Genomic DNA, 115,343 nt, shown 5'->3' on the forward strand with positions numbered 1-115,343 from the left:
CTGATCGATATCCGCCAAAACGATGTCGAAATCGTCACTGGCGACTTCGTTTTCCAACAGTGTGAGAACCCCCTCGGGGGACAGATGCCGACCTGGCGCGCGAACAACCCAGAAACCCAATCGGTGGATCGAGGCTAAACGATCAAGGTGTTGATGATGTCAGTGGCAAGGGGACGGATTAGGCTCCGCGGGCATGCAAAAAGGCTAAAAACAGGTGTTATAGCCAAATGAGATGATGGACCTGACGGACCAGCGTACGAACCGCGCGGTGTTGGTTGACGGGCCGGACATCCTGATCCGGGTGGTCGGTGCACGGCAACCGGTCGGCGGTGATGCCCGATGAATGGCCATGACGACAGTGCGTCTGCGGATGGGATGGCGTTTGGTGGCGCGGATGGGGCGGCGGATGCTCGGCGTCCTATAGCCGCCAACCCAAACGCCGAACACGTCAACGGCATCCGGGCCGGTCGGGCACACATTCGAAGTACGGGGGCGAAATCCAGAATGAATATCAATACTCATTCCTATTCCCCGTAGGGCCGCGCGGCGGACGCTGCCTGCACCGCGGTGGGCATCCGGACGCGGGTCCCTGGTTCCGCCTCCTCGACCGTGACCGACGGCTTCTCGGTCTTCTTGCCGAACACAGAGTGCTCACCACCGACCAGATCGCCGCCCTCGAATTCGCCTCGGTCCGCCACGCGCAGGACCGCCTGCGCAAACTCCGCGAGATGGGCATGCTTTTCGCTTTCCGTGAGTCCCTCTACGGCGGCGGCACCAGCCAAACCCGCCACGCCCTCGGCTACCCCGGCGCACGCCTCATCGCCGCCCAACGCGCCCAGAAACCACCCACCCCAGCCGTGCACGCTCCGGGGCTGGACCGACTGGCCTGCTCACCAATGCTCGGCCACCGCCTCGGTGTCAACGGCTTCTTCTGCACTCTGGCCGCCCTTCGCAACCCTGTCCACCATGCGCTGGGGACCGCGAATCCGGTGGAAGGATTGACGCTTTGGTGGTCGGAACGCCAGTGCGCCGATATGTTCTGGACGAACTACTCCGGTGATGATCAACTCCATCCCGACGGCTACGGATGCTGGAAACAGAACGGCCGCCCAGTTCGGTTCTTCCTCGAATACGACACAGGCACCGAGTCGTTGAAGACCACCGCCAAACTCTCTGACTACCAGCGCTTCCCGACCGACAGCTTTGGAATACTGCTGTTCTCTCTGCACTCAACCCGCCGTGAGACCGGGCTACGGGCCGCTCTGCGGCGCGCGCTCGGCGGTTCTTCTCCCGGCTTGGTGATCGCGACCACCGCGCGCGACCTAGCCTATCCCGACGGCCCGGCGGGGCCCGTCTGGGCACTATTGGCAGCAGGCACCGCAGACGCTGTCACTGAACGGCTGCTGCTGGCCGACCTCCCCGAGCGCGGCCCGCGAATCGCCCACCACGCCGACCTCGGCCAGCCCTATACCGAGGCGGCTTTCGACCATTTCGATCCTCGGATCCAGGACCTGCTCTATCCCAAACAAACTCAGCCCACCACGCCATACCCGACCCGATACCGCAGCGACCTGAATCGCCCCGGGTTTGGTGCTCATCTTCTTTCTTGGGAAGGATGGGCGCATCATGCCTGCGAAGTACGACGAAGCGACCAGGGCCAAGGCGGTCCGGCTGGTCGTCGATCACCGCGACGACTACGACAGTGAGTGGGCCGCGATCAAGGCGGTCTCGGCCCGGCTGGGTATGACCGCCGAGACGCTGCGGAAATGGATCAGGCAGGCCGGGGTCGACGCGGGTGAGGCCGAAGGGACGACGACCGAGTCGGCACGGGTGATCCGCGAGCAGAAACGCAAGATCGCCGAGCTGGAACAGACCATCGAAATCCTCAAGGCCGCAACGAGTTTCTTTGCGCGGGAGAGCGACCCGCGACACCGGTAATCTGCGCGTTCATCGCCGAGCACAAGGCTCGGTTCGGGGTCGCTCCGATCTGCCGTGCGCTGACCGCGCACGGCGTCAAGATCGCCCCGAGAACCTTCCACGCCTGGGCGCGACGAGCACCGTCGAAACGGGCATTGTGGGACACCACGGTCACCGAGATCCTGGCCGGCTACTACGAACCCGACGAACAGGGCCGCCGCGCGCCGGAGTCGTTGTACGGGGCCGAGAAGATGTGGGCGCACCTGCAACGGCAGAAGATCCCGGTCGCCCGATGCACCGTAGAACGGCTCATGCGGGCCAACGGCTGGAAAGGGGTGGTGCGGCGCAAGAAGATCCGCACCACCGAACCGGATCCTGCCGCCTCGCGGGCACCGGACCTGGTCGATCGCCAGTTCCAGGTTCCGGCACCGAACATGCTGCTCGTCGCCGATTTCACCTACGTTCGGCTGGCCACGGGAATGTTCGTCTACACAGCGTTCGTGATCGACGCCTACGCCGGGCGGATCCTGGGCTGGGAATGTTCGACCAGCAAACAAGCCGCGTTCGTCAACTCCGCGATTCGTCAGGCCGCGGCGTTACGGCATCGGGAAGGACATCCGTTGGCGGGCAACACCATTCACCATTCCGACGCGGGGTCGCAATACACGTCGCTGCGGCTCGGGGAAACGCTGTTGCTCTCGGGCATGGTCGCGTCGATCGGATCGGTGGGCGACGCATACGATAATGCGCTGGCGGAGACCACGATTGGGCTCTACAAGACCGAAGCGGTCCACGATGATTCACCGTTTCGGCGCGGCCCGCTGCACCGGCTCGCCGACGTCGAGTTGCTCACCGCCGACTGGGTCCGATGGTTCAACCAGTCCCGGCTCATGCACCGGCTCGGCCGCATACCACCGGTCGAGTACGAAGCCGACTACTATGCACTCCACGCCGAGCAACCGGCTGGAGACAGATAAACCGGTGTGCATCAAAACCGGGGGGGGGGATTCAACCATCCCGCCCCGACTCCCGAGGGTGGCATCGAGATCGAACTCCCACAACCCGATAGCGACTGACATCTATCAACTCACCTAGCCAGCTCCCACAATCGAAGGGGACCTTACCTGGCAACGTCATGCTGGCTCACGCCAAATCGGGGGGATGCAGTTGAAATATGTTCCAGCAGAACGTCAGTCGGAGTGGCCGACCCACGGTCCACCGCCGAAATCCCTTCCTTGTTGTCGGTGAGCTGTGGCACTCTCGTCTCTGTCACCGTTCACTCCGTTCCGTGAGGACACATGACCGAGTTGATTCCCGGCGTTGGTGCTGGCTCCCTGCTACAGGCTCAGCTGCTGGCCGATGACCGATCGACCAGAATTGGGGCCATCTACCGCCTCGACTACAGCGAGGCGATCGTGCTAACCCACGACCGCTGGAAGTTCATTGCGGGCGGTATCCCGCAGTTTTCGTATCTCCTCGCGACTGCCCAGGACATCAACACGCCGCAGGTCGATGACGACGAGGTGCTACTACTTCGGGTCGAAGGCACCGCCCCACTCAGCATGGAGGCCGACCTCCACGCGGTCCGCGAAGAGTCACTCCGGGCGGCGCTGTCCAGCAAACAGGATCCGTCGCCGTCTGCAATTCTCGATGTCGAGATGGATCCGTTCACGCGGAACCGGGTCTCCTTCACAGGTCTGAAGTGCAAGATTCTGGGCACCTTCTACGAGGACGACGTCGACGGACAGAAGCTCCTGGAATTTGGCGCAGACGTAGACAACTTCTATGCCACCTCGACCTATCGGGTCCTCAAGCCCGTAGGCGAGGGGCTATCAACGATCACCTCCTACCTCAAGCCGACCGGTCGTGATGTGAAGCGGGTGCGCATCGGTGCTGTTCGCTACTCCGCAACCAGAAGGCGCGCAAAGGCTTCTAAGCAGGCAGATGCCGCGGTCGAGGTCAACATCCACGACTTCATCGGCAATAAGACCGCCCTTCTTGGCATGACCCGCATGGGCAAGTCGAACACGGCGAAGACCATCATCGCGCGAACGTTCATGGTGTCCGAGAATCGTCGTGCTGTCGGCGAGGCCCCCATCGGCCAGGTCATCTTCGATCCGCAGGGCGAGTACGCTAATGCGAACTCCCAGGATGGGACCGAGATCGCCGCGATCGGGGAGCAACACGTCCGCATCTTCAAGTTCGGCGCTGACAATACTCAGGCCCACGTCCGCCCACTCGGCATCAACTTCTTCGACCCCGAGCAGATCGACGCCGTACAGGGTCTCATTGCCGACAAACTCAGGTCTGACGGATCTTCCGGGTACGTCAAAGACTTCGCCTCGACCCAGTTCGGCGATGTCAAGAACGACTACTCCCAAACTGCGCGCGCCCAGCGCGGCCGACTGCTGCTCTACGGATGCCTGCTCCGCGCCGCCTTCCCGGCGCCGAAGTTCAACGCTGGAACCAACTTCCCCTACTCCGTGCTCATCAGCATGGATAAGGACTTGCGTACTGACATCGCTGCAGAAATCGGGCACGACCCCTTCAAGGCGGCTGGACGGCTTTGGAGCATCAAGACCGACAACATCCGACCGGTGATCGACGCCATCATCGTGCTCCGCGAAGCCGGGAACACGAAGGCCGATGAGTTCTGCGACGACATCCGCTGGCAATCGACGGAGCCTATCTACACCGGCTCGACATCGGGCTCGTCGGGCCGTGTCCGAGGTTGGCGAAATCTAATCGAGCTCAAGGAGTTCCATAACCCGGACACCCAGCGCGACCCGGCGGAAGAAATCTACGCCGAGCTGATCCAGGGCCGCATCGTCATCGTGGACCTTCACGTCGGTACTCCGGTCATTACCCGCGTTCTGAGCGAGAATATCGTTCGCCGCATTCTTGCGAAGCAGACGGAGGTGTTCACCTCGGGCTCCGACGTCAAACCGCCACCAATCCAGGTGATGCTTGAGGAAGCGCACAACCTATTCGCAAGTGATCGCTACAAGGATGACGCAGATGTGTGGGTCAAACTTGCGAAGGAGGCGAGCAAGCTCAACCTCGGTATGACGTATGCCACGCAAGAGGTTTCGGGCGTGGCCCACCAGGTCAAGGCGAATACCGCCAACTGGGTCGTGGCCCACCTCAACAACACCAAGGAGTTGCGTGAGCTGGGGCAGTTCTACGACTTTGGGTCGTTCGCTGACGCGATCCTTTCATCAGAGGATCGAGGCTACGTACGTCTCAAGACGCTCTCGTCGCCCTACATTGTTCCGGTCCAAATCGATCGGTACGACACCGAGCTCGTCAACCAGGCGCGCGCGGCCGCGGGCGATATGCCGCTGTCTAGCGGGGTGCTCTTCTAATGCCGTATGAGACCGTCGTAGGTACCCATGAGATCGCTTCGCGGCTGAGTCACTCAACGGCGGCAGTACGCGCGATCGCCGACCAACGCACGTTCCACGTGCCCGCGGAAGCACTCCGTGACCTTGATGACGTGAAAAAGCGGATCCGACCACGAACGCATTTCGCCTTCCCGTCATCAGAGAGGCTCGCATCGGCAATCGCAGTCGATGGATCGTATGTTGTCGAGCAGATCAGAGATGGCCTCCCATCTGTGTACTACGGATTCGCCCAAGCAGCTGCCGCATACGTCGACCTGGGGATTATGGAGACTCAGAAGGCCGAGCGGTTCGTGGATCCCTATGAGATCAACCGAGCCGTGAACTCCGCGCTCGTCACCCTCGACCTGCCAGTTGCGGGTGCCTACACGCGTGAGGGCGTCGACATCGCCACATCGTGGCGTGAAGCGATCGACCAGCTCTTTCGACTGAAGAAGATCGAGGTGAATCGACTAAATCAGACGCTCCTTGATCTACTGTTCTTGCTTCGCGGAAAACCGGCACATCCGGCAACTCATGTGCCGGTCAACTGCCCAACGCTAGATTGCCAACAGGAGGATGTCCCCGTGCCTCCCGCCGGTATCGAATGCGACGGGTGCGGTCAGCACCTATACCCGACCGATGTGCTGCGCATCCACGAGGAAGTCGGGGAAGAGGGAACCAACCAGTCCGCTCTCAGTCGCCTGATGTCTGTAGTGGAACTCCTGGTTTTGGTAGGGCTGGCGACGCTGCTTTGGGAACAATCTCGCAGAGTAGTCCTGCCTCAGACACTCTTCATCGTCGATGGTCCGCTCGCGATGTACGGGCCGCCGGCGAAGCTCTTTGGCTGGGCGCTGGGCTACTTCCAGGAGATGGCCAAAACATCGCCCGGTAATGCTCCGTACGTTTGTGGGCTCGAGAAGCATGGGGCGATGGTCGACTACGCACGTCAGCTTGCGCGTCATGACGTCCTTGCCCCCGGTGATCTCCTCGTCTGCGACGCCGACATCATTGGCCGAGTCACCAACGCGACCAATGCTATTGGGTACGGAAAGGAAACGTACTGGGGTCGCAAGTTCATCTACCGAACGCTTGATGGCCGCGTCGTCGTACCCACTGTCATGCCACCGGTCGGATCTCCGTACGACGAGCACGGTGGGCTCAGCGGCCCGGAGAGCTACCCAACGTTGCCAGCGATCCTTGATGTCATCGACCGGACAGGTTCCTCGATGTACATCGATGGGATCATCCCTGTCGCCGCCGCGCACGGTAAGGCCGCCTTCCCAATCGGTGTCGGCACGGACGTTCTTCGTCTCGTTGCCACCAAACGACTTGGCCTCGACTCTCAGGCTGACGAGTCGAATACGTGCTCCTCATGAACCTAGCGGTTGCACAAGTGCCACACGAGGTCCGGGACTGAAGTTCGACATCCAGGTGGCAAGCCCCGACATTCTTCACCAGATGGGCGGTACCGTGGCCCCAAACGTTCAGTCGTCCGGCAAAATACCACTATGTCGTCGTTGATCTTACCGCCAGCCAACCGTACCGCTCGCGAACTTGCCAGCGGCGCACACCTTTTCGGCTCCGGCGAAGCGATCAACGCTGAGGTGCGTCCGCTGGTTGCGGAGTTGGAGCCCGTCGCACACAACCTCGCTCATGGCCGCTATCAGTCGCCGCTGCGCTACCCCGGGGCTAAGTCGTCGCTCGCACCCATAATCGGACGAGTGATTACATCTGCGAAGCAATCGCGGGAGGTTCCCGAAATCAACCTCCTTGTAGAGCCTTTCGCGGGTGGTGCCTCCGCGTCACTGCGCATGATCGGTGACGGCACCGTCGAGCGCATCCTTCTTGCCGATGCCGACCCGCTAGTCACCGCCTTCTGGCAGACCGCAGCGGACGACACAGAACGACTCGTCGACCGCATGCATGACGAGTGGAAACGCTATGTCCGAGACGGTGGTCAGAAAGCCGTTGAACGATGGGACTACTGGCGGGCCTGGACCCCCAAGTCCAGAATGACTCCACGCAACCGTCGGCTGGCAACCGCGACGCAGTGCTTATTCCTCAATCGCACCACCTTCTCGGGAATCTTGCACGGCAAGGCTGGGCCTATCGGGGGGCGAGCGCAAACGAGCGCATATCCGATCGGTTGCCGGTGGAATCCCGATGCGCTCGAAGACCGACTCCGATACATCGGCCATCTGTACGACACTGGACGTCTGGTCGATGTCTGGTGCAAGGACTGGCGTCAAACTTTGGACGACGTTCCCGAGTACTACCCGCAACTCCTGCCCTCGCGGGTGGTCGCCTACCTTGATCCGCCCTATGTCGAGAAGGCCTCACACCTTTACCGCGCCTCGTTCGATCCCCTCGGGGGCTATGGCGGCGATGGGCTTGGAGCTGCCCGTCCTAGCGATTACACACTGCACCTCAGTCTTGCCGACTATTTGAGGACGAAGGCACAGTTCCGGTGGTTGTTGAGCTACGACAACCATCCGACGCTCACAGAGAGCGAGTGGCTGTACGCCCCTGACCAGATGAGACCATCACGCGCGGATCGCGAACTGCTCGGCGTGCGCTGCTGGCGGATCAGTAAACGTCTAGTCAGCACTCGATACTCGGCGGCAGGCCGCGTCGGGAAAAGATCTGCCGAGGAGCTGCTGATAACCACCCTCCCACCAACAACCGTTCCCATCGATGACGAGCTGCGAGTGCTTGAGGAAGTTTGTACATAGCGGAGCGTTCGCATGTCAGGGATTGGGATCCGCTCCTCGGTTGGTGGGCGCGGTCGCGGGCAGGCGGCGCACCCCCTGTGCACAAGCACCTCGGCGGACAGCTGCACCTGCTTTAATCGCGCCCGCTACGACAGCGACAAGTGCGACTTCACTCGACTCGATGCCGATTCCGTGGACGCGGCCGTCCTCGACGCCTTGGGCAACTTCTATCGCACCCGCGACGACTTGATCAGTCAAGCCATCCACGCTCAGCAGCGCCACCATCACGACACCAGCAGCGACACCCGCGCCGAACTGGCCGCCGCTACCACCGAACTCGCCAAGGCCCAGCAGTCGATCGACCGCTATCTGAACGCCTTCGAAAACGGCACCCTCGACCCCGAACTGCTCGCCGGACGACTCGGCGAATTACGCACCAAAACAAGCCAGCTCGCCACCCGCCGCGACCAACTCACCGCCACTCTGGCCATCGAACCTACTGCCCCGGAACCTGCCACGCTGGACGGCATGGCCGACCACATCGCGGAAATCATCGCCACCGGCACCCGCACTCAAGCCAAGGCACTGATCGAGGCCCTCGTCGCCGGGGTGGCCATCACCGGCGCAGACCGCCTCGTCCCCACCTTCCGCATCCCCCAACCCGGAAACGACTTTGGGGCTGGTACCGCTTCCGCGGTACCAGCCCCGATGGAGTCGGTTCGTGCAATGACACGATTGGTGGAGCTAAGGGGACTCGAACCCCTGACCCCCACACTGCCAGTGTGGTGCGCTACCAGCTGCGCCATAGCCCCGGATGGTTGCCGCGCGGTTTCCCGGGCGACTGGGAGAAGGTACACCAAAGCACCCCCTCGAGTGCAAATCGGCTGGAAATATGGGTGGGCGGGGGGTGGGTGGGCGCGCGTACAGTGGGCGGTGATTCGTTGTCGTCCGGGGTGGTTCGCGGGGAAGGCGGCCGCTCCGCGGGGAAGGTCGGACGCCGGTGAGGCTGATCAATGGCCGGTACGAGCTGCGGGAGCTGGTCGGCAAGGGCGGGATGGCCGAGGTCTGGGATGCCTGGGATCGGCAGTTGCGCAGGCAGGTTGCGGTCAAGGTGCTCGATGCGGGCAGTGTCGCGGTGCGGGCGCAGGACGAGCAGGTGGCCTGGCAGCGGTTCGAGCGCGAGGCGCGGATCGCGGCGCAGATGAACTGCACCAATGTGGTGATGCTGCACGACTCGGGGGTGTTCGCCGAGAACGGGTGCCGCTCACCGTTTCTGGTGATGGAGTTCATTCACGGGGAGAATCTGCGGCAGTTCATGCGGGACCAGGAGAACTGGTCGCTGCCGGCGCTGGCCCGGATTCTCACCGACGCGCTCAGCGGGCTGGTGTACGCGCATTCCAAGCAAGTGGTGCACCGCGACATCAAGCCCGAGAACATCATGATCTGCCGCGACGGCACGGCGAAGCTGGCCGATTTCGGCATCGCCATCGAGATGCGGGAGAACATGCTGCGGCTGACCCGCACCAACCAGGTGGTGGGCACGCAGAACTATTCCGCGCCCGAGTATCTCGAACACGGCAGGTTCACCCATCTCAGTGACGTGTACTCGTTCGCGGTGGTGTGCCACGAGGTGCTGGAGGCGGTGTTCGCGCCGGCGTCGCTGCCCGGCCGGCTGAAATCGGTGCTGGACCAGGCGCTTTCGCCGGATCCGGCGCTGCGTTTCCAATCCGCGGCCGAGTTCCAGCACTACTTCCGCGACGCGGTCCACTCCGAGACCCGCAATCTGACCCGAACCGTCAAGGGCCCCAGGCCGGAACCGGTCACCGTGCCGGTGCGGGCGCAGACCAGCGTCCTGACCCCGGGCCCGCCGGTGCGGCCGCCGGAGGAACGGCACGGCGTCGACCTGCCCGAGACCGGGCTGTGGGGCATCTTCGTCCGCCCGGCCCTGGAATACCGCCAGCGCGTGCTGGAGGGACTGACCCGCGACGATCCCCGCTACATCGGCGGCGTGCTGCTCGGCGCGGCCGGTGCCGGAATCGCGCTGGGCTGGCTGGTTTTCGTGCTGCTCGCCTGGGTGATCGTGTCGATCGCCCACCACCTGTGAGGAACTGCGATGAACAACCGACGGGCCGGCCTGGCCTGGCAGCAGTACGTGTACGCCGGATCGCGCTCCTGGCACTGGCTGCGGGTGGCGTCCGGGGTCGGCGGGGCCTTTTTCCTGGCCACGCTGCTGTGGCTGACCTACACCGTGCTCTGAGGGGGTGCCCGTGCGAATCGTCTGCCTGAACTGCCTGGCGGAGTTCAAGTTCGATACCGCCCGCCGCTCCTGGATCTGGGTGCTGCGCCAGCCCAACGGCGGGTTCGCGACCCGCGTCGGGGACTATTCGCGGCGGCTGGATCGGCGCTGCCCGAACGGCTGTGAGATCGACGAGGAGATCCTCGATCATCCGACCACCGTGATCGGCTTCGTCGGCGAATCCGCCTCGTCCAAGACGCATCTCATCGTGTCGATGATCTATTCGGTCATGAACGACCCGATGCTGGCGCGCGAATGGTCCATCGTGCCGTCGCGCCGTTCGACGAAAATGCTGGCCGCGCTGGAGAACACGCTGATGAACCGGCAGGCCATCGGCTACACACAGAAGCGCGGCTACGTCGGCGCGCAGCAGCGGCAGGAGAACGGCATCGGGCCGCTCGGCGCACCGCAACCACCGCGCCCGCAGCAACCGCCGATGGCGCAGCAACAGCAGCAGACCCGGACCCACGCTTGGAGCGGCTGGCAGGTCCGCACCCCGATCCTGATCAAGTTCACCTCGCTGTCCACCAGGCGCACGGTGAATCTCGCCTTCGTGGATGTCGCGGGCGAGGATGTGGCCGACGCCGAGATCGCCGCCAAGGTGAGCCCGCACCTGGCTATCGCCGACTTCCTCTGGTTCGTGGTGCCGTCCACGCTGAACAAGCAGTACCTGGCCATCATGCGCGAGCACGCGGGACCGGCCAACGAGGAGAGCCTGAACAACAATGTCGAGCACTCCCAGACCGTCGGCCGCACCAAGATGATGATCGACCAGATCGCCAAGCTGTGGCGCACGGCCAACAGCTATCCGCTGGATCTGCCCATCGAGCCGCCGCGCCTGCACGCCTCGACCATCATCGCGAAATCGGATCTGCTGTCGCTGATCAACCTGCCCGAGGTCGGCCTGGTCGCACCGCCGCCGGACTGGGCGGATACGCCGTACAGCCTCAATGGTGCGGGCAACCTGTATCAGCCCGGCCAGATCGACTATCGCTCCGACGCCACCAGAAGCCTGGTGCGCAAACTGTTTCCGGCCGTCGACGCCACGCTGTCCATCCACTTCCCGCACAACCGCTACTTCCCGGTCTCGGCGGTCGGGTGCGGCAAGCGGGCCGACAACACCTATCCGGTGTTCAAGCCGTTCGCGGCCGTGGACCCGGTCATCCACATGCTCGACCGCATCGACCGGTTACGGGCGGACCGATGACGGGTTTCGCGCAGCTGCTGTGCGGCTGGGCCATGGTGACGCTGGAGTCCTCCGGGACCGGGGTCGGCGTGGTCGCCAGGTCCGGAAACTGGCCCGCCGCACTGGGATCCACCACACGGGAGCTGGGGTCGCTGGTCAGCTGGGATGGTTCGCCCGCGTCGCCGGAGGCGTTCGCGCTGGAGTTCACCGTGGTGCGGGGGCTCGCGGTGGCGGTGCTGAAGACGCCCGCCAATGACCGGCCGGGCACCTGTGTGGCACACCTCGTCGCGGGTGGTCGCGGAACACTCGACGGCGCAACGACTTTGAGCCTCTACGACGCGGGACGATTCCGCACCTCGCTCGACGACGCCGAATTTCCCACCGATCACTGGCCGCCGCTGCCGAATTCCGTGGAGCACAGTCCCGCCGTCACCGCCGCGGCCGACGCCTACCTCGACCTGGACTGGCTGCCCGCGCTGCTCGGCTACACCCTGGCGCATCTGGCCGGGCGCGGCCCCGCCATCGAACTGCACGTCGAGAGCGGCACGGACGCCGTGGCCATGCTGCGGGCACTCTACGGCCTGCTACCCCGGAACAGCCTGCGGGACTTGACCTTCTGCACCTCCAGCACGCCGTCCTCGGCTCCCGCCGCGATCACCGCGGTGACCCGCGACAGCCCCGCCCCGCCCGGCGGCGCCCGCCGCATCATCGTCACACCGGGCGATCCCGGCGACGAATCGGACCCGTTCGTCCTGCTCGGGCAGCGGATCATCGGCCACCGGCGCGCCGGTGTCACGCTGCCCGAATCCCTGTCCACCGCAGACGAAATCGGCCATTGGTGCTATCGACGGCACCTGCGCGCCCTGGATCCCGCCGAGCTGGACGACGACCACCTGGCCGAGGTGATCACGGACCCGGAGCTGCACCCCGACTGGCTCCGCGACCACGCGATGGCCGGGCGCGCTGTCCGTCTCGCCATCGGAAGACCCAGCGTCGCACAGGCATTGGCGCGACTCGACCACCATCCCAGCGTCCGCCGCACCTTCGAGCAGGTTCTCACCGACCGCGTCCTCGCCGACGGCCGCGACCGTACCCGCACCGTCGAGGTGGCCCGGCAGCTCGGCATCGATCTCAGCGCGGCGCTGGCCACCTCCGCCTGGCACCGCCTGGAATCCGGGACCGCGCCGCTGACCTCGTCCGATGCCGAATCGGTCTGGCCGCGCCTCCAGCGGGACTGGGCCACCGGCGAAGCCGAGCAGCGCCGCATCGTCGCCGCCCATCTGCTGCGCCACCGCGCCCTGCGCGAGCAGGCGATCGGCTCCCGCGACCGGGCCCTGGTGTACGCGGCCCTCAGCGCCGAGGTCGACGATCCGGGCACCCACACCGGCGACAGCCGAATCCTGCGCCAGGCCATGCACACCAACCTGGGCATCGTCGCCCAGCTGGTGGTGAACGTCTCGTGCACCGGCCGCGATCGCTATGCGCTGGAGCAGATCCTGGCCTGCGCGCCCGCCGACCTGCTGCCCACGCTGCTGGCCGAGGCCACCCGCTACCCCGCGATCGACGCCACGGCCCTGCTGAAGGCCCTCACCCTCAGCCGCTCCGAACCGGCCGAACTGGTGGCCGCCCTCCGCCCCGCGTGGCGCACGCTGCGCAAGACCCTGGACCTTCCGGAGCCGATCGAGGCCCTGGTCGTCCTCGCCGTCCCGGCGCCCGTCGACGATCAGCAGCGAGACGGACTCCGCCTGCCCCGCAGAGCATTCGGATGGAGCAGACAGCGCGGCACCTGGTCCCGCGCCGAACTCTCGGCCCTGCTGCGCACCCCGGCCGACGAACCGCTGGAAGCCGAATCCCCCACCGGCACCTTGTCCGCCGCCCTGACCGCGGACCTCGAATTCGTCGTCTCCACCCTGGTCTCCCGCTCCCGCACCCCCGACGCCGTCCCCGCCCTGCGCCGCATCCTCGCCCTCACCCCCACCGATCAGCTCCCCGCCCTGGTCACCGCCTGCGCTCGCCAATGGGACATGCCCTCATCCACGCTCCTGCACGCGGTGGCGGCCCTCGACCTCCCCCCGGCCGACCTGACCGAAACCCTCACCGGCGGCTGGCCCTGGCTGCGCACCCGCCTGGACCTCCCCCGGGCCATGACCGCCCTGCTGGTCCTGGACCCCGCGGACAGCCTGCCGCCCGCGGCGTCACTCATACCGCAGGAACAGGATTCACGCCGTGCCTGGCAGTTCTGGCGTTGACACGGCCTGAATCAGCGGCAGCTCCGCCTCGCCGACCAGCACCCGGTACCGTCGCAGCACGTCCTGGAGATCCGCGTCCTCCGGCACCGACTCGCGCGCCGACCGCACGATCATCGCCGCCTGCTCCAGCAGGATGCTGCGCCGCTCGGGATCGGTTGTGTGGTCCGAGATCTGGGCCAGCGCTTCGAGCTGCCGGATCATGACCGCGGGCATGCCGCGCGCGGACTGCCGAATCTTCTCGAAGGCCCGCTGCACCAGCCGCTCGTAACTCGCCTGCGCCGCGATGACGCGGACATAACCGTTCTTGCCGCGGTAGACCGGGCTCGGCTCCCACGCCACCGCGGCCCGCGACAGGCAATCACCGAGCCAGTCGACGCAGGTCAGGGCAGTGAAGGTGTCGTTCACCGCGGTGGACAGCGCGCGCACGGCGATTTCGACCAGCTGGTCTATGCCGAAGGAAATGTCCTGCGTCAGCGACCGGGTGGGCCCGGCCACGTGCCCGCGTGAGAAGTTCTCCGCTATCCGCCCGGCCACCGACGCGGGCCAGACGGTGGCCACCACCTGCCCCTCGGTGAGGAAATGCCCGGGCCGGTAGGGCAGGTGGATCACCGCGTCCGCCTCGGTCGCGAGCCGCACCAGCTGCTCGTAGCGGATGTAGCGCAGGTATCCGCTGCCGGTCACCCGGACCTCGCCGCCCTCGCCCGCCATCCGTTCCAGCAATTCGGCCGCCGTCGGCCCGCAGTGCGGGGTGCTGGGCGCGTCGCTGCGCTGCGCCTCGATTCCGGCCGCCACCTCACCCGCGATCTCGGCGATGACATTGGGCAGCTGGATCGCCATGGCGATGTGATTGATGAAGTAGATCAGCACGGCGAGATCGAGCACCAGCGACGCGATCGACACCGTCGTGCTGATGTGCGGCACGAAATCCGATCCGATGGACACCAGGGCGGCGATGGCATAGACGAAGGTCGCCACGAAGGTACCCAGGGTGACCTGGGTGCCCCGATCGCGAATGAAGGTGCGCAGCATGCGCGGACCGAACTGGGTGGAGGCCAGCGTCAGCGCCAGGATGGTGATGGAGAAGACCACACCCACCACGGTCATGATGGCGGCGGCGATGGCCGTCAGCACCTGCCGGGCCGTGTCGGGCGGGCCGCCGATCACCCAGGACGGAAAGGTGAACCCGCTCTGATATGCCGCCCGGTCCAGCAGGTAGGTGATCCCGAACAGCCCGATGGCCGCGAGCACTTCGACGGTCGGCACAAACCACAGATTGGTCCGCAATGCCTCGCGGTGGCGGTCGAATTCGAGGGGTATGCCGGCCACGGTCGAGCCTCCTGCGCTGTTCCGGCGTCATGTCCTGACGCCGACCAGACTTCCCGGCTCACCCATCCGAGATCCCCGGACGTCTGATCACCGTACCCCCTGCTCAGCGCCACGGCGCGGGCAGGGTCAGCGAACGACATCCCTCCGTTCCAGGTCGAGCTGCCGATCACCCCGGAGGAATCTGCTCACCTCCGGGGCGAGTTGATCGGAGATCACGACCAGACCCAGATGGCCGTCGTGGTACACGTGCAACCGCGCGTCGGGTATCAGCCGGGCCATGATCTTCGCGTTCACGAGCGGAATGATCGGATCGTCGTCGCCCGCCAGGATCAGCGTCGGCTGGCGGATCAAACCGAGGAACGGGAGGCTGGTCCACCCGGCGCCGGCCAGCAGCTGCAGCAGGTAGCCGCGAGCGGAGGACGCCGACGAGTGGCCGGCCAGCAGGGTGGTCACCCGATCCGGATCGGTGCGCAGCCGGCCGCCATAGAGTTCCGCGGCGATCCTGGTGGCGTACTCGGCGTCGCGGTATCGGCGCGGAGTGATCATCTTGCGCAGCACCTTCGGGTGCGCGGGGACCATCATCCAGCCGGTGGCGGTGCTGACCAGGACCACGCGCCGGCAGCGCCGGGGGTTTTGCAGGGCGATCTGCTGAGCCAGGCCGCCACCCCAGGAGATGCCGAGCACATCGAAGGTGTCGTAGCCGAGTTCGCTGAGCAGCGTGGTCACCCGGCCGGCCAGCGTGGTCAGGTGATAGGGCCGCCGGGGCAACGGCGAACGACCGATCCCCGGTGGGTCGAACCGGATCACCGGAATCGCCGGATCGAGCTCGTCGACGAATGGCTGCAGCAGCTCGAGGCTCGCGCCGATCCCATTGCACAACACCAGCGGGACGCCGACGCCGGGACGGACCACAACGCGCAGGCGGTCGCCGGATACCGTGTACTCCCGGGCATTTTCACTCGCCATTGGGTGTCCTCGTGGGTATCGGAGCACGATCCGAGCACCAGAGTACGCATCGCCCCATCCGGGATGAATGTGCTCGACCACATCGTTAGCGGCATTTCATGTTTCCCGGGCACATAGGTTTGCCCGCGCGGCTCTCCGACGATTGACAGGTGCGAGTCATCGTCGACCTTCGCCCATCTCATCGAACGTGAAATCGTCTCTCCCAGAAGGACTGTCATGACCGATCTGGATGTCTCCGCACCCCCGGACCTGATCCTCACCGAGGCCACCACCGGGATCGCCCGCCGGTTCCTGCCGGGGCGCTCGGGACTGAACCTGCTCCTGGCGATGGCACAACGGCCCCGGCGCGTCGCGAGCCGGGCGGCAACCCTGGGCGCGGAGCTGACCCGCATCGCGGCCGGTTCCTCCACGGTCGCCCCGTCCAGCCGGGACAAGCGGTTCGCCGATCCCGCCTGGACGGGAAATCCGTTGTTGCGCCGCGTGGTGCAGGCTTATCTGGCCGCCGGGATCGCCGCCGAGGGCCTGGTGCAGGACCTGCCCCTGGAGTGGCAGGATGCCGAGCGGATCAAATTCCTCACCACGAATCTCGTCGAGGCGCTCGCACCGAGCAACAATCCGCTGCTCAGCCCGGTGGCCTGGAAGGCGATCATCGACACCGGCGGCGGCAATCTCCGCACCGGCGCACAGCAGCTGATCAGTGACTTCAGCCATGCCCCGTTCATCCCGTCCATGGTCGATCAGTCCGCGTTCCGCGTCGGGTCCGACCTCGGCATCACCCCGGGCGCGGTGGTGCTGCGGACCCCGATGTTCGAGCTGATCCAGTACCGGCCGCAGACCGAAACCGTGCACGCGGTACCGCTGCTGATCATCCCGCCGACCATCAACAAGTTCTACGTGCTCGATCTGGCGCCGGGGCGCAGCCTCATCGAGTACCTGGTAGGGCAGGGCCAGCAGGTGTTCGTGGTGTCCTGGCGCAATCCCGATGCGCGGCACAGCAAGTGGGGCTTCGACGCCTACGTCGAGGCGGTCGCCGAGGCGTTCGACGCCGTCGACGAGATCACCGGTCACAGCACGGCACACGTGCTCGCCGCCTGCTCGGGCGGGCTGCTCGCGGCGATGGCGGCGGCCTATCGGGCCGAGACCGCGGGCTTCGACCAACTGGCCAGCCTCAACCTGCTGGTCACCATGTTCGACCAGGCGCGTGAGGACGCGTTCGGCGCGATGGTGGACGAGCAGGCCGCCGCCGCCGCGATCGCCCGCTCGCGGCGACAGGGCTATCTGGACGGCAAGCAGCTGGCCGCGGTGTTCGCGTGGCTGCGCCCGCGAGACCTGGTCTGGAACTACTGGGTCAACAACTATCTGCAGGGCCGCAAGCCACCGGCCTTCGACATCTTGTTCTGGAATGCCGACACCACCCGGATGCCGGCGAAACTCCATCGCGACTTCCTCGACACCGCGCTGGGCAACAAGCTCGCCCGGCCCGGCGGCGTCACCGTGCTCGGCACCGAGATCGACCTGAAGCGGATCACCGCCGATTCCTACGTGGTCGCGGGCTCGGCCGATCACCTCTGCCCGTGGACCAACTGCTACCGCAGCAGCCAGATGCTGGGCGGCAAGGTGCGTTTCGTGCTGTCGACCAATGGCCACATCGCGGCCCTGGTCAACCCGTCGGACAATCACAAGTCCAGCTATCGCGTTTCCGACGACAACCGCCTCGACCCCGAGGCGTGGCAGCGAACCGCCACCACCGAACAGGGTTCGTGGTGGCCGGATTTCGCGCAATGGCTGGGCGACCGCTCCGGTGAGCTGGTGCCCGCACCGGCGCATCTCGGTAACGCCCGATTCCAGCCGATCGAGGCCGCTCCGGGCAGTTACGTGCTGGACAGGTAGGAGGCGGACCGCTGCCAGGCCGCGCGGCGCAGCAGGCGCAGACCATTGAGGCCGACGATCACGGTCGAGCCCTCGTGACCGGCGACGCCCAGCGGCAACGGCAGGGTACCGATCAGGTCCCAGATCACCAGGACCGCAATGAAGGTCGCGGCGATCGCCAGATTCGCCACCACGACGCGGCGAGCGCGCCGGGACAGCGCGATGACGGCGGGGATAGCGGTGAGGTCGTCGCGCACGACCACGGCATCGGCGGTCTGCAGGGTCAGGTCGGAACCCGCTCCGCCCATGGCGATTCCGGTGTCGGCGGCGGCGAGAGCGGGTGCGTCGTTGATGCCGTCGCCGACCACCGCGACCCGGTCACCGGCCGACTGCAGCGCCCGCACCGCATCGACCTTCTGGTGCGGGAGCAATTCGGCGCGGGCGTCGGTGAGCCCCACCCGAGCCGCGAGCCGATGCGCGGCGCGGCTGTTGTCTCCCGTCAGCAGCATCGGGGCGGCCCCCGTCACGCGGGCCGTGAGATCGATCGCGGTGGCGGCCTCGGGGCGGAGCTGATCGGTGATCGCCAGCACTCCGATCGGACGCGCGTCACAGGCGACGACGACCGCGGTGAATCCCTTCTCCTGCAATGCGTCCACGGCCGTGCGGGCGGCCCGGTCCGCGTCCGGCGCACCCGGCCCGGAGCTCGGCAGCAGCGCCGCCGGAGAACCGACCGCGATCCGGCGCTGCCCGATCCGGGCGCTGACGCCGCGCCCGGGATCGGCGGCGAATCCTTCGACGGCCGGCAGCTGCTGCCCCGCGGCGCGGGCCGCACGCACGATGGCCGCCGCGAGCGGGTGCTCACTGTCGAATTCGGCGGCCGCCGCCAGCCGCAGCACCTCCGGCTCGCTGAATTCCGGATCGACACTGCGGATTTCGTCGACGTGCGGGGCGCCCCGGGTCAGCGTCCCGGTCTTGTCGAAGGCGACCCGCGTGGTCACGCCCAGCCGCTCCATGACCACGGCCGACTTGACCAGCACGCCGTGCCGGCCGGCATTGGCGATGGCGGCCAGCAGGGGCGGCATGGTGGCCAGCACCACCGCGCACGGGGAGGCCACGATCATGAAGGTCATGGCGCGCAACAGGGCTCGCTGCAGCGGGTCGCCGAGGGCGAGGGGAATCGCGAACACCGCCAGGGTCACCGCGACCATGGCGAGGGAGTACCGCTGCTCCACCTTCTCGATGAACAGCTGTGTGCGTGCCTTGGTGTGCCCGGCCTGTTCGACGAGGACGGCGATGCGCGCCACCACCGAGTCCTCGGCACGGCGATCCACCCGGAGCCGCAGTGCCCCGGTGCCGTTCAGGGTGCCGGCGAACACCTCGTCGCCGGCGGTCTTGTCCACGGGCAGCGGTTCGCCGGTGATGGTGGCCTGATCCACTTCGCTGCCGCCGTCGATCACGGTGGCGTCGGCGGCGATTCGCTCGCCGGGGCGGACCAGGACCACATCGCCGATGTTCAGGTCGGCGGCGCGCACGGTCTCCTCACCGGTGACGGTGAGCCGGGTCGCGGTCTCGGGCGCGAGGTCGAGCAGGCCGCGCACCGAATCCTCGGTCCGCGCGGTGGCCAGCGCCTCCAGCGCCCCGGAGGTCGCGAAGATGACGATCAGCAGGGCCCCGTCGGTGATCTGCCCGATGGCCGCCGCGCCGAGCGCCGCCACCACCATGAGCAGGTCCACGTCGAGGGTCTTCTCGCGCAGCGCCTGGAGCCCGGCCCAGCCCGGCTCCCAGCCGCCCGCGGCGTAGCAGGCCAGGTACAGCCCCCACCACAGCCAGCTCGGCGCGCCGGCCAGCTGGGCGGCCAGCCCGAGCAGGAACAGTGCGAGGGCCACTGCGGCCCATCGCATCTCGGCCAGCTCGAACAGGCGGGTCCGGCGGACCGCCACTTCCGGCTGCGCGAATGCCTGCACCGGCGTCGCCACGACCACGACTCACCTCCATTGCTACCCCTGACGGCCGCGACGATACCAGAACACATGAAGACGTCTTCATGTGTATAGAGCTCCTCGAGGTACCCTCCTGTGTTATGGGACATGGCGTCGAGGGCCGCGATCGGCCGACGGCACGGCTGGACACCGAGGCCGCCACCCATGTCGCGACCACCCTGCAAGCGCTGGCCACCCCCAGCCGGCTGCTGATCCTCAGCGAGCTCCGCCAGGGCCCGCTCGCGGTCACCGAACTGGCGTCGTCGATCGGCATGGAGCAGTCGGCGGTCTCGCATCAGCTACGCCTGCTGCGCAATCTCGGGCTGGTCGTGGGCACCCGGACCGGCCGTAGCATCGTCTACAGCCTCTACGACAACCACGTCGCGCAACTGCTGGACGAGGCCATCTACCACAGCGAACACCTGCGCCTGGGGCTCGCGGACCGCCCCACCACCGCCTGATCCGGACCCGGTCGGCGGGGGCCGACCCGACGAGAAGCGTTGCGAGGCTGATCAGTTGGGCGCGAGAGCGCCGGGGTGGTAGCTGACCGCGGGGTTCCAGAGGAAGAAGCCGTTGTAGCCCGCCGCGTAGGTGGCGTCGATCTGTGCCTTCACCTCCGCGTCGCCGTAGGCCACGCCGAGGCTGAAATCCTGGAGCCACGGGATGATCTGGGCGTTGGTGCCCGCGGTGCGGGCGCGGAAGTCCTGCAGGGACCGGAAGATGATGTCGTAGGGCTGGGCGTTCGGATTGGCGACGTCGTATTCGCCGGAGTGCCAGTGGCTCGGGTAGAGCATCGGGGCCAGGAAGTCGGCATAGCGGGCCATGGACGGGATGTCCTGGGCGATCTCGTCGGGGCGGGTGGCGGCGATGCCGAAGACGGCCGCGCTCAGCGAGGCTCCGGCGTCGTGCACGGGTTCGCGGCAGTCGCGCAGGAAGTTGGCGATGGAGTCCGACGGCGATTCGGCCAGGCCCGGAAACTGCATGCCCGCGAGGTTGCCGTCGGGGCGGCGGATGTAGTCGTACATGACGCCGTCGAAGCCGAGCCGGGCCGCCTCGACCGCGAGATCCCGGTTGTAGGAACGGATTTCGGGGCTGGCGAAGTTGGTGAAGGCGATCGCGCCGTAGCCGCTGGAGTACGGCTGGCCGGACGGGTTCTGGATCACCCAGTCGGGGTGGCCGTTGTGCCAGGCCCAGCCGGCCAGGGTGGGATCACGGAAGGCGACGATGCGGCCGACCACCTTGATGCCCATGTCGTGCAGTTGCTTCAGCGCGGCCGGCGCGTCGTAAATCGTGGTGGCGGCACCGGATTCGCGTGCCAGCGGCACCTGCGAGTCGTAGCCGACCATCCCGTCCTCGTCCTTGATATCGAGTTCGACGGTGTCGATGCGGCCCTCGCGCGCCATGTCGAGCACGGCATCGCGCATGGGGTCGTAGGCCCAGGCGTAGGCGGTGACATGGACGGCCCGGATGCGCGGCAGTGCCACCTCCACTTTCAGCGGGGCGGTGACACGGTCGCCCGCGGCGCCGGTGGCCACGACGGTGGTGTCGAGCGGTGCGTGCGGTAGCTGGATCTCGAAGGATCCGTCCTTGGCCGGCTGGACGGACCGGTCGCCCACCGACACCTGCTTCGCGCCGATCGCCGTGCCGCGCACCGTCACCGGATCCCGGTAGGAGGTCGCGGCGGCCGTCGGGGCCAGCTCCAGGCGGGCCGGGCGGGTGTCGGCGCCGGCGGCCGAGGGGCGGCTGCGGCCGAAGACGAACACCAGCGCGGCGAGCACCAGGACCACGACCGCGCCGATCGCGAGCAGGGTGGACCGCCTGCGGCGGATCGACCGGAGTCGCATGAGCAACGTACACACCAACTTCCACTGACAGCTGTTGGCATCACTATCGCGCCTGCACGCAGGCGTCGGCCGTTTTTCGCCGAGATCACCTCAAAACCGTTGTCGCCGCGTAGCGTTGCGGCGATGAAGGCGTCGACGACGCTGCGGATGGTCGCGGCGGCGCTGCTGTGCGCGACCGCCACCGCCTGCGGAGCAACCACCGCCACCGTGCCGCGTCCCGCGGCCGTCACCGCACCCCCATCGACCTCGAGACCGCCGGATCCGGCCACGGTGGCCGCCAATGAGCTGGGTCGGATCCCGATCCTCATGTACCACCGCATCGAGGCCGAGCCGGGCAGCGAATACGACCAGACGCCAACGAAATTCACCGCCGAGCTGGACCGCCTCTACACCGACGGCTACCGCCCGATCACCATCGCCCAGTATCTGGCGGGCGCCATCGACCTACCCGCGGGCACCCACCCGGTGGTTCTCACCTTCGACGACTCCACCCGAACCCAGCTCACCCTCGGCGATTCCGGCGACCCCACCCCCGACTGCGCGGTCGGCCTGCTCGAGCAATTCCATTCCCGCCACCCGGATTTCGCCGCTACCGCCACCTTCTACGTCAACAACGAGCCGTTCGGCGACGACCCCCGCGCCCTGGCCTGGCTGGTCCGCCACGGCTACGACATCGGCGCCCACACCGCCACCCATCCCAACCTGGCGCATCTGTCCCCCACCGACGTTCAGCGCGAACTGGTCCAGAACGTCCGCGCCATCGCGACCGCCGCGCCCGGCACGGTCGTCCACTCCATGGCCCTGCCCCTGGGCGTCTACCCCGCCGACCACGCCCTCGCCACCTCCGGCACCTGGGACGGCACCCCGTACACCTTCGACGCGGTCCTCCTCGTCGGCGCCGACCCCGCCCCTTCCCCGTTCGCCGGCGCCCTCGACCCGACCGGCCTCCCCCGAATCCGCTCCGGCCGCACCACGGTTCCCTTCGACTCCACCTACTGGCTCGACTGGTTCGCGGCGAACCCCACCGCCCGCTACACCTCCGACGGCGACCCCGCCCACCAGTCCTTCCCCCGCGCCCTCGCGGACCAGCTCTCCCCTCGCTTCTCCGCCACCGCCCACCCCTACTGATCCGGCTGACGCTCCCGGAACCCGATTCGGTGCGATGACCACCCGATTCGGTGCGATGACGCGGCCGCCGGTCATGTGCCACGGTGGACACCGTGTTCGGCGAACGTGTGGCGAGAATGCGGTGGCGGCCCGGCTCCGGCCGGCTGGTGACCATCATGGCGGTCTGTTTCGGACTCACCGTGGTGATCACGCGGCTGTATCTGATGGCCGCTGGCATTCTGTCGCTGACCGTGGTGAATGTACTGGCCAGTTACTTCAGCCAATTCCTCACCGTTTTCACCGCCATAGCCGAAGCACTACTGCTTTGGCTCCTCATCCGCTACCGCACGCGATACTGTTCGGTGTGAGCGCATTTCGGCACAGCCCTCCCCCGGCAAGGTCGAGAGGGCGAGTTCCGCGCAATGCCGAGTTGCTACTCTGCGTGGCCGCGCTGGCCCTGATCGCCTTCGCCTACCTGGCCATGACCTCGGCCACCGGCAATGGCTTCGACGGCCAGAGTGTCCGCGCGCTCGCCGTTTTCACGGTCTTCGTGCTGGTCACCCATCTGGCCGTGCGCCGCTGGGCGCCCGCCGCCGACCCGGTGCTGCTGCCGTGCGTGGTGCTGCTCAACGGCATCGGGCTGGTGCTCATCGACAGGCTGGACCGCGCCGAGGTGGTGAAGGCCAAGAACGCCGGCGAACCGATTCCGTCCTCGGACTCGGCGCATCAGCTGATCTGGACCGGCCTGGGCATGCTGCTGTTCGTGCTGGTGCTGGTCTTCGTGCCCGACCACACCAAACCGGCCCGCTACGGCTACACCTTCGGCCTGGCCGGGGTGATCGCGCTGCTCGTCCCGGCCCTGCTGCCCTCCCGCTTCAGCGAGGTCAACGGCGGCAAGAGCTGGATCCTGATCAGCGGGTTCTCGATTCAGCCCGGTGAGTTCGCCAAGGTGCTGCTGATCATCTTCGTGGCCGCCTTCCTGGTCGCCAACCGGGACCTGTTCACCACCGCCGGAAAACGCTTCCTGGGCATGACCTTCCCGCGCCTGCGGGATCTGGCCCCGCTGCTGCTGGTCACCTTCATCGCGGTGCTGGTGCTGGTGTACGAGAAGAACCTCGGCTTCTCGCTGCTGGTCTTCGGCACCGTGCTGGCCATGATGTACATCGCCACCGGGCGGGCCTCGTGGCTGCTCATCGGCCTGGCCATGTTCTCGGTCGGCGCGGTCATCGCCTACCAGCTGTATGGGCACGTGCGGGTCCGCGTCGAGGTGTGGCGGGACCCGTTCGCCACCTACTACACGACCGGATATCAGATCTCGCAGGGCCTGTTCGGCATGGGCACCGGCGGGCTGGCCGGGACCGGGCTGGGCAGCGGGCGGCCGCAGGACGTGCCGTTCGCCGGTACCGACTTCATCATCTCCACCATCGGCGAGGAGCTCGGGCTGATCGGCCTGGCCGCCGTGCTGGCGCTGTTCCTCATCCTGTGCGTCCGCGGTTTCAGCGCCGCCCTCACCACCCGCGACGCCTTCGGCAAGCTGCTCGGCGGCGGGCTGGCGTTCTCGATCGGGTGGCAGCTGTTCGTGGTGGTCGGCGGTGTCACCAAACTGATTCCGCTGACGGGTCTCACCACCCCGTTCATGTCCTACGGCGGTTCGTCGCTGCTGGCCAACTACATCATCCTGGCGCTGCTGATCCGCATCTCCGCGGACGCCCGCTCGGCCCCGCCGCCGCCGACCCGGCCCACGCCGACGGTCCCGCCGATCTCGGACGCCGTGACCGAGCACGTCTCCCGCCGCCTGCTGCCCCGCCGGCGCTGACCCGAATCGCGGCGTCGCCCGGGGCAAAGGGGAGGAAGCTGGTTCGGTGACCTCTTCACGCTCAGCGAGCCGGACGGCGCTCGACAATGTCCGCGTCTTCGACGGCCGCGCGCTCACCGAACCCACCACGATCGTCATCGACGGCGACCGCATCGGCACCGACGACACCGGCGCCGAACGCCTCGACGCCGGCGGCGCGATCCTGCTGCCCGGCTTCATCGACGCCCACGTCCACATCCACGATGCGCAGACTCCCGGGCTGCTCGCCGCGCACGGGGTCACCACCGCGCTCGATATGGCCAGCCTCGCCGAGGTGGTGGCCGAGCTCCGGAACACCGTCGGCACCAGCGATATTCGCAGCGCGGGCATGGCCATCGTCGGCCCCGAGGGCATGCACGGCAGGTTCCTCGGCGAACCCGCCATCATCCGCAGCGCCGACCAGGCCGAATCCGCTGTCTCCCAGCGTCATTCCACCGGCTCCGACTACATCAAGCTGGTGCTGGAGGCCCCCGGCGACGGCGGCCCCGACGCGGCCGCGGCCAAAGCCGTTGTGGCCGAAGCCCATGCCCGCGATCTGATGGTCATCGCTCACGCCACCAACCCGGCCGCGTACACCATGGCCCTCGATGCCGGCGTCGACATCATCACCCACATCCCCGTGGGTGTCGCGCTGCCGCAGGCGGTGATCGCCCGCCTGGCCGCCGAGGGCAAGGTCGTCGTCCCGACCCTGACCATGATGGAGGGCATGTCCGCCGCCCACGGCGTCCCCGGAGCCTTCGCCGACGCCCTGACCAATGTCGGTGCGCTGCGCGCCGCGGGCGTCCCGATCCTGGCGGGCACCGACGCCAATTCCTCCCCCGGCGTGCCCATGAACCCGGCCTTCGGCGCGAGCCTGCACCACGAGCTGGAGTTGCTCGTCAGCGCCGGACTGTCCCCCGTCGAGGCCCTCGATGCGGCAACCGCCCTGCCCGCCGAGCACTTCGGCCTGACCGATCGCGGCGCCATCGCCCCGGGTCTGCGCGCCGACCTGGTTCTGCTCGACGCCGATCCGCTCGCCGACATCACGGCTACAACGCAGATCCGCGGCGTCTGGTCTGCGGGAATCCCGGTCCCCCGGTAACTTTCATAATCGGGGAGCTCCGGCTGCGGCCAACCGCGCAAACCCGCACTCGGAGCTCCCCCGATCCGGCCCGCGCTACGGCAGAGCGCGCGCGACGGCGCGAACGGCACGCAGCCGGCCGTCGGTGAGCGCCCGGGTCAGGTTCTCGATCTTCACGGGGAAGTTCGGGACGAAGGCCTGCAGCCCAACGGGATTCGGCGGGGCGGCCAGCACGGCCCGCATGATCGTGCCCGCCTGGTCGGTGAGGTCGTCCCAGTGGTCGAGGGCGAAACCGGAGCGCTCCAGGGTGGCGCGCAGGTCGTCCGGGGTCACCAGGTGGCTCTGCTCGGAGCGGTCGGCCCACGGGACGGGGAAGTCGGGGCGGGCGCCGGAAGCGGTGGTGATGTCCCAGATCGCCAGCAGGCCATCGGGATTCAGCAGCCGCCGCGCTTCCCGATACAGTGCGTCCTTATCGGCGATGTTCATCTGCACGTGCTGGCTGAACACCACGTCGAAGTCGCCGTCGGCGAAGGGCAGCGCGGTGACGTCGCCCTGCCGCACGGAGATCCGATCGTCCAGTCCGACCAGGCGATTGAGCCAGCGCGACGTCTCGCAGTAGTCCTCGGTCAGATCCACCGCGGTGACCCGGCATCCGTAGGCTTCCGCGACATACCGTGCGGTGCCGCCGATTCCGCTGCCGGCATCGAGCACCCGCGACGCCGGGGTGAGACCGGCCAGTTCCGCCAGCGCACCCGTGGCGATCCGGCCCATGGTGTGGAAGTCCTCGACCAGCGCCAGGTCGGCGAGCCGTAGCCGGTCGAGGTCGTGCCCGGCCGCGAGCAGGGCCTTTTCGATATCCGTCCGGGAGTTGCCGGAGGCGTACGGGGTATCGATGGAAATGTCGTTCATATCAGCACTTTCATTCGAAGGCCGGGTGGCAGACAGAATGTTTCCATTGGTCACATCTACGAGTATGCGAGCTCATGTGACCGTCGTCAACATCTCGGCCGAATGTGCAATCCTGGCGTTATGAGTCCAGCTGCCCCCGACCGCCGCACCACCTATCACCACGGCGCCCTGCGGGCGGCCCTCGTCGACGCCGGGCTCGCACTGGCCGACGACGGCGGACCCGACCGAGTGGTCCTGCGCGAGGTCGCCCGCACCGCCGGGGTGTCGCATTCGGCCGCCTACCGGCACTTCGCCGATCGTGAGGCCCTGCTCGCCGAGGTATCCCGCCGCGCTCGCGCCGCACTCGCGGCCGAGATGCGCCGGCGCATCGCCCGTACCGACGATCCGCGCGGCCGCCTGCACGCGGTGGGCACGGCCTACATCGATTTCGCGCTCACTCACACCGGCCTGTTCCGCACCGCCTTCGGCGCACACTCGCCCGCCGCATCCGATGCCGCCGACGAACCGGCCGACGACCCGCACCGCATCCTCGGCCAGGTCCTCGACGAGACGCAGGCCGCCGGACTCCTCGACCCGAAGCTGCGGCCCGGTGCGGATATCGCCGCCTGGTCGGCGGTCCACGGTCTGGCCGCCCTGCTGCTGGACGGGTCACTGCCCACCACCCGCGCCGACATCGATTTCGCAGTCGATCAGGTGCTCGGCCTGGTCAACCGCGGCCTGTTGGACGACCCGGCGCGCGGGTGACCCATGATGGGGGACGTGAATCGGATCCGGGAATGGTTGCGGCCCTCGCACTGGGGGTTGCGGATTCGGTCGGCCATCGCGGCCGCGCTGACCGTGGGCGCGGTGCTGCTGCTGGCGGCGGGCGCCATGCTCGGGCTGCTGAATCGGTCGCTGCTGCGGGAGATCGATACGGCGGCCGGCACGCGGGCCGAGACCATCGCCAGTGAGCTGACCCGGAATTCGGTGGCCGAGCTGCCGAATTCGCTGTTCGAAGCGATCGGGCAGATCGGAGTGGTGCAGGTCATCGACCCGCAGGGGCGGATCGCGCGGGAGTCGAACGCGAAGCTGTCGGCGCCGCTGCTGGACCCGGGGACCGTGGGCGCGAGAGAGACCGGGCGCCGGCCGGTCTCCGCGTACGACGAGGACCTGCGGGTGTCGGCCCACACGCTGTCCGCACCGGACGGCCGGTACCTCGTGCTGGTAGCCGGCGACAGTGAATCGGCCGAGCACGCGGTGAAACGGGTCGCGGTCCTGGTCGCGGTGGGCGGGCCCCTGGTGGTCGCGGCGGCCGCGCTGGCCACCTACCTGCTGGTGGGGCGGTCACTGCGATCGGTCGAGGAGATCCGCAGCCGGGTGGCGGGCATCGGCGCGGCCGGACTCTCGGAGCGGGTGCCGGTGCCGGTGGCGCGCGACGAGATCGCCCGGCTGGCCGAGACGATGAACGACATGCTCGCCCGCATCGAGGCCGGGCACGCGGCCCAGCGGCGCTTCGTCGGCGACGCCTCACACGAACTGCGCAGCCCGCTCGCCGCGGTCACCGCCGCCCTCGAGCTCGCCCGGGACCGGCCCGAGGTGCTGGACGCCGAATTGATCGGCGGCACACTGCTGCCCGAGACCGAGCGTATGCGGCATCTCATCGAGGATCTGCTGACCCTGGCCGCCGCCGACGAGAGCGGGCTCGACATGCGCACCGGCGATGTGGATCTCGACGATCTGGCCGGCGAGCAGGCCGCAGCCCTGCGGGCGCGGGGCGGCCGCACGGTCCGGACGGCGATCGAAGCGGTGCGGATCCGGGGCGATCAACCGAAACTGGCTCGGGCACTGCGCAATATCGTCGACAATGCCGCCGCGCACGCCCGCAGCACGGTGGCGGTGACGGTCCAGCGCGACGGCGACACCGCCCGGGTACTGGTGGACGACGACGGTCCCGGCATCCCCGCCGCCGACCGCGAGCGCGTCTTCGGCCGCTTCGTGCGGCTGGAGGCCGACCGCGCCCGCGCCACCGGTGGCTCCGGGCTCGGCCTGGCCATCGTCGCGGAAATCGTGGCCGCGCACGGCGGTTCGGTCAGAATCGGCGAATCACCGTGGGGCGGAGCCCGATTCGTCATCGACCTGCCCGTCGCCGGACCAGTCGGGGTCGACCATGCGGTAGCCGACGCCCCGTAGCGTCTCGATGCTGGTGCTGCCGAACGGCGCATCGATCTTCTTGCGCAGGTAGCCGACGTACACCTCGACCACGTTCTCCGGACCGTCGTAGTGGGCGTCCCACACGTTGCGCAGAATCTCGATCTTGGTCAGCGCCAATCCCTTGTGCCGCAACAGGAATTCCAGCAGCCCGAATTCGCGCGGGGTCAGCGTCAGCGCGGTCTCGCCGCGCCGCACCGTGCGCCGCGCCGGGTCCAGCACGAGATCGCCCGCCGTCAGCAGCACCGGCTGCTGCGGTGCGCGCCGGCGCAGCAGCGCGCGCAGCCGGGCGATGAGCACCACGAAGGAGAAGGGCTTGGTCAGGTAGTCGTCCGCGCCGAGATCCAGTGCGTCGGCCTGCTCGTAGTCGCCGTCCTTGGCGGTCAGCATGAGCACCGGCGTGGTCACGTCCCGGGCGCGCAGCCGGCGCAGCACCTCGTAGCCGCTCAGCCCCGGCAGCATGATGTCCAGCACGATCACATCGAAGCTGTCCTCGACCGCCGCCCACAGCCCGTCGGTCCCGGTGTGGGCGAGCTGCACCACGAACCCCTCCAGTTCGAGCCCGCGCTGCACCGTCCGCGCCAGCCGCTCCTCGTCCTCGACCACCAGCACCCGCACGGGCACCAGCATGCCCGACGATGCGGCCGCGGGGCGGCCCGGCCCCGGCCGGGCTCTCAACGTTCTCTCAGCGATGCCATGGCAACCTCGGTGGCATGCTGTCCTCACCCCCTGCCCAGAAGGAAGCGTCCACCACGAAACGGCCCGCCGGATTCCCCGGCCGCACCCTCACCGGCACGTTGGTCGCGCTGGCGCTGGCTGCCGTGATTCTCGTCCTGACCTGTGTGGTGGTCTGGTACAACGGCCCGGCCGGACCGGATTCCCCCTGGTTGCAGTGGTTCATCGACCAGCGCACCGCGACCTGGACCAGCCTCGCGAAGGCGGTCAGTGCGGCCGGGGACACCACCTCGGTGGCGATCTACGCGATCCTGGCGTGCGTGCTGCTGGCATGGCGGAAGTACTGGGACCAGGCGGTGCTCATCGCCGTCGCGGCGGCCGGCGCGGGGGCGCTGGTCTTCTTCGGCAAACTGCTCATCGCCCGCGATCGGCCCCCGGTGATCGACCATCTGGTCACCGAGACCAATCACTCCTACCCGTCCGGGCATGCCCTCGGTTCGACCGTCGCGGCCGGCATCCTGGTCGCGGTCCTCCTGCCGGTTCTGGCCCGCCGGATCACCCGCATCCTGGTGATCACCCTCGCCGTCCTGTTCGCTGTGGCGGTCGGCCTGTCCCGCCTCTACCTGGGCGTGCACTGGCCCACCGACGTCCTGGCCGGCTGGCTCATCGGCGCGTGCTGGCTCTCGGTGTGCCTGACCCTGCGCCCACACACCCGCCTGGTGACCGACCGCCTGCCCGGCTCGTTGCGCTGAACCGGACCGGCGGCGGCACCGCACGGAGGTGTAGGGCTCAGCGCAGCGTGACCGTGGTCGGCAGGCTCGCGAAGCCGCGGTTGTTGGAGGCGTGGATGCGCTGCAGCCCCGCCGGGTCGACTTCGAAATCGGTTACCCGCGAGGCGATTTCCTGCAGCGCCGTGCGCAGTTCCAGCAGCGCCAGGTTGGAGCCGAGGCAGTGGTGGCGGCCGCTGCCGAAGACCAGGGAGGCGGCGGTGTCGCGGTCCAGGTCGAAGGTGTCCGGATCGGCGAAGACCTCCGGGTCGCGGTTGGCGGCCCCGGTGAGCAGCAGGATGCGGGCGTCGGCGGGAATCGACACGCCGTGCAGTTCGACCGGTTCGGTGGTGGTGCGCAGCTGGGTCTGGGTGGCCGGGTCCCAGCGCATGGCCTCGGCGATCCAATCGTCGATGCGGCCGTCGAGGGCCTGCCGGCGCTGGTCGGGGTGCAGCCAGGCGGCATGCCAGGCATTGCCGAAGGTGAGCATGCTGGTCTCGATGCCGGCCCCGACCAGCAGGATCAGGACGCCGACGATCTCCTCGGGGGTGAGCCGGTCATCGCCGTCGGAGGCATCGAGCAGACCCGAGAGCAGATCCTCCTGCCGGGACTTGCTGCGCTCGATGGTGAGCTCGGTGTAGTAGCCCACCAGCGCGCCGATGGCCTGCATGGCCTCCGGCCGCAGATCGGTGGACTCCTCCTCGGTGTACATGATCTCCATGCCGAGCTTGCGCAGCATCTCCCGGTCGTTCTCGGGCACGCCGACCAGCTCGGAGATCACCTCGGTCGGGAAGGGCCCGGCGAATTCGGCCATGAGGTCGAAGCTGCCGCGTTCCAGCAGCGGTTCCAGCAGGCCGATCGCGATCTCGCGCAGCCGCGGCTGCAGCGACTGCACCCGGTGCGCGGTGAACGCGCGCGTGACCAGGCCGCGCAGCCGGGTGTGCTTGGGCGGGTCCATGGCGACGAAGGAGAAGAACCGTTCGGCCTGCGGTCCCCAGAAGGCCGGTTCCATGCGCAGGCCGTTCACGCTCGAGAAACGGTCCGAATCGCGGAGTGTGGCGAGCACGTCGGCGTGGCGCGAGAAGGCCCAGAAGTCGTCGGTGTCGTTCCGGTAGACCGGGGCCTCGCTGCGCAACCTGGCATAGTAAGGGTACGGATCGGCATGGACATCGAAATCGAACGGGCTGTAGCGCAACTGCATGACGAACCTTCCGGCGATGCTGCGGGGGCGGGCGCACGGCTCTGCCGGTTTCCGAAGGTACAGAGTCGCTACCGATCCGCAACTGGAGCTGACAGATTCAGACAGTAGCCGAAAAGGATTGTGAGCGTTTTGAACTCGGAATCAGCGGCAGACCGCGTCGACACCACCAAACCGCATCCGGCGCGCCGGTACGACTATTGGCTGGGCGGCAAGGACAACTTCCCCGCCGATCGCGAGTCCGCCGACGCGGTGGCCGAGGCCTTCCCGACCGTGCAGCTGTCCGCGGTGGAGAACCGCAACTTCCTGCGCCGCGCGGTCGCGTATCTGACCGGTGAGGCGGGCATCCGCCAGTTCCTCGACATCGGCACCGGCCTGCCCACCGCCGGGAACGTGCACGAGATCGCGCAGGGCATCGCCCCCGAGTCCCGCATCGTCTACGTCGACAACGACCCCATCGTGCTGGTGCACGCCCGCGATCTGCTCAACAGCTCCCCCGAGGGCCGGACCGCGTATCTGGACGCCGACCTCCGTGACCCGCAGCACATCCTGACCCATCCCGACCTGCTGGCCACCATCGACCTGAGCAAGCCGGTCGCGCTCATGGTGGTCGCGGTCGCGCACTTCATGACCGACGAGCTACGGCCCTACGACCTCGTCCGCCAACTCACCGACGCCCTGGCCCCCGGCAGCTACCTGGTCATGTCGCACGCCACCAACGACTACCTCGACGAGTACGACCTGGCCCGCTCCGCCGAGGCCAATGCCCGCAGCGGCGTGCCGTTCCAATTGCGTTCCAGCGCCGAATTCGCCAAGTTCTTCGACGGATTCACCCTGACCCCGCCGGGCATCACCGCGGTCACCCTCTGGCGGCCCGAGGAGTACCGGCCGCATCCGCGTCCCGAAGCGGTGGCCATGCTGGGCGCGGTGGGCCGCATTCCCTGATCCGGCAACCCGCCGCGCACACGGTCAGAGCCTGCCGACATCCTCGAGCACCCGCCGGGTCTGGGCGAACAGCATGCCCACATTGACCGACTTGCGGCACACCACCACCACGACCACGTCCTCGCGGCTCTCGGCACGCACGAACAGGTGGGTGAGGTTGTCGCTGTTGACCAGGATCTCCTGGAAGTAGTGGCGCTCCAACCGGATTCCGCGCCGCTCCTTCCAAATGTTCTCGATCATCACCACATTGCGGCCCTGGAACAGCTCCAGGGTGGCCGCGGCCAGCAGATCGAGGACCTCCTGGGGATGGTTGTCGACGGTCTCCACCGCCAGCAGCATCCCGGTGGCCATGTCGATGGCGCCCGCGGCGATGCATTCGGGCACCTCCGAGCGCAGCACCTTCACCAGCGTCGACACCCGGTCGGTCATACTGCCGGGGGCACCTGCATTGCTCGATATGTTCATTGCGTCCTCTCTGGTTTCCTCGGGGTGAGGGTTCGTGACCGCCGCGCAGCATGGGCTGCGGCGGTCGCGGCGGGAGCATGTCGCCGTCGACCGCGGCCATCATGGCCACCACCCGGAGATCGGCCAGCCCGGTGCAGGTGCGCGTGGTGACCGCGGCCTGCGCCAATTCCTGAACCAATTCCCTGGCGGATTCGCGGCCCAGCGCCAGCGGTCGCCGGGGTGCGGCGACAGCTCCCGTAGTCATGCTCGAACTCCTGGGAAATAGGCACGGCGAAATGAGGCGTATCGCAGCCCGGAAGCATCCGAATGTGAAAGTTGCACGTCTGGTTGACAATTCAACGGCGAATCGCACCGAACTCATCCACCGCGTGTGGGATATCGTGACAGCCCAGCAGTTTTAGAGCAATGGATTCCGGTGAATCGATTACCTAAGTCCCACGGCATCGCGCGAACCAGCGCGCAGGGAAACCAGCATCACCAGCGCAAGCGGTCCGCTATGTGCGCCACCTACGGGTTAAGCGCGCTTGACGGTTGCATCACGAAAAGATATTGCCGCGCAATATGAACCGTCCGGTCGAATTCATTTGTCCGAATTCGATTTATCGCCGCCCGGCACAACCGGCCGGCGCCAGCAGATCCTCGGCGGCCGAACCGGTCCGTGGCCGCCACAGCGCCGGGCGGCCGCGGCGCAGCGGGTCAGCGGCGGCCCGCCCGATCGGCGAGCACACTGACGAAGGGGCCGACCGGACCGGTGATGACCGGCCCGGGGCGGGAGGCCCGCAGGGTCTGCTCGGAATAGCGGCCGGTGCTGGTGTGCCAGTGCAGATTTCCGGCCATGTGATCACGCAGCCGGTCGACATGGCCGAGCAGCGCCGCACGCACCTCGCCGGGCAGCTCGTGGTCGGCGAAGAATTCGGGCAGCCGTTCGCGCGCGACGAGTTCGAACTGCGTCAACCGTTCATTGGCGAGATCGACGACGATATCGGCCGCATACTCTCGGGAACAGCCCAGGAAGGACTGGGTGAGATACACGAGATTGTAGATCTCCTCATCGTATTCGATCTCCTTCTGATACGAATAGAGATCGTTGACGAGGGCCGCGTAGTCGTGGGCCGAATTCTGCAGCTGCCGAACAATACTGGAGTCCGATATCTCCGAAATCCTTGGGTCGGCGGCAATTTCTGGCGAATACAGGGCATCGAGTGCGCAGAACAGCGGCCCACCCGAGGTCAGGCGTCGCTGCTCGAGATAGTCGACGGGATCGGGCAGCCGATGCCGAATCTCGTTCTCCAGCACACACTCCCAGCCTTCGAACAGCTCGATCAGGGCTGCCCGCAGGCGCTGCCGCCCCGCCTCGTCACAGCCGGCCGCGGTATCGCGCCACAGCGCGGCCAAGCCGTATTCGAGGGCGGTGAGCGGTGCGGGCGGGCTGCCGGAGAGCTGAATTGGCAAGCGCCGCAACTGATCTCGTCCAGATACCGACTCCCGCCGGAACACCCGGGTGGCCAGGTCGTCGGCGTAGGTGCCCCAGGTGCACCAGCGGGTGCGCAGCAGCAGCGCGGCCGCATCAGCACCGGGATCGAGCATGGCCATCAGCCCCGCGAAATCGGCGGCGGCCACGGTCTCGGCCGTCCAGCCGACCCGCGGATCCAGCAGTCCGACGGCCGCGGCCCACCTCGGCCCGTCGGCGCGAGCCAGCGCCACCTGCGGATTCATCGACACCGGATACGGCATCACCAGCCCGCGCACCGGCAGCGGTCCGGATGTTCGCGGCGGCGGACGGTGCTGCTGGAGCTGGATTCGCAACCCCGGCACGAGCCGGGCGGCCGCGCTGCCCAGCCCGGTCGGACCACGGTCGACGCCGCTGTTCATATAGCGGCTCGACCGCAGATGCCACTCGTGCCCGCCGGACTGCCAGTCCTGCAGGCCCCCGGTGTACCGCGCAACGGCCAGCTGTTCGGCAGGGGTGGCCGCGCGTTCCACGAACAGCTGCGGCACCTCGACCGACGCGGTGTCCTCGAACTGCTTCAGCCGCGAGGTCAGCATGTCGTTGGTCAGCTCCGCGGCCGCCTGCGTGGGCAGACCCAGGAACCGTTCCAGCACCAGCACCATATTGGCGTTCTCGCCCTCGACCCGGACCTCGCGCTCGTAGGAGAACAGGTCGTTGCGCAGATGCACTGCGTCGGAGAAGGTTTCGCACAGCACCCGCAGCGGCCGCTCGGCGGCGAAACGGCCGGGCACCTCGGCGCCGCAGGCGAACTCCACCAGATTGGCGGACCAGGGGGCGCCGCCCACCCGGCGGCGCATCTCGATGTACTCGACCGGATTGGCCACCCGGTCGCGGGCGATATTGTCCAGTTCCCAGAGGGATTCGACCATGAGGTTGTGGGTGGAGCGGCGCATGCGCTGCCGCCAGCCCGGGGACATGGCCGGCACGGTCCGGGCCCAGCAGTCGGCCAGTCCGGCCTCCGACGGCGTCTCGGGTTCCGGTGCGGGACAGCCTGGTTCGGCCATGAACAGTTCCAGGCGCGCGAGATAGCGGGTGGCCGCGGCCCGGTTGCCGGTGTACTTGTACTCGGCCAGGAACCAGTCGTCGAAATAGAAGACCCAGATGTACCACTCGGTGAGCAGTGCCAAAGCCTCGGCGTCGCAGTCGGGATGGGTGTACGCGCACAGCAGCGCGTAGTCCATACGGTCCAATCTCTCGGTGTCCCAGATGGGTTTGCCGTCGACTCCGAGCTCGCCGAGCATGCCCATGCGCAGCGCCCACGCACTGGAGTGCGCGCGGGCGTACCCGTGATGGGGATTGAGCCGGGCGGGATGCGGGGTATAGAAATCGGGCAGGGTGAAGGGCTTCAATTCAGGGCCCTCTCGCTGGAGGTTGTGCGCTCCGGTCGCCTGGGGGCGCCGGTATTGCGCTGCTGTTTGCGATATGTCGAAGGAACCGCGTCAGAACTCTCACTGCGACAACGTGATCAGCGTCACAATCATGGTAGAGGCCCGTCGCCGTCTCGCCAACACCTCGCAATCTTCTCCGACCGACCGGTACCTCCCGAACCGGCCGGCCCGCGCCCGCCCGAGATAGCCTGGGCGCTGCGCCACCCGCACCCGCCACCCGCACCAGGAGGATCGTCCATGCCGAATCCCGCCGCCGACCGCGCCCCGATCCTGCAGCGACTGGGCGACCGTGGCCGGGTGCGCGTGATCGTCGCCGGTGGCGGCACGGGTGGCCACACCTATCCGGCGGTGGCGGCCGTGCGGGCGCTGCGGGATCTGGCGGCCGAGACCGGGGCCGCGGCCGAGGTGCTGTGGGTGGGCGTGCCCGACAGCCTGGAGCAGCGGGTCGCGGCGGAGAACGACATCGACTTCGCCGGCATCAAGGCCGGCAAGCTGCGCCGCGACCGCAATCCGCTCAAGATGCTCAACAAGGACAATGCGCGGGATGCCCTGCGCGTGCCGGTCAGCGTCCTCACCGCCCAGGGCGTGGTGCGCCGGTTCCGCCCGGACGCGGTGCTGTGCACCGGCGGCTACGTGTGCGCCCCGATCGGCATGGCCGCCGCGCTGCGCCGGCGGCCGCTGGTGATCCACGAGCAGACCACCGGCGTCGGCAAGGCCAACCTGCTGCTGGCCCGGATGGCCGACCGCATCGCGCTCAGCTCCGAGGCGTCGATCGCCATGCTGCCCGCGCGCGCCCGGGACCGGGCGGTGGTCACCGGCAACCCGATTCGCCCCACCCTCACGACCGGCGATCCGGCCGCGGCGGTCAAGGCGCTCGACTGGGAGGGCTACACCCCCGGCCTGCCGACGGTCTACATCACCGGCGGCGCGCAGGGCGCGGTGCAGATCAACGAGCTGATCGGGCAGCTGCTGCCCGAACTCCTCCACTCCGCCAATGTGATTCACCAGTGCGGACGGCTCTCCTTCGCGCAGGTTCGCGACCACGCCGCCACCCTCCCGGTGGAGGTGCGCGGCCGATACCTGGTGCGGGAGTTCATCGGCCCCGAGCTCCCCGATGTGCTGGCGCTCACCGACGTGGTCGTATCCCGTTCCGGCGCAGGGACTCTCGCCGAGCTCACCACGCTGGGCAAGCCCTCGGTGCTGATTCCGTACCCGCATTCGGTCGGCGGCGAGCAGATCCGCAATGCCCGAATCCTGGCCGACCACAACGCCGCTCGCGCCCTCGTCGGCGACGATGCCACCGTCGCGAACCTCCGCACGGCTCTCACCGAACTCCTGACCGATGCCGGGACCCGCGCCGCCGTGTCGGCCGCCGCCCGCGCCCTCGGCCACCCGGAGGCCGCCACGGACCTCGCCCTCACCGTGCTGGATCTGGCCACCCGCTGAGCGCGGATCACGAAAAGCCGTACGCCGCTACGCGATCTATTCCACATGCCACTCTCAGTCGGAGTGGGTATGGTCGGAGGTGTCAGCAAGCCCTCGGTTATTCCGGGGCTTGCTACCCGAGAGATTGGAGATGCCATGCAAATCCAGGTCTTCGCCGACAAGAACATCGGCGGCGGCGCGATCGCGCAGGAAGCGACGGACACCATCGCTTCGATTCTGGATCGATTCGCTGATCACCTCACCCGGGTCGAGGCCCACATCACGGATGTGAACGGGCACAAGGGTGGTTCCGAGGACAAGAAGTGCAGCCTCGAGGCGCGGCCCAAGGGCCAGCCACCGGTGGCGACCACCCACCGCGCGGCCACCGCCGAGGACGCCTACACCGGAGCCGCCGACAGCATGGCTCACCTGCTCGACAGCAAGTTCGGGCGGCTGCATCACGCCAAGGGCGGTGAATCGATCCGCCACCTCGTGTCGGACTGAGTCCGGCCGCGGGCCGCTGCCTCGGACATTCGGTTACGGAAGGAGCCCGAGGCGGCGTGCGCGCACGACCGCCTCGTGGCGGTTGTGCGCGCCGAGTTTGGTCATGGCGCTGCGCAGATAGCTCTTGACCGTCTCCGGGCGCACCGAAAGTCGCTGCGCCGCTTCCAGATTCGTGCAGCCCAGCGCGACGTGGGCGAGGACGTCCAGTTCCCGGGGCGCGAGGCTCACCGCGTCGTCCGGGGCCGCGACGCCGGACACCAGGCGGGCGAGCTTCTCGGTCACCTCGCGCAGGCGCCGGCGGGCCGAGGCCTCCGAGACCACCTGGGTGATGCCGCGCAGTTCCGCGTGCAGATCCCGGAGTTGTTCGGTGACAACGGTATTGGCTTCGGCGACGAAGGCAATACCGCTCGTCGTGGACTCCCGCGCGAAGGACAGGCGCAGCCGCCGATCCACTTCGTCGCGAATGGCCAGTTCCGTCGCGAGCCGGCGCCCGGCCTGCACCATCTCGTCGGCGATGCGGTCGCCGATCACCCCCGAGTCCCGATTGGCCACGTACAGCACCGCCCGCGCCTCGCCGCTCACCACCACCGGCACGGCCACCACCGCGCGCAGGCCCTCACCGAGCACCGGGGCGTCGTAGTGGTGGGTGATGGTCGAGGCCGAGCGATAGTCGGACACCGAGCGCGGCTTGCCCGTCACCACCGCCGAGCCGCCCAGCCCGGAGCTGGGTGCGACGGCGAGGCCGCGCATGCCGTTGGTGCGGGTGCCGACGAACTCGCTGAGCACCAGCATGCCCGCGTGCACCTCGCCGCCGAAGACGACCGGAAGCTTGCTGGCAGAGGCGAGAGTGCGCAGCTCAGCACGCAGAGCGTCACCGTCGCTGGGGCGCAGGAGCCCGTCCGTGGCCGAGGTCATCGGTCAGCCCCTTTCGGGGGTAGTTCAGGGTGAGTGTGACGTAGATCCTACTGGTGTGAGCGAGAGCACGAGCTACACCTTCGGAGTCTGGGACGCTCCCCTGCTGGGCGAGACCATCGGCGCCAACCTGGAACGGACCGCGGCCGCGTATCCGGACCGCGAGGCCCTCATCGACTACACCACCGGTATCCGCTGGACCTACCGCGAATTCAACGCCGAGGTCGACGCCCTGGCGCTGGGCCTGCTGGCAGCCGGCATCGGCAAGGGCGACCGGGTGGGCATCTGGGCGCCGAACTGCCCGCAGTGGACGCTGATCCAGTACGCCACCGCCAAGGTCGGCGCGATCCTGGTCAATATCAATCCGGCGTATCGGGCACACGAACTGCGCTACGTGCTGCGCCAGGCCGGAATTCGGATGCTGGTCGCGGCACCGTCGTTCAAGACCTCCGACTACGCTGCCATGATCACCGAGGTGCGCCCGGAGTGCCCGGAGCTCGAGCAGGTGGTGCTGCTGGACAGCCTCGAATGGCGGAGCCTGAGCACCAGCGGCCGGGCCTCGAATCCGGATCTGCTGGCCGCGGCGCAGTCGGCGCTGTCCACCGACGATCCGATCAATATCCAATACACGTCCGGCACAACGGGTTTCCCCAAGGGCGCGACCCTCAGCCACCACAATATCCTCAACAACGGCTATTTCGTGGGCGAGCTGTGCGGCTACACCGAGCAGGACCGGATCTGCATTCCGGTGCCCTTCTACCACTGCTTCGGCATGGTCATGGGCAATCTGGCCGCCACCACGCACGGCGCGGCCATGATCATCCCGGCCCCGGCCTTCGACCCGCGCGCCACCCTGGAAGCCGTAGCGGCCGAACGCTGCACCTCCCTGTACGGGGTGCCGACCATGTTCATCGCCGAACTGGCCGATCCGGCGTTCGACACCTACGACCTGTCCTCGCTGCGCACCGGCATCATGGCCGGATCGCCGTGCCCGGTGGAGGTGATGAAGCAGGTCATCGAGCGCATGGGCATGCGCGAGGTGAGCATCTGCTACGGCATGACGGAAACCAGCCCGGTCTCCACCCAGACCCGCGGCGACGATTCGCTGGTGCAGCGCACCGCGACGGTCGGCCGGGCCGGGCCGCACATCGAGGTGAAGATCGTGGACCCAGCGACCGGGGTGACCGTGCCGCGCGGCGCGGCCGGCGAACTGTGCACCCGCGGCTACTCGGTGATGCTCGGCTACTGGGGCGAACCGGAGAAGACCGCCGAGGCCATCGACGCCGCGCGCTGGATGCACACCGGTGACCTGGCCACCATGGACGACGAGGGCTACGTGGCCATCACCGGCCGCATCAAGGACATGGTCATCCGCGGCGGCGAGAACATCTACCCGCGCGAGATCGAGGAATTCCTCTACACCCATCCCGACATCGTCGACGCCCAGGTGATCGGCGTGCCCGACGTCAAATACGGCGAGGAATTGATGGCGTGGATCCGGATGCGCCCGGGTACACCGCCTTTGACCGCCGAGAGTCTGCGTGAGTACTGCGCCGGCAGGCTCGCCCACTACAAGATCCCCCGCTATGTACACGTCGTCGACGAGTTCCCGATGACCGTGACCGGCAAGATCCGCAAGGTCGAGATGCGCGAGATCGGCGCGCGACTGCTCGGCCTGAACGAGGAGAACGCATGACGAACACCGAGGCCTACCGCGCCGCCCGCGACGCACTACTGGCCGTGTCGACGGACTACGACGCGGCGCTGCGCGAGTTCGAATGGCCACGGCTGACCGGCGAATTCAACTGGGCCACCGACTGGTTCGACCACATCGCCCGCGGCAACGACCGGCCCGCGCTGTGGATCGTCGAGGAGGACGGCTCCGAACAGCGGATCAGCTTCGCCGAGATGGCCGAGCGCTCGGACCGGGTGGCCACCTGGCTGGCCGGGCTGGGCGTCGGCAAGGGCGACCGCGTCGTGCTCATGCTCGGCAACCAGGCCGAGCTGTGGGAGGCCATGCTGGCGGTGGCCAAGCTGGGCGCGGTCATCATGCCCACCACCGGGGCGCTGGGCCCGGCCGATCTGAGCGACCGGATCGAGCGCGGCGGAGCGCGTTTCGTCATCGCCAATCACGGCGATACGGGCAAGTTCGACGAAGTGCCGGGCGACTACACGCGAGTCGTGGTGGGCGAGCCGGTATCCGGCTGGCACGACTACGCCGAAGCGGCGTCCGTCGAATCGGCCGGGCCGTTCCGGGCCGTCACCGAGGTGACCGATCCGCTGCTGGTGTACTTCACCTCGGGCACCACCAGCAAGCCGAAGATGGTGCAGCACTCCCAGATCAGCTACCCGGTCGGTCACTTGAGCACCATGTACTGGATCGGTGTCCGCCCCGGCGACGTGCACCTGGCCATCAGCGCGCCCGGCTGGGCCAAGCATGCCTGGAGCTGCTTCTTCGCGCCGTGGCTGGCGGAGGCGACCGTATTCGTCTACAACTACACGCGTTTCGACGCCGCGGCCCTGCTGGCGCAGCTGCGCCGGGCCGATGTGAACACGTTCTGCGCGCCGCCCACGGTGTGGCGCATGCTGATCCAGGCCGATCTGGGCGAGCGTCCGGCCGGACTGCGCGAAATCCTCGGCGCGGGTGAGCCCTTGAACCCCGATGTCATCGCGCAGGTCGAGAAGGCGTGGGGCCTGGTCATCCGCGACGGCTTCGGCCAGACGGAAACCACCCTGCAGGTGGGCAATACGCCCGGGCAGCCGCTCAAGCCCGGCTCCATGGGGCGGCCCGCACCGGGCGTGCCGGTGGTGCTGGTGGATCCGATCACCGGGCAGCGCGCCGAGGAGGGCGAGATCTGCCTGGATCTGGCTGCGGCGCCGGTCAATCTGATGACCGGCTATCTCGGCGATCCGGAGCGTAATGCCGCGGTCATGGACGGCGGCTACTACCATACCGGCGATGTGGCCGTGCGAGACGCGGACGGATACATCACCTATATCGGGCGCACCGACGACGTTTTCAAGTCCTCCGACTACAAGGTGTCCCCCTTCGAGCTGGAGAGCGTGCTCATCGAGCATCCGGCCGTGGTGGAGGCGGCCGTGGTGCCGCAGCCGGATGACACGCGGCTCGCGGTGCCCAAGGCATACGTGGCACTGGCCGCGGGATGGGAGCCGGACCGTGAAACCGCCCGCGCCATCCTGGAATACGCCCGCGATCACCTGGCGCCTTATCTGCGTGTCCGCCGGCTGGAGTTCACCGAGCTACCGAAGACGATTTCCGGCAAGATCCGCCGCGTCGACCTGCGCCATCGCGAGGAGCAGGCGCACGCGGCCGGCGAGACCATCCCCACCGAGTACCGCTACGAGGAAGTACTGAGCGACACCATCCGCTGAAACCGCACCGCCCCATGCCCCTACGACAGACCGGAGCTCCCATGCCCCATACCGTGGAATCCGCGACCGCCTACGTCATCGCCGCCCTGGAAGCCAAGGGGACGGCGACCCGTGAGGACTTCGACATCCCCGGGATCGTCAACACGACGCACAACATCACGCAGACATGGGATTTCCAGGCGGTCGACCGCCGCCGGTTCTGGGGCATAGCGGCCACCTTCCTGCGCGCCTGACCCGCAGCAGAACAGGGAGCGACACCCCGCTCGCCCGGACCCGCAGGAGATCGGGGACGAGCGGGTTGTCTCACAGTTCGGCGAATTCGCGGTTTCCGGCCGCGAATTCCCCGCACCATTGGCTGATGCACACCTCCGACTCCGTGCTGCTGCCACGTTTCGTCCTGTCGCGCGCCGCGGCCGCGGGCCTGGACCCGGCCCGCCTCGCCCGCGCGGCCGGCATGCCGGGCTGGCTGCTGGAGGACGGCGACGCCCGGGTGTCCAGTGACTACTTCCCGCGGCTGTGGGAGCTGCTGGAGTACGAGCTGGACGACCCGGAGGTCACCCTGCGGGCCACCGCAAGTTACCGGCTCGGGGAATTCGGCCTGATCGACTATCTGGTCTCGACGGCAGAGACAGTCGGCGCGGGCTTCGGCGTGCTGGGCCCGTTCGTGGGGTCGATCTCCACCAACTTCCGCGTCGAGGCCGGCGCGCAGACCGAGACCGAGTCCACCTTCGACATCTACACCGTCAATGCCGAGGGCCGCGGCCGCGACCTGTCGGTACAGATGGCGCTGGCCTGCCTGATCGCGCGCACGCGCCAGACGGCCGGCCGCCCGATGGACCCGGTGTGCATCGGGTTGCGCGAGCGCGCGCCCCGCCGCCTCGACGCCTTCACTGAGCAGTTCGGCACGGCGCGGCTGGATTTCGGCGCTCCGGTCGACCGGATCACCTTCCGCAACGCGGACTTCGAGCTGGCCCAGATCACGGCGGACCCGTTGCTGGCAGCGGTATTGCGCCGCCACGCCGCCACCATGCCGCCCCCGCCGCCGCGCGCCACCGAGTGGCCGGACCGGGTGGCGGCGGTGCTGGCCGAAGTCCTCGACGGCACCGACGCGCTGCTGGACCAGGTCGCGCGCCGTCTCTACACCAGCCCGCGCACCCTTCAACGCCGCCTCGCCGAATCCGGCACCACCTGGCGCCTCGAGGTCGACCGCGCCCGCAAACGCCACCTCGAAGATCTCGAATCCGGCTGGGCCGCCGAACACGACGGCGATACGCCATGATTCGCCGAAGTTCCAGGGGGTACCCGCTCCGGCGAGGTGACCCTGGGTGGCGTGGACGAGGCGGTGTGGCCGGGCGAATGGAGCAGCGATCATGACCGCCTCGGACAGTGTGCTGCTGGCCCGGTTCGTGCTGACGCGAGCCCGGGCGGCGGGGCTGGATCCGGTGGAATTGGCGCGGGCGGCGGGAATCGGGGCCGGCGCGCTGGACGGGCCGCCGGGAAGCATTCCGGGGCAGTGCTATCCGCGATTGTGGGAATTGTTCGAGCGCAGGGCGGAATTGCCGCACGTGGGACTGCGGGCGGCCGAACGGTACGGAATGGGGGAACTGGGGATGATGGATTATCTGCTCGCCACGGCGTCGACCGTGGGCGAAGGGTTCAGGGCCGCAGGGGAATTCGAATCCGCGCTGTCGACCACGCGGCGCCTGGCCGTGGTCGGCGAGGACGACCGGCACGTCACCTTCGCGGCGGAGACGACCGGGGAGGGCCGGGGCACGGAGGTCGCGGCGCAGGCGAGCTTCGCCTTCCTGACCGGTCGTGCACGGCTCGGTGCCCGGACGCGGATCGCGCCGGTCGCGGTGACCCTGCGGGAACGCGCGCCGCGCCACCACGCACCGTATACCGAGTTCTTCGGCACGGCCGCGGTCGATTTCGGCGCCGATGCCGACACGCTCACGCTGCACCATGCGGACCTAAACCGGCGGCAGTTCACCGCCGATCCGGGGCTGGCGGCCGTGCTACGCCGGGCCGCCGCGGTAGCGACCCTGTCCACCCCGCCCGCGCGCGCCTGGGCCGATCTGCTTGCCGCCGAACTAGATTCACTACCGTCGCTGGAGACGGCGTCGATCCACGGCATGGCCCGGCGGCTGGATACCAGCCCGCGCACCCTGCAGCGACGACTGGCCGCGGCCGGGACCAGTTGGAGCCGGGAGCTGGCGAGCGCGCGCCGGCGGGCGGCGTGGTGATGGGTGGCCGTGACTACTCGATCCGACTCTCACGACAGCATTCTGATGGCCCGGTTCGCACTGGAGCGGGCGGCCCGGGCGGGGCTCGATCCGGAGCGGATCGCCCGGCTGGCCGGGGTCCCCGCCTGGCGTGAGGGCGGCGAGGGGACCCGGGTGTCGTCCCGGTACTGCCTGCGGGTGTGGGAGCTGCTCGAACAGGAAACCGGTGACCCGGATATCGCCCTGCGCGTACCGGAGGACAGTGCGACCGGCGAATTCGGTCTGCTGGAGTATCTGTTCCTGTCGGCGGAGACCCTGGGCGCGGCACTGGACGCCTGCGTGCACCACACCGGCAGTCTCACAACGAGTTACAGCTTTCGGATCACGCATGGCACCGAACACGAGGTCTGCTACGAGGTGCTGTCCGGGGTGGAGGACTGCCGCGGGCGAGAACTGTTGGTGCAGGCGGCTTTCGCGCTCCTCGTGGGCCGGGGCCGGGCGGCCACCCGCTACCCGATCGCGCCGACGCGGGTGACCTTCCGGCAGGCCGCGCCGGTCGACCTCGCCGCCGTCACCGAGCTGTTCGGCACTCGCGCAATCGATTTCGGGAGCCTGGTCGACTCCCTGACGCTGCGGACCGCGGATCTGGCGCTTCCCATGAAGTCGGCCGATCCCGAGTTGACGGCCGTGCTGCTGTCCTACGCGGCCACGCTGCCGGCCACTCCCGAGTCCGGCATCACCTGGCTGGAACGGCTCGGCGACGTCCTCGACGGCGCTCTCGACGAGGGCACGGCGACACTGGAAGTGGTAGCGCGGCGTCTGCTGACCTCACCAAGATCACTACAACGCCGCCTGACCGAGTCCGGAACCACCTGGCGCCGTGAGGTGGACCGGGCACGGCGCCGCAGATTGCAACGGGCCGAACACCTTCCACGCGCTCAGCAGGCGGAATTCCTGGGATACGCGGATCCGGCCAGCCTGCGGCGCGCCGTACATCGCTGGCGCGATCGCGAGGATTCCTGAAAGATGGACCCCGCGCGCAGGCCGAAATCGCACCTACCGTACGGTATTCCGGCAACCACACAGCAAGGTTGGCGTGTACCGGCCCGGTTTGGCGTCTTCGGAACTCCCGCGCGACGCGAGCGGAAATAAAACTGGACGGAAACGCCACGACGTGCCCGCCGCGAGGCTCGCCACGGCGTTTGCGATGCGTGGTTGTGGCCGACGCTGTCCACGGCCACGTGTCCCCATCCGGTCCTGGTCCTCGATTGGAGCTTCCTCGTGCCCCACACCGCAGAAACCGCCACCGCCTACGTCGTCACCGCCGTGGAGGCCAAGGGCACCGCCACCCGGCACGACTTCGACATCCCGAGCATCGTCAGCATCACGCACAGCCTCACCGAGAGCTGGGATTTCAACAGCGTGGACCCGAACATGTTCTGGAACATCGTCGCCACCTTCCTCGAGCACTGAGCTCGGCCGCGCCCCGCGGCCGTCAGCCCCGCCCCAGCTGAATCGCCTTGACCAGCAGCAGAATCGCGCCGACGACCAGATAGGCGCGCAGGGCGATCATGCCCAGCCGGGTACCGGCCGACCAGGTCACCGGTTCCAGCAGCGTCAGCGGCGGCATCCGCCAGATGTCCTTCGCGGACGCCTCGAAGCGGGGCCGCGGCGTGGGCGCGGGCGCCCCGCGCTGCGTGAACCTCAGCGCCACCACCGCGATCACGGCCAGGAACACCAGCGCCACCGCCAGGTATCCGGCCGTGGCGACCACATCCAGGTCCGGGTACAGCGTGGTGGCCATGAGGATTCCCGACAGCAACAGCAGCACGCCGACGATGATCGCCGCCACGACGTTCAGCCAGGTGCGATTCACCCACGGCCCGAGCACCTGCGGGTCGTTGCACAGCAGCAGCAGGAACACGCTGGCGCTGGGCAACAGCAGCCCGGCCAGGGCCTGCACGGCGGTGGTGATCAGCCCCAGGGGCGCACCCGGAATCAGCACGATGCCCGCGGCGAGCACCACCATCGCGATATAGGACAGATAGAACTGCCTGGCGTCCTTGAACCCGCGGTGCAGCGAGTGCTTGATGCCGAACACATCGCCGAAGGCGTAGCTGGTGGCGAGGGTGACCGCCGCAGCGCCGATGATCGACGCGTCCAGCAGCACGATCGCGAAGACCGAACCCAGCAGGCGGTGGACCTGGCCCAGCAGGTGCGCGATCTCGCCCGCGTCGACGAACTTCCCGACCGCGTCATTGGCGCGCGCGGCGTAGTCGGCGGTCATCATGAGCGCGGCCGCACCGATCACCACGACGAACGCGCCCAGGGTGGTGTCGGCCCGCTCGTAGCCGATGAACCGCGGGGTGATGCGCTTGTCGACGATATTGGACTGCTGGAAGAACAGCTGCCATGGCGCGACGGTGGTGCCGACGATGGCGATGATCAGCAGCACCGCGTCGGAGGTCCAGCTGCCCTCGACACCGGGCACCACGAAATCCTTTGCGGCGCGGCCCCAGTCGGGATGCGACAGCAACAGCATCGGAATCTGCAGCAGGGTGATCAGGATGAATACGAACATCGCCCGTTCCCACCGCCGGAAGCTGCCGGTGGCCATGATCGCCACCAGCGCCGCGGCCGCCACCGGCACCACGACGTACTTCGAGATGCCGAAATACTCCGCGGCCAGGCTGACACCGATGAACTCGGTCACGATGGTGAGAAAGTTCAGAACGAAGAGATCGCCCACCGAGAACCAGCCCCAGCCGCGGCCGAAGCGCTCGTTGATGAGCCGCGCATGCCCGACGCCGGTGACCGCGCCCAGGCGAACCACCATCTCCTGGTTGACGATCAGTACCGGGATCAACAGCAGCAGCACCCACAGCAGGCTGTAGCCGTAGTTCTGCCCGGCCTGCGCGTAGGTGGCGACACCGCCGGCGTCATTGTCACCGACCATGACGATCAGCCCGGGGCCGATAATGGCCAGCAGCGTCAGCATCCGGGTCTTGAACGTGCGCGAATGCTCGATGTCACCGATCTTGATCTTGCCGAGCGCGCCCTCGATATCGCCCAGGTGCGCCGAATCCAGCACGGCCGACCGACGATTCGCGGAACGGTTCTCCTCGGCATCGGTCATGGCCGTGCCGCGCCGTCCGAGTCGTCGCCGGATCCGGTCGCGACCGGCCGGGCCGGCCGGGGCGCGGGCTCACGACGCCGCCAGTCGTCAGGAATGACATCCTCGAGCACATCGTCGACGGTGACCACGCCGAGCACCCGATCGGCGTCGTCCACCACCGGCACGGCGTACAGGTTGTAATCGGCCATCAACAGGGCGATGTCGGTGATATCGGTCTCGGGCGCGACCCGCACCGGATCGTCGTCCATGAGGCCGGCGACCGGCGTCGCCGGGTCGGCCTGCAGCAGCGCGATCACCGAGACCACGCCCACCAGCCGGCCGGAGTCGAGTACGTGCACTTTCAGCAGGGCCTCCGGCTGCAATGCGTGTGCGGCGGAGACCACCGAAAGCGCCTGTGCCGCCGTAGCGTCCAGCGGACACGAGACGAAGTCGACGTTCATCAGCCCGCCGGCGCTGTCGGGATTGAACCCCATCAGCGTGACGACCTTGACGCGCTGCCCGGGCGGCATCAGGTCGAGCACCCGCCGGCGGCGCGATTGCTTGAGTTCGATGACGGAGTCGGCCGCGTCGTCGGCGCGCATGCGCCCGAGCAGCGCCGCGACTTCCGCATCGGACATGTCGTTGAGCAGGCGGCTGGACTTGTCGGAGTCGAGCTCCTCGAAGACATCCGCCTCCAGTTCAGGGTCGTCGTGCACTTGATCCAGGATCTCGTCCTGCTCGTGCTTGTCCGCGTCCTCCAGCAGGTCGGCGATCTCAGCGGGCTTGAGCCCGCGCAACCGGCTGCTGAGCCGCTGGGTCAGCGACTGCTCATGGCCGATCAGCGGCTCGAACGCCTTCCAATCCCGGGAGGCGTGACCGCCGCCGGACTTGATCAGCCCGAACAGGCGAGCCGGGCGGCGGGTGTCCAGTCGCGCCAGCACCCAGCCCGAACCGGAGTCGTCGGGCACGCCGACCCGATCGAGTTCGACATCGTAGGCGCGCACCAGCTCCACCGCCTCCACATCGATCAGCCGGTGACCCAGGATGTCCGCGCGCAGCAGCACCTCACCCGCACGCCGCTCGAAGGACCGCAGGTCGACCTTGTTGACCGAGAGAACGATGCGATCGGCTCCGAACAGCCGGATACGTTCGGCGGAGACGAACACATCGCGCCCGCCCATCCCGACGACCACGCCGATCACCGGCGGATAGGCTTCGCCACCCGGCAGGCGCACGATGAGGTCGTCCACGCGGCCGATGGTCTCCCCCGACGCGGCGATCACCGGCGCCTTCAGCAACTGCGACAGATGCACCGTCGCAACCGATTCCGGCTTCGACGATACTGTGGGTTCGGTCATATGCGCTCCTGACTCGGCGACCCGGAATTCCGGCGGCCACGGGCGAACATTGCATGTCCGAATTTGACGAATCAATCCTCTACTGCCAGACTTTGCGGCGTCAATCAGCACCTCGCTAGGCGAGGCTCCTGTACGAACACAGGCCACTGATCCGACGACGTCGAGAGACGCCCAGGGTTAGGACAGGTTTCCCCGGATTAAGGGGTCACCCGAAGTGGCTTCCCAACGTCATTGTCATTGGGGATACGTCGTACAGTGCCGAAGCTCTGACGAGAGGGGTGCTCGCCCTCCGGCCTGCTGCCGTGGCGACTCCTCGGGTGCACCCTGGTCAGCGCCCTCGTGCGCTCCGGCCGCAAGGAGGTGAGGACGACCCATGACCCCCGGCGATAGTCCGTATCCGAGTGATCCGTTCCACTCACCCGTTTGCGGGTGGAAACACGCCACACGACTCTGACCTTTCACCACACCACGCACGATGCGTATCCCCATGACGCGGCCGTGTAATACGTGCTGGCCTTTCCACCCTCATTCGAAATCATCCACCCAGAATTTCGGAGGTTCGCCAATGAGGAAAATCACCGCGTACACCCTGGCCGCCACCGTCCCCGCCCCTGCCCTGTCCGCGCCGGTGCCGAAGACCGTCGCGAGCCAGGCCGACCAGGATGCCGCGTTCGCCGCGGCGGTCAACCAGTTCGGTCTGGCCACCTCGATGGGCACCCTGATCGGCACCCTCATCGGCGGCGCGGCCGGTTGCGCCATCGGCGCCGCGGGCGGCGCCATCGCCGGCGTCACGGTCATGTCGGTGCCGACCGGCATCGCGGGCGGCCTCACGGGCGCCGCCATCGGCATTCCGCTGGGTGCGGCGGCCGGTCTGGTGCTGACCGGCGTACCCGCCGCCATCGCGGTCGGCATCGGCCTGGCCCAGCGCCTGTCCGCGCCCGACTCCACCCCGGCTCCCGCCGGCGCGGCGCCTGCCGTCTAGCGGGCGAGTGCGATTGTTTCGGTGAAACCCGTTGCGGCGATGAGGGTCTCGACCCTCACCGCCGCTGTCTTCTTGTCCGGCAGCAGGTTGGGAACGGTCACACACCGTCTACCGAGAGGGTGGCCTGCATGAGAGTCATGGCCCCCGCGCACGGGTCCGGTTGCGCCGCGTGGTCGCGGTTCTGGACCCACCAGGTGACGGTGCCGGTGTCGGAGGCGGTCACGGCGCAGGTGCTCGGATCCTTCGGGTCACGCCAGTACATGCCGCCGAAGTGCTTGATCACCAAACGCTCGACCTGATAACCGAATTGATCAGCGATCTGGACCTCACGGCTCAGGGTGTCGTTCTCCAGCCAGGCGTAGGTGATGTCGACCGCACCGCCGTTCGGACTGGTGGCGGTCCAGTTGCAGATGGTGGGGGCGCTCTGCTGTCTGATGCCCGAGACGTGCAGGTTGCTCGCGATCTTCTGATCCTCCAGCGGGCCGCAGCCGGCCAGCAGGTTCGGGGCGTCGGCGGCGCGCACGGGCGATTCCTTCGGACCCTGCGAGCACCCCGAGAGTGCGGCGATCAGTAAGGCCGCCAAGGCGATTGGCGTTCGAACCCGACGCATTACCCCTGCCCGGCCTTCGTCAGAGTGGACGCCGCCAGCTGTTCCAGTCCCTTGCAGGGCTCCTTGGCGGTCTCGGTAATCGCGGCCCGCTCCGACCAATCGATGAAATCGCTGTCCCCGAACGGAAGTGCCACCTCGCACGACTGCGGCCCCTGCCATTCGATGCCGGATTGCCCGCCCACCTGAACGTCGGACGGGCGCGCGTCGGTGATCTGAGTCCGCCGGTCCGCGAGCGGACTGCCCCGGAACCAGTGGAATACCACCGCGTAGTCACCGCCCGCGGGCCGCTGCCATGCACATCCCAGCGGATTCACCGCCACTCGCTGCAGCCCATTGAGCCCGGTCGCCTGGCCGACATCGGCATCGGCCACCCCGCCGCACAGTCCGATGGTGTTCGGTGCCGGCATCACCGCCGCCCTGGATGTGGTCGTCGCCGGGGCCGCCCGTTGATTCGACGAGCCGCCGCAGCCCGCGATCGCCGCCCCGATCAGGGCGATCCCCGCCACCGCGCCTGCCGCTCTCATCACGCCGACCAGCGTAGGCGAACCGCCCGAATCATGCGATCGGCGACGCGGCGGACGATTTGTGACTTTCCGATATTCGGCGACGCACCTGCCACTCGCCTATTTCCGCGTGCCTTTCTCGAATGGATGCGGATTCATCCATGACTCTCGAACTCACCATTCCGGATCGTCCCGCGACGATCGTCTGGCCGGCCGAATTCGGGCCCGCCACCCTCATGGGCCTGGCCGGCCTGAGCCGGGTGCTCGTGCTGCCGGTGGTGTCCACCGTGGTGTGGGTGCCGGTCGGCGTGCCTGGCCTGAGTCAGTTCTCACGGCGGGCGCGGGCGCGGCGCTTGCCCTCGTGCATGGCCTGCACCCGCGCCACCGGGATGGTGTGTCCCTCGGCGATGAGATCGGCTGGGAGAGATTGGGGTTCGGGCATGGCCTCGGCCCAGGGATCGCGGTCGCCGAGCATCTTGGCCGCCGTGCGAATCGTGAAATCGTGCGGGTCGATGTCGGGCAGGTCCGCCCAGACGACCGGGAACGAGACGGTCGCGCCCGGGCGAATCCGCGGGCTGTAGACCGACACCACCGTCGCGCCGCCGGCGCGGGTCGAATCGAGAAAGACCTTGCCGCCCCGGTCTTCTCGAATGAACGCCGTGGTGGCGAGCTGCGGATCGAGCCGCTCGGCACGCGCGGCGATCGCCCGGGTCGCCGCCGCGGCATCCTCGAGATCGACGCCCGGCACCACCGGGACGAAGATGTGCACGCCCTTGGAGCCACTGGTTTTCACCGCGCCCGCCAGCCCGTCCGCCGCCAGCGCTTCCCGAATGAGCTGCGCGGCCCCGACCACCTGGGCGAAGGGCTGATCGGGCGCCGGGTCGATATCCAGCACGAGATGCGTTGGGCTGCCGGAATAGTCGGCGAGACCCGCCGCGTACAGCAGTGTCACGTGGTACTCCACCGCGCGCTGATTGCCGAACCACAGCAACGTCCGCACGTCATCGCAGAGCGCGTAGGACACCTCCCGTTTCGAGCTGCCCGCCCACAGCGTCACCCGCCGCACCCACTCCGGTGTGTACTTGGGCAGGTTCTTCTGCATGAACGGCTCCTGCCCCGGCCGCACCCGCACCACCGACAGCGGCCGCTCCCGCAATGACGGCACCATCCGCTCGCCGATCGCCTCCAGGTAGTCGATCAAATCGCCCTTGGTGGCCTCTGCCCCGTCGAACAAGGGACTGTCGAGACTGGAGAACTTCAGCCCGGCCCGCACGTCATCGCCCATCGGCCCACCATGCGCCACACCCGTACCGCCGTCAACCATCCCGGCCGTGGCAGCCGCGGCGCAGTACCGCGAGCTGATACCGGAAATGATGAAACAGGAAGGGGCCTAACGGACCAGCGCACCAACCGCATGGTTCTGGTCGACCGGCTGCACACGCCGGGTGCTGAGCAGGAACAGCGCCACCAGCAGCACGCTGAACCAGACGTAGGTGTTGCCGATCAGGTGCTGCCAAGGCGTCCAGTGCGATTCGCGATGTTCACCGTCCGGGAGCCAGTTCTGCGGGCCGATCACGAAGATCGCGGCCGTGATCGCGGTGACCAGGTACCAGCCCGCGGCACGGCGCCAGGGCAACCGGGTCGCGTATCCGAGCATCGCCAGCAGGGCCGGGGCGATCCAGATCCAGTGGTGCGACCAGGAGATCGGGGACACCAGCAGCGTGAAGACCGCGTTGATCCCGAGGGCCAGCGGCGGGAAGTCCACCGCGCGGCGCATGGCGGGCACCACCAGCGCCAGCAGTGCGGCGCTCAGCACCAGCCACAGAATCGTGAGCAGTGGCTTGTGGATCTCGAACCGAGCCAGCACCGCCTGAATCGACTGATTGGTATGGAATGCCGAACCGCTGAGCCCCGACACATTGCCCAACCCGCCGAACCAGTACTTCACCGACGCCTGCGGCAATACGGCAAAGGTCAGCGCGGTCGCGACGGCACCGGTGATCGCGGCCGTGACGGCGGCCTTGTAATCACGGCGAATCAGGAAGTAGAGGATGAACGCGGCCGGCGTCAGCTTCACCGCGGCCGCGATGCCGATCAGCATGCCGCGCCGCCACTTCGGCTTCTCCGTCAGGCAGTCGGCCACCACGAGCACCATCAGCAGCAGATTGACCTGCCCGAAATCCAGCGTCGAGTGGGTCGGCTCCAGCAGCAGGGCCAGCGGCGTGGCGCAGGCGGTCACCCACAGCCCGAGCCGCTGCCGGCTCTCCCCCGGCCACACCCGCAGCGCCACCAGATAGAACGAAATCGCCAGCGCGGCCACTGAGGTCACGAAGAACCCGGTGCGAGCCACGTCCCAGGGCAACGCCGCGAACGGCGACAGCACCAGCGCGGAGAACGGCGGATAGATGAAAGGCAGCCCGATCCCGATCGTGGTCTGCGGCAACTGCCCGTACATATCCCCGCCGTGCCATAGCGTCTGCACGCCCAGCCGATACACCTGCAGGTCGATGAACCCACCGGTGATCTGCTTGAACGGCCACACGGGCAGCATCAGGCACAGCGCGGTGGAGGCCACACACAACGCCGGAACCAGCCACATCACCCGCCCGAAACGGCGGGTCAGCGACTTCGGGTCAGCAACAGCGGTAGAACAACTCATCCGCCATCACATTATCGGCGTCCCCTCCCAGGCGTGCACCCGCACCCACCGAGACTCGCCAATGGGGATCGATGCCGGTCGCGGACCGCCGCGCGCACCGCTCGGACCAGCGCAGCCGCCGCGCCCGTGTGGGGCTCCCGACCGCTAGTCCTGCCGCCGAGACGACTCCGATGCCGTATCGGGGCTCGGCTCGTCCGTGCCCGCGGCACACGTATCGGATGCGGAGGCAACACGTTCGAGCGCCTCGATATCTTTCTCGATGACGCCGTAGAGCAGATAGGCGAGCACGAAGCCGATGATGCCGCCGATGCACAGGATCCGGACCGCCCAGATAATGGATTCGATCTCCGCGCCCGGCAGGAAGGTTATGCCGGTCACGCCGACCAGCGGCACCGCGGCCGCCACGGTGAGGTAGAAACCGGTGCGCCCGGCGAGGCGGCCCAGGTGGTCGATATCGGCGGCGTCGGACCGTCCGTGCACGAGGAAGACGGGATACAGGCACCGCACCACGTACCAGGTGACCGCGAAGTACGGATACGCCACCGCGATTGCGCCGCACACTACGACCGACAGCAGGAAATGCACGTAGGTGCCACGTGGAACGCCGCCGGCGATCAGGTTCAGCATCACCGGGACGATCACGCCGCAGAGCACCCAGAACACGAAGGCAATCCGCGCCGCCCGGCTACCGAGCCGCAGCGCATCGATACGCGTCCGAGTGAGGGTCTGGTCGCTGTAGTTCCATCCGAGCCGCAAACCAATGGGTACGACAATGAGGCGGCGCGACGCGTAGAGAATCAGGATTCCGCCCACCGCGATAGCGAGCGGATACAGCACCGAGGCGACATAGTCGAAGGACCGCTGAGCTGCGGGCGCGAGCTTACTGACGATGAGCATTTTGTTGTAGTAATAGTTGTACCCAGCCGCCACCACATTCGGTATTCCGATCGCTATCGCGATCATCGGCAGCGGCCACAGCGGTCCAGTCGGCCGCCGGGAGTGTTGCGGTGGGTCGACCAGATCCCGGGCCCGGGGGTCGAGGCACAGCTCGAATTGCTGAGCCAGCTCCGCGCCATTGGCCCACCGATCGTCCCGTCGTGGCGACAGGCAGGTCAACAGCACGCGGCGCAGCGAGGCGGGGCAGTCGGCGGGCAGGTCGTCCAGGAATTCCTCGGCGATCGGGCGGCGGCGGATCGCGAGTTCCTGCTCGACATAGTCCTGCGAATCCTTCGCCTCGACCCGGAGGAACGGTCGCCGGCCGGTCAGCAGCTCCCACAACACGACGCCGAGGGCGTAGATGTCACTGCGCGTGTCCAAGTCGTCGACCGTGCCGGGCAGCGACGGGTGGCTCGCCGCCAGATGCTCGGGCGACATGTAGGCCAAGGACCCGCCGAAGTACGCCACCGGACTGCTGCCCGCGAGGTGGTCGCTGAAACTGATATTGAAATCGGCCAGCTTCGGCACACCGTCAGCGGAGAGCAGGACGTTCGCGGGCTTGATGTCGCGGTGCAGTACACCCTGTCGCTCGGCGTAGTCCAGTGCCTCGGCGAGCCGGCGTCCGAGCCAGGCCACGGTCTCCGGCCACGACAGGGCGGCGATTTCCTCACGCACCCGCAGGCCCGTGGTGCGGATCTCGCCCTTCTCCTCCAATGCCGCGTCCACGGCGTTCAGCAGCAACCGCCCGCTGCGTAGCTCCGGCGGGGTCTCGCGGACCCGCTTCAGCACCGCCGCCAGCGTTCCTCCCGGCAGGTACTGCATGTACAGGAGTTTCAGCCCGCGCTCCGGCAGCACCCGCTGGTCGTAGACCCGAACGATGTACTCGTGCTCCAGCCGGGCGAGCGTCTGGGGTTCGATGCCGTGGTCCGTGGACACCTTCACCGCCACCAGTCGCTGCATCGAGCGCTGCCGCGCCAGGAACACCGTGGCGAACGAGCCGTGGCCCAGCTCCAGCAGCAGATCGAAATCGTCGATCCGATCGCCCGGCCCGAGTTCGTCACTCGCGATCGGCGCGCTCGACCGCTCACGCACCGCCCGATCGGCCAATGGATCGAAGGCAGCGGTGGCATCGCCGGTCGGCCGATCACCCATTGCGCATCACCCCGAGCTGAAACCCCGAGCCATGATCGATTTTATCGCGCGGCGGGTTGCCGAGCGCGCCGATCTTCGTGGAGCCGAGGGGACCATCCATTGGCACGGATACGACGGAAATCCGAGTGACCGTTGCCGGTTGACGAGCCGAATCACGGCACCGGGCGAGGCGAATGGCGATGAATTGCACAGCTTCCCGCGCCAGATATCGGAATTACGTTGCGAGTCAGTGAAATACGTCCGATTCGAGCGGCGGGGCTCCGTTCACGGCAGGCGCCGGCGTCGGCGGATGGGTGCGGGAGCTGCCGCGAGAAGGGGTCCTCACCAGCCGATTCGGGGGTGGGGCAGGACTTGTCGGTGGGGTCACATACCTTGGGCGCATCGTGATCGACCGGGAGGGAGAACGATGGCCTCGAATCCGAGTGCCACGCCGGGTGAACCGGCTTGGGAAAGCGCTTCTGTGGTGCGGGTTCTGCCCGCTGTCGCGCCGCGGAAATTGAACAAGGTGCCGTTCGTCGAGCTGGCCGACGGACGCCTGCAAGGGGTGGTGTCGAGTGGCTCCGATATCTCACGGGTGTACGTGGCATCGGTGACCGCGGGGACGCACGGGCTGAGCTGCAGCACCAACAACAACCGGCCGTGCGGCGGGTTGAACCAGGGGTGGGCCTGCAAGCATCTGGACGCGCTGATCGATGAAGCGGTGCTCCAGTACGGGCAGGATCGGGTGGCACGGTTCCTGCGCGTCGAAGTCCCGGAGGGATCTCGACTTGGCCACTGTCTCAATGGAACTCGTGATCCGGCTCCGGCCGCCGCGGTGTTCGGCCGGTTCCTGCGGCATCTGACCTATCTGGAGCTGCCGGGTAGCGCGACACCGATTCCGGAGCTGCACTGGTTCCCGGCGGGGGTGGGTCGCTGATGCAGGCGGTACAACTGGCCGCGCTGGTGGATGCGCCCGCCGGTGTCGAGGCAGCCCTGGACGCGGTGAGCGGGTTCGATTCCGCTCTGGTCAATGGCTTCGCCCGGGTTTCCGAACCGCAGAGCGCGGCGCTGGCCGCACTGGCCGCGACGGTCGCGGGTTCGCCTCTGGCCGAGGCGGTTTCGGCGGCGGTGTCGAAGGTGAGCACGGGGGCGATCAGCGCGGATGAGCTGTCGGCGCTGGCCGCCGCCCGGGCCGCCCTGCTGGGCGCGGTGCACGACGCACTGGTCGACCAGGCCGATACGGCCATGGGCCGCAATCGATCCGAGTGGACGGCCACGCCGGATGCGGCCGCGCCGAGCCCGCTCGCGGCGGGTTCGCGCGCCTGGCTGGGTGAACTGGCCATCGCCGGATGGCGCGGCGTGGACCATGACCTGGTGGCGGCCGCGGATCAGACCGTGGAGTCGCTGCTGGCCGAACCCGCGCTGCGGCGACTGGCGATGCTACTGGACGGCTTCACCGCCGAACTGGGCGCGTCCGCGCCGATCGCCACCATGGACCGGGTGCCCGCGCGACGCTGGGCCGATCTGTGGACGCGGGCCCTGCTGCTGTCTTGGCGCGGCGCGGAATCCACTGCCACCGAACCGGTTTCGGGTCGCCTGCTCCCGCTCGGCGTGGATCTGCACGAGCACGGGACCGCGGTACAGGCGCAGGTGCACGGCGTGCTCGAGGTCGCGGGCGCACCGGCCCGCCGGGTGCGGGTGTCGGTGGCGGCGGCCAAGGTGGACACCATTGTGGGACCGGCGGTGTGGCAGCTGCTGGGTGCGCATCGCCAGTTGCTCACCGCGCTGGCCGGGCAGCGGGCGCTGGAGCTCACCGATATGCCGCTGACGGCGGCCGGGGACCTGCTGTGGGAGGACGATCGGGCGAAGGCTGGGGAGGCCGCCGATCCGTTCGTCACCGCCACCGTGCAACTGCCGCAGGCGCAGGCCCCGGCCGTCGCGCCGCTGGATCGCGATCCGGTGCACATCGCCGAACCGGTTGTGCTCGAGGGGTACCGGTTCCGCGACGGCGTACTGGAGATGGGTGACCAGCGGATCCGGGTGGAGCTGGACGCGCTGCCGTCCGCCGGTCCGCTCACTCCGGCCGGGGTGACCGGGTCCAGCGCCATGATCGGCTTGCTGCGCTGGGATGCGGGCGTCTGGTCGGTGCGGCCGCTGGCCGTGCAGCGCAAGGTCAAGGGTGCGCTCACCGCCTTCCACAACGGTGAATGGGCGCTCGGCCCGACGGATCCGAAAGTCGCCAAGGCACAGGCCAAGTCGGGCGATGCCGTGGCGGTGCTGCGCGAGCGCGCGGGACGGTTGCTGCGCAAATGACGAATCATGAAACGCGACGCCAGATCCTGTACTGGCGTCTTCTGGCCGGTGTCTTCGCCGGAGATCAGCAACCGGCGCTGGAGCAGGCCAGCGCGGGCATCGTCGACGATCTGGGTCTGCCGCTCGCCGTGCTCGATCCCGGCATCTCCATCGACAATGTGGTGCAACGCTATCCGGAGATGCAGGCGGAGTTCGAAAGCCTCGACTTCTCCGAAACCGGGGACTCCGCGACCGAGGGACCGGCAGCCGAAAACGGCGGGACCGAGGCCGAAGCCGCCGGGACCGAGATCGAAGACGCCGCGCCCCAATCCATCGGCGCGGCCGATGTCCGCACCGCCGCACTGGTTTCCAAGCTGCTGCTGAACGTCTTCGCCACCGGCGCCGGCCAGGTCAGCGCCACCCAGCTGGCGGGCTGGCAGTCCGATGCGAACTGGCTGCGGCGCTGCCTGGGCGAGGAGCAGGCCGGCGCCGTGCAAGGCGTGCTCACCGGTCTGGAAGGTGAGCTGGTGTCCCGCATGCGGCTGCGCGAGGTGCTCGCCGATCCGCACCTGGCCGCCCAGCTCACCCCGAGCATGTCGCTCATCGAACAACTGTTGCGCGACAAGCACAATCTGTCCGGCGTGGCCCTGGCCAATGCCAAACGCCTCATCCGCCGCTACATCGACGAGGTCGCCGAAGTGCTGCGTACCCAGGTGCAGCAGACCAGCGTCGGCACCGTCGACCGCTCGGTCCCGCCCAAGCGGATCCTGCGCAATCTGGATGTGGATCGGACCATCTGGAAGAACCTGCCCAACTGGAACCCCCAGGACGAGCGGCTGTACGTCGACCGGCTCTACTACCGCCAGACCGCCAAGCGCACCGTCCCCGCCCGCATGATCGTGGTGGTGGACCAGTCCGGCTCCATGGTCGACTCCATGGTGAACTGCACCATCTTGGCGTCGATCTTCGCGGGCCTGCCCAAGGTGGATGTGCATCTCATCGCCTACGACACCCGCGCCCTGGATCTCACCCCGTGGGTGCACGACCCGTTCGAGGTGCTGTTGCGCACCAACCTCGGTGGCGGCAACGACGGCCCGATCGCCATGGCCATGGCCCAGCCCAAGATCACCGACCCGAAGAACACCGTGCTGGTGTGGATTTCGGACTTCTACGAGTTCGATCGCTCCCAGCCGCTGTTCGAGGCCATGGAGGCGGTGCACCGCTCCGGGGTGAAGCTCATCCCGGTCGGCTCGGTGAACAGCTCCGGCCACCAGAGCGTCAACCCGTGGTTCCGCGAGCGGTTCAAAAATCTTGGCACCCCGGTGATTTCCGGACGCATCCAGAAGCTCGTGCACGAACTCAAGAACTTTCTCGACTAGGAGACCAGCCATCATGAACGACGTTTTGCGCGCCCCCGCCGAGGTCAAGTACGCCGAAGAACTGGATTGGCTGGAGTCCATCGACGACGGCCCCAAGCCGTTCGCGTGGCGGCTGAGCCCGAAGATGGTGCGGCTGTTCATACTCGGGTCCGAACGCGCCGACGGACTGGACCGCCATGTGGAGCAAAAGTGGTTCGGTGACCGCAGTTTCGTCGAGCGCAGCATTGTCACGCTGGCCTCGGACCGGGGTCTGCTGCTCATCGGCGATCCGGGTACCGGCAAGAGCTGGCTGGCCGAGCTGCTGTCGGCGGCCATCAGCCGCAATTCCACGCTGGTGGTGCAGGGCACCGCCGGCACCACCGAGGACCACATCAAGTACTCGTGGAACATCTCCATGGTCATCGCCAAGGGTCAATCGCGGGAGTCGATGATCCCGTCCCCGATCATGACCGCCATGGAGCAGGGCGTGATCGGCCGCTTCGAGGAGCTCACCCGGTCCACCAGCGATGTGCAGGATGCGCTGATCTCCATCCTGTCGGAGAAGTACGTCTCGATCCCCGAGCTCGATGACGACAATGTGGTGTTCGCGCAGCCGGGCTTCTCCATCATCGCCACCGCCAACAGCCGCGACCGCGGCGTGAACGACCTGTCCTCGGCACTCAAGCGGCGCTTCAACTTCGTGCGAATTCCGATGGTGTCCAACAAGAAGAGTGAGGCGGAGATCGTGCGCTTCCGCACCGCGGAACTGCTGCGTCGCCACTCCATCGAGCTGGAACTGCCGCCCACGCTGCTGGACATCCTGCTGGAGAGCTTCGCCGATCTGCGCGCCGCCGCGGCGGCCGCCACCAGCGACGACGACAAGCTGGAGTCGGCGCTGTCCACCGCCGAGCAGATCGGCGTACTCGAGGACGCCATCCTGCACAGCCAGTTCTTCGGTGCGAAGGAACTGCGCGCGGAGACCCTCGCCGGTTCGCTGGTCGGGTCGCTGGCCCGGCGCACGCCCGAGGACCTGGCCATTCTCAACAAGTACCTGCACGGCGTCGTCGAGCCGCGCACCAAGGACAAGAAGGGCGATGCCGCCTGGGGCGAATTCCTCGAGGGCGGCCGGGCAGCGATCGCGAGGCTGTCGTGAGCGAGCTTGCGAGCGAACCATCGACACAGCGCGCCCACGCGCAGGGCGGAACCGAGCGCCAGCGAGGTGGAGCCGTGAGCGTGCCCGACACCCGGCCCGCGCCGAATACCTTTGCCGCGCTGCGGGATCAGCTGGCGGACGCGGCCGTCGCGTTCGCCGGCGCACCCGGGGCGGCGGGCGACATCCTGGCGGGCATCGTCGACGATGTCGACCGGGCGCTGTCGGAGCGGCTGGAGATCTTCCCGGTCTGCCACCACTCGCCCGCCTCCGGTCTGGCCATGGTGCGACGGCTGCGCGAGAAGCAGCCGAGCGTCATCTACCTGGAATTGTGCGAGGACATGCGGCCGCTGCTGGACGAGCTGCGCAACTGCCGCCTGCCGATTGCGCTGCAGGCCTTCGCCACCGAGATCGAGGGCTTCCCCGCGGAATGGGCGCCGCTGTCGGTGGTCGCGCCGATCACCGAATCATCGGCCGAGTACCAGGCCATCGCCTACGCGCTCGATACGCCGGGCGTCGAACTGGTGCTGGTGGATCGGTCCACCGATCATGTCTTCCAGTGGGCTCCCGAGGCGAAGCAGTCCGAGACACCCGCCGACGGCGAGCAGGCCGAGGACGACGGCCTGCACGGCGGCGCGGTCGGCCTCGAAATCGGTGATCTGCGACCGCGTTTCGCCGAACTGGAAGAACACCTGCTGCACCACGGCAAGGTCCGGCACTGGTCGGAATGGTGGGACCAGTACGTCGAGCAGCCCCTCGTGGACGCCGACTACGACACCTACCGTCAGGTCATGGTGATGATCGGCAGCCTGTTCCGCCGGCTGCGGCGCGGCAGCACCGTCGAGGACGAGGACCGCGAACGGTACATGTGGACCCGCATGCGGGAACACTTGGCCGCCAACGAGATCGATCCGGCGCAGGCGTTGTACGTGTGCGGCGCGGCCCATGCGGCCAGCCCCGTCGAACAGTTCGGACTGGCTGCGTCGGAGCCGTTCGAGATCTCGCCGCGCTCGGCCACGAAATGGCACTACGGGCTGATCCCGTCCAGCCACTCCGCCATCGAGGCGCAGTTCGGGCTGGCCGGCGGCGCGGTGTCGATCGCGGCGGCCACCTGGGCGAAGGGCTTGCGGCGCGGCAAATTGCAGTCGTTCCAGCTGGAAGGCCAGCAGGGAGCGAAGAAGCGCGCCAAGCAGCCGCCACTTCCGGCGGAAGCGGAAGCCGAAGTGACGGACCGGCTTTCGGGCTTCCTGTCCCGGCCACCGGTCCTGGACCCGCTCGACGAGGCCGAGCTCCTGGAGTGGTCGGTGGATATCGTCCGGCTGGCCCGGCGCAACGGCTACCTGGCCAGCACCGCCGACGCCATCGCCATCTTCGAGACCTCGATCCTGCTGGCGGGCTTGCGCAATCGTGCCCGTCCGGCGCCGTACGACTTCCAGGACGCGGCCGTCACCTGCCTCGAGAAGGACCGGGTACCGGGGCGGCGGGATGTGCGGCGACTGTGCGAGATCCTGCTCGGCGGCGACCGCATCGGCCAGGTCGGGTACGCGGCGCTGCCGCCGCTGGCCCGCGATGTGCTCGACCGGCTGGCACCGCTGGGACTGGATCTGTCCAAGCGGACGCTGCAACGCGCGCTGCTGGACCTGAAGGCGAATCCGGACCTGCGGCCGTGCTCGGATCTGCTGTGGCTGCTGCGCAGGCTGCTGCCGCAGGACGCGCTGCGGCCCATCATGGGCTCGCGCGGACTGGGTGAGACCTCGATCCAGGAGAGCTGGGACATCGGGCTCGGCAAACACCAGCGCTCACTGGTGGAGCTCGGGTACGAGGGCGTGTCGGTGGAGCAGGTGCTGGAGCAGCGCCTGCGGCGCGCGGTCGCCGCGCCGGACGCGACCGCGGCCGTGGCGCTGGGCGCGGTCGAGGACGCGCTGGTATATCTGGGCTCGGTCCGGCTCGCCGACGAGCTGGGCCGGCGCGCGGTCGAACTCCTCGCCGCCGAACGGACAGTGGACGACGCGCCCGTCGTGCTGCGGCGGATCCGGGTGCTGCTCAACTACTTCCGCTCCACCGAGGACGGCCTACCGGCGTGGTGCGAACGGTTCGTGACAGCCGGGTACGCGCACTACTGCACCCTGCTGCCCACCGCCTTCGCCGCCGAGGAGACCGGGCCGGCGCAGGTGGCGGCCATGCTGGGCTTCCTGTTCGGGATGGAGAACCTGGCGCTGTCACTGGGCTGCGATCACACCCAGCTGGAACTGGCGGTGCTGCAATCACATCCGGAGGCGCCGGCCAAGGTGGCCCTGCTGTGGGCGGCGCGGTTCCAGCTCGGCCTGCTGACCATGGCCGAGCTGCGCGCGCGGTGCGACGGGATGCTGGCCAATCCGCTGGTGCTGCCGACGGTTCCGCAGTACGTGAGCGGCTTCGTGCGGGCCATCGACCCGGCTCCGGCACTGAAACCCTTTGTGGTGGAGCTGTTGTCGAAGGCCTTCGGCACGCTGCCGGACACGGTACTGCTGCCCTGGCTGCCGAAGTTGATCACCACCCTGAAGGATCAGGCGGGCGATCTGATCCCGGGCCTGGTCCGGGAAGCGGGCCGTACCTTCCCCGGCGCGCTGCCCGCCGTGGACGCCTTCGTCCCGCCCTGGTCGGCCGAATTCACCACGGCCGCACCGCCGGTGGCCGCCGCACCGCGCGGGCCGGTCACCGAACTGCTGGCCGCCCACCCCGCCACGTGTGACGCACTCAGCGGACTGCTCGGCATCGAGGGCGGCTGGCAGGAGGCCGGCCCGGCCGGAAACCACGAGGTAGCCGGCCTGCTCGAGCGATTCCCCGGCACCGCTGCGGGATTGGCCGCGCTGCTCGGCGTGCCGGCCGCGCGGAGCTGACGCGGGTCCGGCCGGCTCGTCCTTCCGACGGCCGGCCGGCCGGACGGTCATTCGGACCGTGCATTGCTGGTAGGCGGGCCGCACAGCACAATTCATACGGTTCGGTCTCGAATTCGGGAGCGCCTCGCGATCGGGCGCGAGAACACGTTACAGTCCGCCCGTGAAATATCTTGTGGGATGCGCAATGGCCCTGTCGTTCGCGGCGGGTTCACCGGTGGCGCAGGCGGATTCCGCACCGACCTGTACCGACACCCCGAACGCCTACACCGCCGGCTGGCAGACCGGCTGGGCCACGTACCAGGCCGAGCAGAAGAGTCCGTCGTCCGGCACGTCGTCGCGGACGGTCGATCTGCCGATCACCATCAATGCGCCGATCGCCAAGGTATGGACGGTGTACTCGAACCTGCGCAACGACATCGGGCGGCATCCGTTCCTGAAGGACATCATCGTGCATCGCACCTGCACCGACGGCGCCACCGAGACCATCGATTTCACCGCGCTGGAGAACATCCCGATGGGCTCGGTCGACTACCCCGCGAAAACCCAGGCCGAACAGCGCCTCTACCCGGTCGATCACTACTACCTCACCGACAGCTACGACTCGCCCGGCGTCATCACCCATCAGAAGGTCACCTTCGTCGACAACGGCAACGGCACCACCTCGGTGAACGAGCACCTCACCTTCATCGCCAACCCGCTGCTCATCAACTTCACCGTCGACAACGGCGTCTCATCCCACCAGGCGTACCAGGCGGCGCTGAAACGCGACATCGAAAACGGCACCCTCTGAATGCGGAAAGGCCCGGTCCTGATGGACCGGGCCTTTCTCGTTTCACACGTCAGGAAAGGGCTGTCGCCCTGTCGGCGGCGGGGAGCAGGTCCAGGGCTATGTCGACGATCAGGTCCTCCTGTCCGCCGACCAGTCCGCGGCGTCCCACCTCGAGCAGGATCGTGCGCACGTCGATGCCGTAGCGCCGCGACGCCGTTTCGGCATGGCGCAGGAAGGACGAGTAGACCCCGGCGTACCCGAGGGTGAGGGTTTCGCGGTCTACCCGCACCGGACGATCCTGCAGCGGCCGCACCAGGTCGTCGGCGGCGTCTTGCAGAGCGAACAGATCGCAGTTGTGCTTCCAGCCGGCCAGGTCGGCGACCGCGACGAAGGGTTCGATCGGGCAGTTGCCCGCCCCCGCGCCGTGTCCGGCGAGCGAGGCATCGACCCGGGTGACGCCTTCTTCGACCGCCACCACCGAATTGGCCACCGAGAGCGAGAGGTTCTCGTGCGCGTGAATGCCGATCTCGGTACCCGGATCGAGCGCCTGACGGTAGGCGCGAACCCGGTCACGGACACCGTTCATGGTCAGCCGGCCACCGGAATCGGTGACGTAAACGCACTGCGCCCCATACGATTCCATCATTTTCGCCTGTTCGGCGAGGCGAGCCGGTTCGGCCATGTGCGACATCATCAGGAATCCGGAGACGTCCATGCCGAGTTCCCGTGCGGTGGCGATGTGCTGGGCCGACACATCGGCTTCGGTGCAGTGGGTGGCCACGCGCACCGACCGGACGCCCAGCCGGTAGGCCTGCTTCAGTTCTTCGATGGTGCCGATGCCGGGCAGCAGCAGTGTGGTCAGCCGAGCGTTCGTGAGATTGGCGGCGGCGGCCTCGATCCATTCCCAGTCGGTGTTGCTCCCCGGCCCGTAGTTCAAGCTGCCTCCGGCGAGACCGTCGCCGTGGGCGACTTCGATGCCGTCGACACCCGCCGCGTCGAGCGCGGCCACGATCCGGCCGACGTCGTCGGGCGTGATGCGATGGCGCACCGCGTGCATGCCGTCGCGGAGTGTGACGTCCTGGATGAACAGCCGGGTGGTCATCGGAGCGCTTCCTGTTCTGCCGGGGCGGCGGTGATCGTGTCGGCGATGGATTCGGCGTAGCGCACCGCCGCCGAGGTCATGATGTCGAGGTTGCCGGCGTATGCCGGGAGATAGTGGGCGGCTCCTTCGACTTCCAGGAAGACCGACACCTGATGCGTGGGCGCGGCCGCCGTGTCCGGGCCGAGCAGGGTGCGCACCGGTTGATCCTGCGGCACGGCGCTGATCTGAACTCGCTGCTTGAGGCGGTAGCCGGGCACGTAGGTGGCCACCTGCGCGACCATCTGCTCCACCGATTCGCGAATCGCCCGGTGCGTGCCGGCATCGGGCGCCGTGATCAGGCACAGCACCGTATCGCGCATGATCAGCGGCGGGTCCGCGGGATTGAGGATGATGATGGCCTTGCCGCGCTGGGCGCCACCGACCGTTTCGATCGCGTGCGCGGTGGTCTCGGTGAACTCGTCGATATTGGCGCGGGTACCCGGCCCCGCGGACTTCGAGGCGATGGACGCGACGATCTCGGCGTAGGCGACGGGTGCGACGCGGGAGACGGCGGCGACGATCGGGATGGTGGCCTGCCCGCCGCAGGTGACCATGTTGACGTTGGGCGCGTGGCGATGTTCGTCGAGGTTCACCGCCGGTACGACGAAAGGGCCGAGCGCGGCCGGCGTCAGATCGATCAGGCGTTTGCCGAGCGGTTCGAGTACCGCGGCGTGGGCGGCGTGGGCTTTGGCGGAGGTCGCGTCGAAGACCACGTCGATCTCGTCGAAGTTCGGCAGTTTCAGCAGACCCTCGACGCCGTCGGCCGTGGTCGGGATGCCGAACCGGCGGGCGCGGGCGAGTCCGTCGGATTCCGGGTCGATGCCGACCATCGCACCCATCGTCAGCACGTCCGAGTGCCGGATCACCTTGATCATGAGATCGGTGCCGATGTTGCCCGACCCGATCACCGCGACCTGCAGCCCGGCGGGTTTGTCGTTCATGGTTCTCACTCCTGGACGAAGTTCGCGGTCACCGAGCCGAGTCCGGTGATGTCCGCGGTGACGGTGGCGGGGCCCTGAATCGGGGCCATGGGTCCGAGCGCTCCGGAGAGCACGATCTGCCCGGCGCGCAATGGCCGGCCGAACTCGCGGGTGGTCCGTGCCAGCCAGGCCAGGGCGTGCAGCGGGTCGCCGAGGCAGGCGGCGCCGGTTCCGGTCGACATGGGGACACCGTCGATCGCCATCCGCATCTGCACCGAAACGGGGTCGAAGGCATCGAGGGTGCGGCGTTCGGAGCCGAGGACGAACAGGCCGCTGGAGGCGTTGTCGGCGACGGTGTCGCCGAAGGTGATGTCCCAGCCCGCGATGCGGCTGTCGACGATCTCGAGCGCGGCCACCGCGTAGCCGACCGCGCCGCGAACCTGCTCGTCGTCGAGCGAGCCGTCCACCAGATCCTGTGCGAGCACGAACGCGACTTCGGCTTCGACCTTCGGTTGCAGCAGCCGGCTCAGCGGCACGGGCGTGTCCTGCCGGTAGTGCATGTCGTCGAACAACACTCCGAAATCCGGTTGGTCGACGCCGAGCTGCCGCTGCACGGCCGGGGAGGTCAGGCCGATCTTGCGGCCGACGACCTGGGCGCCTGCCGCGATGCGCTCGGCGGTCAGCAGTTCCTGCACCGCATATGCCGCGGCCACGTCGTCGCCACCGATCAGATCGCGTACCGGCGCGCACGGGGTGCCGGAGCGGGCAGCCGCGCCGAGCATGTCGGCGGCGATCACGGCGGTGTCCGCGTCCGCGGAGCGTCGGTCAAGGCTTGGAGGTAGTGGCATCGGAAACCCCGGATTCGTGACGAAGGCTGGAACAGCGATCTCACTGTCGCCGCAGGCAGGACGCACCCGCCAGCATTCCGTTCCACTGAGCCGAACGCGCGCCGGATAGAGTGGGCTGGGCCCGCAGGGTTGGAGGTCGACGATGTCATCTGCAGTTGCCGGTCGAGTGGTGGACGGTTCGACCGTTCTGGGCAAGACCATGGCGGTCCTCGAGGCGTTCTCGATCGACGACTCCCCGTTGAGCCTCGCCGAACTCGCGCGGCGGACCCGCATTCCGAAAGGCACCCTGCACCGGGTGCTGTCGGACATGGTGACGGTGCGGCTCCTGGACCGGACCGAGGCCGGATATCGGCTCGGCGGGCATCTGTTCGAGCTGGGAATGCGCGCGTCGGTCGAGCGGAGTTTGCTCGAGGTGGCGATTCCCTTCCTCGAGGAGCTGAACGCGCGCATTCACGAGACCGTGCATCTGGGCGTCCTCGACGGCACGGATGTCGTGTACCTGACGAAGATCGGCGGACGCCGGCAGGCCAGCGCTCCGTCCCGGATCGGAGGCCGCATGCCGGTGCACTGCACCGCCATCGGCAAGGTGTTGCTGGCCAATGCCGATGCGGCGCTCCGGGATCAGGTACTGGCGGGGCCGCTGCGTCGCTACACTCCGCGGACGCTGGTCCAGCCGGGCACACTGCGCAAACAGCTCGATCGGATCGCGGCCGACGGCGTGGCCTTCGAATTCGAGGAGTCGGCCCCCGGCCTGGTGTGCGTGTCCGCGCCGATCCGCGACGCGGACCAGGTGGTGGCGGCGATCAGTGTGGCGGGCCCGTCCCACCGGTTCCATCCGGACGCCCACGCGGCATCGGTCCGCGCGGCCGCCGAGGGAATCGGCCTCACCCTCACCCGGCGGGCCCGGCTGTTGCGCACGCCCACCGCGCTCCCCGGCAGCTGATCCGCGGTCAGGCGATCGAGCCCAGGCGATTCGAGACGCCGTCGCGAGCCCGGCGGCCCACACCGACCGGGCGGGAACCCTCCAGGAATTCGCTGCCGAGCAGGCGATGTCGCAGCGATCGCGTGTCCTGATTGGGATCGATTTCGAACTGCTCCCGCAGACGTTGCGCACACAGCGCGTACCACTGTTCCGCCTGCTGCAGCTCCCCGCGCCGGGCGTGGATCGTCATCAGCCGGCGAAAAGCCGCCTCGTTCGCCGTATCGATGGCCAGCGTGCGGCGGCACGCGTCGGCGGCGTCGGCGAGTTCTCCTGCCTCGAGCGCGTATTCGGCCAGCGTGTGCAACGCGCTCAGGATCATCGAACGCAGCCAGTGCCGGTGTTCGATCACCCAACTGTCGGATTCGCCGTCGAGAAACTCGCCCGAGTAGAGTGCGGCGGCCCGTCGATACAGGTCCAGCGCCTCCTCCCGCAGGCCCCGCGCGGCGGCCTCACGCGCGGCCGCCGTATACCGCTCGAATTCCTGGCAATCGACGATCACATCGTCACTCACGTCCATGATGTAGCCGAAATCCCGGAACTCGATCTGCAGGTCGTGCCGTTCGGTTCCGAAGTGGGTATCCAATGTTCTGCGCAGGGCGTGCACCGTAACCTTCAACGACGTACTGGGCCCATCGATGTCCGGCCACAACAACTCTCGTAGCCGATCCTTGCCCACGACGCTGTTGCGGTTCACGAGCAGCACTCCGAACAGTGATCGAGCCTTGCTCGCACGCCACCGGACACAATCCGCACCGGAGGCCGAAATAGCGAACTCGCCCATCAGTTTGACATGGATCACCCGTTCACCAGATGCTTTCAATGAAACTCCTTGCGTCATGGGCGAACCGCAGAAATATTCAAATCTATTTCGCCACAATCCATCTCGCATCCCATTTCCGCTGGCGGCAATGTTCGCACGGCCAACTTGCCTGCGCAAGTGGATGTTTCGCAAATTGGCCCCAGTCGCGAGACTTCTTCGCGCGAACCACGAAACAGTAATGTTTCCTTCACGCCGCTACCTGGCGGATCGGACGAAAAGTCATGTTCCGCTCATGTTTTGCGGCCACGCCGAGTCGTCTGCGATCATGGTCGCGTGTCCGAGCTGGGGCGCCTCCGACGCGCACCTGTGCAGTCGCGCAGCAGGGAACGTGTCGAGCGCATCCTGGACGCGGCGCGGGAACTCGTGGACGAACACGGCGTGGACGCCGTGACGACCCGCGTGATCGCCGAGCGCGCCGGCGTGCCGATCGCGACGCTCTACCAGTTCTTCGCCAATCGGGAGGCGGTGTTCCGCCAGCTACTCGACCGCGACCTGGACCGAATCGACCGGCGGGTCGCGGCGGAGATCGAAACGCTTCGCGCGGACAGCATCCCGCACGCGATCGACCTGTTCGCCGCCGTGCATCGCACCCACTTCCTGCGGCATCTCGAATTCGTCGCGCTCTATTTCGCCTACGGCGACAGCGACGTGGTCCACGTCCATCAGCGCCGTTGCGCGCACTCGTTCGGCCACCTGCTGCTGAAATCCGGGGTGATGCCCGCACACACCGATCCCCGGGTGTTCGGGGTCGCGATCGCGATCGCCGAGGGCACCATCGAACACGCCTACCGGGACGCTCCCCGCAACGAGTGGGTGGTCAGCCAGGGCCGGCTGGTACTGCGGCTCTATCTCGAAAGCCACTGCGGCTGAGCCCCGATCACGCCCGCTGACCCCTAACCCGGTCCTAACCGCCCCTGGTTAGCGTCGCGCCATGTCCAGTTACCGCACGAGCAGCGGCCGGCCGAAAAGCGGGCGTCGCTCAGATAGTTACTGCGTGTTTGGTTTTCCTCGAGGACTGCTCGAGCCGGGATTCACATACTCGGGGCGAGAACAGCGACGTTCGGGATTTGTCTCGCAGTAGCCGTGGCTACCAGCAGGATTCGGAAGACAACATGAACGCCAGTGTGATCGCCATGTTTCCCGGCCAGGGTTCCCAGCGCGAGGGCATGGCCGCCCACCTGATCCGGGAACACCCCGGCACGGCGGGGGTGGTATTCGAGCGCGCCGACGAGGTGCTGGGCCTGCCCCTGGGCAAGCTGTGCACCGAAGGTGACGCGGAACAGTTGCGGGCCACCGAGATCGCGCAACCCGCGATCCTGGCCACCTCCTTCGCAATCTTCGAGGTGCTGCGCGCCGCGGGCTTCTCCCCCGACATGGTGACCGGGCACAGCCTCGGCGAGTTCACCGCGCTGGTCGCGGCCGGGGTGCTGGACCTCGCCGACGCGCTGACCCTGGTGCGGCGCCGGGGCGAGCTGATGGCGGAAATCGCCGCGGCGATACCGGGCGCCATGACGGCCGTGTCCGGGGTGCCCGCGGCGCGGATCGAGGAGATCTGCGCGGGAGTGGCCGGCGTGGTCGAACTCGCCAACTACAACGCCCCCGATCAGTCGGTCATCTCCGGCACGGCGGAGGCGGTGGACGCCGCCGTGGAGTTACTGCGCGAGGAAGGCGCGGGCTCCTTGGTCGCGCTGCGGGTCGCAGCGCCGTTCCATTGCTCGCTCATGGCCGCGCTGGAGGAGCGGTTCGCGGCCGACCTGCATCGCGCCGAATTCCGCGACCCCGCCATCGATGTCCTCAGTTCCGTTACCGCGCAGCAGATTTCGAGTGGCAATGACGCCCGCGACCTACTGCGCCGGCAGCTCACCGCTCCCGTCCGCTGGATCGAGGTGATCGGCACCGCCGCCGATCTCGGCTGCACCGACTACCTCGAGATCGGTCCCGGACGCGTGCTGTCCGGGCTCGCCAACCGCATGCTGAGCGCGGCCACCGTGCGCAGCACCCAGGACGCCCGCCGCATCGCCGCGGCCATCGCCGCCTACGCCTGATCCGCCGAATCCGACCGATTTCCCGGCCGATCCCCACCCCTGTGGCGTCCCGCGCCCCAGGGGACCCAACGGTGTCCCCACCACGAAGGAAGAGATAACCATGCCCGAAACCAGCACCGATTTCGCTCCCGCCGTCATCGACGCGATCGCCGACGCCCTGGGCATCGACCAGTCCGAGGTGACCCTCGACGCCACCCTCATCGACGAGCTGGGCGCGGAATCCATCGACCTGCTCGACATCCTGTTCCGCATCCACCGCGACACCGGCGTGAAGATCGCCGTCGCCGATGTCCAGGAGCTGCTGCAGGGCGGCATCCCCGACGACGAGTTCGGTGACGAGAACGAGATCGTCTCCGACATCGGCCTCGCACACCTGGAAAAGGTGCTGCCGCAGTTCGATCGGACCAAGCTGAACGGCCCGCTGCGCGGTGAGCAGGTGCTCGGCCTGGTCACCGTGCGCAATCTGGTGGACCTGGTCGCCCAGCGCGCCGCCGCCGGTCCGGCCGACGCCGAGGCTGTCGCCTGATGTCCGGCGACTTCGCCGGCCGGGTCGCGCTGGTCACCGGCGCGTCCCGGGGCATCGGGCGGGCCGTGGCCCTGACCCTGGCCGGTCGCGGCGCGGCCGTGGCCGTCAACTACCGCTCCCACAAGGACGAGGCCCTCGAGGTGGTCGCCGAGATCGAGGGCTCCGGCGGGCGCGCGGTCGCCATCGGGGCCGATGTCGCCGACGGCGGCGCGGCCCACGACCTGGTGGAGCAGACGCGAGAACAGTTGGGCGGCTTGCACATTCTGGTCAACAACGCGGGCATCACCCGCGACGGCCTGCTGCACGACATGGATCCCGAGGTGTGGTGGGAGGTCATCCGGGTGAACCTGGGTGGCGCGTTCAACTGCACCCATGCCGCGGCCGGGCACCTCATGGCCCAGGGCGAGGGCTCGATCGTGAACGTGTCGTCGATCATGGGCGAGAAGGGGCTCACCGGGCAGTCCAACTACTCCACCTCCAAGGGCGCGATGAACGCCTTCACGCTGGCCTGCGCGGTGGAGATGGCCCGGTTCGGGGTCCGGGTGAATGCCGTTCTGGGCGGGGTGATCCCGACCGATCTGATCGGCGACCTGCTGCAGCGCGACGGCGGACGCGGGCGCACCCATGTCCCCATGCGCCGGTACGGGACCGTCGAGCAGGTCGCCGAGGCGGTGGCCTTTCTTGCGAGTCCGGCCGCCGACTACGTCACCGGCGAATTGCTGCGCGTGGACGGCGGACTGGCGGTGCAGCTCAGCAATGGCCGCCTGGTCTCCCGCTGAATCGGAAAAGGAGTGACTGCCATGCGATTTCATCTCATCGACCGCATCGAGTCCTGGGAACCGTTGCAGCACATCACCGCTCGCAAACTCACCTCGGTCTACGAGAACGTCTGGCAGCCCTCCGCCGCCGGCCCGGTGCTGCCCTTCGGCCTGGCGCTGGAGGCGCTGTGCCAGGCCGGCGCCTGGCTGGTACTGCTGAGTTCGGCGCACACCCGCCGGGCCGCGCTGCTCACCGTGGGCGAGGTGACCGTGTACCGCGACGCGGTGCCCGGTGACGTGCTGCGCATGACCGCACAGGTGGTGCACGCGACGCCGGAGGCGGCGGTGGTGGACGGCTGGATCGAGGTGGACGGCGAGCGAATCATGTTCGCCCGCAACATCATGTGCGCCCTCATCGAGGCCGATCGGCTCGACGATCCGGTCGACACCGAACGGATGGCGCGCCAGCTGCTCGGCGAGGAGCTGGTCTGATGAGTGCCACGAACGCGGCGGGACTGCGGCGGGTGGCCGTGACGGGCGTGGGAGCGGTCACCCCCCTGGGCGTCGACGCGCCGACCACCTGGGCCGGAATGGTGGCGGGCCGCAATGCCATCGGGACATTGACCACCTTCGACTGCACCACCTTCCCGGTCCGGATCGCCGGGCTGGTGCCCGACTCCTTCGATCCGGCCACCGCTGTCCCGGCAGCCGCCGACCGGCGCTGGGTGTCACGACCGGGGTTGTTCGGGCTCGCCGCGACCGGCGAGGCCCTGCGGTCGGCGGGTCTGGACCCGCTCACCGAGACCCGCTACGCGCCGTCGGATCGCGGTGTCGCCATGGGCGCGAGCGTGGGCCGCCCGGATCTGAACCTGGTGCTGAAGGTATCCGAATTGCGTTCTCGCACCGGGCAATCCGACGCCTTCGTGCGGCCCTCGCCGTCGGCGACCCTGACCGGGAATCAGAACCTGGCGCTCAATGCCATGGTGCGGCTGATCGGCGCGACCGGGCCCATGGTGGGCATCCACACCGCCTGCGCCGGCTCCGGGCACGCCCTCGGCGAGGCATTCCGGCTGATCCAGGAGGGCGATGCCCGCATGATGGTGGCGGGCGGTTACGACTCGCTCACCACCTGGGCCGACATTCTCGGATTCGGTCTGCTGGGCGCGATGACCGACCGCTACAACGACAATCCCGCCAAGGCGTCCCGGCCCTTCGACGCCGACCGCAGCGGGTTCGTCATCGGCGAGGGCGCCGTGGCCTTCGTCCTGGAGGATCTCGAGTCCGCGCTGGATCGCGGTGCCCCGATCCTGGGCGAGTTGCTCGGGTACGGGTCCACCATGAACGCCTGGCGCATCACCGACTCGCCACCGGACGGCTCGGGCGCGATCGAGGCCATGGAGTCCGCGCTCGGCGAATCTGGCTTGGGCACAGCCGATATCGACTACATCGCCGCGCACGGCACCAGCACGCCGGGCAATGACGTCTCCGAGACCCGGGCGATCAAGAAGGTCTTCGGCGACGACGCGCACCGGCTGGTGGTGTCCTCCCCCAAATCCATGACCGGGCATCTCACCGCCGCCGCGGCGGCGCTCAATCTGCTGGCGGCGCTGGGCGCGCTCCGGGATTCGGTGGTGCCGCCCACCCTGAATCTGGATACCCCGGACCGGGCACTGGATCTCGACTACGTCCCCCATCGCGCGCGCTCCATGCCGGTGCGCGCGGCCATGATCAATGCCCTCGCGTTCGGCGGTTCCAATACCTGCCTCGTGGTGGGCACACCCCAGGAGCTGCCATGACCGCGTCCTACACCGTGCCCACCGCACTCCCGACGCCCGCCGAAGTCCCGGCCGCGGGTATCGGCACCCCGGGATTCGATCGAATCCTGGAGGTGAGTCCCGGAATTCGCGCCGAGGCCCTGCTGAACGTGACCGGCACCCTGCCGTTCTTCGACACCCATTTCCCGCGCCGGCCCATCCTGCCCGGCGTGCTGCTGACCGAGAGCATGATCGCGCTGGCCGTGCTCGCGGCCGGCGATCCGCTGCTGCGGCTGCGGGCCGCGGAGGGGCTGCGCTTCCGGCGCTTCGTGACGCCCGGTGACCAGGTGCGCATCACCGTCGAAACGGCCGGTGCCGGCCCGGATCCCGCCGAATCGCGGTGGAAGGCCACCGCTCGCGTGGGCGAGGCCACCGTCGCGGCCGTCCGCACCCTGCGCCTGGTCCGCGGGCCCGTCGCGGAAGCGAATGGGAGCACCGCGAACGGGCGTACCGCCGAGGCGAAGTCGTGAACGCGCGGCGCGTCGTGATCACCGGGATCGGTCTGGTCACGGCGCTCGGCGAAGGAGCGGACGACACCTGGTCGGCGATCGTGGCCGGGCGCACCGCCATCGGCCCCCTGCGCGCCTACGATCCGTCGCCGCTGCGCACCCGGCTCGGCGCGGAGATCCCCGACTTCGACCCCAGCCGGTTCCTGTCGCTGCGCTCCATGCGCACCTCCACCCGCGGCGACCAGTACGGCGTCGCGGCGGCCACCCTCGCGCTGCGGGACGCGGGACTCGAGGATCGCGACCTCGGCCACCGCACCGGCCTGTATCTCGGTGGGAACAAGGACATCTGCCAGCGCGACGACTCGATTGCCGATATGGAGGCCATCCGCGGCGCGGACGGCGGACCGGACATGCGGCGGCTCGGGGAGCTGGCCCGCTCGATCGTGCCGCCCCTGGCGTACGTGGAGGGTTTGCAGAACGGCGGGACCTACCACATCTCCTCGCTGTTCGGCCTGCGCGGACCCAATGCCTTCTATGCGGGCGCGGCGGATTCCGGGGCGACCGCGATCGGGCGGGCCATGCGGGCGATCCGCCGGGGCGAGGCCGATATCGCGGTGGCGGGCGGGTACGACGACGCCACCAACTGGTGGGCCATGGCCAAACTGGACGGGCTCGGGGTGCTCTCGCCGCGCAACGACCTGGGCGACACGGCTTTTCGCCCCTTCGATAGGGAGCACAGCGGTTCGGTCATCGGTGACGGCGCGGCGATCCTGATCCTCGAAGAGCGTGATCGGGCACTGCGACGCGGCGCGCGCTGTTATGCCGAGCTCGCGGGCTACGGCATGGGCAACGACTGTGTGCGCGTACCCGCCTCCGACCGGGACGGACGGGGACTGGCCCGCGCCATCTCGGCGGCCCTGTCCGACGCCGGAGCGCCGGCGGTGGACGCCGTGTTCTCCCACGGCTGCGCCACCGCGCTCGGCGATACCAGTGAGGTGCGCGCCCTGCGCACCGCCCTCGGTCCCGAAGCCCACGGCGCCGCGGTGACCAGCGTCAAACCACAGACCGGTCACCTGGTGGGCGGAGCCGGTGCGCTCAATGCCGCACTCGCGGGACTGGCCCTGGACTCCGGCGTCGTGCCCGCCACCGGCAACCACGAAACACCCGCGCCCGGCTGCGATCTCGACATCGTGTCCGGCGCCGCGCGCCAGGCGAATCCGCGGGTCGCGCTGGCCCTGGCCCGTGGCTTGGAGGGCCAGGCCGTGGCGCTCACCCTCACCGCATCGAACTGACCGACAGGAACTTCGGCCATGCACGAAACCCCTCATCCCGCGCCGCACCGGCGCATCGTGATCACCTCGCTCGGCGCGATCACCGCGCACGGCGTCGGCGCGGAGGAACTGTGGCAGCGGGTGCGCGGCGGCGAGGTGGCCATCCGGCCGCTGCGCGAGCTCGCGGTGCCCGGACTCGCCGGGGCCATCGGCGGCGAGATCCTCGACCCGCCGCGCCCCAAATACGACTACCTCACGCCGCTGGGTCTCACCGACCCGGAACCCGCCGTCGACTACGCGCTCATCGCGGCGGAGGAGGCCATGGCGGGCGCGGGTCTGGGCGTGCTCGAGGACGGCGCGCCACCACGACCGGACGCCCTGCCCGCGCACCGGTGGGGGGTGGCGTTCGGCAGCTGCAACAGCGGAATCCGCAGTGCCGAGAAGGCGGTGCGCCGCGCGGTCGCCGCCGGCCGGTCCGTCGACGCGGACGGGCTCGGTCTCGGTGACGACCGGCATCTGCTGCTGGTGCCGCCACAGTTCTGCGCGGAGGCGCTCAGCGCGGCGTTCGGGCTGAAAGGTCCTGTGCTGTCGGTGAATACCGCGTGCGCGTCCAGCGCTCACGCGCTGGCGCACGCGGTCGAACAGATCCGCGCGGGCCGGGCCGACGCCATGCTGGTGGGCGGCAGCGACGCGCTCACGGAGATGGCCTACTACGGATTCACCAGCGTCGAATCGCTGTCCACGCGCCCGGCCCGGCCGTATTCCCGTGATCGCGACGGGCTTTCGCTCGGCGCGGGCGCGGGCATGATGGTGCTGGCGGCCGCCGAGGTGGCGCTGGCGGCCGGTGCGCCGATCATCGCCGAGGTGCTCGGCTACGGCATGTCGGCCGACGGCTACCACGCCACGGCCCCGCATCCGCAGGGCGCGGGCGCGGCCCGGGCGATTCGCGCGGCCATCGACACCGCCGGTCTCGCGCCCGAGGACGTGCCCTACATCAACGGCCACGGCACCGGCACGCCGAAAAATGATGCGGCGGAGAGCAATGCGGTGCGGGCCGCACTGGGCGAGGCCGCGTCGACGGTGGTGCTCAGCAGCACCAAGTCCATGATCGGCCATCTGCTGGGTGCGGCCGGGGCGGTCGAGGCCATCGTGACCATCCTCGGGCTGCGCGATGAAATGGTCCCGCCGACAGCCGGTTTCGCCGAGACCGACCCGGCCTGCGGCCTGGACCCGGCACCCGAGGCGCGGGCGCTGCCCATGCGGGTCGCGGCGTCGAACAACTTCGCGTTCGCCGGAGCCAATGCCTGTGTGGTGTACGGCCGGCCCGGTACCGCCCGCACCGATCTCGACCCCGTCGCCGCCGACGAGGTCGTCGTCACCGGGATCGGCGTGCTGATCGGCGGGGCATCCGATGCCGATCAACTCTGGGACGCCTGGACCGGTGACACCGTGCCTACGGAGGCGCACCAGGGATTACGGCTCGCCCGCGTCGGCACCGACCCGGGTGCCGACATACCGGCCAAGGCCCGCCGGCGCATGGACCGCCTCGGGCAGCTGGCGGTCGCGACCAGTCAGCAGGCGCTCGCCGCGGCCGGACTCACCGCCCACGAGGGCGTGGGTGTGGTCGTCGGCACCGGCATCGGGCCGATGAGCAGCATTTCCCGATTCTTCGAACCGACCGTGCTCGGCGGACCCGCCCAGGGCAGCCCCGCCATCTTCCCCAATACCGTCTTCAATGCCGCCGCCGGGCAGGTGGCCATGGCCCTGGGGGCCAAGGGCCCGACCTCCACCCTGACCTCGGGCCACGCCGCCGGGGCCGCCGCCCTCGGGACCGCGTTCGACCTGCTGCGCGCCGGACGCGCGGACGCCGTGCTGTGCACGGGCGCGGACGAGCTGTCCCCCTACGCCCTCGACGCGTACCGGGGCGCGGGGCTTTTCACCGGCCGGCACGGCCGGGGCTTCCGGCTCGCCGAGGGCAGCGTCACCCTGCTGCTGGAGCGGGCCTCGGCGGCGCGGCAGCGGGGCGCCACCCCGATCGCGGTGCTCGCCGGGTACGCGACCACCTCCGATGCCCTGGGCATCGCCCGGTGGGATCCGCGCGGGCGCGGGATGGAACGGGCCATGCGCGACGCCCTGGCCGCGGCCGGGGTATCCCCCGCCGATCTCTCCGCCGTCTGGACCGCCGCGGCGGGCCTGCCCGTGGTGGACGGCCCGGAGCGGCGTGCCATCGACCGGCTCGGTCTCAGCGCGAATTGCGCCCGGCCCGAACCGAAGCGGGTCCTGGGCGATCCCATCGGCGCGGGCGCGCAACTGGCCGCCGCGCTGGCCATCACCGCCTGGCAGCGCGGCGGCGACCACGGCCCGGTGCTGGTCAACGGCTCCTCGCTGGGCGGCACCCACACCAGTTTCGTGCTGCGGCATCCCGCCGCGGTCATCCACTCGTGAACGGAGACACCACATGCCGAATCCCGAACCACGTCACGTCTCGATCCTGGCCACGGGCTCGTTCCTGCCCGGCGACCCGATCGACAATGCCACCCTGGAGCGCCTGTGCGGCACCCTGCCCGCCGAGGTACTCGACAATATCCAAGTACGCCAACGGCATTGGATGATCGATCCCACCACCGGCAAGCACGGCACCGGCACCAACACCATGGCCGCCACCGCCGCACGACGCGCCCTCGCCCGCGCGGATATCGATCCGGCGGAGGTGGACCTGCTGGTGGTGTCCTCGGCCAGCCCCGAATACCAGCTGCCGGCGGCGGTCACCTATGTCCAGGAGCAATTGGGCCTGGCGCACTGCGCGTCCATCGAATTCCGGGCCGCCTGTACGGGTTTCGTGCAGGGCCTGGACTACGCGCGGCGCATGCTCGCGGACGGCACCTACCGCACCGCCGTGGTGATCGGCGCGGAGGCGATCTCCCCGCTGCTGGCCCCGATGTACCTGGGCATGGACCCGGAGTCGGTGCGCATGCGTGACCGGCTGGTGATCAACTCCTTCGGCGACGGGGCCGGGGCGGTCGTGCTGCGCGCCGGGGAACCGGGCAGCGCCGACCCGAACGGCGAATTCCAGTTCGCCACCGCCTGTTTGGGCGGCGACCGCAAGCCCGGCATGCAGATCGTGGGCGGCGGCACCCACGAGCCCGTGGCCGATCAGGCCAAACGCAAGCGCCTGGTGGAGATGAAACTCGATGTCTCCGGGACCGCCACCTTCGGGCCGAAGGTCTTCGTGGCGGGCATGCGCGACATGCTGACCCGCACCGGGCTCACGGTGGCCGAGATCGACGCCTGCGTGCTGCCCGAGGGCAATGCCGACTACTTCACCGCCGAATTCGATGCCGCCGGAGTCTCTCCCGAGGACCAGGCGGTGCTGGCGAAGAACATCGTGGAGAACCTCGCCACCGTCGGCGCGACCGGTTCCGCCGCCGTGCCGCTGGCCCTCGACGAGGGCTGGGTACAGGGCCGCGTCCGGCCGGGCGACCGGGTCCTGCTGCTGGCCGTGGAGGCCAGCCGTTACCTGTATGCCGGCCTGTCGCTGCGCTGGGAAGCGCCCGCGCCCGGTGAGGAGACCGCGAATGTCCACGCCTGAGCCGGTTTTCACCCCCGAGGACAATGCCCGCATCATCCGGCGGGTGTTCGACGAGTTCGTCAATGCGGGCGACTTCTCCGTGGTCGACGAGATCTACGCGCCGGACATGGTCGATCACCAGCCCCTGCCCGGCGCGCCGGAGGGCACCGAGGGCGTCAAGTACACCATCGCCGGTCTGCGCCAGGGCTTTCCGGACCTGCACGTCACCATCGAAGCGCTCAGCGCGTACGCCGACTATGTGGTCATCCACAACACCTGGCGCGGCACCTTCACCGGTGAATTCCTGGGGATGGACCCCACGGGGGAACGGATCGAATTCCACGGTGTCGTGGTGTGGCGGCTGGCGAACGGCCTGATCGCCGAGCGCTGGGGCATCGGCGTCGAGTCCTCCATGCTGGAGGCGCTGGGCCTGGGCTGGCTGATGTCCGGCGCGTTGGCCCGCAAGGGCCGCCGCCGCGGCGGCGGGATGGATCTCGCGGATCTGGCGGCGGCCGCCACCGCGCTGACCGCGACGGAACAGCCGTGACGGCCCAACCGCTCACCGTCCTCATCTCCGGCGGCGGCATCGGCGGCCTGGCCGCCGCACTCGCCCTGCGGGAGCGCGGCATTCGCGTGCGGGTGTTCGAGCGGGCCACCGAACTGCGCGATGGCGGTGCCGGACTGCACATCTGGACCAACGGCACCATCGCGCTGCAACGGCTGGGCGTACTCGACGAGGTACTGGAAACCGCGCCGATCCAGCACATCACCCACTTCGGCACCTGGCGCGGTGAGCTTTTCGGCGCGTGGCCGGTCGGCGACTTCGTCGGCCGGTACGGAGCTCCGACCATCGCGGTCGAACGCTCGGTGCTGCATCGGGTGCTCAGCGCGGCGGTGTCGGCGTATCCGGCCGGCACCGAGATCCGCACGGGCGCCGGAGTTACCGGCTTCGAGCAGGACGACGCCGGCGTCACCGTGGCACTGTCCGACGGTGAGCGGGTGCGCGGCGACGTCCTCATCGGCGCGGACGGCATCAACGGCGCGGTGCGCCCCGGACTGCTCGGCGAGCGCCCGCCGCGCTACACCGGCTACATCGCCTGGCGCGGCAAAGCCGAACTGCGACACCAGAAGATCCCGCCGGGCACCTTCTACGCCCTGTTCGGTCCCGGTACCCGCTTCACCTTCTACGACGTCGCACCCGGCGTCGTGCACTGGATGAGCGTCGCCAACGGCGCACCCGGCGGCCGCGATACGGGCGACGTCCGGGCGATGCTGCTCGAGCGCCATCGCGGCTGGATGCCGCCGATCGCGGACATCCTGGAAGCCACGCCGCCGGAGGCCATCATCCGCAGCGATGTCCTCGACCGCCCGCCGGACCGGCGCTGGGGGTCCGGCCGGGTCAGCCTGCTCGGCGACGCCGCCCACCCGATCACCTTCAATATCGGCCAGGGCGCGTGCCAGGCGCTGGAGGACGCGCTGGTGCTCGCCGAGGAACTGGACACCACCGATCCCGTGAACGCGTTGCGCCGCTATGAGAAACAGCGCCGCGCCCGCACGGCCGGTCTGCAGCAGGTCGCCCACCGCATCGGCCGGCTGGGCGCGCTGGAGCACCCCCTGCTCATTCGGCTGCGGGAACTCGGCATGCGCGCGGTGTGGCCGCGGCTGGTGTTCCGGATCGCCGAGCGCGACCAGATCGCCTACGCCACCCGCTGGCGAACACCAGCGACACCCCTGCCGGACAAGAGTTTTCAGACAGACGGAGCATGACATGAAGCAATCCCAAACGGAGAGCGACTTCTTCGGCGACTTCGCCGAATCCTGGTGGGACGACGATTCCGCCATGAGGGGCCTCACCTCCTTCCAGCGCCCGCGCTTCGAGTACTTCGACCGATTCGTGAAGGACTGGTCGGGCAAGAAGGTTCTCGACGTCGGCTGCGGCGGTGGTTTCACCACCGAGTTCCTCGCCGGGCGCGGGGCCGTGGTCAGCGGGATGGACCCGTCCGCGCGCCTGGTCGCCGCGGCCCGCGCGCACGCCGAGGCGACCGGCAAGGCCATCGAGTACGCGGTCGGGCGGGCCGAGAAGCTGCCGTACCCCGACGCCGCCTTCGACGTCGTCACCTGCGTGGACGTGCTCGAGCACGTCGACGATCCGGCGCTGGCGGTCCGTGAGATCGCCCGCGTGCTGCGCCCCGGCGGAATCTTCTGCTACGACACCATCAATCGCACGCTCATGGCCCGGATCGTCATGATCTGGATCCCCGAGTACCTCACCGGCATGGTGGCTCGCGGCACCCACCATCACCACCAGTTCATCAAGCCCGCGGAACTGCGCCGCCACCTCGACGCGGCGGGCCTGACACCGCTGGCGAAGCAGCGCGGGCTGACCATTCTCGGCAAGCGGCGCGACGGCAACCTGCTCATGTTCACCACCCCCGACCTGTCCTCCACCTACATCGGCGCGGCGGTGCGGTCGTGAAAGCGGTCTTCTACCGGCGCTACGGCGACGCGTCGGTCCTCGAATACGGCGAACTGCCGGTGCCCAAGATGGCGCTCGACGGGGTGCTGCTCGACGTCAAGGCGGCCTCGGTCAACCCGATCGACTGGAAGGCGCGCGAGGGCTATCTGGATCCCTTCGCCGACACCGTGTTCCCCATCGTCCCCGGTGCCGACGTATCCGGGGTGGTACGCGAAATCGGCATCGGCGTCACCGAATTCGCCGTGGGCGACGAGGTCGTCGGCTGTGTCCGCGAGGACTATCTGAGCCGGGGCGCCTTCGCCGAGGTCATGCCCGCCCCGGTGCGAGCACTCGCGCTCAAGCCGCCGAATCTGGGCTGGGCCGAGGCCGCCGCCATGCCGCTGGCCGCGCTCACCTCCTACCAGGCACTGGTGCGGGTGCTGGATGTGCGACGCGGCGAGACGGTGCTGGTGCACGGCGCCGCGGGCGGCGTGGGCAGTGTCGCGGTGCAGCTGGCGGTGCACCTGGGCGCGCGCGTGATCGGCACGGCCAGCGACCGCAATCACGCCTTCCTGCGCGAATTGGGCGCGGAACCAGTGAATTATGCTGTGGGACTGGCTAATTCGGTACGAGCACTCGCGCCGGCCGGGGTCGATGTACTGCTCGACGCGGTCGGCAAGCGCATTCAGCGCACGGTGCTGCCGCTGCTCGCGCCGCACGGCCGGTTCGCCTCGGTGGTCGATCCCAAGGCCCGGGAACTCGGCGGCGCGTACGTGTTCACGCGACCCGACACCGGGGACCTGCCGGTGGTGGCCGCACTCGCGGGCAAGGGCGTGTTCCGGGTGCCGGTCGGCGCGGTCTACCCGCTGCCCGATGCCGCGCAGGCGCACTTGCTCAGTCAGGGCGGGCATGCCCGCGGAAAGGTGGTGGTCGCCGTGGACGTGGCCGCCTGTGCGGAGGAAAGACCTTACGATGAACGGTAATTCGATGCTCGCCCGCGGCACCCAGGCGATGGTGCGGCAGGCGGCGTGGTCCCAGGCACTGGCCCGCATCGCCATCGGCACCGGCATGCTCACCGCGCCCGCGGCCGTCGCGAAGTCCTGGTCCGGTGAGTACGACGAGGACGCCTCCTCGCTGCCGACCCGCGCGTTCGGCACCCGGGACGTGGTGATCGGGCTCGGCACCCTCTGGTCGCTGCGGCGCGGACATCCGGTGCGGCACTGGTTCGTCCTGGGCGTCGCGCTCGAACTGGTGGATGCGACAGTGACGCTCAACAAGCGCGCCCGCCTGGGCCTCACCGGGCCGCCGGATACCTGGGAGTTGCTCACCGCGGCCGGATTGGCGGGCGGAATTATGGTGGCCGCGGCCTTGCGCGAGTAATACCTGACCAACTCCGCTTATATCGGATCACAGTCCACACCGGGCGGGAACTGGACATCGTGACAATCACAGTTCGGTGAAACCTGTTGTGCCGCAAGGTGCAACATACTATTCACGACACCTTGCGACGATAACTACGCCGAGGATTCTTCCCATGAATTATTTCTTACTGTCCGCCATCGGAATTTCAATCATGACGACGGCTGTGGTCTACGGGACGGATTTTTTCTGCGCCCTGGTGCTGCGCTCGGCGCTGGCTCGCATCGACGACCGCGCGCTGACGGCCGCCACCGGACGTATTCACGAGGTCGCCGACAAGCGCATGCCGATTCCCGGCGCCCTCGGCGTGGTCGCGGCGGTCGTCGCCGCCGGGGCTGCCTTCCTGGACGGGAAGGCGGCCGCGGGCATTCTCGCGGCGGCGGCCGTGGTGGCCCTGGCCATCTGGCTCGGCATCTACGCGCGGGTCAGCGCGCCGGTCAACAAGGAACTCACCGCCGCGGTGCTGGCCGACCGGGTGCCGGTTGACGTCCGGGACATGCAGCGCACCTGGGACAGCGTCATCGTGGTCCGCGTGATCCTGCAGGGAATCGCCCTGGTCGCACTATTTCTCGCGGCGCTCTCGGTGTAATCGAGTGCGCCGCACCACAACCCGCGTGCGCGTTCGTGCGTGACGGCGGGAAACGAAGGCGTGGCAATGATTCAGTTCAAACTCCTGGGACCCGTGCAGCTACACGTGCACGGCAAGATCGTGGACCTGGGTCCGCCCCGGCAGTGCAGCCTGATGGCCGCGCTGCTGGTGGACTCGGGCCGGCCGCTGTCGATCGACACCCTGATCGACCGGGTCTGGGGCGACTCGCCGCCGGCCGCCGCGCGCGACGCCGTCTACACCTACGTCGCCCGGCTGCGCGGTCTGCTCACCGAGGCCACCTCCGGCACCGGCGCGGACCCGGTCCAGGTGCACCGCGGCCCCGGCGGCTACATGCTCTCCACCCCACCGGAATCGGTCGACCTGTGGCACTTCATGGATCTGGTCGACCGGGCCCGCGCCACCGACATCGACGATCCCGATCGGGTCGAGCGGCTGTCGGCAGGGTTGAACCTGTGGAACGGCAGCGCCATGACGGGTCTGGACAGCGAATGGGCCCGGCGGCTCAGCGAATCCCTGCACCGGCTCAAGCACGAGGTGACCGCGGACTGGGCCGACGCGGAGATCCGGCGCGGCAATCATTCGCTGGTCATCAACCGGCTGCACACCACGCTGCTCGAGGATCCGCTGGTGGAGGGGTTGCAGGAGCGGCTGATTCGCGCCTACTTCCTCAATGGCGAGACCGCCCAGGCGCTGCGGCAGTACGAGCTGGCGCGCCGGCTCATCGCCGACGAACTGGGCGCGGACCCGAGTCCGGGGATGCGGGATCTGCACAGCCGCATCCTGCGCGGCGACCTGCCCGAGCTGGACGTACCGGCCTACCCGCCGCTGACCGTGCGCGCCGAATCCGGTGGGCTCCGGCCGCACGGCCTCGCCGTCGCGCCCGATACGCTGCCGCTGGCTCCGCTCGGATTCAGTGGCCGGGACACCGAATTGGCGACGCTCACCGGCATGCTGACCGACGATCCCGCACCGCGGCCGGTGCTGGTGACCGGCGGCGCGGGGGTCGGCAAAACGGCGCTGGTCCTGCAGGCGGCGGACTGCCTGCGCGACCGCTTTCCCGAAGGACTGCTCTACGCCGACCTGGCCGAGGGGCCGAGCACCACCCCGGAGACGGTGCTCGGACGGCTGCTCACCGCGCTGGGCATACCGGCCGACGCCATGCCGAAGTCCCTGGCCGAGCGGGTCAATCTGTACCGGGCGCGGCTGGCGCATCGGCGCGTGCTCGTCATTCTGGACAATGCCGCCACCGAATCCCAGGTCATCCCGCTGCTGCCCCCGGGCGGGGTCGGCACCGCCCTGATCACCAGCCGATTCGCCCTGGGGCTCACCACCGTTCGCACCTTCGTCCTGCACGAGCTGTCGCGCACCCAGGGACTGCAGATGCTGGTCGCCACCGTCGGGCGCGCCCGCGTGCTGCCCGAATGGGAGGACGCCGGGACGGTCGCCGACCACTGCTCCGGCATTCCGCTGGCCTTGCGCGCCGTCGCCTGCCGCATGACGACGCGGCCCCATTGGACCTTCGCCCACATGCTCGCCCGGATCAGCGATGAACAGCGTCGCCTGGAAGTGGTGTCGTATCAGGCGCTGGACATGCGCGCGAGCCTCGATCTCACCTTCGACCGGCTCGACCCCACCGCCGCCGGATTGTTCCGGGAGCTCGGTCGCCGGATACCGGCCGGGGCCGAGTTCACCGCACCGGCATTGGCCGATCTGCGCGTCGATCAGGTGGAGGACGCGCTGGACCGCCTCGTCGATGCCTACCTGCTGTCCGAGGTCGGTCGCGACGAGGCCGACCGCACCCGCTACCGAATGCTCGACATCCACCGCATCTACGCCAAGAACCTCGGAGACTGATCATGTCGCGTTCCGTGCAACACACCACCCCCTACCCGTACCCCGACACGCTGTTCCATCGCGTCCTCGGCTCCCGCGACTATTGGGAGCAGCGCATTCGCGAAATCGACGGCCCTGACTCGGAATTGGCCGCCTTCGATGCCGCGGGCGGCCTGGCAATGGTCACCGTGAACACCGTCATCCCGGCCTCGGCGCTGCCCGGTCCGGCCGCGACCTTCCGGCCCCACGGGGTGCGCTACCGCTACAGCGAATCGTGGAGCGAACCCGAGGACGGCGTGGCCCGGGGACGGATGCAGGGGCAGGTGGAAGGCATGACCATCTCGCTCACCGCCGATCTGGTGGTGCGCCGCACGGAGATCGGCTGCGAGTTCACCATGTCGGGCTCGATCGAGGCGCGAGTTCCCCTGATCGGCAGGCTGATCGAGGCCGATATGAGCAAGACCTTCGCGAGCACCGCCGCCGCCATCGACGAATTCACGATGAAGTGGCTGGAGAACGCGGAATGAACGACCCCGTGCTGATCACCGGGGCGACCTCGGGTCTCGGCCTGGAGACCGCGAAATGCCTGGCCGCCGAGGGTATTCCGCTGATCCTCGGATGCCGCGACCCGCAGCGGGCCGAGGCAGCGGTTCAGCGGATCCGCGCGCACGCGCCCGATGCCCGGATCGAGCTGGTCGAACTGGAGCTGGCCTCGCTCGATTCGGTCGACGCGGCCGTGGCGGAACTGCGCGGCCGGAAGAATCCGCGACTGGGCGCGGTGGTGTGCAATGCCGGCCTCCAGATCGTGGACCGTGTGCGGACCTCCCAGGACGGCTATGAACTCACCTTCGCGGTCAATCACCTCGGGCATTTCGCGCTCGTCACCGCGTGCGCCGATCTACTCGCGCCGGGCGCGCGAGTCGTCGTGGTGTCCAGCGATGTGCATCAGGGGCCGCGCAAGTCCATGGGCTTCCCCGCGCCGCAATGGCGTCACCCCCGGGAGCTGGCCGACCCCGACGACCAGCGGGACTCCGGGGTGGACGGCCGAATCCGTTATGCCACCAGCAAACTCGCCAATGTCTACTTCACCCACGAGCTGGCGCGGCGTTGGCACAACCGGGGTATCACGGCCAATGCCTTCGATCCCGGGCTGATGCCGCAGACCGGTCTGTCGCGCGGCTACCCGGCTGTGGCGCGCATCGGATTCCGCTTCCTCGCACCGGTTCTCATCAAGGTGATGCCCATTGCCCGCACCGTCACTCGATCGGCGGCGGACCTCGCCTGGCTGGTCACCGCACCCGAACTCGCCGACACCACCGGTAAATACTTCACGGGGGCGGCGGAGGTGCCCAGCGCACCGGAGTCCTACGACGAGGAGCGAGCCGCCGAACTCTGGCGGGTCTCCGAAGATCTGGTCCGGGCCGCGCGACACGTGCCGCCCGCCGAACGGCGGTGAGCCCCATGCTGACCCGAATCGCGCTCTTCGCCCAGCGCCGCGCGCGGGCCGTGCTGGCGGTGGCGGGGCTGGCAGCCGTGCTCTGCTACGCCGTCGGCTGGTCCGCGCCGATGCACCTGCAGTCCGGTGGCTTTCAAGCGCCCGACTCCGAATCCACCTGGGTGGACCAGTATCTCGACCAGCATTTCCCGGGTGCCGCACCGAACGTCGTGCTGCTGCTCATCGCGCCCGACGGCATCGACGGCCCGGCCGCCACCACGGTCGGACGGCAGCTCACCGATGAACTGCGCGCCGATTCGGATCTGCAAGGCGTGCAGTCGTATTGGAGCGTCGCGACCGAGATGCGGCCGGCCTTGCGCAGCAAGGATCAGCACAGCGCCGTCATCGTGGCCTTCGCGCGCGGCGATAACACCGCCGCGCCCAAGGTGGCCAACGCCATCGCCGAGAAGTACAACGGCACCCGCGACGGAGTCGAGATCCGGGCGGGCGGTGAAGCGGTCGCGCTCGCCCAGATGAGCCGCCAGGTGACCCTCGACCTGGTGCTCATCGAATCGATTGCCGTCCCGCTGGCCGGTATCGCCCTGGTGCTGGTGTTCGGCAGCCTGATCGCCTCCATGCTGCCGCTGCTGGTGGGTGTGGTGACCATCGGCGCGGCCCTGGCGGTCCTGCGCGGGCTGGCCGCCGTCGGGCATGTCTCGATCTTCGCGTTGAACATGACCACCGCGCTCGGGTTCGCGGTGGCGCTCGACTCCAGCCTGTTCATGGTGAGCCGGTTCCGGGAGGAGATCGCGGCGGGCGCGGACACCGTCGAGGCCGTGGTTCGCACGGTGCGCACGGCCGGGCGCACCGTGTTGTATTCCGGTCTGACCGTGGCCCTGTCGCTGTCCGCGCTGCTGGTGTTCCCGCTGTACTTCCTGCGCTCGTTCGCCTACGCCGGGCTGGCCGTGCTGGCGGCGGCGGTGTTCACCACGCTGCTGGTGCTCCCGGCGGCCCTGGCGCTCATGGGTTCCCGGGTCGACGCCTGGGATGTGCGGCGGTTCCTGCGCCGCCGTCTCGGACGCCCCGACCCCGTACCCGTTCCCGTCGAGGACGACCGCTGGTACCGCTTCGCCACGGCTGTGATGCGCCGTCCCGTGCTGTGGATCACCGCCGTGGTGGCGGTCCTGCTGCTGCTCGGATCACCGTTCCTCACCGTGCGTTTCGGCTGGGCCGACGATCGGGTGCTCGCCGCCGGCTCCAGCCGCGATGTCGGCGACGCCTCCCGGTCCGGCTTCTCCGAGAACCTGACCGCGGGCATCCTGGCGATCCTGCCCGATGATCACGGCGACACCGCGGCGGTCGGCGACTACGCGAAGACGCTGTCCCAGATTCCCGATGTCACGTCGGTACTGTCCAGCGCCGGGGCCTACGCAGGCGGATTCCAGGTGGCCGGACCACAATCCGCACTCGCCGGGGACGCGGGCACGTATCTGCGGATCGGCACCCGCCTCGACCCCTATTCCACGGCGGCGACCACTCAACTCGACCGTCTGCGCGCGGTCCCCGCCCCGGGCCGGGTGCTCTTCGGCGGCCCGGCGGCCCGCAATGCCGACTCGGTGTCCACGCTGGCCCGGCGAGTTCCCCTGGCGCTGAGCATTATCGCGGTGTCGATGTTCCTGGTGCTGCTGATGTTCACCCGCAGTGTGGTGCTGCCGATCAAGGCACTGGTGCTGACGGTGCTGTCGCTGGCGGCCACCTTCGGCGCGATGGTGTGGATCTTCCAGGACGGACACCTCTCGGGCCTACTGGGATTCACCTCGACCGGCTATCTGGTCCCGACCATGCCGATCCTGATGTTCTGCCTGGCATTCGGGGTATCCATGGACTACGAGGTGTTCCTGCTGTCACGTATTCGGGAGGAGTATCTCGCCTCCGGCGCAACCGGTCGCGCCGTCGCCGTCGGAATCGCCCGCACCGCAAGGATATTCACGGCCGCGGCGGCCCTGCTGGCCATCGCCTTCGTCGGCATGGTGTTCTCCGGCGTGTCGTTCGTCCAGCTCTTCGGCCTGGGACTCACCCTGGCCGTGCTGGTCGACGCAACGATCATCCGCACCATCCTGGTCCCGGCTCTCATGCAGACCATGGGCCGCCTCAACTGGTGGGCTCCCGGCCGACGGCATCGAGAACCGGCCACCGTCGGAGCGTAATACCCACAAACCGCGTGGGGCCTGGCGTTATCGCCGGGCCCACCCGGCGGGGAGGCTACCGGGCAGGACGGACTTCGATTGCCGTCGGCGGTCACCACTCGGGATCAGCGCGGTAGATCTCGCGGTATTCCTTGGCGAAGGTGCGGCGGCCGAGCAGACGCCAGGCGAGCCGGGCGGGGAGCGGCAACTCGGCGAGGAGTTTCCGGCGATCGGGGTCGGAGACGCCCTGCAGGATGAAGCCGAGGAAGATCAACTGGCGGTCCTTGGGCAGGTGCTCGCGGCCACGCTCGCCGAGAGCCTGCCACTCGAGCGCGGTCACGACGTTCTCGACCACGGGCAGGACGTGCCGCTCCTCCTCGGTCATGTGCTCGCCGAGGGCATCGGAGAGCGCCCGCAGCGTGGCTGTGAGCCGGTCCCGAACCGATAGGTCTGCGGCGGTGGCGAACTCGGCCCCCTCGCGGTGGGCGCGCTCGGTGAGTTCGGAGATCCGCTCGTGCTGTTCCTCCATACGCAGCACCAGGGCGGAATCGGCGGGGGCGCGCTCGAGCAGGATCGGCCACATGAGCTCGTCCTCGCCGGTGTGGTGGTGGTGCAGGCCGGTGCCGAGTTCGTCGAGGAAGGCCATCAGGCGGCGGGCGCGCTCGACGTCTCCGGACGGCACCGCCGCGACGAGGCCGGGTAGAGCGCTGAAGTGCCTGCGGAAGGCGTTGTGCACGACGATCATGTCGTAGGTGTCGGGGCGGCCGGGTGCGATGCCGGTGGTGCTCATGCTGCGCTCCTGTTGTTGTCGGGTACCGAGGCGACTGTGTGGCCCGCGGCTTGCAACCCACTTGCAAGACATTGCTCAGCCCACTTGCAAGACATTGCTCAGCCCACTTGCAGGGCATTGCTCAGCCCATCTGCAAGACATTGCGTTCGAGCCCGTCCTAGACTTGGCCCGTCATGGTTCGGATTCGGGTACTCGGCGCGCTGACCGCGGCGGACGGGCGTGGCGAACTCGATCTCGGCGGCCCACGGCAACGCGGCGTGCTGGCGCGTCTGCTGGTCGCGCGGGGTGAGGTGGTGCCGATCGATCGCCTGATCGATGACCTGTGGCGAGGCGAACCGCCGCCGCGGGCGCTCGGCGCATTGCAGGCCTACGTCTCCAACCTGCGGCGGTTGCTGGAGCCGCAGCGGGCGCCGCGCACACCCGCCACCGTTCTGATCAGCCGGACCCCGGGCTACGCGGTGCGTTTCGCCGCCGAGGACGTGGACGCGTGGCGCTTCGTCGCCGAACTGGAAGCTGCTGGGCGGCAATATAATCCGCGTGAGAGACGACAAACGCTGGAACGCGCGCTCGCCCGCTGGCAGGGTCCCGCGTACGCCGCCTTCGCGGCCGAGCCGTGGGCGACCGCGGAAGCGGCGCGGCTGGAGGAATTGCGGCTGGGCGCACGCGAGAGACTCGCGGCCACCCTGCTCGAGCTGGGCGAGCCGGCGCTCGCCGCGGCCGAGGCCGAGGTGCTGAGCAGGGAACACCCGCTCCGTGAGGAGGCCTGGCGGCTGACAGCGCTGGCTCGCTATCGGGCGGGCCGCCAGGCCGACGCGCTGACCGCCCTGCGGCAGGCCCGCGGCGTTCTCGCGACCGAACTCGGCATCGATCCCGGTCCGGCTTTGACGCGGCTGGAGTCGGACATTCTCGCGCAACGAATCCCGCTGTGCGAGCCCGTGATTCCACTCCAGGAGACACCTTCTGCGGCCATCGCGACCGGAAGCGCCGCACCGACCGGACCGGGTCACGAATTGTTCGGCCGCACAGCGGAACTCGCCGCGCTGCGCGAAGCGGCCGCCGGCATCGGCCCGCGGTCGGCGACGGTGGCGGGCGAAGCCGGCAGCGGGAAATCGACTCTGCTGCAGCACCTCGACGCTGCCTTGCGCGCGTCGGGGCACCGCGTGGTGATCGGCCGCTGCCCGGAGGACGACGCCGCTCCGTCGGCTTGGCCATGGGTCGAGATCCTGCGCGCCCTGGCCCGTGAGCACGATCCCGGCGGCTTCGCGCCCGCCCTGGCGCCGCTGCTCACCGACGGCGCCGGCACACCGGACTCCGGCCACGCCCACGGCCGCTTCCTGCTGCATCGGGCGGTGTGCGGTTACCTCACCGCCGTCGCCGCCGACACTCCGCTGGCGATCCTGCTCGATGACGTACACCGAGGCGACACCGAGACAGCGGCGCTGCTCACCGCGGTGGCGACCCAGGTGCCCGGGCTCGTCGTGATCGGCTACCGTCCGGACGAGGTGCCGCCGGCGTTGGCCGACACGCTCGCCGCCCTGGCCACCTCCGTCCGCGCCCGGGTCCACCTGCGCGGCCTCGGCGTCGAAGACAGCGGTCGCCTGATCGCCGCCCTGACCGACAGCACACCGGCGGCCGCCGTGGTCGAGACGCTGCACGAGCGCACCGGCGGAAATCCGTTCTATCTCGTCGAGGTCGCACGTCTGCTGCAGAGCGAGGGCGAGCTGGTAGCCGCGTCGGAGGTTCCGGCGGGCGTGCGGGATGTGTTGCGCCGCAGGTTTTCCCGGCTTCCCGAGACCGGGGTGGCGCTGTTGCGACTGGCCGCGGTGATCGGCCGGGAGTTCGATGTCGCGGTACTGGTGCACGCGGCCGAGGTATCCGAGGACGAGGTGCTGGACGCGGTGGAAGCCGGGGTGCTGGCGGGGCTTTTGGACGAACCCGCCAGCGGCCGAGCGCGTTTCACACACGTACTGGTGCGTCATACGCTGCTCGGCGATCTGTCCCGGATCCGCCGCGACCGATGGCATCGGCGGGTCGCCGCCGCGATCGAGGAGATGGATCCGGGCGATCTTGCGGCCCTGGCCCACCACTACGGCGAGTCGGTGAACCCGCAGACGGCACGCCGGGCCGCCGACTACGCCGTCGCGGCAGCCGAACAGGCCGAGCGGCGCTACGCCCACGACATCGCCGCGGCCGGGTACGAACGCGCGGCCGCGGCGCTCGAGCGCCACGCGGGCGCCGATACCGTCGAGGAACGGGTCACGATGCTGTGCCGGGCGGGTCGCAGCCATCTCGCCGGTGGAGCTGGGCTCGCCGCTCGCAGCGCTCGGCATCGGGCCGCGGCACTGGCCGAGGAGGTCGGGCGGACCGATCTGCTGGTACGGGCGTTCACCGCCTGGGAGACACCCACCCCGTGGATGAATCGGCAGTGGGGCGTGGTCGAGCACCGGGTCGTCGGTTGGATAGAGGACGCGCTGCGTTCCCCCGGCCTCTCTCCCGCCGACCGGTGCCGGCTGCTGGTAACCCTGGTCGACGAGATCGGCGGCGAGGCAGGCGAACCCGCGGCGGTGGCCGCCGCTCAGGCGCGGGCCCTGGCCCGCGAACTCGGTGACGACGCCCTGCTCGCTCCAGCACTGCAAGCCACGGCCTCGCTCTACGACTCGCCGGACCGTGGCCCGCTCGGGGCCGAGCTGATCGAGGTCGGGCGGCGCACCGACCGCGGCGATTACCTGCTCCTCGGGCATACGGTGGCGCTCCAGGCCGCCGCATCCACCGCTGACATCGCCACCGCTCGCGAGCATCTCGAGGCGGCCACCGTGCTGGCCGACCGTTATCAGTGGCGGCAGGCGCAGGTGGCGAACGCGATGGCACGCGGGCTGGTGGCCCTCGCGACCGATGACCCCGACACGGCCGAGCAGCACTATCTGCGAGCCAACGAACTGCTCACCCGCGCGGGCATTCTCAACGCGGGCGGAATCCTGGGCATGGCGCTGTTCGTGGTGCGGCTGCACCAGGGCCGCGCCGGTGAACTGGTCGAGTTGGCCAGAGAATTCGCCGACAGCGCCGTCCCCGCGACCGTCGACGCCATGGTGGATTTTCTGGTGCTGGCCCTGCTCGCGGCCGGCGACCGGACGGAAGCGGCCCAGGTCCGGCGGCGGGCCCGGCCGATCCGCGACAACCTGTTCCGATCGCTGTTCCTCTCACTGCGCGGCATGGTGGTCGCCACGCTGGGCACGGCCGACGAGGCTGCCACGCTCTACCGCGATCTGCTTCCCTTCCGCGACCGGCTCGGTGGCGCGGACACCGGTTCCTACTCGGTCGGTCCGGTCGACACCGTCCTCGGTGACCTGGCGGCCCGGCACGGGGATGCCGGGCTCGCCACCGAGCACTACCGGGCAGCGCTCCGCGTCGCCCAACGCTGCGGCAACCCGACCTGGATAGCAGCTGCGGCCGAACGACTCGAGCGCTGACGGTTCACTGGTCGCTCACAAGTCGGACCCGGACCATCACTTCCGACGATCCCGACCGACCGAGGAGTACCCGTGCCGCATCCCCGCCGCTTTCGCGCGGCCACCGATCTGTACCTGAAGACCGTGACCACCGCGCATCGCAAACTGCTCGACCTCAGCGGCGGCCGCGTCGGCACCCGATTCAAGAAGATGCCCACCCTGGCTCTCACCACCACCGGACGGCGAACAAGGTTGCCGCGCACCGTGATTCTCACCGTCCCCGTCGTGGAGGACGACAGTTATCTGATCGTCGCTTCGCGGGGCGGAGACGACATCTCCCCGGACTGGTTCCACAACCTGTGTGCCGATCCCGCGGTCGAGGTGTCGTTCCAGCACGGCGCGAAGCAACCGATGACCGCCCGCGTGCTCACCCCGCCGGAACGCGACCGGCGGTGGCCACAGGTCGTCGCGGCGTACCCGGGATACCAGACCTACCAGCAGCGAACCACCCGGCAGATCCCCTTGGTCCTGCTCTGCCCACGCGAGTGAACGACGTCGCCGCAGGAGCCCGGCCTTACGGATTGGTGCATCGCAAGAAAACGACAGAGCCGCAGGTCGATGACCTGCGGCTCTGTCGTTCTGTGGACCTGGCGAACCAGCATACGAACCGGGCGGTGCTGGTGCACAGGCCGGACATCGTGATCCGGGCGGTAGGCACCCGGCAGCCGGTGATGCCCGATGAGCGGCCACGACGATCGCATCACCGCGTTTGGGTCGGCGGATGGCGGTGCGGGTGGATCGGCGTCTACTCGGCGTTCTATAGAAGCCACCCCCAAACGCCGAACATGGTGTCAGCATCCGCGCCGCTCAACACCACGATCCTGGAGTGGGGGCGAGATCCCGACTCAGTATCAATACTGATGGTTCATCGTGTAGGGGGCGGCGCGGCAGTCGCGCCGTCCATTGCGGCGGGCATCCTGATGCGGGTTCGTGGTTTCGCCTGCTCGATCGCGACCGTCGCCTTCTCGCACTGTCGGTAGAGCGAAGGGGATTTGAACCCTGACCTCACACCGCGAGTACAGCACGCGAACCGCACTGCTGGTGAAATGCGTGCTGGTGTAATGCTTCTGAGTGCGTTCACCTAACCGAGTCGGGTAAGCTAACCGAGATTGCCGCAAGGTCGAATATGGGGGTGGAACGCGTCGGCGCAGCCTTTCGGAAACGATGACAGTGCTCGAAGAGACAATGGTCGAATCTGCGACGGAGGCGATGCTGTCGAGCGGGTTCGCGCCGCGTCCACAGGTGTACGTCCTCGACAGGACACGTACCCAGCCCGTGCTGGGGTATGTCGTATCGCGGTTCTATGAGCAGGGTGACGACGCGGCATCGGCGATCGCGAATCTCGGTGTACTCGCCGCGGCGCTGCGTGGAACCGACCTGATCGTCTTCTGGGAAGAATCCGACCTTCGGACTTCGATCCGTGGTGCGCATCCCTCTGCGGGATATCCGATGGGCCTCGTCACGCTGCGGATCACTGAGGAGGGTCACGATCTGACGTGGCGGCCATTCGGCATCCACGTACTCGGCTATCAGCAGAATGGCCTGCCAGCCGTCCAGCCTGTATGGGGCGCCGTGGCAAGGGAATCCGGTGGCGACCTACCACACTACCCATCCAGGGACTGCTCGGTCGCTGGCGGGCTGTCTCCGGGCACACGGAAGGATCCGATGCCCTGCTCGATATGGCAGCAGACGAGGGCTACGAGATCCATTACGCCTTGACAGTTTCTGTAACCAGTTCTAGATTTGGTGCTGCGCCCCGCGCAGCGGGCAGTGCTACTTCACAGATGCGCAATGCATTTGGGGGCTTCTTCTTCCGTCTATACGCGCTAAGCGTGGCGGAACTGTTACGCAACCGAATTTTCTGAGCGGTTGACATCGGGGGGGACTTCGCGACCCTTTGTCGACCGGAAGGGTCCGAGTGTGACTACATCCTATTTGCTCGGTGGTCATATCCCACTGACAGATTCGTCCGTCCAAGAATTCTATTACCGCTATGCGACAATTCGCCGCGCATTCGACGAGGTCGCCGAATGGACGGAACTTTCCGTCCAGGATCTGCTCGTCGGCGGCGGCAGCGGTCAAGGCAAGGAAGCGTTGCACGCTTTCGACGGATTGCGGCAGGCGACGCTGGTCGTGGGTATGTACGACGTGCTCGCCGACCGCGGCATTCATCCCGACGCCGTCGGCGGTATCAGCCTCGGCGGCGTGATCGCCGCCAGTCTGGCCGGTGCGGTCGAGCGCAGTGAACTGTTCCAGATGCTGCACCACCACCGGCTCATTCCACCTCAGTCGCCCGACTCGCGACCGCAGGGAATGGCGGTGGCCGCCTTGCGATTCGGTGACGACCCGCACGACTACTACGGCGAGCGTCGCCCCGGAATCTATCTCGCGGCCGACTACGACGCCGCCCACGGCGGCGATGTGCACGTCATCGTGCTGTCGGGATATGCCGACGCGCTGGAGGAGTTGGTCGCCGAGCATCCGCGTCGCATGCAGATGCTGGAGGAGTATCCCGGCGCGTTCCACAGTCCCCTCGCGCAGTACGCGACGGACTTCATGGAACCCTATGTCGCCGGGATGACCTTCCGGGATCCGAAGATCACGCTGTTCTCTTCGCACACCCCGGATACCGTGTCCACGGCCGAGGAAGTGCGACAGTTCTTCCGGGACAACCACATTCGTTCCGTCGGCGTCAAGCCGCTGATGACGCAGGTCGAGCGGATCGGAACCACCACGGTGATCGGACTCGGGCCGGGTCTACCGCAGCGTCTGGTGGTGGAGCCGCTGACCATGATGTTGATTCTCACGCCCGATGAGCTGGATGCGGCCACGTCGACGCAAGCGCTGGGGTGACACATGTCGGAATATGTCCCTACCGGTGACGTCATCGCGATCGTCGGCCTGGCCGCCAGTGCGGAACCGGGCGCGTTCGACGCGGAGTTCTTCGGATTCGATCAGGCGGCGGCCGAGGCCACCGATGGCCGGCTCCTGATGCTGCTCGAAACCTGCTGGCAGGCAATGGAATACGCGGGTATCGACCCGACGACGTTGCACGGGAGCGACACGAGCGTCCATATCGGCGCCGCTGGCGGCGATTTCGGCCGCGCCGCCACCGTGCTGGGCCTGCGCGGTCCGGTGCTGAGCATCGACACCGGCGCGTCCGCCACGCTGGCCGCCCTTGCGCTCGCGACGCGTTCGTTGACCGCCGGCGACTGTTCGCTCGCGCTCGCGGGCGGCGTCGGCGGCCTGGCCGAGGGCGCGGCGGTCTTCGTGCTGGAGCGATTGTCCGACGCCCACGAGCGCGGCCACCGGGTGCTCGCCCTGGTCCGGGTCTCCGTGATCGATCAGGGCGATTCCACCGACGCCCTGTTGCACGCGGCCGGCATCACGGCCGCCGACCTCGATGTCCAGGAAGAGTTGCGGGGTGATTCCCCAATGACGGGCATCTCGGCCGTGCTCGACCTGATTCGCGCGCTGGGCGAGGACCCGATGCCGCGCCGGGGCACGGTATCGGTGTTCGGCACCGGTGGCACCGGTGCCCACGTGCTGCTGGAGCGGGCACCAGAGTCCGCGCCAGCCATGCTGTCGGACCGCGGTCACCGGGTGCCGTTGGTCATCTGGCCGCTGTCCGGCAAGTCGCCCGAGGCGCTGGTCGCGCAGGCCGCGCACCTCGCCGACCACGTCCGGGCGCACCCCGAGATCACCGCGCGCGAGGTAGGCCACGCGCTGACCACGGCCCGGTCGACCTTCGACCACCGTGCGGTGGTGCTGGGGCGCAATCGGGTCGAATTGCTGGCCGGGCTGGCGGCCGTGGCCGCGGGCAATCCGGCGGGGCCGCCTCGGGGCCGCGCCGTGCCCCGCCGGGTGGCGTTCGTCTTCCCCGGCCACGGCCCGCAATTCACGGGTATGGCCGCGCAATTGCTGTCCGAATCCCCGGTTTTCGCGGCGTCCATCGCCGAATGCGATGCGGCTCTGTCCGAATTCGTCGACTGGTCGTTGATCGACGTGCTGAACGAAGCGCCGGGCGCACCCCCGGTCGAACGTCCCGACGTCGTGCAGCCCGCCCTGTTCGCGGCAATGGTTTCCCTTGCGGCACTGTGGAAGTCGTTCGGAATCGTGCCCGCCACGGTGATCGGGCACTCACAGGGCGAGATAGCGGCCGCGTATGTCGCGGGTGCGCTGACCCTGTCCGACGCCGCCAGGATCGTGGTCTCGCGCAGCAAGCTCCTGGTCGAGCTGAAGGGGACCGGCGGGATGGCGGCGGTCAACGCCTCCGCCGCACGGGTGCGTGAACTGATGTCCGGCATCGCGGATCTGCACATCGCGGCCGTCAACTCGCCGTCGGCCACTACCGTCGCGGGCGGGGTGGCGGCGGTGGACCGAATGCTCGCCGCGTGCGAGCGGGAAGGCGTGCGGACGCGTCGGCTCGCGGCCGAGGCCGCCGGGCACACCGAATACGTGGATGTGCTGCGCGAACGCTTTTCCGCCGCGGTCGCCCCGGTCACGGCGCGCGCCACCGACGTCACCTTCGTCTCCACGGTTGTCGGCGGCGTGCTGGCGGGCGAGGAACTGGGTCCGGACTATTGGTTCCGGAACATGCGCGAGCCGGTGAATTTCGACGATGGCTGCCGCAGCGTCCACGCGGCGGGCTGCGACGCGCTCCTCGAGTTGAGCGTGCACCCGGTCCTGGCCGCCGCCATGCACGAATCGCTGGGCGACGCGGCGGATTCCTGCCTGATTCTCGGCTCGCTCCGGCGCGACGACGCCGGTATCCGCCGGGTGTTGACCGCCATCGGCGAGGGGCATGTCGGCGGTGTGTGCCCGGCGTGGCCGACGATCTACCCGGTCGGCTCCGAGCGGCCGATCGAACTGCCCACCTATGCTTTCCAACGTCGCCGGTATCGACATACGGTCGTATCCGACGCTGGCCCAGACATGGGGAACGAGGCTGCGGTCGACGGCTCGCGCCCCGCGTTCTTCGGCGTCGAATGGCTGCCCCTCCAGGCGTGGCGCGGACGCTACTCCGACAGCCGGGGTGAATGGGCGATTGTCGGCGCTGGGCCGCTCGGTGTGCGAGGGGCGGTCGGCACGCACCGTGACCTCGAATCCCTCTATGCCGCGGTGCATCACGAAGACGCCGTGCCGCCCGTGGTGGTGTGGTCGCGGCTGGTCTCCGGGGACACGGGATCCGATGCGCAGCCGCCGCAGGCGCTGCGCGCCGAACTCGCCGGGATGCTGAAGACGATCCAAACATGGCTGGCCGAGCCACGATTCGCCGAGAGCAAACTCGTCATCCTCACCCGCGGTGTGCATTCGGCCGAGGCCGACGCGGGTGTCTCCGCGCTGGTGGACGCCAGCACGTGGGCGCTGGTGCGCACCGCGCAGTCCGAACATCCGGACCGCATCGTGCAAATCGATCTCGACGCGGACGACATCAGCCTCGACGAGATCGCGACCGCCCTGCGCCTCGAGGAGCCCGAATTGGCGATGCGCCGTGGCGAATTCCTCGGCCGCCGCCTCCGCTCAGGGGCCGATGTCGCGCCCCCGCCCGAGGCGGTCGCCGCGCCGCCCGCCTTCGATCCGAACCGCACCGTGCTGATCACCGGTGGCACCGGTGCGATCGGTGCGATCATCGCCAGGCACCTGGTCCGCGGCTACGGCGCGAAGCATCTGCTGATCACCAGCCGCAGCGGTGCGGGAGCGGCCGGAATCGCGGAACTGACAGCGGAATTGGCCGCGATGGGCGCGCAGACGACCGTTGCCGCCTGCGATGTGAGCGATCGCGACGCGCTGGCCGCCGTGCTGGCCCGGGTACCGGACGCGCATCCGGTCGGCGCGGTCGTCCATCTCGCTGCGGCGCTCGCCGACGCGACCTTCACCGCGCTCACCGCCGACCAGCTCGATACCGCGCTGGCCGCGAAGGCCGTCGGCGCGTGGCACCTGCACGAACTCACCGCGCACCTGGACCTGTCGATGTTCGTGCTGTTCTCCTCCGCGGCAGGGGTATTCGGCTGGCCCGGTCAAGCCAACTACAGCGCCGCCAATGTCTTCCTCGACGGTCTGGCCGGGTACCGGCAGCGGCGCGGACTGCCCGCGACCGCACTGGCCTGGGGCTGGTGGGGAGACACGTCCAGTCTCGACGAACTCGACGACGCGGACCGCGCCCGGTTCGGCCGCTTGGGGCTGACCCCGATCACATCCGCGGAGGCCGTCGAATTCTTCGATGCCGCACTGCGCACCGGGGTGCCCTACGCGCTTCCGGTCGGATTGGACATCTCGATGGTGGCCGACGGGTCGACCGGCGAACCCGCGCCATTGTTCCGGGCGCTGCCGCACGCCGGGGGCCGAGCCGCGGCGAAAGCCGACGACCCGGCCGCGCTGACGGCTCGGATGGCGGCGCTCGGTCCGGCGGAGCGGCTCTCCGCCATGACCGAACTGCTCAAAGCGCCGGTCTCGATGGTGCTCGGGCACGCCACACCCGATGTGGTGCAATCGGATCGGCAGTTCGCCGAGATGGGTCTCGACTCTCTGGGTTCGATCGAACTCGGTGCGCGGTTGCGGGCGATGACCGGCGTGCGGGTGGGCAATGCCGTGATCTACAAGCATCCGACGGTCCGGCTGCTGGCCGGCCACGTGCTCGAACAGATCATCCCGAGGCCCACCGACCTGGCCGCCCCGATCGTCGTCGAGGTCGAACAGCTCCTCGATCGCCTATCGGCCATCTATGACGGAGAGCCCTTGCCCACCGACCTCATTGCCCGCCTCACCGAGGCGACGGACCGACTGCGCGACACCGCGGTCGTTACGGCGGAGTCGGTCGGGAGCGTCGGATGACCATCGCGGGGATGGAGCCCGTCGCGATCGTCGGCATGGCGGGCCGATTTCCGGGTGCGGCGGATATCGAGGCGCTGTGGGAGCTGCTGAACACCGGCGGCGACGCCATTCGCCCGGTGCCCGAACAACGCTGGGACACCGACGCCCCGCTGGACCGAGAGCGCAGGATTCAGGCCGTCGGCGGGTTCATCGACGGCGTCGCGGAATTCGACGCGGCGTTCTTCGCCGTGTCGCCGCGCGAGGCCGCCGATATCGATCCGCAGCAGCGCCTGATGCTCGAAATGGCCTGGCGCGCGGTGGAGGACGGCCGTGCGCGCCCGGATGACCTCCGTGGCTCCCGCACCGGCGTCTATATCGGCGCCTCGTGGCACGACTACGAGATTCTGCGCAAGCAGCGCGGCCTCGGCGCCAGCCAGCACAGTTCGGTCGGCAATGCGCTCGATGTCATCGCCTCGCGGGTCTCCTACACCCTCGGGTTGACCGGACCGAGCATGACCGTCGAGACGGGTTGTTCCTCGGCCCTGGTCGGATTGGACCTGGCGGTCCGGGCCATCCGGTCCGGGGACATCGACGCGGCCCTGGTCGGTGGCGTGAATCTGATTCTGGCACCGGATGTTTCGGTCGGGCTCACGTATTTCGGCGGGCTGTCGGAGGACGGGCGCTGCGCGGCCTTCGGGGTCGGCGCGAACGGATTCGTCCGTGGCGAGGGCGTGATCGCGATCTATCTCAAGCCGTTGCGGGCGGCCCTGCGCGACGGCGACCGGGTGCGGGCGGTCATCGCGGAAACCGTCGTGAACAATGACGGCGGCGGCGAGAGCCTGGTGACACCCTCCTCCGAGGGCCAGCGGGATCTGCTGCGGCGGGCCTACCCGACGCGAGCGCTGGACATCGACACGCTCGCCTATGTCGAGGCCCACGGAACCGGAACGCGCCGAGGCGATCCCATCGAGGCGCGGGCGCTCGGTGAGATCCTCGGAGCCGGGCGCGCCGCCGCGAGTGGACCGCTGCTGATCGGTTCGGTGAAGACCAATATCGGTCACCTGGAAGCCGCGGCGGGTATCGCCGGACTGGTGAAGGCCGTGCTGTGCCTCGAGCATGGCGTGGTGCCGCCGAGCCTGCACTCCGGAGAGCTCAGTCCCGATATCGACTTCGACGAGCTGAATGTGCGAGTCGTGCGGGAGCACAGCGTGCTCCCGGACGGTGATGACGTCCGCATCGGCGTGAACTCGTTCGGCTGGGGCGGCACCAACGCGCACGTGGTGTTGCGTCGCGCGCCCCGCGTCGCACCGGAGACGGCACCGAGCACCGAGGTCGCGGGGTTCCTTCCGGTGTCGGCGCATACCGCGACCGCACTGCGGCAGCGGTGCCGCGATCTCGCGGATCTGCTCGACGCCGAACCCGACCGCGTGGCCCCGATCGTCGCCGCGCTGAGCCTGCGCGCGCCCGCGCAACCGCTGCGGGCGGCGGTGCTGAGCACCGCCCCGGACGAACTGGCGGCGGCACTGCGCGCGCACGCCGACGACCCCGCCGCCGAATCGCCGTCCACGCTGTCCGGACGAGCCCGCGAAATCGGCCGTACCGCTTTCGTTTTCCCCGGCCAGGGCGGGCAATGGCACGGCCTGAGCGCCGCGCTCTACGGCCGGGACGCGGAGTTCACCGCGGCCGTGGACACGTGTGCCGGCGCGCTGCGACCCCACGTCGACTGGGATCCGGTCGCGGTGCTGTCGGGCGCCGCGGGCCCGGGCTGGCTCGAGCGGGTGGATCAGGTACAGCCGGTGTTGTGGGCGTTGTCCCTGGGCATCGCGGCCTGCTGGCGGCGGGCGGGCATCGTGCCCGACGTCGTCGTCGGACACAGCCAGGGCGAAATCGCCGCGGCCACGGTGGCCGGTCTGCTCAGCGTGGACGACGCCGCGCTCATCGTGGCTCGGCGCAGTGCCCTGCTGCGGTCGGTCGCGGGGACCGGACGCATGCTGGCCGTCGAGCTGCCGGTCACCGAGATTCCCGCCGCCATCGCGGGATTCGAGGATCTGGTGGCGCTGGCCGTGCACAACGGCCCGACCTCGTGCGTGCTCTCCGGTGACGCCGACGCCATCGAGGCGCTGAGCGAGATACTCGGGGCCGACGGCGTCTTCTGCCGAATGGTCAATGTGGACTACGCCTCCCACAGCCCCGGGATGGCGGCCGTACGGATTCCCTTGCAGGCCGAGCTGGCCGGTGTCGCGCCCCTGCCGGGCGAGCGGGAGATGTTCTCGACGGTCCGGGTGGGCACCGTCGGACCGGAAGACCTCATCGGCGACTATTGGGTGGAAAATCTTTGCAACCCAGTACTTTTCGCCGACGCGATGAACGCGCTGTTCAATACCGGCGTCACCCATGTGGTCGAGATCGGCCCGCATCCGGTGCTGTTGCCAGCGGTGGAACAGCTGGCCGCCGAGCGCGCCGACGCGCCGCGGGTGCTGCCGTCCTTCTATCGGGACTGTGATCCCGGCATCGAGTGGCCGCGCAGTCTGGCGCGCGCCTTCGTCGCCGGGCTGCGACCCTTCGCGGCGGTCGGCTCGACGACGCAGGCGCTGCCGCGGTATCCGCTGCTCCCGCAATCGCATTGGCTCCCCGACGCCGGTCCGGCGCGGCTCGAACCGGCGGTAGGAACGCATCGAATCCCCTTGTACCCCAGCACTATCGAAGCCGGGACCTGGCACGCGACGCTGCCGGTCGACCCGGCGGGGATCCCCTGGCTGGCCGATCATGTGGTCGGCGACGCGGTGGTGGTTCCCGGCGCGTTCTGGGCGGTGCTGGCGCTCGCGGTGGCGCGCACCCGATTCGGTGCGGACACGGTGTCGTTGTCAGGGTTGCGGTTCGTGGAAATGCTCACCCTGGGCGCGATGCCGTCCCGGGTCGAAATCACGCTGCGGCAGGACTTCGCGGCCGGGGCGAGCTTCGAGATCGCGGCGCTGGACACGGACGCCGAGACGTGGACGGTGCATGCGCGCGGACGTGCGCTGCGGACCCCCGACAGTGGCTCCCCGCCGCGACCGTTCCCGTCCCTACCCGGCGAACCCTTGCCCGGCGACGAGCTGCCGGTGGCCGAGTTCTACGCCACCTGCGCCCGGCGCGGGGTGGACCTGGGGCCGAATTTCCAAGGGCTGTGCGAGCTCCGGCGCGGGCGCGACGAAGCGGGTGAGTTCGCGCTGAGCAGGATCGTGCTCGGCGAGAGCGCTCGCGCCACGTCGCATCCGGGCGAGTTGCACGCCACGCTCGTGGACTGCGCCATGCAGACGGCGCTGGCGCTGTTCGAGGGTGAGCACACCATTCTGCCCGGCGGCATCGATGAACTGCTGCTGGACGGCCGACCGGCCGGACACCTCGACACCGCCTGGGCCTATGCCGTCCGACGCTCCGATGCCACGGCCGATATTCACGTCTTCGACGACGAGCGTGCGCCGCTGGCCCGCATCCTGGGCCTCGAACTGCTCGCGATCGAGGACGTGCGCGCCGAGACCGGGACGCACGACCGTGAACTGTCCTTCCTCTGGCAGGCGGCCACCCGCGTGGAAACGGGCTGGCCTGCAGGAACTTTCGCCGTCACCGGGTTCGGAGACGCCGTCGCCGAGCTGACCGCGGCGCTGCGCCGCGGTGGGGCCACCGTCGGTGCCGAGCAGGCCGACACGATAGTGCACCTCGCGCCCCCGGCCGACGCGGGCTTGGACCTCCAGCGCCGAGGGCTGCTCGAACTCCGGGACCTTGTCACCGCATGCGTCCGATCATGCGCTGCGACACCACGGCTGGTGGTGGTGACCACGGCGGCCCAGGCGATCGACCCCGCCGAGTGCCCCGACCCAGGTGGCGCGTTGTACTGGGGATTCGCTCGGGTCCTGCGCCGCGAGCACCCCGAATTGTCCACCGAGATCATCGATCTCGCCGCACCCGATCTCGGCGCACCGCACCGGCGGTTCGATGAGTGCGCCGCCGAACTCCTGGCGCGAACCGGCGAGGACCAGATCGTGCTGCGCACCGGAGCCGGGCGGTACGTGGGCCGTCTGGAACAGGGAGAGCAGCCGGAAAACACTGCGGCTGTGCGTCCTTGGCATGGCACGACGCGTACGTTCCAGCTCGTCGGCGCTGCCGGACGGATCGGAGCCCAGCCGCACCTGCGGCCGTTCGAGGTGCGTTCACCCGAGTCGGGCGAGGTGGTGATCGACATCGAAGCGGCGGCGGTGGATTACCTCGACGCGCTACGGGCGGTGGGGACGTCTCCCGGCGACGCGGCGGACCGGAATCCACTGGGCCTCGCGTGCGCGGGTGTCATCCGCGCGGTCGGTCCCGGGGTCACCGATCGCGCCGTCGGCGACCGGGTGGTGGCCTGTGGGTTCGGTTCCCTGGCAACGCATCTGACCGTGCGGGCCGATCACACGCAACCGATTCCGGACGCCATGTCGGCCGAGCTCGCCGCGGCCTTGCCCATGGCGATCACCACCGCCTGGTACGCGTTCACCGCCCTCGCTCGATTGGAGCCGGGAGAGACGGTGCTGATCCACTCCGCCGCAACGGTATCGGGACGAGCCGCACTCCGCGTCGCCCGCGAACTCGGGGCGCGGATCATCGCCACCACCGCCACCGCGGCGGAGCGGGACGAGCTGCGTCGCGACCACGGCCTCGAGGATGTCTTCGATTCCCGGACGCCGGAGTGGGCGGACGCGGTGCGGGCGGTGACCGGCGGCCGTGGGGTCGACGTGGTGCTCGATCCGCTGACCGGGTCGACCGACGAGCTCGGCCTGCGGGTGCTGGCCGAGGACGGGCGCTTTCTCGCGGTCGGCGCATCGGATATCCGGATCGATCGTCGGATCGGGTTGCGGCAGTTCGCGAACGGGATCACCCTCGCGGCAGTCGATGTCCCCGGATTGATGGTTCGTCGTCCCGAAAGGTTCGCCGCCGCACTGCGGGAGGCGTGGCAGCGGGTCGGTGTGCGGGCCGCAGCCCCGGGAGCCATCACCGTCGGTGAATTCACTGGGGCAGCGGCCCTGCTGGCGGCTTTCGCCGGGATCGAGCAGGAGAGCCGGGGCGCGCTCGTGCTCACTGGACCGAGCCGGGTCACCGACATCGCTCCGGATCCCCTGCCGGAGGGGCGTTTCCGCGCACACGGCACCTATGTCATCACCGGCGGTCACGGCGCGCTGGGCCGCAGTCTGGCCGACCACCTGCTCGCCAATGGTGCGGGCGCGGTGGCGTTGATCGGCATGAACGCACCGGACGCGGTGGAAGCGGCCGGGCTGCACAGCTATCGGGCCGATGTGGCGGACGCGGCCGAGCTCGCCTCGGCACTGGACGCGATCCGCGCGCAACTTCCGCCGCTGCGCGGGGTTTTCCACGCCGCTGGCATCCTCGACGACGCCACCATCCTGGGGCTCGAGGCGGACCGGTTGGAGCGCGTGCTTCGGCCCAAGATCGATGGCGCCCGGCACCTGGACACGCTCACCGCCGACGATCCCCTGGACCTGTTCGTCCTGTTCTCCTCGGCCGCCGCATTGATCGGCAGCTCCGGACAGGCCGCGTACGTAGCGGCCAACGCCTATCTCGACGCGCTCGCGTTGGCGCGTCGGCACGCGGGGCGGCCCGGGTTGAGCATCCAATGGGGATACTTCGCTGACGTGGGTCTGGCCGCGGCACAGGATGATCGGCGTGCTCGGCTCATCGAACGCGGAATCACCAGCTACACCACCGGCGAGGCGTGGCACGCCATGGCCGGCTTCCTCGCCCAGGACCGAGCCGTGGCCGGGTATATGGCCTTCGACCCACGACTGTGGTTCGATGCGTATCCCGACGCCGCCGCCCAACCGAGCTGGCAGCTGCTGCGGCAGCGGAGCGCGCTCGTGTCGGCGGTGGCGGGGGCGGTCGAATTCCACGCGGCGCTGGCGGATTCCACCGCCGCCGGTCGGCACGTCCTGGTCCGGGACAAGATCACCGAAGTGGCCGCGCGCGTACTGCGCATGCACGCGGCCGAGCTCGATTCCCGCACGCCGTTCAAAGCGCTCGGGCTCGATTCCCTCATGAGTCTGGAATTGCGCAACCGCCTGGAATCCGCGTTCGGACTGCGGCTTTCGCCCACCCTGCTGTGGACCTACGGCACCGCCGAGACGCTGGCGGGCGCGATCGGCGAACGACTCACCGACACACTGCCCACGGTCCCTGTGACCGTCGGCTGACATGACATCAGGAGACACTTCCATGGACGATCCGGATTCGACGGCGGCCCTGCGCGCGGCGCTGCGCCGCGCCACCGCGACGATCAAGGAGCTACGCGAGCAGTCGCCGTCGACCCCGGTCGGCGGGCCCATCGCGGTCATCGGGGCGGGCCTGCGCTTCGCCGATGGCATCGAGGATCTGGATGCCTACTGGGCGGCACTGCGCGCAGGGCGCAGCCTGATCACCGATATGCCCAGGCACCGGCGCTGGCCCTTCGAGGACGAATGGGACTACCTGCCGACGCGGGGCAGTTTCGTCACCGACCCGCTCTCCTTCGACCCCGGTTTCTTCGGCTTCGCCCCCAAGGCGGCCCAGGCCATGGACCCCCAGCATCGACTGATGCTGGAGGTGGCCTGGGAGGCGCTGGCGCACGCCGGGATGGACCCGAACGGGGAGCTTCCGGAATCGGTCGGCACCTACGTGGGCATTGCCGGACGTCAGGACTACGCGGCCTGGGAACCCGAACAGGTCGATCCGCACTGGGCGCTGGCCATCGGCGGTGGTTTCGCCGCGGGCCGCATCGCCTATCACTTCGGATTCAGCGGCGGCGCGGCCGGATTCGACACCGCGTGCTCCTCCTCGCTGGTGGCCGTCCACCACGCGGTGGCCGCGCTGCGGCGCGGTGAATCCGACCTCGCGCTCGCGGGCGGTGTGAGCCTGATGCTGTCGCCGCGCTCCACCGCGGTCATCCAGCAGACCGGCGCCATGGCCCCCGACGGCTTGTGCAAGGCCTTCGACGCGCGGGCCAACGGCTATGTCCGGGGCGAGGGCGGCGCCTTGCTCGTGCTGAAGCGGCTGGCCGACGCCGTCCGCGACAACGATCGGGTGCTGGGTGTCATTCACGGCACCGCGGTCAACCAGGACGCGCGCTCCTCGGGTTTCACCGCGCCGAACGCCGAGGCTCAGCGCCGGGTGATCGAGGCGGCGCTGGCCGACGCCGGATGCAAGCCCGAGGAGATCGGACTGCTGGAAGCGCACGGCACCGGCACTTCCCTCGGCGACCCCATCGAGGCGAGCGCCATTGTCGCCGCGCTGGGTACCCGAAACGGCGGCAAGCCATTGCATGTGGGCGCGGTGAAGGCCAACCTCGGCCATCTCGAGGCCGCCGCCGGAGTGGCCGGGCTGATCAAGGCGCTGCTGTGTGTTCGCGAACGGACGGTGCCGCCGCTGGCGCACTTCCAGACGCTGAACCCGCGAATCGATCTGGAGGGCAGCGATATTCGGTTCTCCGGGCACGAAGTCCCGTGGTCGCTCGAAGAGGCGGGCCCGCTCGCCGGGGTGAGTTCGTTCGGCGCCATCGGCACCAATGCGCATGTCATCGTCGGCCCCGCGCCGGAGGGCACCCCGGCGCTGCCGCCGGGCGGCGACATCCAGCGACCCGGATGGAATCGGATCCCTTGCGCCCCCGCATTTCTCGGTACGGCGCCGAGAGTTCCGCGGTAGCGACCGGCTGAAACATGTCCAACTCAGTGCAATTCGAGATCGATAGGGGTATGGCGTAGTGGCTGCCTTCTTCGAAAGTGTCGGCGGACAGTATGTCGCGACCGAATGGGCGGTCAGCCCATGGGCGCCGTCGCAGGTGGCCGGGACGGCGGTCTGCGGGCTCCTGGCGCGGGAAGCCGAAACACACAATCCCGGAACGCTGTTCGTGCCGGCGCGGTTCACGGTCGATCTGTTCCGACCGGTGGTCTACGAACCGATCCGGTTTCGCAGCGAGGTGGTTCGCGACGGCAGGCGGGTGCGTGTCGTCGATGTCGCGCTCGAGCAGGCCGGTGAGGTCCGGGTGCGTGCGACCCTGATGTACCTGGCCGCAGGGGAGCAATCGCCGGGACAGGTCTGGCAGCCGGACCGGCAGTTCGCGGCGCCGCCGCCGAGCGCCGAATGGAATCCGATCCAGTTCAAATTCGGCGAGCAGGACTGGACCGGTGATTTCGCGGCGGGTCTGAACGGCGATCGCAAGTCCGTATGGCACGACGTAGCCCCGATGGTCGAGGGTGAGTCCAACTCGCCACTCCAGATGGCCGCCTATGCCGCCGATACCACCAGCATGCTCTGCAATTGGGGAAGCGCGGGCATCGGGTACATCAATTGTGATGTGACACTTACGCTTTCGCGCCTGCCCGAGAGCTCCGAGGTGGGCTTGCAGGCCCAGGAACGGATCACCGCGGGTGGCATCGCGATCGCCGCGGCCACCCTGTACGACCGGAGCGGCCCGCTGGGCGTCTCCGTCGCGTCCGGCATCTCGAACACGCGCCGGGCCGTGGACCCGGCCGCCTTCGCCGCCGAGGTCTCCGCAACAGCGCAGGCCCAGTGAGCGATGGCCATCGGATGAGAACTCCACGGATCGCCATCATCGGCGCCGGAATCTCCGGCATCTGCATGGGAGTTGCGCTGCAGCGGGCCGGATTCACCGACTTCGTCATTTATGAGAAGGCTGATGATTTCGGCGGCACCTGGCGGGACAACACATATCCCGGGCTGGTCTGCGATGTGCCGTCGCGGTATTACCAGTTAACCTTCGCCCCGAATGCGCAATGGCGGCACATGTATTCGTCGGGCCCGGACATCCAGCGGTATCTCCTCGGGGTGGCCCGCGCGCAGGGGCTGCACCAATGGACGCGTTTCGGTGTGGAGGTGACCGGCGCGACGTTCGACGGCGCGCGCTGGCAGGTCAGCGCCTCGGACGAGACGGCCGAGGATTTCGACTTCGTGCTGTGCGCGACGGGCTTTCTGCATCACCCGAGTTGGCCCGATATCGCCGGCCTGGACGAATTCGGCGGCGACGTCATGCATTCGGCGCGCTGGCGGCACGATATCGAGCTGACCGGCGCGCGGGTCGGCGTGATCGGCACCGGATCCACCGGCACGCAGCTGGTCGGTGCGCTGGCGGGCAACGCAGCCGAAGTCGTTGTGTTCCAGCGAACTCCGCAGTGGATTCTGCCGACCGTCAATCGGAAATACACGCCGCTGTCGAAGGCGCTGTATCGGCGGGCGCCGGTGCTCGGCGTGGCGTCCTACTGGTTCTTTCGCGCCGCCTTCGCCGCCGCCTCGCAGGGTCTCGTGCATCCGGGTCGGATGCGCCGGTTCATCCAGTGGGTGGTGGAACAACATCTGCGGTCGGTCCGGGATCCCGAGCTACGCCGCAAGCTGACACCGGACTACCAGGCCATGTGCAAGCGCATGGTGGTGTCGGACAGCTTCTACCGGGCCGTTCAGCGTCCCGACGTCACCGTGGTGACCGACGGCATCGACCGCGTCGAGAAGCGCGGCGTGGTCACGGTCGACGGGCGGCTGCGTGAACTCGATGTCCTCGTGCTGGCCACCGGGTTCGACTCGCACGCGTACATGCGCCCGATGGCGATCACCGGCCTCGGCGGCCACACCCTGGATCAGGCGTGGGCGAGCGGCCCGCGCGCCCACGAAAGCGTCATGATCCCGGAGTTCCCCAACCTGTTCATGCTCATTGGCCCGCACAGCCCGGTCGCCAACCATCCGCTGACCGCGATCGCCGAGGCGCAGTCGGTCCGCATTGTCGGCTGGTTGCGACGCTGGCGCGCGGGCGAATTCGAGACCGTCGCGCCGACCCGGGAGGCCACCGACCGCTATAACGCCCGCATGCGCGAGGCCGCGCCGAATACGGCATTGGCTACCGGCTGCCGCAGCTGGTATCTGGGCGCGGACGGCGTGCCGGAAGTATGGCCATGGAGCCCGCACCGCTACGAGAAGCTGATCCGCAGCGCCCCGAACCCGCTCGACTACCACCTGACGCCGTGCCCGGCGGAACGGAAATGACACTGTGGACACGCTGCTCTGGCGCTTCCTCACCTGCGTGGTGAGCCGCTGGTGGTTCGGCCCGGCCCCGGACTGGCCCACGGTCCGTGCCCGGATCGACGCGGGCACGACCTACGCTCGTGCCCCGCGCGGTGTCGCCGTGCGAACCGGTCGGCTCGGCGGCCTACCGGTCGAAGTCCTGAAGCCCCGCGCGGCTCCTCCGGACGCTGCCGTACTCTATCTGCACGGTGGCGGGTACGCTCTCGGCACACCGCGCATGGCCCGCACCCTCGCCGGTGCGCTGGCCGCCGCAATGGACACCACAGTGCACGTCCTGGATTACCGCCTGGCTCCCGAACACCCCTATCCGGCGGCGATCGAGGACACCGTGGCCGCGTATCGGGCGCTCGTCGATGCTGGAATACCCGCTGAACGCATTGCGGTCGTGGGTGATTCGGCCGGAGGAGGACTGGCGGTGGACCTCGCCCTGCAGCTGCGCGGCGATCCCTTGCCGCAGCCCGCCATTCTGGGACTCATCTGCCCGATGCTGGACCTGACTTCGAATTCCTCTGCTTTTCAGGGTATTACGAACAGAGACGCGGTATTGACTCCGTCGTTGCTGGCCGGGCTGATCGACGCTTATCTGCCGGGTGTCCCGGAGTCCGAACGGCGAGACCGCTCGCCGCTCTACCGCGATATCGCCGGGGTTGCCCCGATCGTCATGCATTCGGCCGGTGACGACCTGCTGAGCGGGGACGCCCGCCGCTTCGCCGCGCACGCGGCGGAATTCGGTGTGCCCCTGCGGCATCGCGAATTCCGCGGGCTGTGGCACGTCTTTCACAGCATGCCCATCGGCGTCGCCGAGGCAGCCGTCGAGGATTTCGCCGCTGCCCTGTCGGAATGTATCTACGGCCGCGCCGGTGCGCTCGATCGGGCCAGGGGGCACCCGCGATCTTCGAAAAATATTGAGCCATCGTTAAATTCGCGCAATTCAGCACAGTGAATATTGAGAAATGTTGGCGCAGTGGCATATTCGAACGCACGCGTCGAGGGGAAGGGCCCAATGGACATAACGCAATGTCCCGTACATCGGTATCCCTCGGAGACGATGAGATCGTTGCACCTGGATCCGGTCATGGACGAGGTCCGGGGATCGGGCGGCATCGCGCGGGTGCAATACCCCTACGGTGACGCGGCATGGCTGGTCACCGGATACGAAGACGTACGAACCGTTTACTCCCAGAAGGCATTCAGCCGCACCGGCATGTCGCAGGAGTCCGCACCGCGGCTCACCGCCGGCCTGCTGCTCCAGGGCGGTATCGGCAGCCTCGACGACAGCATCCACACCAAACTGCGGCGGGTCATCGGCCGGGAGCTGACCCCGGCACGGATGGCCGCGTTGCGCGCCGCCGCCGCGGCGATCATGACCCGGCGGCTCGCGGAACTGGCCGCGGCGGAACAGGGCGACTACGTATCCGTTGTCGCCAAACCCTACTCGCTGAATGTGCTGGGGGAGCTGGTCGGCATCGCCGAGGGCGATCAACAGGACGTAGGGGAGTGGGTGAGCGCGCTGCTGGCCGATGCCTCGGTGGCGGACGCCGGCGCGCGCAGCGCCGAGACCGCACTGCAGGATCTCGGCAAGTACGTACTGGGGCTCATCAAGGCCCGGAGGACCACGCCCACCGGCGATTTCGTCTCCGACCTCGTGCTGCACGGCGACGACCTGGAGAAGTGGGAACTGGTCACCGTCGTCTTCGCCCTCATCGTCGGCGGCTACGAATCGTCCGCGCACATGCTGAGCAAGATCGTGCTGCGGCTGCTGCTCAGCCCCGACCTCCGCGCCGAACTGCGGGCACATCCGGATCGGATCCCAGGTGCGGTCGACGAGCTGTTGCGCACCATCGCCCTGGCCGGCGGTGAGGGACTGCCGTGGCGGGTTCGTGAGCCCATCTCGCTGGGCGGCGTGGACATGATGCCCGGCGACTTCGTTGTCCCGTCCATCGGCGCGGCCAATTTGGATCGGACCGTCTACGCCGATCCGGAGCGGGTGGACCCCACCCGAAACGCGAAGCCCCACATAGCCTTCGGCTACGGCGCGCGCTACTGCCTGGGCAGCCAGATCGCGCGTATGGAACTCGAGGTCGCGATCGGCATGCTACTGCGCGATTATCCCGACGCGCGGTTGGCCCTCGAGCCCGAACAGGTGCGCTGGCACGACGGATCGGCGGTATGGCAGCTGGCCGAACTGCCGGTCGCGCTGGGCGCGCCTTCCTACGCCGATGGGGCGATTCTCGAAGTCAATGGAGGTGTGATGTGAGCCTGACCAATCAGCGCAACAACCCGTTCACCGAACCCGAGCGAGCCAAACTCATCGAGCTCGGGCGCAAACATGTCATGGGCATGGAATTCACCGATATGGAGGAGGTCTGGATCAGCTCGGGGATGGAGCATCTGCTGTTGCAGACGGTCGGCCGCAGAAGCGGGAAGACCCACAAGGTGGCGCTGCCCTTCTGGGTGGACGGGGCGGGGCACCGCATCGTGGTGGCGTCCTTCATCGGAGCGCCCCAGCATCCGGCCTGGTACTGGAACCTCACCGACACCGGCGCCAATGCCGAGGTGCGGGTCAAGGTGCGGTCCGCCTCCTTCCAGGCGCAGCCGGAGATCATCGAAGAACCCGAGTACGAACGGCTTTGGGCGGCCTTGACCACAGACCGGCCGTTCTACCAGGAGTATCAATCCCGCACCGAGCGCCGGATTCCCCTCGTGCGATTGCGCGAACTGTGAGCGAGATTTCCGTGGCGGCGTTGCAGGGGGTTCCGGTCACGGCCCTGTGGACGCTGTGGACCCGGGCGGTCGAATCCGCGGCGTCCTATACGGATTTTCGTGACCCTCTCGCCGAAAAGCTGTGCGAAGAAATCAATTTCGACTTCCGGGCCTTCGGGCACCCCGCCCGAACCCAGGTGCTGCGGGCACGCACCATCGACGCGGAAATACAGCGCTTTCACCGGGATTCGCCCGGCGGCACCGTCGTGGCGCTCGGTGAGGGCCTCCAGACGACCTACTGGCGACTCGGCGCACCGGACCTGGACTGGATCTCGGTGGATCTGCCGGAGATGATCGACCTGCGGCGGCAGTTGTTACCGACCGAAGCACGGATGCGGTCGGTGGCCATGTCGGCCCTGGACCGCGCCTGGTTCGACCTGGTCGACGGCACGGATGTGCTGATCACCGCCGAGGGGCTGTTCATGTACCTGTCGCCGGATGAGGTCTTCTCTCTCATCGGCGATATGGCCCAACGGTTTCCGGGTGCGAGCCTGATCTTCGACGTGCTGCCGCCCGGGTTCACCAAGCGCACGGCGAAGGGCGTGCGGCTATCGCGCAAATCGGACTACATGGTTCCGCACATGCCGTTCGGCCTCACCGTGCCGCAAACTCGCGCACTGCCGCAACGAATTCCGGGAGTCGCGTCCTACCGAGAGCTTCGGATGATTCCGGGGCGCGGCTGGTCCGGTCCGCTGGCTCTCGGGGCCCAACGTCGGCTGCCGCTCATTCGCGACCATCGGCACCTGATCGCGCAGTTGACCTTCCGGTAGCCGCTGGCGCGAGCCCAGTCGACCGGTACCCCTGCCCGAGTCGATCTAGGCTCTCTGGCGGAAATGATGGAGCTGAGGAGTCAGGGTCGACCGTGGGTAGCTCAATGACGTCGTAGACCGCCGCGGATATCCCGAATCCGGCGGGACGAACCGCCGTGGTGACCGGAGCGAGCGCCGGAGTGGGGCTGGAGACGGCGCTGCGGCTCGCCGAGCGGGGGCGCGCGTCGTACTGGCCTGCCGGAATGTGGAAAAGGCCGGTGCGGCAGCGGAACTGATTCGCCAGACGGTGCCGGGGGCGGACCTGCCGATCCTGGAGATCGAGCTGTCCTCGCAGGCGTCGGTGCGCAAGGCCGCGCAGCGGCTGCACGACGACTTCGAGCACATCGACCTGCTGATCAACAACGCGGGCACGCTCAACCCGTAGGTTCGGTGAGTGTCGGCGGTGTCAGACTTCGAGTCCGAGCACCGATGCGAGTCGTTCGGCGTCCGCTCGGACTGTCGCGCCGCCGCCCTCGACCAGATCGGGCACTGCGGAGCGGGCGAACAGTGAGAACCCGAGTTGTCCGGCGATTCCCGATTCGCCTTCGACAACAGCGTCACGGTGGCGAGGGGTTCATCGCGCATGTGATGTGCGCGTGCGGTTTCGGCGGTGTGGAAGCTGCGGCGAGTGGCCGAGGGCATCTTGTCCAGCTCGACGCGAGCGGCCTGTTGGATGGCGTAGCCGCTGTGCATCAAGTCGGCCTGGATAGTGATCATGTAGGCGTCAACCATGGCGCGAGCGAAGATCAGCCACGGGTGCACGTAATCGTCACCGAGCGCCCGCGCGGCACGGTCTGCCTCACCCCAATGACGTAGGGCGTCACCCTCGCGACCGATCTTGGTGTACGACAGCGCCATCGCTAGGTGCAGCAATCCCCACAGCGCAAGGTCCGGGCCTGCCTTGTCAGGGCTCAGTAGCGCGCACATCTGGTGGGCCAACGCGACGCGCGCCTCGTGTTCCTCGCCCGCGTCGCGGTACACGTGGTTGACATACCAAGCCGCGGCGGCCATCGCGTGCGGGTCGTCGGCATCCTGCGCAGCTGTCATGGCACGGTCGCCCGACATCAGCACCAGCGCCGCGGGCGGTTGGAACGACAGATACAGCTGGGTGAGGTGGTAGACCTGCGCGAGCAGCGCCTGAACCCTGCGACGGTCCTTGCCGTCGAGCTGTCGCACCGCAACACGCGTATCGCACAACAGATTCGGCAACAAGGTCGCCACCGCCGAGCGCTGGTGGGCCGCACCATGCCACAACACCCACGCCTGCTGCACACGCGCGGACAGCGCCTCGGGCGACAGATCGGCGTTCTCGGTGCTGGGGGTGACCGGATAGGAGGCGAGTGCTTCGGTGACCTTGGGCAGGGCTGGGTGTGTCGCTTTCGCGTAGACCGAGCGGGCCAGGGGTTGCTCGCCGGTCAGCTGGGTCAGGTCGTTGACATCGAGGATCTCGGCCAGGCGGATGAGCATGGGCAGGCGCGGCAGCTTCAGACGGCCGGTCTC

At 68.6% G+C, this 115,343-nt stretch carries 93 protein-coding genes, 1 tRNA gene and 1 riboswitch (1 of these 95 running past the window's edge); of the genes, 70 read left to right on the plus strand and 24 right to left on the minus strand.

Features of this window, described 5'->3' with window-relative positions:
* The first annotated feature begins 647 nt into the window (after positions 1-647).
* The 5 genes from ACWEQQ_RS19735 (at position 648) to ACWEQQ_RS19755 (ending at position 8,032) form a co-directional block, all read left to right on the plus strand.
* Complete coding sequence (locus ACWEQQ_RS19735) at positions 648-1,706, plus strand: replication-relaxation family protein (protein ID WP_452349193.1); 1,059 nt, start codon at positions 648-650, stop codon at positions 1,704-1,706.
* Positions 1,627-2,894, plus strand: a protein-coding gene (locus tag ACWEQQ_RS19740; RefSeq protein ID WP_452349194.1) for an IS3 family transposase whose coding sequence is annotated in 2 segments (ribosomal slippage) — positions 1,627-1,909 and positions 1,909-2,894 — 1,269 coding nt in all. Because the reading frame shifts where the segments join, the coding sequence is not laid out codon by codon here. Before ACWEQQ_RS19735 ends, ACWEQQ_RS19740 begins: the two co-directional genes overlap by 80 nt.
* A gap of 321 nt (positions 2,895-3,215) precedes the next feature.
* Complete coding sequence (locus tag ACWEQQ_RS19745) at positions 3,216-5,282, plus strand: helicase HerA domain-containing protein (RefSeq protein WP_452349195.1); 2,067 nt, start codon at positions 3,216-3,218, stop codon at positions 5,280-5,282.
* Complete coding sequence (locus ACWEQQ_RS19750) at positions 5,282-6,676, plus strand: hypothetical protein (RefSeq protein WP_452349196.1); 1,395 nt, start codon at positions 5,282-5,284, stop codon at positions 6,674-6,676. Before ACWEQQ_RS19745 ends, ACWEQQ_RS19750 begins: the two co-directional genes overlap by 1 nt.
* Before the next feature lie 132 nt (positions 6,677-6,808).
* Entirely contained in the window at positions 6,809-8,032 is a 1,224-nt protein-coding gene (locus ACWEQQ_RS19755; RefSeq protein WP_452349197.1) for a DNA adenine methylase, read from the plus strand.
* Positions 8,033-8,747: 715 nt separating this feature from the next.
* On the opposite strand, the gene ACWEQQ_RS19760 is transcribed toward ACWEQQ_RS19755, so the two are convergent.
* A tRNA-Ala gene (locus tag ACWEQQ_RS19760) sits at positions 8,748-8,823 on the minus strand.
* A 188-nt stretch (positions 8,824-9,011) separates the two neighbouring features.
* Between ACWEQQ_RS19760 and ACWEQQ_RS19765 the strand changes: the two genes are divergently transcribed.
* From ACWEQQ_RS19765 to ACWEQQ_RS19780, 4 genes are read left to right on the plus strand one after another with little or no spacing between them, the layout of a single operon-like run.
* Positions 9,012-10,115: a serine/threonine-protein kinase gene (locus tag ACWEQQ_RS19765; protein WP_452349198.1), complete on the plus strand. Its 1,104-nt coding sequence runs from the start codon at positions 9,012-9,014 to the stop codon at positions 10,113-10,115.
* A 9-nt stretch (positions 10,116-10,124) separates the two neighbouring features.
* Complete coding sequence (locus ACWEQQ_RS19770) at positions 10,125-10,268, plus strand: hypothetical protein (RefSeq protein WP_452339212.1); 144 nt, start codon at positions 10,125-10,127, stop codon at positions 10,266-10,268.
* A gap of 10 nt (positions 10,269-10,278) precedes the next feature.
* The gene (locus tag ACWEQQ_RS19775; protein ID WP_452349199.1) at positions 10,279-11,514 is read left to right on the plus strand and encodes a hypothetical protein; all 1,236 of its coding nucleotides are present in this window, start codon (positions 10,279-10,281) and stop codon (positions 11,512-11,514) included.
* Complete coding sequence (locus ACWEQQ_RS19780) at positions 11,511-13,742, plus strand: hypothetical protein (RefSeq protein WP_452349200.1); 2,232 nt, start codon at positions 11,511-11,513, stop codon at positions 13,740-13,742. Before ACWEQQ_RS19775 ends, ACWEQQ_RS19780 begins: the two co-directional genes overlap by 4 nt.
* On the opposite strand, the gene ACWEQQ_RS19785 is transcribed toward ACWEQQ_RS19780, so the two are convergent.
* Together ACWEQQ_RS19785 and phaZ are read right to left on the minus strand one after the other, a co-directional pair.
* On the minus strand, positions 13,713-15,068 hold the full coding sequence (locus tag ACWEQQ_RS19785) for a DUF2254 domain-containing protein (RefSeq protein WP_452339209.1): 1,356 nt from the start codon (positions 15,066-15,068) through the stop codon (positions 13,713-13,715). The genes ACWEQQ_RS19780 and ACWEQQ_RS19785 overlap by 30 nt on opposite strands.
* A 126-nt stretch (positions 15,069-15,194) precedes the next feature.
* On the minus strand, positions 15,195-16,034 hold the full coding sequence (phaZ, locus tag ACWEQQ_RS19790; RefSeq protein WP_452339208.1) for a poly(3-hydroxyalkanoate) depolymerase: 840 nt from the start codon (positions 16,032-16,034) through the stop codon (positions 15,195-15,197).
* Between the two features lie 216 nt (positions 16,035-16,250).
* Between phaZ and ACWEQQ_RS19795 the strand changes: the two genes are divergently transcribed.
* The gene (locus tag ACWEQQ_RS19795) at positions 16,251-17,924 is read left to right on the plus strand and encodes a PHA/PHB synthase family protein (RefSeq protein ID WP_452349201.1); all 1,674 of its coding nucleotides are present in this window, start codon (positions 16,251-16,253) and stop codon (positions 17,922-17,924) included.
* Here ACWEQQ_RS19795 and ACWEQQ_RS19800 read toward each other — a convergent pair.
* On the minus strand, positions 17,906-19,879 hold the full coding sequence (locus ACWEQQ_RS19800; protein ID WP_452349344.1) for a heavy metal translocating P-type ATPase: 1,974 nt from the start codon (positions 19,877-19,879) through the stop codon (positions 17,906-17,908). The two genes, ACWEQQ_RS19795 and ACWEQQ_RS19800, sit on opposite strands and share 19 nt — an antisense overlap.
* 104 nt (positions 19,880-19,983) lie before the next feature.
* Between ACWEQQ_RS19800 and ACWEQQ_RS19805 the strand changes: the two genes are divergently transcribed.
* Positions 19,984-20,343 carry an ArsR/SmtB family transcription factor gene (locus ACWEQQ_RS19805; RefSeq protein ID WP_452349202.1) on the plus strand — a complete coding sequence of 120 codons (360 nt, stop codon included), beginning with the start codon at positions 19,984-19,986 and terminating at the stop codon, positions 20,341-20,343.
* Between the two features lie 51 nt (positions 20,344-20,394).
* Here ACWEQQ_RS19805 and ACWEQQ_RS19810 read toward each other — a convergent pair whose 3' ends face one another.
* Positions 20,395-21,726, minus strand: coding sequence for a putative glycoside hydrolase (locus ACWEQQ_RS19810; RefSeq protein WP_452349345.1), 1,332 nt, complete (start codon positions 21,724-21,726; stop codon positions 20,395-20,397).
* Positions 21,727-21,849: 123 nt separating this feature from the next.
* Between ACWEQQ_RS19810 and ACWEQQ_RS19815 the strand changes: the two genes are divergently transcribed.
* The 4 genes from ACWEQQ_RS19815 to ACWEQQ_RS19830 all read left to right on the plus strand — a co-directional run bounded on the left by ACWEQQ_RS19815 (position 21,850) and on the right by ACWEQQ_RS19830 (position 25,769).
* Positions 21,850-22,854, plus strand: a complete 1,005-nt coding sequence (locus ACWEQQ_RS19815; RefSeq protein ID WP_452349203.1) for a polysaccharide deacetylase family protein — start codon at positions 21,850-21,852, stop codon at positions 22,852-22,854.
* A gap of 83 nt (positions 22,855-22,937) precedes the next feature.
* Positions 22,938-23,201, plus strand: coding sequence for a hypothetical protein (locus ACWEQQ_RS19820; RefSeq protein ID WP_452349204.1), 264 nt, complete (start codon positions 22,938-22,940; stop codon positions 23,199-23,201).
* 74 nt (positions 23,202-23,275) lie between these two features.
* On the plus strand, positions 23,276-24,649 hold the full coding sequence (locus ACWEQQ_RS19825) for an FtsW/RodA/SpoVE family cell cycle protein (protein ID WP_452349205.1): 1,374 nt from the start codon (positions 23,276-23,278) through the stop codon (positions 24,647-24,649).
* Positions 24,650-24,695: 46 nt separating this feature from the next.
* Positions 24,696-25,769 carry an amidohydrolase family protein gene (locus ACWEQQ_RS19830; RefSeq protein ID WP_452349206.1) on the plus strand — a complete coding sequence of 358 codons (1,074 nt, stop codon included), beginning with the start codon at positions 24,696-24,698 and terminating at the stop codon, positions 25,767-25,769.
* 75 nt (positions 25,770-25,844) lie between these two features.
* On the opposite strand, the gene ACWEQQ_RS19835 is transcribed toward ACWEQQ_RS19830, so the two are convergent.
* The gene (locus ACWEQQ_RS19835) at positions 25,845-26,657 is read right to left on the minus strand and encodes a class I SAM-dependent methyltransferase (protein WP_452349207.1); all 813 of its coding nucleotides are present in this window, start codon (positions 26,655-26,657) and stop codon (positions 25,845-25,847) included.
* Between the two features lie 120 nt (positions 26,658-26,777).
* Here ACWEQQ_RS19835 and ACWEQQ_RS19840 point away from each other — a divergent pair, with 120 nt between their 5' ends.
* Both ACWEQQ_RS19840 and ACWEQQ_RS19845 read left to right on the plus strand, forming a co-directional pair.
* On the plus strand, positions 26,778-27,401 hold the full coding sequence (locus tag ACWEQQ_RS19840; protein WP_452349208.1) for a TetR/AcrR family transcriptional regulator: 624 nt from the start codon (positions 26,778-26,780) through the stop codon (positions 27,399-27,401).
* 6 nt (positions 27,402-27,407) lie between these two features.
* The gene (locus tag ACWEQQ_RS19845; protein ID WP_452349209.1) at positions 27,408-28,826 is read left to right on the plus strand and encodes a sensor histidine kinase; all 1,419 of its coding nucleotides are present in this window, start codon (positions 27,408-27,410) and stop codon (positions 28,824-28,826) included.
* Here the strand turns inward: ACWEQQ_RS19845 and ACWEQQ_RS19850 are convergent.
* Positions 28,740-29,462 (minus strand): response regulator transcription factor, encoded by a 723-nt coding sequence (locus tag ACWEQQ_RS19850; RefSeq protein WP_452349346.1) that lies wholly within the window; start codon positions 29,460-29,462, stop codon positions 28,740-28,742. The two genes, ACWEQQ_RS19845 and ACWEQQ_RS19850, sit on opposite strands and share 87 nt — an antisense overlap.
* 95 nt (positions 29,463-29,557) lie before the next feature.
* On the opposite strand from ACWEQQ_RS19850, the gene ACWEQQ_RS19855 reads away from it, so the two are divergent.
* Positions 29,558-30,271, plus strand: a complete 714-nt coding sequence (locus tag ACWEQQ_RS19855) for a phosphatase PAP2 family protein (protein WP_452349210.1) — start codon at positions 29,558-29,560, stop codon at positions 30,269-30,271.
* Between the two features lie 37 nt (positions 30,272-30,308).
* On the opposite strand, the gene ACWEQQ_RS19860 is transcribed toward ACWEQQ_RS19855, so the two are convergent.
* Entirely contained in the window at positions 30,309-31,487 is a 1,179-nt protein-coding gene (locus ACWEQQ_RS19860) for a cytochrome P450 (RefSeq protein ID WP_452349211.1), read from the minus strand.
* 120 nt (positions 31,488-31,607) lie between these two features.
* Between ACWEQQ_RS19860 and ACWEQQ_RS19865 the strand changes: the two genes are divergently transcribed.
* Complete coding sequence (locus tag ACWEQQ_RS19865) at positions 31,608-32,429, plus strand: SAM-dependent methyltransferase (RefSeq protein WP_452349212.1); 822 nt, start codon at positions 31,608-31,610, stop codon at positions 32,427-32,429.
* Positions 32,430-32,453: 24 nt separating this feature from the next.
* On the opposite strand, the gene ACWEQQ_RS19870 is transcribed toward ACWEQQ_RS19865, so the two are convergent.
* Positions 32,454-32,858, minus strand: a complete 405-nt coding sequence (locus ACWEQQ_RS19870; protein WP_452339196.1) for a hypothetical protein — start codon at positions 32,856-32,858, stop codon at positions 32,454-32,456.
* A 732-nt stretch (positions 32,859-33,590) separates the two neighbouring features.
* On the minus strand, positions 33,591-35,753 hold the full coding sequence (locus ACWEQQ_RS19875) for a terpene synthase family protein (protein WP_452349213.1): 2,163 nt from the start codon (positions 35,751-35,753) through the stop codon (positions 33,591-33,593).
* Between the two features lie 276 nt (positions 35,754-36,029).
* On the opposite strand from ACWEQQ_RS19875, the gene ACWEQQ_RS19880 reads away from it, so the two are divergent.
* A complete protein-coding gene (locus ACWEQQ_RS19880; RefSeq protein ID WP_452339194.1) occupies positions 36,030-37,238 on the plus strand; it encodes a UDP-N-acetylglucosamine--N-acetylmuramyl-(pentapeptide) pyrophosphoryl-undecaprenol N-acetylglucosamine transferase in 1,209 nt (402 codons plus the stop codon).
* A gap of 135 nt (positions 37,239-37,373) precedes the next feature.
* Entirely contained in the window at positions 37,374-37,721 is a 348-nt protein-coding gene (locus ACWEQQ_RS19885) for a ribosomal subunit interface protein (protein ID WP_364608230.1), read from the plus strand.
* Between the two features lie 33 nt (positions 37,722-37,754).
* On the opposite strand, the gene ACWEQQ_RS19890 is transcribed toward ACWEQQ_RS19885, so the two are convergent.
* Positions 37,755-38,636: a response regulator transcription factor gene (locus tag ACWEQQ_RS19890; protein WP_452339193.1), complete on the minus strand. Its 882-nt coding sequence runs from the start codon at positions 38,634-38,636 to the stop codon at positions 37,755-37,757.
* A gap of 55 nt (positions 38,637-38,691) precedes the next feature.
* Between ACWEQQ_RS19890 and ACWEQQ_RS19895 the strand changes: the two genes are divergently transcribed.
* The 7 genes from ACWEQQ_RS19895 to ACWEQQ_RS19925 all read left to right on the plus strand — a co-directional run bounded on the left by ACWEQQ_RS19895 (position 38,692) and on the right by ACWEQQ_RS19925 (position 45,721).
* Entirely contained in the window at positions 38,692-40,329 is a 1,638-nt protein-coding gene (locus ACWEQQ_RS19895) for an AMP-binding protein (RefSeq protein WP_452349214.1), read from the plus strand.
* A complete protein-coding gene (locus ACWEQQ_RS19900) occupies positions 40,326-42,026 on the plus strand; it encodes an AMP-binding protein (RefSeq protein ID WP_452349215.1) in 1,701 nt (566 codons plus the stop codon). The genes ACWEQQ_RS19895 and ACWEQQ_RS19900 overlap by 4 nt, the downstream gene beginning before the upstream one ends.
* A gap of 41 nt (positions 42,027-42,067) precedes the next feature.
* Positions 42,068-42,259, plus strand: a complete 192-nt coding sequence (locus ACWEQQ_RS19905) for a hypothetical protein (protein ID WP_452349216.1) — start codon at positions 42,068-42,070, stop codon at positions 42,257-42,259.
* 125 nt (positions 42,260-42,384) lie between these two features.
* On the plus strand, positions 42,385-43,305 hold the full coding sequence (locus ACWEQQ_RS19910; RefSeq protein ID WP_452349217.1) for an AraC family transcriptional regulator ligand-binding domain-containing protein: 921 nt from the start codon (positions 42,385-42,387) through the stop codon (positions 43,303-43,305).
* Positions 43,306-43,396: 91 nt separating this feature from the next.
* Complete coding sequence (locus ACWEQQ_RS19915) at positions 43,397-44,269, plus strand: AraC family transcriptional regulator ligand-binding domain-containing protein (protein ID WP_452349218.1); 873 nt, start codon at positions 43,397-43,399, stop codon at positions 44,267-44,269.
* A gap of 9 nt (positions 44,270-44,278) precedes the next feature.
* Positions 44,279-45,271 carry an AraC family transcriptional regulator ligand-binding domain-containing protein gene (locus ACWEQQ_RS19920; RefSeq protein WP_452349219.1) on the plus strand — a complete coding sequence of 331 codons (993 nt, stop codon included), beginning with the start codon at positions 44,279-44,281 and terminating at the stop codon, positions 45,269-45,271.
* Positions 45,272-45,529: 258 nt separating this feature from the next.
* The gene (locus ACWEQQ_RS19925; protein ID WP_354835950.1) at positions 45,530-45,721 is read left to right on the plus strand and encodes a hypothetical protein; all 192 of its coding nucleotides are present in this window, start codon (positions 45,530-45,532) and stop codon (positions 45,719-45,721) included.
* Positions 45,722-45,743: 22 nt separating this feature from the next.
* Here ACWEQQ_RS19925 and ACWEQQ_RS19930 read toward each other — a convergent pair whose 3' ends face one another.
* Entirely contained in the window at positions 45,744-47,384 is a 1,641-nt protein-coding gene (locus ACWEQQ_RS19930) for an NRAMP family divalent metal transporter (protein WP_452349220.1), read from the minus strand.
* Positions 47,381-48,721 (minus strand): magnesium transporter MgtE N-terminal domain-containing protein, encoded by a 1,341-nt coding sequence (locus ACWEQQ_RS19935; RefSeq protein WP_452349347.1) that lies wholly within the window; start codon positions 48,719-48,721, stop codon positions 47,381-47,383. The genes ACWEQQ_RS19930 and ACWEQQ_RS19935 overlap by 4 nt, the downstream gene beginning before the upstream one ends.
* A gap of 104 nt (positions 48,722-48,825) precedes the next feature.
* A riboswitch (M-box (ykoK) riboswitch) is annotated at positions 48,826-49,006 on the plus strand.
* Between the two features lie 280 nt (positions 49,007-49,286).
* Between ACWEQQ_RS19935 and ACWEQQ_RS19940 the strand changes: the two genes are divergently transcribed.
* A complete protein-coding gene (locus ACWEQQ_RS19940; RefSeq protein WP_452339184.1) occupies positions 49,287-49,703 on the plus strand; it encodes a hypothetical protein in 417 nt (138 codons plus the stop codon).
* Between the two features lie 97 nt (positions 49,704-49,800).
* Here the strand turns inward: ACWEQQ_RS19940 and ACWEQQ_RS19945 are convergent, their stop codons facing one another.
* The 5 genes from ACWEQQ_RS19945 to ACWEQQ_RS19965 form a co-directional block, all read right to left on the minus strand.
* Complete coding sequence (locus tag ACWEQQ_RS19945; RefSeq protein ID WP_452349221.1) at positions 49,801-50,313, minus strand: DUF3558 family protein; 513 nt, start codon at positions 50,311-50,313, stop codon at positions 49,801-49,803.
* Positions 50,313-50,837 (minus strand): DUF3558 family protein, encoded by a 525-nt coding sequence (locus tag ACWEQQ_RS19950; RefSeq protein ID WP_452339244.1) that lies wholly within the window; start codon positions 50,835-50,837, stop codon positions 50,313-50,315. Before ACWEQQ_RS19950 ends, ACWEQQ_RS19945 begins: the two co-directional genes overlap by 1 nt.
* A gap of 301 nt (positions 50,838-51,138) precedes the next feature.
* Positions 51,139-52,101: a DNA polymerase domain-containing protein gene (locus tag ACWEQQ_RS19955; protein ID WP_452349222.1), complete on the minus strand. Its 963-nt coding sequence runs from the start codon at positions 52,099-52,101 to the stop codon at positions 51,139-51,141.
* A gap of 105 nt (positions 52,102-52,206) precedes the next feature.
* Positions 52,207-53,475, minus strand: a complete 1,269-nt coding sequence (locus tag ACWEQQ_RS19960; protein WP_452339181.1) for a glycosyltransferase 87 family protein — start codon at positions 53,473-53,475, stop codon at positions 52,207-52,209.
* 144 nt (positions 53,476-53,619) lie between these two features.
* A complete protein-coding gene (locus tag ACWEQQ_RS19965) occupies positions 53,620-55,563 on the minus strand; it encodes a serine/threonine-protein kinase (protein ID WP_452349223.1) in 1,944 nt (647 codons plus the stop codon).
* Between the two features lie 505 nt (positions 55,564-56,068).
* On the opposite strand from ACWEQQ_RS19965, the gene ACWEQQ_RS19970 reads away from it, so the two are divergent.
* From ACWEQQ_RS19970 to ACWEQQ_RS19995, 6 genes are all read left to right on the plus strand, one after another.
* Positions 56,069-56,479 carry a hypothetical protein gene (locus ACWEQQ_RS19970; RefSeq protein ID WP_452349224.1) on the plus strand — a complete coding sequence of 137 codons (411 nt, stop codon included), beginning with the start codon at positions 56,069-56,071 and terminating at the stop codon, positions 56,477-56,479.
* Positions 56,479-57,855, plus strand: a complete 1,377-nt coding sequence (locus ACWEQQ_RS19975; protein WP_452349225.1) for a hypothetical protein — start codon at positions 56,479-56,481, stop codon at positions 57,853-57,855. The genes ACWEQQ_RS19970 and ACWEQQ_RS19975 overlap by 1 nt, the downstream gene beginning before the upstream one ends.
* Entirely contained in the window at positions 57,852-59,213 is a 1,362-nt protein-coding gene (locus tag ACWEQQ_RS19980) for a VWA domain-containing protein (RefSeq protein WP_452349226.1), read from the plus strand. Before ACWEQQ_RS19975 ends, ACWEQQ_RS19980 begins: the two co-directional genes overlap by 4 nt.
* A gap of 13 nt (positions 59,214-59,226) precedes the next feature.
* The gene (locus ACWEQQ_RS19985) at positions 59,227-60,345 is read left to right on the plus strand and encodes an ATP-binding protein (RefSeq protein WP_452349227.1); all 1,119 of its coding nucleotides are present in this window, start codon (positions 59,227-59,229) and stop codon (positions 60,343-60,345) included.
* Between the two features lie 74 nt (positions 60,346-60,419).
* Entirely contained in the window at positions 60,420-63,221 is a 2,802-nt protein-coding gene (locus tag ACWEQQ_RS19990) for a DUF5682 family protein (RefSeq protein WP_452349228.1), read from the plus strand.
* Positions 63,222-63,381: 160 nt separating this feature from the next.
* Positions 63,382-64,011 (plus strand): hypothetical protein, encoded by a 630-nt coding sequence (locus tag ACWEQQ_RS19995; RefSeq protein WP_452339174.1) that lies wholly within the window; start codon positions 63,382-63,384, stop codon positions 64,009-64,011.
* Between the two features lie 49 nt (positions 64,012-64,060).
* Here the strand turns inward: ACWEQQ_RS19995 and dmpG are convergent, their stop codons facing one another.
* The 3 genes from dmpG to ACWEQQ_RS20010 are packed head-to-tail and all read right to left on the minus strand — an operon-like array spanning position 64,061 to position 66,899.
* Positions 64,061-65,092, minus strand: coding sequence for a 4-hydroxy-2-oxovalerate aldolase (gene dmpG, locus ACWEQQ_RS20000; RefSeq protein WP_452349229.1), 1,032 nt, complete (start codon positions 65,090-65,092; stop codon positions 64,061-64,063).
* On the minus strand, positions 65,089-66,072 hold the full coding sequence (locus ACWEQQ_RS20005; protein ID WP_452339172.1) for an acetaldehyde dehydrogenase (acetylating): 984 nt from the start codon (positions 66,070-66,072) through the stop codon (positions 65,089-65,091). The genes dmpG and ACWEQQ_RS20005 overlap by 4 nt, the downstream gene beginning before the upstream one ends.
* A 5-nt stretch (positions 66,073-66,077) precedes the next feature.
* On the minus strand, positions 66,078-66,899 hold the full coding sequence (locus ACWEQQ_RS20010; protein WP_452349230.1) for a 2-keto-4-pentenoate hydratase: 822 nt from the start codon (positions 66,897-66,899) through the stop codon (positions 66,078-66,080).
* A 142-nt stretch (positions 66,900-67,041) separates the two neighbouring features.
* Here ACWEQQ_RS20010 and ACWEQQ_RS20015 point away from each other — a divergent pair, with 142 nt between their 5' ends.
* Positions 67,042-67,842: an IclR family transcriptional regulator gene (locus tag ACWEQQ_RS20015; protein WP_452349231.1), complete on the plus strand. Its 801-nt coding sequence runs from the start codon at positions 67,042-67,044 to the stop codon at positions 67,840-67,842.
* A gap of 7 nt (positions 67,843-67,849) precedes the next feature.
* Here ACWEQQ_RS20015 and ACWEQQ_RS20020 read toward each other — a convergent pair whose 3' ends face one another.
* A complete protein-coding gene (locus ACWEQQ_RS20020) occupies positions 67,850-68,833 on the minus strand; it encodes an AfsR/SARP family transcriptional regulator (protein WP_452349232.1) in 984 nt (327 codons plus the stop codon).
* Between the two features lie 141 nt (positions 68,834-68,974).
* Between ACWEQQ_RS20020 and ACWEQQ_RS20025 the strand changes: the two genes are divergently transcribed.
* The 20 genes from ACWEQQ_RS20025 to ACWEQQ_RS20120 all read left to right on the plus strand — a co-directional run bounded on the left by ACWEQQ_RS20025 (position 68,975) and on the right by ACWEQQ_RS20120 (position 89,091).
* Positions 68,975-69,571, plus strand: a complete 597-nt coding sequence (locus ACWEQQ_RS20025) for a TetR/AcrR family transcriptional regulator (protein WP_452349233.1) — start codon at positions 68,975-68,977, stop codon at positions 69,569-69,571.
* A 242-nt stretch (positions 69,572-69,813) separates the two neighbouring features.
* Complete coding sequence (gene fabD, locus ACWEQQ_RS20030; protein ID WP_452349234.1) at positions 69,814-70,746, plus strand: ACP S-malonyltransferase; 933 nt, start codon at positions 69,814-69,816, stop codon at positions 70,744-70,746.
* Between the two features lie 100 nt (positions 70,747-70,846).
* Positions 70,847-71,272: an acyl carrier protein gene (locus tag ACWEQQ_RS20035; protein ID WP_354840754.1), complete on the plus strand. Its 426-nt coding sequence runs from the start codon at positions 70,847-70,849 to the stop codon at positions 71,270-71,272.
* Positions 71,272-72,051 carry an SDR family NAD(P)-dependent oxidoreductase gene (locus tag ACWEQQ_RS20040; RefSeq protein WP_452349235.1) on the plus strand — a complete coding sequence of 260 codons (780 nt, stop codon included), beginning with the start codon at positions 71,272-71,274 and terminating at the stop codon, positions 72,049-72,051. The genes ACWEQQ_RS20035 and ACWEQQ_RS20040 overlap by 1 nt, the downstream gene beginning before the upstream one ends.
* Before the next feature lie 21 nt (positions 72,052-72,072).
* Complete coding sequence (locus ACWEQQ_RS20045; protein ID WP_452339165.1) at positions 72,073-72,522, plus strand: 3-hydroxyacyl-ACP dehydratase FabZ family protein; 450 nt, start codon at positions 72,073-72,075, stop codon at positions 72,520-72,522.
* Positions 72,522-73,826, plus strand: coding sequence for a beta-ketoacyl-[acyl-carrier-protein] synthase family protein (locus ACWEQQ_RS20050; RefSeq protein ID WP_452339164.1), 1,305 nt, complete (start codon positions 72,522-72,524; stop codon positions 73,824-73,826). Before ACWEQQ_RS20045 ends, ACWEQQ_RS20050 begins: the two co-directional genes overlap by 1 nt.
* A complete protein-coding gene (locus ACWEQQ_RS20055; RefSeq protein ID WP_452349236.1) occupies positions 73,823-74,314 on the plus strand; it encodes a 3-hydroxyacyl-ACP dehydratase FabZ family protein in 492 nt (163 codons plus the stop codon). Before ACWEQQ_RS20050 ends, ACWEQQ_RS20055 begins: the two co-directional genes overlap by 4 nt.
* Complete coding sequence (locus ACWEQQ_RS20060; protein ID WP_452349237.1) at positions 74,311-75,585, plus strand: beta-ketoacyl-[acyl-carrier-protein] synthase family protein; 1,275 nt, start codon at positions 74,311-74,313, stop codon at positions 75,583-75,585. Before ACWEQQ_RS20055 ends, ACWEQQ_RS20060 begins: the two co-directional genes overlap by 4 nt.
* Positions 75,586-75,603: 18 nt before the next feature.
* Complete coding sequence (locus tag ACWEQQ_RS20065) at positions 75,604-78,009, plus strand: beta-ketoacyl synthase N-terminal-like domain-containing protein (protein WP_452349238.1); 2,406 nt, start codon at positions 75,604-75,606, stop codon at positions 78,007-78,009.
* Between the two features lie 13 nt (positions 78,010-78,022).
* Positions 78,023-79,153: a 3-oxoacyl-ACP synthase III family protein gene (locus ACWEQQ_RS20070; protein WP_452339160.1), complete on the plus strand. Its 1,131-nt coding sequence runs from the start codon at positions 78,023-78,025 to the stop codon at positions 79,151-79,153.
* The gene (locus ACWEQQ_RS20075) at positions 79,140-79,679 is read left to right on the plus strand and encodes an ester cyclase (protein WP_452349239.1); all 540 of its coding nucleotides are present in this window, start codon (positions 79,140-79,142) and stop codon (positions 79,677-79,679) included. Before ACWEQQ_RS20070 ends, ACWEQQ_RS20075 begins: the two co-directional genes overlap by 14 nt.
* On the plus strand, positions 79,676-80,899 hold the full coding sequence (locus ACWEQQ_RS20080; RefSeq protein ID WP_452349240.1) for an FAD-dependent oxidoreductase: 1,224 nt from the start codon (positions 79,676-79,678) through the stop codon (positions 80,897-80,899). The genes ACWEQQ_RS20075 and ACWEQQ_RS20080 overlap by 4 nt, the downstream gene beginning before the upstream one ends.
* A 1-nt stretch (position 80,900) precedes the next feature.
* Positions 80,901-81,608 (plus strand): bifunctional 2-polyprenyl-6-hydroxyphenol methylase/3-demethylubiquinol 3-O-methyltransferase UbiG, encoded by a 708-nt coding sequence (gene ubiG, locus ACWEQQ_RS20085; protein ID WP_452339157.1) that lies wholly within the window; start codon positions 80,901-80,903, stop codon positions 81,606-81,608.
* A complete protein-coding gene (locus ACWEQQ_RS20090; RefSeq protein WP_452349241.1) occupies positions 81,605-82,570 on the plus strand; it encodes an NADP-dependent oxidoreductase in 966 nt (321 codons plus the stop codon). Before ubiG ends, ACWEQQ_RS20090 begins: the two co-directional genes overlap by 4 nt.
* Positions 82,560-82,967, plus strand: a complete 408-nt coding sequence (locus tag ACWEQQ_RS20095) for a hypothetical protein (RefSeq protein WP_452339155.1) — start codon at positions 82,560-82,562, stop codon at positions 82,965-82,967. Before ACWEQQ_RS20090 ends, ACWEQQ_RS20095 begins: the two co-directional genes overlap by 11 nt.
* A 193-nt stretch (positions 82,968-83,160) precedes the next feature.
* Positions 83,161-83,595 (plus strand): DUF1772 domain-containing protein, encoded by a 435-nt coding sequence (locus ACWEQQ_RS20100; protein ID WP_452339154.1) that lies wholly within the window; start codon positions 83,161-83,163, stop codon positions 83,593-83,595.
* 66 nt (positions 83,596-83,661) lie between these two features.
* Positions 83,662-85,470, plus strand: coding sequence for a BTAD domain-containing putative transcriptional regulator (locus tag ACWEQQ_RS20105; RefSeq protein ID WP_452339153.1), 1,809 nt, complete (start codon positions 83,662-83,664; stop codon positions 85,468-85,470).
* Positions 85,471-85,472: 2 nt separating this feature from the next.
* Positions 85,473-85,976: a DUF2505 domain-containing protein gene (locus ACWEQQ_RS20110; protein ID WP_452349242.1), complete on the plus strand. Its 504-nt coding sequence runs from the start codon at positions 85,473-85,475 to the stop codon at positions 85,974-85,976.
* Complete coding sequence (locus tag ACWEQQ_RS20115) at positions 85,973-86,905, plus strand: SDR family NAD(P)-dependent oxidoreductase (RefSeq protein WP_452349243.1); 933 nt, start codon at positions 85,973-85,975, stop codon at positions 86,903-86,905. Before ACWEQQ_RS20110 ends, ACWEQQ_RS20115 begins: the two co-directional genes overlap by 4 nt.
* A gap of 5 nt (positions 86,906-86,910) precedes the next feature.
* On the plus strand, positions 86,911-89,091 hold the full coding sequence (locus tag ACWEQQ_RS20120) for an MMPL family transporter (protein ID WP_452349244.1): 2,181 nt from the start codon (positions 86,911-86,913) through the stop codon (positions 89,089-89,091).
* Between the two features lie 91 nt (positions 89,092-89,182).
* Here ACWEQQ_RS20120 and ACWEQQ_RS20125 read toward each other — a convergent pair whose 3' ends face one another.
* Complete coding sequence (locus ACWEQQ_RS20125; protein ID WP_452349245.1) at positions 89,183-89,860, minus strand: hemerythrin domain-containing protein; 678 nt, start codon at positions 89,858-89,860, stop codon at positions 89,183-89,185.
* 173 nt (positions 89,861-90,033) lie between these two features.
* Between ACWEQQ_RS20125 and ACWEQQ_RS20130 the strand changes: the two genes are divergently transcribed.
* From ACWEQQ_RS20130 to ACWEQQ_RS20195, 14 genes are all read left to right on the plus strand, one after another.
* The gene (locus ACWEQQ_RS20130; protein ID WP_452349246.1) at positions 90,034-93,327 is read left to right on the plus strand and encodes a BTAD domain-containing putative transcriptional regulator; all 3,294 of its coding nucleotides are present in this window, start codon (positions 90,034-90,036) and stop codon (positions 93,325-93,327) included.
* Positions 93,328-93,399: 72 nt separating this feature from the next.
* The gene (locus tag ACWEQQ_RS20135; protein ID WP_452339148.1) at positions 93,400-93,855 is read left to right on the plus strand and encodes a nitroreductase family deazaflavin-dependent oxidoreductase; all 456 of its coding nucleotides are present in this window, start codon (positions 93,400-93,402) and stop codon (positions 93,853-93,855) included.
* On the plus strand, positions 93,852-94,346 hold the full coding sequence (locus ACWEQQ_RS20140) for a hypothetical protein (protein WP_452349247.1): 495 nt from the start codon (positions 93,852-93,854) through the stop codon (positions 94,344-94,346). The genes ACWEQQ_RS20135 and ACWEQQ_RS20140 overlap by 4 nt, the downstream gene beginning before the upstream one ends.
* 184 nt (positions 94,347-94,530) lie before the next feature.
* Complete coding sequence (locus tag ACWEQQ_RS20145; RefSeq protein ID WP_452349248.1) at positions 94,531-95,085, plus strand: hypothetical protein; 555 nt, start codon at positions 94,531-94,533, stop codon at positions 95,083-95,085.
* A 201-nt stretch (positions 95,086-95,286) separates the two neighbouring features.
* Positions 95,287-96,219, plus strand: coding sequence for an acyltransferase domain-containing protein (locus tag ACWEQQ_RS20150; RefSeq protein ID WP_452349249.1), 933 nt, complete (start codon positions 95,287-95,289; stop codon positions 96,217-96,219).
* A 3-nt stretch (positions 96,220-96,222) separates the two neighbouring features.
* The gene (locus tag ACWEQQ_RS20155) at positions 96,223-100,200 is read left to right on the plus strand and encodes an SDR family NAD(P)-dependent oxidoreductase (protein ID WP_452349250.1); all 3,978 of its coding nucleotides are present in this window, start codon (positions 96,223-96,225) and stop codon (positions 100,198-100,200) included.
* Positions 100,197-106,400 carry a type I polyketide synthase gene (locus tag ACWEQQ_RS20160; RefSeq protein WP_452349251.1) on the plus strand — a complete coding sequence of 2,068 codons (6,204 nt, stop codon included), beginning with the start codon at positions 100,197-100,199 and terminating at the stop codon, positions 106,398-106,400. Before ACWEQQ_RS20155 ends, ACWEQQ_RS20160 begins: the two co-directional genes overlap by 4 nt.
* A gap of 22 nt (positions 106,401-106,422) precedes the next feature.
* Entirely contained in the window at positions 106,423-107,883 is a 1,461-nt protein-coding gene (locus tag ACWEQQ_RS20165) for a beta-ketoacyl [acyl carrier protein] synthase domain-containing protein (protein WP_452339142.1), read from the plus strand.
* Positions 107,884-107,941: 58 nt separating this feature from the next.
* The gene (locus ACWEQQ_RS20170; RefSeq protein ID WP_452339141.1) at positions 107,942-108,754 is read left to right on the plus strand and encodes an acyl-CoA thioesterase domain-containing protein; all 813 of its coding nucleotides are present in this window, start codon (positions 107,942-107,944) and stop codon (positions 108,752-108,754) included.
* Between the two features lie 14 nt (positions 108,755-108,768).
* Positions 108,769-110,232, plus strand: coding sequence for a flavin-containing monooxygenase (locus ACWEQQ_RS20175; RefSeq protein WP_452349252.1), 1,464 nt, complete (start codon positions 108,769-108,771; stop codon positions 110,230-110,232).
* A 4-nt stretch (positions 110,233-110,236) separates the two neighbouring features.
* Entirely contained in the window at positions 110,237-111,214 is a 978-nt protein-coding gene (locus ACWEQQ_RS20180; RefSeq protein ID WP_452349253.1) for an alpha/beta hydrolase, read from the plus strand.
* 105 nt (positions 111,215-111,319) lie between these two features.
* A complete protein-coding gene (locus ACWEQQ_RS20185; RefSeq protein WP_452349254.1) occupies positions 111,320-112,528 on the plus strand; it encodes a cytochrome P450 in 1,209 nt (402 codons plus the stop codon).
* Positions 112,525-112,995: a nitroreductase/quinone reductase family protein gene (locus ACWEQQ_RS20190; RefSeq protein WP_452339137.1), complete on the plus strand. Its 471-nt coding sequence runs from the start codon at positions 112,525-112,527 to the stop codon at positions 112,993-112,995. Before ACWEQQ_RS20185 ends, ACWEQQ_RS20190 begins: the two co-directional genes overlap by 4 nt.
* A complete protein-coding gene (locus ACWEQQ_RS20195) occupies positions 112,992-113,804 on the plus strand; it encodes a class I SAM-dependent methyltransferase (RefSeq protein ID WP_452349255.1) in 813 nt (270 codons plus the stop codon). Before ACWEQQ_RS20190 ends, ACWEQQ_RS20195 begins: the two co-directional genes overlap by 4 nt.
* A 45-nt stretch (positions 113,805-113,849) precedes the next feature.
* Here the strand turns inward: ACWEQQ_RS20195 and ACWEQQ_RS20200 are convergent, their stop codons facing one another.
* Positions 113,850-115,343: the 3' portion of a helix-turn-helix domain-containing protein gene (locus ACWEQQ_RS20200; RefSeq protein ID WP_452349256.1), read on the minus strand. It continues 48 nt past the right edge of the window; the window shows 1,494 of its 1,542 coding nt (coding positions 49-1,542); its start codon lies off the right edge, out of view — the gene reads right to left on this strand; it ends in the stop codon at positions 113,850-113,852.

Source organism: Nocardia sp. NPDC004123, assembly GCF_053603795.1.

What these genes read in the sequence shown, in the direction of transcription:
- ACWEQQ_RS19745 (WP_452349195.1), top strand. Translation starts at nt 3,216, where the DNA reads ATGACCGAGTTGATTCCCGGCGTTGGTGCTGGCTCCCTGCTACAGGCT.
- ACWEQQ_RS19750 (WP_452349196.1), top strand. Translation starts at nt 5,282, where the DNA reads ATGCCGTATGAGACCGTCGTAGGTACCCATGAGATCGCTTCGCGGCTG.
- ACWEQQ_RS19755 (WP_452349197.1), top strand. Translation starts at nt 6,809, where the DNA reads ATGTCGTCGTTGATCTTACCGCCAGCCAACCGTACCGCTCGCGAACTT.
- ACWEQQ_RS19770 (WP_452339212.1), top strand. Translation starts at nt 10,125, where the DNA reads ATGAACAACCGACGGGCCGGCCTGGCCTGGCAGCAGTACGTGTACGCC.
- ACWEQQ_RS19780 (WP_452349200.1), top strand. Translation starts at nt 11,511, where the DNA reads ATGACGGGTTTCGCGCAGCTGCTGTGCGGCTGGGCCATGGTGACGCTG.
- phaZ (WP_452339208.1), bottom strand. Translation starts at nt 16,034, where the DNA reads ATGGCGAGTGAAAATGCCCGGGAGTACACGGTATCCGGCGACCGCCTG.
- ACWEQQ_RS19795 (WP_452349201.1), top strand. Translation starts at nt 16,251, where the DNA reads ATGACCGATCTGGATGTCTCCGCACCCCCGGACCTGATCCTCACCGAG.
- ACWEQQ_RS19805 (WP_452349202.1), top strand. Translation starts at nt 19,984, where the DNA reads ATGGGACATGGCGTCGAGGGCCGCGATCGGCCGACGGCACGGCTGGAC.
- ACWEQQ_RS19810 (WP_452349345.1), bottom strand. Translation starts at nt 21,726, where the DNA reads ATGCGACTCCGGTCGATCCGCCGCAGGCGGTCCACCCTGCTCGCGATC.
- ACWEQQ_RS19815 (WP_452349203.1), top strand. Translation starts at nt 21,850, where the DNA reads ATGAAGGCGTCGACGACGCTGCGGATGGTCGCGGCGGCGCTGCTGTGC.
- ACWEQQ_RS19835 (WP_452349207.1), bottom strand. Translation starts at nt 26,657, where the DNA reads ATGAACGACATTTCCATCGATACCCCGTACGCCTCCGGCAACTCCCGG.
- ACWEQQ_RS19840 (WP_452349208.1), top strand. Translation starts at nt 26,778, where the DNA reads ATGAGTCCAGCTGCCCCCGACCGCCGCACCACCTATCACCACGGCGCC.
- ACWEQQ_RS19845 (WP_452349209.1), top strand. Translation starts at nt 27,408, where the DNA reads ATGGGGGACGTGAATCGGATCCGGGAATGGTTGCGGCCCTCGCACTGG.
- ACWEQQ_RS19855 (WP_452349210.1), top strand. Translation starts at nt 29,558, where the DNA reads ATGCTGTCCTCACCCCCTGCCCAGAAGGAAGCGTCCACCACGAAACGG.
- ACWEQQ_RS19860 (WP_452349211.1), bottom strand. Translation starts at nt 31,487, where the DNA reads ATGCAGTTGCGCTACAGCCCGTTCGATTTCGATGTCCATGCCGATCCG.
- ACWEQQ_RS19870 (WP_452339196.1), bottom strand. Translation starts at nt 32,858, where the DNA reads ATGACCGACCGGGTGTCGACGCTGGTGAAGGTGCTGCGCTCGGAGGTG.
- ACWEQQ_RS19880 (WP_452339194.1), top strand. Translation starts at nt 36,030, where the DNA reads ATGCCGAATCCCGCCGCCGACCGCGCCCCGATCCTGCAGCGACTGGGC.
- ACWEQQ_RS19885 (WP_364608230.1), top strand. Translation starts at nt 37,374, where the DNA reads ATGCAAATCCAGGTCTTCGCCGACAAGAACATCGGCGGCGGCGCGATC.
- ACWEQQ_RS19890 (WP_452339193.1), bottom strand. Translation starts at nt 38,636, where the DNA reads ATGACCTCGGCCACGGACGGGCTCCTGCGCCCCAGCGACGGTGACGCT.
- ACWEQQ_RS19900 (WP_452349215.1), top strand. Translation starts at nt 40,326, where the DNA reads ATGACGAACACCGAGGCCTACCGCGCCGCCCGCGACGCACTACTGGCC.
- ACWEQQ_RS19905 (WP_452349216.1), top strand. Translation starts at nt 42,068, where the DNA reads ATGCCCCATACCGTGGAATCCGCGACCGCCTACGTCATCGCCGCCCTG.
- ACWEQQ_RS19910 (WP_452349217.1), top strand. Translation starts at nt 42,385, where the DNA reads ATGCACACCTCCGACTCCGTGCTGCTGCCACGTTTCGTCCTGTCGCGC.
- ACWEQQ_RS19915 (WP_452349218.1), top strand. Translation starts at nt 43,397, where the DNA reads ATGACCGCCTCGGACAGTGTGCTGCTGGCCCGGTTCGTGCTGACGCGA.
- ACWEQQ_RS19930 (WP_452349220.1), bottom strand. Translation starts at nt 47,384, where the DNA reads ATGACCGATGCCGAGGAGAACCGTTCCGCGAATCGTCGGTCGGCCGTG.
- ACWEQQ_RS19935 (WP_452349347.1), bottom strand. Translation starts at nt 48,721, where the DNA reads ATGACCGAACCCACAGTATCGTCGAAGCCGGAATCGGTTGCGACGGTG.
- ACWEQQ_RS19940 (WP_452339184.1), top strand. Translation starts at nt 49,287, where the DNA reads ATGAGGAAAATCACCGCGTACACCCTGGCCGCCACCGTCCCCGCCCCT.
- ACWEQQ_RS19945 (WP_452349221.1), bottom strand. Translation starts at nt 50,313, where the DNA reads ATGCGTCGGGTTCGAACGCCAATCGCCTTGGCGGCCTTACTGATCGCC.
- ACWEQQ_RS19950 (WP_452339244.1), bottom strand. Translation starts at nt 50,837, where the DNA reads ATGAGAGCGGCAGGCGCGGTGGCGGGGATCGCCCTGATCGGGGCGGCG.
- ACWEQQ_RS19955 (WP_452349222.1), bottom strand. Translation starts at nt 52,101, where the DNA reads ATGGGCGATGACGTGCGGGCCGGGCTGAAGTTCTCCAGTCTCGACAGT.
- ACWEQQ_RS19960 (WP_452339181.1), bottom strand. Translation starts at nt 53,475, where the DNA reads ATGAGTTGTTCTACCGCTGTTGCTGACCCGAAGTCGCTGACCCGCCGT.
- ACWEQQ_RS19965 (WP_452349223.1), bottom strand. Translation starts at nt 55,563, where the DNA reads ATGGGTGATCGGCCGACCGGCGATGCCACCGCTGCCTTCGATCCATTG.
- ACWEQQ_RS19975 (WP_452349225.1), top strand. Translation starts at nt 56,479, where the DNA reads ATGCAGGCGGTACAACTGGCCGCGCTGGTGGATGCGCCCGCCGGTGTC.
- ACWEQQ_RS19980 (WP_452349226.1), top strand. Translation starts at nt 57,852, where the DNA reads ATGACGAATCATGAAACGCGACGCCAGATCCTGTACTGGCGTCTTCTG.
- ACWEQQ_RS19985 (WP_452349227.1), top strand. Translation starts at nt 59,227, where the DNA reads ATGAACGACGTTTTGCGCGCCCCCGCCGAGGTCAAGTACGCCGAAGAA.
- dmpG (WP_452349229.1), bottom strand. Translation starts at nt 65,092, where the DNA reads ATGACCACCCGGCTGTTCATCCAGGACGTCACACTCCGCGACGGCATG.
- ACWEQQ_RS20005 (WP_452339172.1), bottom strand. Translation starts at nt 66,072, where the DNA reads ATGAACGACAAACCCGCCGGGCTGCAGGTCGCGGTGATCGGGTCGGGC.
- ACWEQQ_RS20010 (WP_452349230.1), bottom strand. Translation starts at nt 66,899, where the DNA reads ATGCCACTACCTCCAAGCCTTGACCGACGCTCCGCGGACGCGGACACC.
- ACWEQQ_RS20015 (WP_452349231.1), top strand. Translation starts at nt 67,042, where the DNA reads ATGTCATCTGCAGTTGCCGGTCGAGTGGTGGACGGTTCGACCGTTCTG.
- fabD (WP_452349234.1), top strand. Translation starts at nt 69,814, where the DNA reads ATGAACGCCAGTGTGATCGCCATGTTTCCCGGCCAGGGTTCCCAGCGC.
- ACWEQQ_RS20035 (WP_354840754.1), top strand. Translation starts at nt 70,847, where the DNA reads ATGCCCGAAACCAGCACCGATTTCGCTCCCGCCGTCATCGACGCGATC.
- ACWEQQ_RS20040 (WP_452349235.1), top strand. Translation starts at nt 71,272, where the DNA reads ATGTCCGGCGACTTCGCCGGCCGGGTCGCGCTGGTCACCGGCGCGTCC.
- ACWEQQ_RS20045 (WP_452339165.1), top strand. Translation starts at nt 72,073, where the DNA reads ATGCGATTTCATCTCATCGACCGCATCGAGTCCTGGGAACCGTTGCAG.
- ACWEQQ_RS20050 (WP_452339164.1), top strand. Translation starts at nt 72,522, where the DNA reads ATGAGTGCCACGAACGCGGCGGGACTGCGGCGGGTGGCCGTGACGGGC.
- ACWEQQ_RS20055 (WP_452349236.1), top strand. Translation starts at nt 73,823, where the DNA reads ATGACCGCGTCCTACACCGTGCCCACCGCACTCCCGACGCCCGCCGAA.
- ACWEQQ_RS20065 (WP_452349238.1), top strand. Translation starts at nt 75,604, where the DNA reads ATGCACGAAACCCCTCATCCCGCGCCGCACCGGCGCATCGTGATCACC.
- ACWEQQ_RS20070 (WP_452339160.1), top strand. Translation starts at nt 78,023, where the DNA reads ATGCCGAATCCCGAACCACGTCACGTCTCGATCCTGGCCACGGGCTCG.
- ACWEQQ_RS20075 (WP_452349239.1), top strand. Translation starts at nt 79,140, where the DNA reads ATGTCCACGCCTGAGCCGGTTTTCACCCCCGAGGACAATGCCCGCATC.
- ubiG (WP_452339157.1), top strand. Translation starts at nt 80,901, where the DNA reads ATGAAGCAATCCCAAACGGAGAGCGACTTCTTCGGCGACTTCGCCGAA.
- ACWEQQ_RS20095 (WP_452339155.1), top strand. Translation starts at nt 82,560, where the DNA reads ATGAACGGTAATTCGATGCTCGCCCGCGGCACCCAGGCGATGGTGCGG.
- ACWEQQ_RS20100 (WP_452339154.1), top strand. Translation starts at nt 83,161, where the DNA reads ATGACGACGGCTGTGGTCTACGGGACGGATTTTTTCTGCGCCCTGGTG.
- ACWEQQ_RS20105 (WP_452339153.1), top strand. Translation starts at nt 83,662, where the DNA reads ATGATTCAGTTCAAACTCCTGGGACCCGTGCAGCTACACGTGCACGGC.
- ACWEQQ_RS20110 (WP_452349242.1), top strand. Translation starts at nt 85,473, where the DNA reads ATGTCGCGTTCCGTGCAACACACCACCCCCTACCCGTACCCCGACACG.
- ACWEQQ_RS20115 (WP_452349243.1), top strand. Translation starts at nt 85,973, where the DNA reads ATGAACGACCCCGTGCTGATCACCGGGGCGACCTCGGGTCTCGGCCTG.
- ACWEQQ_RS20120 (WP_452349244.1), top strand. Translation starts at nt 86,911, where the DNA reads ATGCTGACCCGAATCGCGCTCTTCGCCCAGCGCCGCGCGCGGGCCGTG.
- ACWEQQ_RS20125 (WP_452349245.1), bottom strand. Translation starts at nt 89,860, where the DNA reads ATGAGCACCACCGGCATCGCACCCGGCCGCCCCGACACCTACGACATG.
- ACWEQQ_RS20130 (WP_452349246.1), top strand. Translation starts at nt 90,034, where the DNA reads ATGGTTCGGATTCGGGTACTCGGCGCGCTGACCGCGGCGGACGGGCGT.
- ACWEQQ_RS20145 (WP_452349248.1), top strand. Translation starts at nt 94,531, where the DNA reads ATGACAGTGCTCGAAGAGACAATGGTCGAATCTGCGACGGAGGCGATG.
- ACWEQQ_RS20155 (WP_452349250.1), top strand. Translation starts at nt 96,223, where the DNA reads ATGTCGGAATATGTCCCTACCGGTGACGTCATCGCGATCGTCGGCCTG.
- ACWEQQ_RS20160 (WP_452349251.1), top strand. Translation starts at nt 100,197, where the DNA reads ATGACCATCGCGGGGATGGAGCCCGTCGCGATCGTCGGCATGGCGGGC.
- ACWEQQ_RS20165 (WP_452339142.1), top strand. Translation starts at nt 106,423, where the DNA reads ATGGACGATCCGGATTCGACGGCGGCCCTGCGCGCGGCGCTGCGCCGC.
- ACWEQQ_RS20175 (WP_452349252.1), top strand. Translation starts at nt 108,769, where the DNA reads ATGAGAACTCCACGGATCGCCATCATCGGCGCCGGAATCTCCGGCATC.
- ACWEQQ_RS20185 (WP_452349254.1), top strand. Translation starts at nt 111,320, where the DNA reads ATGAGATCGTTGCACCTGGATCCGGTCATGGACGAGGTCCGGGGATCG.